The 115074-nt window shown below is 61.8% G+C and carries 101 protein-coding genes and 1 pseudogene (1 of these 102 running past the window's edge); 60 read left to right on the forward strand and 42 right to left on the reverse strand.

The annotated features are described in order from the left end of the window. The first annotated feature begins 170 nt into the window (after positions 1-170). Both NCT03_RS17405 and NCT03_RS17410 read left to right on the forward strand, forming a co-directional pair. A complete protein-coding gene (locus NCT03_RS17405; protein ID WP_250493356.1) occupies positions 171-1202 on the forward strand; it encodes a HoxN/HupN/NixA family nickel/cobalt transporter in 1032 nt (343 codons plus the stop codon). A 99-nt stretch (positions 1203-1301) separates the two neighbouring features. Next, entirely contained in the window at positions 1302-2210 is a 909-nt protein-coding gene (locus tag NCT03_RS17410; RefSeq protein ID WP_244828402.1) for a formate/nitrite transporter family protein, read from the forward strand. Between the two features lie 63 nt (positions 2211-2273). On the opposite strand, the gene NCT03_RS17415 is transcribed toward NCT03_RS17410, so the two are convergent. From NCT03_RS17415 to NCT03_RS17440, 6 genes are all read right to left on the reverse strand, one after another. After that, entirely contained in the window at positions 2274-2585 is a 312-nt protein-coding gene (locus tag NCT03_RS17415) for a beta-xylosidase (protein ID WP_250493265.1), read from the reverse strand. A 162-nt stretch (positions 2586-2747) separates the two neighbouring features. Beyond that, positions 2748-3056: a hypothetical protein gene (locus NCT03_RS17420; protein ID WP_244828399.1), complete on the reverse strand. Its 309-nt coding sequence runs from the start codon at positions 3054-3056 to the stop codon at positions 2748-2750. Positions 3057-3392: 336 nt separating this feature from the next. Then, complete coding sequence (locus NCT03_RS17425; RefSeq protein WP_250493266.1) at positions 3393-3662, reverse strand: hypothetical protein; 270 nt, start codon at positions 3660-3662, stop codon at positions 3393-3395. A gap of 6 nt (positions 3663-3668) precedes the next feature. Then, positions 3669-4001: a hypothetical protein gene (locus NCT03_RS17430; protein WP_250493267.1), complete on the reverse strand. Its 333-nt coding sequence runs from the start codon at positions 3999-4001 to the stop codon at positions 3669-3671. Between the two features lie 124 nt (positions 4002-4125). After that, positions 4126-5829, reverse strand: a complete 1704-nt coding sequence (locus NCT03_RS17435) for a peptidoglycan D,D-transpeptidase FtsI family protein (protein WP_250466788.1) — start codon at positions 5827-5829, stop codon at positions 4126-4128. A gap of 50 nt (positions 5830-5879) precedes the next feature. Further along, the gene (locus NCT03_RS17440) at positions 5880-6722 is read right to left on the reverse strand and encodes an arylamine N-acetyltransferase family protein (protein ID WP_250466790.1); all 843 of its coding nucleotides are present in this window, start codon (positions 6720-6722) and stop codon (positions 5880-5882) included. A 221-nt stretch (positions 6723-6943) separates the two neighbouring features. On the opposite strand from NCT03_RS17440, the gene zwf reads away from it, so the two are divergent. From zwf to NCT03_RS17455, 3 genes are read left to right on the forward strand one after another with little or no spacing between them, the layout of a single operon-like run. Then, positions 6944-8524: a glucose-6-phosphate dehydrogenase gene (gene zwf / locus NCT03_RS17445; protein WP_250493268.1), complete on the forward strand. Its 1581-nt coding sequence runs from the start codon at positions 6944-6946 to the stop codon at positions 8522-8524. 17 nt (positions 8525-8541) lie between these two features. Then, entirely contained in the window at positions 8542-9387 is an 846-nt protein-coding gene (locus tag NCT03_RS17450; protein ID WP_244828393.1) for an ROK family protein, read from the forward strand. After that, positions 9384-10271, forward strand: a complete 888-nt coding sequence (locus tag NCT03_RS17455; RefSeq protein WP_250493269.1) for an HAD family hydrolase — start codon at positions 9384-9386, stop codon at positions 10269-10271. The genes NCT03_RS17450 and NCT03_RS17455 overlap by 4 nt, the downstream gene beginning before the upstream one ends. Positions 10272-10451: 180 nt before the next feature. On the opposite strand, the gene infA is transcribed toward NCT03_RS17455, so the two are convergent. From infA to NCT03_RS17485, 6 genes are all read right to left on the reverse strand, one after another. Then, complete coding sequence (gene infA, locus NCT03_RS17460; RefSeq protein ID WP_244828391.1) at positions 10452-10718, reverse strand: translation initiation factor IF-1; 267 nt, start codon at positions 10716-10718, stop codon at positions 10452-10454. A 543-nt stretch (positions 10719-11261) separates the two neighbouring features. Then, the gene (gene corA / locus NCT03_RS17465; RefSeq protein WP_250493357.1) at positions 11262-12239 is read right to left on the reverse strand and encodes a magnesium/cobalt transporter CorA; all 978 of its coding nucleotides are present in this window, start codon (positions 12237-12239) and stop codon (positions 11262-11264) included. A gap of 174 nt (positions 12240-12413) precedes the next feature. Then, positions 12414-12854, reverse strand: coding sequence for a bactofilin family protein (locus tag NCT03_RS17470; RefSeq protein ID WP_250493270.1), 441 nt, complete (start codon positions 12852-12854; stop codon positions 12414-12416). A gap of 63 nt (positions 12855-12917) precedes the next feature. After that, positions 12918-13244 carry a hypothetical protein gene (locus NCT03_RS17475; protein ID WP_250493271.1) on the reverse strand — a complete coding sequence of 109 codons (327 nt, stop codon included), beginning with the start codon at positions 13242-13244 and terminating at the stop codon, positions 12918-12920. Positions 13245-13260: 16 nt separating this feature from the next. After that, complete coding sequence (locus NCT03_RS17480; protein WP_250493272.1) at positions 13261-14244, reverse strand: M23 family metallopeptidase; 984 nt, start codon at positions 14242-14244, stop codon at positions 13261-13263. A 207-nt stretch (positions 14245-14451) separates the two neighbouring features. After that, a complete protein-coding gene (locus NCT03_RS17485) occupies positions 14452-15414 on the reverse strand; it encodes a LysR family transcriptional regulator (RefSeq protein WP_250493273.1) in 963 nt (320 codons plus the stop codon). Positions 15415-15606: 192 nt separating this feature from the next. On the opposite strand from NCT03_RS17485, the gene NCT03_RS17490 reads away from it, so the two are divergent. The 3 genes from NCT03_RS17490 to NCT03_RS17500 all read left to right on the forward strand — a co-directional run bounded on the left by NCT03_RS17490 (position 15607) and on the right by NCT03_RS17500 (position 18684). After that, positions 15607-17154 carry a CoA-acylating methylmalonate-semialdehyde dehydrogenase gene (locus NCT03_RS17490; RefSeq protein ID WP_409015175.1) on the forward strand — a complete coding sequence of 516 codons (1548 nt, stop codon included), beginning with the start codon at positions 15607-15609 and terminating at the stop codon, positions 17152-17154. A gap of 13 nt (positions 17155-17167) precedes the next feature. Further along, a complete protein-coding gene (gene mmsB, locus NCT03_RS17495; RefSeq protein WP_250493274.1) occupies positions 17168-18061 on the forward strand; it encodes a 3-hydroxyisobutyrate dehydrogenase in 894 nt (297 codons plus the stop codon). 266 nt (positions 18062-18327) lie between these two features. After that, positions 18328-18684 (forward strand): hypothetical protein, encoded by a 357-nt coding sequence (locus tag NCT03_RS17500; RefSeq protein WP_250493275.1) that lies wholly within the window; start codon positions 18328-18330, stop codon positions 18682-18684. Positions 18685-18754: 70 nt separating this feature from the next. On the opposite strand, the gene NCT03_RS17505 is transcribed toward NCT03_RS17500, so the two are convergent. The 4 genes from NCT03_RS17505 to glgC form a co-directional block, all read right to left on the reverse strand. Then, on the reverse strand, positions 18755-20191 hold the full coding sequence (locus NCT03_RS17505) for a dihydrolipoyl dehydrogenase (protein ID WP_250493276.1): 1437 nt from the start codon (positions 20189-20191) through the stop codon (positions 18755-18757). Between the two features lie 64 nt (positions 20192-20255). Beyond that, on the reverse strand, positions 20256-21056 hold the full coding sequence (locus NCT03_RS17510; RefSeq protein WP_250493277.1) for an SDR family oxidoreductase: 801 nt from the start codon (positions 21054-21056) through the stop codon (positions 20256-20258). A gap of 58 nt (positions 21057-21114) precedes the next feature. After that, the gene (gene glgA, locus NCT03_RS17515) at positions 21115-22578 is read right to left on the reverse strand and encodes a glycogen synthase GlgA (RefSeq protein ID WP_250493278.1); all 1464 of its coding nucleotides are present in this window, start codon (positions 22576-22578) and stop codon (positions 21115-21117) included. A gap of 37 nt (positions 22579-22615) precedes the next feature. Continuing rightward, positions 22616-23890: a glucose-1-phosphate adenylyltransferase gene (gene glgC / locus NCT03_RS17520; RefSeq protein WP_244828377.1), complete on the reverse strand. Its 1275-nt coding sequence runs from the start codon at positions 23888-23890 to the stop codon at positions 22616-22618. Positions 23891-24340: 450 nt separating this feature from the next. Here glgC and pdxY point away from each other — a divergent pair, with 450 nt between their 5' ends. Further along, positions 24341-25219, forward strand: a complete 879-nt coding sequence (gene pdxY, locus NCT03_RS17525) for a pyridoxal kinase PdxY (protein ID WP_244828375.1) — start codon at positions 24341-24343, stop codon at positions 25217-25219. A 115-nt stretch (positions 25220-25334) separates the two neighbouring features. Then, positions 25335-26294 (forward strand): MBL fold metallo-hydrolase, encoded by a 960-nt coding sequence (locus NCT03_RS17530; protein WP_250493279.1) that lies wholly within the window; start codon positions 25335-25337, stop codon positions 26292-26294. Between the two features lie 30 nt (positions 26295-26324). On the opposite strand, the gene NCT03_RS17535 is transcribed toward NCT03_RS17530, so the two are convergent. After that, a complete protein-coding gene (locus tag NCT03_RS17535) occupies positions 26325-26807 on the reverse strand; it encodes a hypothetical protein (RefSeq protein ID WP_244828372.1) in 483 nt (160 codons plus the stop codon). 511 nt (positions 26808-27318) lie between these two features. Between NCT03_RS17535 and NCT03_RS17540 the strand changes: the two genes are divergently transcribed. Further along, complete coding sequence (locus NCT03_RS17540; protein ID WP_250493280.1) at positions 27319-28656, forward strand: glycosyltransferase family protein; 1338 nt, start codon at positions 27319-27321, stop codon at positions 28654-28656. 301 nt (positions 28657-28957) lie between these two features. Here the strand turns inward: NCT03_RS17540 and NCT03_RS17545 are convergent, their stop codons facing one another. Then, positions 28958-29785 (reverse strand): shikimate dehydrogenase family protein, encoded by an 828-nt coding sequence (locus NCT03_RS17545; RefSeq protein WP_250493281.1) that lies wholly within the window; start codon positions 29783-29785, stop codon positions 28958-28960. 486 nt (positions 29786-30271) lie between these two features. After that, entirely contained in the window at positions 30272-31990 is a 1719-nt protein-coding gene (locus NCT03_RS17550) for a SulP family inorganic anion transporter (RefSeq protein WP_250493282.1), read from the reverse strand. A 372-nt stretch (positions 31991-32362) separates the two neighbouring features. On the opposite strand from NCT03_RS17550, the gene NCT03_RS17555 reads away from it, so the two are divergent. From NCT03_RS17555 to NCT03_RS17575, 5 genes are all read left to right on the forward strand, one after another. Further along, positions 32363-34141, forward strand: coding sequence for an FAD-dependent oxidoreductase (locus NCT03_RS17555; protein WP_250493283.1), 1779 nt, complete (start codon positions 32363-32365; stop codon positions 34139-34141). Next, positions 34138-34749: an NIPSNAP family protein gene (locus NCT03_RS17560; RefSeq protein WP_244828366.1), complete on the forward strand. Its 612-nt coding sequence runs from the start codon at positions 34138-34140 to the stop codon at positions 34747-34749. The genes NCT03_RS17555 and NCT03_RS17560 overlap by 4 nt, the downstream gene beginning before the upstream one ends. 10 nt (positions 34750-34759) lie before the next feature. After that, on the forward strand, positions 34760-35584 hold the full coding sequence (locus tag NCT03_RS17565) for a sugar phosphate isomerase/epimerase family protein (RefSeq protein WP_250493284.1): 825 nt from the start codon (positions 34760-34762) through the stop codon (positions 35582-35584). Positions 35585-35653: 69 nt separating this feature from the next. Further along, positions 35654-36514, forward strand: a complete 861-nt coding sequence (locus NCT03_RS17570; protein WP_250493285.1) for an IclR family transcriptional regulator — start codon at positions 35654-35656, stop codon at positions 36512-36514. A gap of 67 nt (positions 36515-36581) precedes the next feature. Beyond that, positions 36582-38027: a cytochrome P450 gene (locus NCT03_RS17575; protein WP_250493286.1), complete on the forward strand. Its 1446-nt coding sequence runs from the start codon at positions 36582-36584 to the stop codon at positions 38025-38027. A gap of 13 nt (positions 38028-38040) precedes the next feature. Here NCT03_RS17575 and NCT03_RS17580 read toward each other — a convergent pair whose 3' ends face one another. Beyond that, entirely contained in the window at positions 38041-38646 is a 606-nt protein-coding gene (locus tag NCT03_RS17580) for a helix-turn-helix domain-containing protein (protein WP_250493287.1), read from the reverse strand. A 199-nt stretch (positions 38647-38845) separates the two neighbouring features. Between NCT03_RS17580 and amaB the strand changes: the two genes are divergently transcribed. The 9 genes from amaB to NCT03_RS17625 all read left to right on the forward strand — a co-directional run bounded on the left by amaB (position 38846) and on the right by NCT03_RS17625 (position 48008). Further along, entirely contained in the window at positions 38846-40345 is a 1500-nt protein-coding gene (amaB, locus tag NCT03_RS17585) for an L-piperidine-6-carboxylate dehydrogenase (protein ID WP_250493288.1), read from the forward strand. Between the two features lie 18 nt (positions 40346-40363). Further along, complete coding sequence (locus tag NCT03_RS17590) at positions 40364-41536, forward strand: NAD(P)/FAD-dependent oxidoreductase (protein ID WP_250493289.1); 1173 nt, start codon at positions 40364-40366, stop codon at positions 41534-41536. A 255-nt stretch (positions 41537-41791) separates the two neighbouring features. Further along, on the forward strand, positions 41792-41992 hold the full coding sequence (locus tag NCT03_RS17595) for a hypothetical protein (RefSeq protein WP_244828357.1): 201 nt from the start codon (positions 41792-41794) through the stop codon (positions 41990-41992). Positions 41993-42340: 348 nt separating this feature from the next. Continuing rightward, a complete protein-coding gene (locus NCT03_RS17600) occupies positions 42341-42889 on the forward strand; it encodes a hypothetical protein (protein WP_250493290.1) in 549 nt (182 codons plus the stop codon). Between the two features lie 169 nt (positions 42890-43058). Further along, the gene (locus tag NCT03_RS17605; protein WP_250466828.1) at positions 43059-43445 is read left to right on the forward strand and encodes a PaaI family thioesterase; all 387 of its coding nucleotides are present in this window, start codon (positions 43059-43061) and stop codon (positions 43443-43445) included. Positions 43446-43456: 11 nt separating this feature from the next. Continuing rightward, complete coding sequence (locus tag NCT03_RS17610) at positions 43457-44374, forward strand: LysR family transcriptional regulator (RefSeq protein ID WP_244828354.1); 918 nt, start codon at positions 43457-43459, stop codon at positions 44372-44374. A gap of 107 nt (positions 44375-44481) precedes the next feature. After that, entirely contained in the window at positions 44482-45675 is a 1194-nt protein-coding gene (locus tag NCT03_RS17615; protein WP_250493291.1) for a CaiB/BaiF CoA transferase family protein, read from the forward strand. Beyond that, positions 45672-46604 (forward strand): hydroxymethylglutaryl-CoA lyase, encoded by a 933-nt coding sequence (locus tag NCT03_RS17620; protein WP_244828352.1) that lies wholly within the window; start codon positions 45672-45674, stop codon positions 46602-46604. Before NCT03_RS17615 ends, NCT03_RS17620 begins: the two co-directional genes overlap by 4 nt. A gap of 75 nt (positions 46605-46679) precedes the next feature. Next, the gene (locus tag NCT03_RS17625; protein ID WP_244828349.1) at positions 46680-48008 is read left to right on the forward strand and encodes an MFS transporter; all 1329 of its coding nucleotides are present in this window, start codon (positions 46680-46682) and stop codon (positions 48006-48008) included. 326 nt (positions 48009-48334) lie between these two features. Here the strand turns inward: NCT03_RS17625 and NCT03_RS17630 are convergent, their stop codons facing one another. From NCT03_RS17630 to NCT03_RS17640, 3 genes are all read right to left on the reverse strand, one after another. Next, positions 48335-49441, reverse strand: coding sequence for an acetate/propionate family kinase (locus NCT03_RS17630; RefSeq protein ID WP_250493292.1), 1107 nt, complete (start codon positions 49439-49441; stop codon positions 48335-48337). Between the two features lie 4 nt (positions 49442-49445). Then, positions 49446-51845 carry a phosphoketolase family protein gene (locus NCT03_RS17635; protein WP_250466833.1) on the reverse strand — a complete coding sequence of 800 codons (2400 nt, stop codon included), beginning with the start codon at positions 51843-51845 and terminating at the stop codon, positions 49446-49448. Between the two features lie 180 nt (positions 51846-52025). After that, positions 52026-53225, reverse strand: coding sequence for a glycosyltransferase family protein (locus NCT03_RS17640; RefSeq protein ID WP_250493293.1), 1200 nt, complete (start codon positions 53223-53225; stop codon positions 52026-52028). Between the two features lie 222 nt (positions 53226-53447). On the opposite strand from NCT03_RS17640, the gene NCT03_RS17645 reads away from it, so the two are divergent. Beyond that, a complete protein-coding gene (locus NCT03_RS17645; RefSeq protein ID WP_250493294.1) occupies positions 53448-57911 on the forward strand; it encodes an Lhr family helicase in 4464 nt (1487 codons plus the stop codon). Positions 57912-58069: 158 nt separating this feature from the next. On the opposite strand, the gene NCT03_RS17650 is transcribed toward NCT03_RS17645, so the two are convergent. Then, on the reverse strand, positions 58070-58291 hold the full coding sequence (locus NCT03_RS17650) for a hypothetical protein (protein ID WP_250493295.1): 222 nt from the start codon (positions 58289-58291) through the stop codon (positions 58070-58072). A 619-nt stretch (positions 58292-58910) separates the two neighbouring features. Here NCT03_RS17650 and NCT03_RS17655 point away from each other — a divergent pair. Further along, positions 58911-61055 carry a serine/threonine protein kinase gene (locus NCT03_RS17655; RefSeq protein ID WP_250493296.1) on the forward strand — a complete coding sequence of 715 codons (2145 nt, stop codon included), beginning with the start codon at positions 58911-58913 and terminating at the stop codon, positions 61053-61055. 51 nt (positions 61056-61106) lie between these two features. Here the strand turns inward: NCT03_RS17655 and phaP are convergent, their stop codons facing one another. The 5 genes from phaP to NCT03_RS17680 form a co-directional block, all read right to left on the reverse strand. After that, positions 61107-61529: a phasin family protein gene (gene phaP, locus NCT03_RS17660; protein ID WP_244828337.1), complete on the reverse strand. Its 423-nt coding sequence runs from the start codon at positions 61527-61529 to the stop codon at positions 61107-61109. A gap of 475 nt (positions 61530-62004) precedes the next feature. Then, entirely contained in the window at positions 62005-62391 is a 387-nt protein-coding gene (locus tag NCT03_RS17665; RefSeq protein WP_250493297.1) for a DUF3564 family protein, read from the reverse strand. Between the two features lie 724 nt (positions 62392-63115). Next, on the reverse strand, positions 63116-64450 hold the full coding sequence (locus tag NCT03_RS17670) for an ATP-binding protein (RefSeq protein ID WP_250493298.1): 1335 nt from the start codon (positions 64448-64450) through the stop codon (positions 63116-63118). Further along, on the reverse strand, positions 64447-65160 hold the full coding sequence (locus tag NCT03_RS17675) for a response regulator (protein WP_250466845.1): 714 nt from the start codon (positions 65158-65160) through the stop codon (positions 64447-64449). Before NCT03_RS17675 ends, NCT03_RS17670 begins: the two co-directional genes overlap by 4 nt. Before the next feature lie 12 nt (positions 65161-65172). After that, on the reverse strand, positions 65173-65478 hold the full coding sequence (locus tag NCT03_RS17680) for an EF-hand domain-containing protein (RefSeq protein WP_244828329.1): 306 nt from the start codon (positions 65476-65478) through the stop codon (positions 65173-65175). 240 nt (positions 65479-65718) lie between these two features. Here NCT03_RS17680 and NCT03_RS17685 point away from each other — a divergent pair, with 240 nt between their 5' ends. The 3 genes and pseudogenes from NCT03_RS17685 to NCT03_RS34140 all read left to right on the forward strand — a co-directional run. Further along, positions 65719-66048 carry a hypothetical protein gene (locus NCT03_RS17685; protein ID WP_250493299.1) on the forward strand — a complete coding sequence of 110 codons (330 nt, stop codon included), beginning with the start codon at positions 65719-65721 and terminating at the stop codon, positions 66046-66048. A gap of 898 nt (positions 66049-66946) precedes the next feature. Beyond that, positions 66947-67783 carry a 3-oxoadipate:acetyl-CoA acetyltransferase gene (locus NCT03_RS17690; RefSeq protein WP_250493300.1) on the forward strand — a complete coding sequence of 279 codons (837 nt, stop codon included), beginning with the start codon at positions 66947-66949 and terminating at the stop codon, positions 67781-67783. 630 nt (positions 67784-68413) lie between these two features. Beyond that, positions 68414-68986 (forward strand): annotated as a pseudogene (locus tag NCT03_RS34140) (ESPR domain-containing protein); the annotation flags it as partial. A gap of 53 nt (positions 68987-69039) precedes the next feature. On the opposite strand, the gene NCT03_RS17695 reads toward NCT03_RS34140, so the two are convergent. Next, positions 69040-69459, reverse strand: a complete 420-nt coding sequence (locus tag NCT03_RS17695) for a hypothetical protein (RefSeq protein WP_250493301.1) — start codon at positions 69457-69459, stop codon at positions 69040-69042. On the opposite strand from NCT03_RS17695, the gene NCT03_RS34400 reads away from it, so the two are divergent. The 8 genes from NCT03_RS34400 (at position 69380) to NCT03_RS17745 (ending at position 80063) form a co-directional block, all read left to right on the forward strand. Continuing rightward, entirely contained in the window at positions 69380-72805 is a 3426-nt protein-coding gene (locus NCT03_RS34400; RefSeq protein WP_502800386.1) for a YadA-like family protein, read from the forward strand. The two genes, NCT03_RS17695 and NCT03_RS34400, sit on opposite strands and share 80 nt — an antisense overlap. Before the next feature lie 142 nt (positions 72806-72947). Then, complete coding sequence (locus NCT03_RS17715) at positions 72948-73640, forward strand: FadR/GntR family transcriptional regulator (protein ID WP_250466855.1); 693 nt, start codon at positions 72948-72950, stop codon at positions 73638-73640. 124 nt (positions 73641-73764) lie between these two features. Beyond that, positions 73765-74736, forward strand: a complete 972-nt coding sequence (locus NCT03_RS17720) for a dihydrodipicolinate synthase family protein (protein WP_502800381.1) — start codon at positions 73765-73767, stop codon at positions 74734-74736. A gap of 278 nt (positions 74737-75014) precedes the next feature. After that, positions 75015-76187, forward strand: a complete 1173-nt coding sequence (locus NCT03_RS17725; RefSeq protein ID WP_250493305.1) for an ABC transporter substrate-binding protein — start codon at positions 75015-75017, stop codon at positions 76185-76187. Between the two features lie 87 nt (positions 76188-76274). Next, positions 76275-77351 carry an ABC transporter ATP-binding protein gene (locus NCT03_RS17730; RefSeq protein ID WP_244828315.1) on the forward strand — a complete coding sequence of 359 codons (1077 nt, stop codon included), beginning with the start codon at positions 76275-76277 and terminating at the stop codon, positions 77349-77351. Beyond that, a complete protein-coding gene (locus NCT03_RS17735) occupies positions 77348-78214 on the forward strand; it encodes an ABC transporter permease (protein WP_250466860.1) in 867 nt (288 codons plus the stop codon). The genes NCT03_RS17730 and NCT03_RS17735 overlap by 4 nt, the downstream gene beginning before the upstream one ends. Beyond that, positions 78214-79128, forward strand: coding sequence for an ABC transporter permease (locus NCT03_RS17740; protein ID WP_250466862.1), 915 nt, complete (start codon positions 78214-78216; stop codon positions 79126-79128). The genes NCT03_RS17735 and NCT03_RS17740 overlap by 1 nt, the downstream gene beginning before the upstream one ends. Further along, positions 79128-80063 carry an aldose epimerase family protein gene (locus NCT03_RS17745; RefSeq protein ID WP_250493360.1) on the forward strand — a complete coding sequence of 312 codons (936 nt, stop codon included), beginning with the start codon at positions 79128-79130 and terminating at the stop codon, positions 80061-80063. Before NCT03_RS17740 ends, NCT03_RS17745 begins: the two co-directional genes overlap by 1 nt. Before the next feature lie 104 nt (positions 80064-80167). Here the strand turns inward: NCT03_RS17745 and NCT03_RS17750 are convergent, their stop codons facing one another. Beyond that, on the reverse strand, positions 80168-80695 hold the full coding sequence (locus NCT03_RS17750; protein ID WP_250493306.1) for a response regulator: 528 nt from the start codon (positions 80693-80695) through the stop codon (positions 80168-80170). A 120-nt stretch (positions 80696-80815) separates the two neighbouring features. Here NCT03_RS17750 and NCT03_RS17755 point away from each other — a divergent pair, with 120 nt between their 5' ends. Together NCT03_RS17755 and NCT03_RS17760 are read left to right on the forward strand one after the other, a co-directional pair. Beyond that, positions 80816-81511, forward strand: a complete 696-nt coding sequence (locus NCT03_RS17755) for a response regulator transcription factor (protein WP_284503325.1) — start codon at positions 80816-80818, stop codon at positions 81509-81511. Between the two features lie 241 nt (positions 81512-81752). Next, positions 81753-82229, forward strand: coding sequence for a hypothetical protein (locus tag NCT03_RS17760; RefSeq protein WP_250493307.1), 477 nt, complete (start codon positions 81753-81755; stop codon positions 82227-82229). Between the two features lie 15 nt (positions 82230-82244). Here the strand turns inward: NCT03_RS17760 and NCT03_RS17765 are convergent, their stop codons facing one another. Beyond that, on the reverse strand, positions 82245-82505 hold the full coding sequence (locus tag NCT03_RS17765) for a hypothetical protein (protein WP_250466865.1): 261 nt from the start codon (positions 82503-82505) through the stop codon (positions 82245-82247). 499 nt (positions 82506-83004) lie between these two features. On the opposite strand from NCT03_RS17765, the gene mprF reads away from it, so the two are divergent. From mprF to NCT03_RS17780, 3 genes are all read left to right on the forward strand, one after another. Then, positions 83005-85602, forward strand: coding sequence for a bifunctional lysylphosphatidylglycerol flippase/synthetase MprF (mprF, locus tag NCT03_RS17770; protein ID WP_250493308.1), 2598 nt, complete (start codon positions 83005-83007; stop codon positions 85600-85602). Further along, positions 85599-86897: a virulence factor family protein gene (locus NCT03_RS17775; protein WP_250493309.1), complete on the forward strand. Its 1299-nt coding sequence runs from the start codon at positions 85599-85601 to the stop codon at positions 86895-86897. Before mprF ends, NCT03_RS17775 begins: the two co-directional genes overlap by 4 nt. A 227-nt stretch (positions 86898-87124) precedes the next feature. After that, positions 87125-87508 (forward strand): VOC family protein, encoded by a 384-nt coding sequence (locus tag NCT03_RS17780; RefSeq protein WP_250466870.1) that lies wholly within the window; start codon positions 87125-87127, stop codon positions 87506-87508. Here NCT03_RS17780 and NCT03_RS17785 read toward each other — a convergent pair. Then, positions 87501-88010 carry a DUF1993 domain-containing protein gene (locus NCT03_RS17785; RefSeq protein ID WP_250466872.1) on the reverse strand — a complete coding sequence of 170 codons (510 nt, stop codon included), beginning with the start codon at positions 88008-88010 and terminating at the stop codon, positions 87501-87503. The genes NCT03_RS17780 and NCT03_RS17785 overlap by 8 nt on opposite strands. Positions 88011-88260: 250 nt before the next feature. After that, positions 88261-88431 carry an oxidoreductase-like domain-containing protein gene (locus NCT03_RS17790; RefSeq protein ID WP_250493310.1) on the reverse strand — a complete coding sequence of 57 codons (171 nt, stop codon included), beginning with the start codon at positions 88429-88431 and terminating at the stop codon, positions 88261-88263. 204 nt (positions 88432-88635) lie between these two features. Between NCT03_RS17790 and NCT03_RS17795 the strand changes: the two genes are divergently transcribed. The 3 genes from NCT03_RS17795 (at position 88636) to NCT03_RS17805 (ending at position 94227) form a co-directional block, all read left to right on the forward strand. Beyond that, positions 88636-91365 (forward strand): penicillin acylase family protein, encoded by a 2730-nt coding sequence (locus NCT03_RS17795; RefSeq protein WP_250493311.1) that lies wholly within the window; start codon positions 88636-88638, stop codon positions 91363-91365. Positions 91366-91475: 110 nt separating this feature from the next. Further along, positions 91476-92945, forward strand: a complete 1470-nt coding sequence (locus NCT03_RS17800) for a M20 family metallopeptidase (protein WP_244828301.1) — start codon at positions 91476-91478, stop codon at positions 92943-92945. A gap of 184 nt (positions 92946-93129) precedes the next feature. Further along, positions 93130-94227, forward strand: coding sequence for a malate/lactate/ureidoglycolate dehydrogenase (locus NCT03_RS17805; protein WP_244828300.1), 1098 nt, complete (start codon positions 93130-93132; stop codon positions 94225-94227). 126 nt (positions 94228-94353) lie between these two features. Here NCT03_RS17805 and NCT03_RS17810 read toward each other — a convergent pair whose 3' ends face one another. Continuing rightward, complete coding sequence (locus tag NCT03_RS17810; protein WP_250493312.1) at positions 94354-95250, reverse strand: NAD-dependent epimerase/dehydratase family protein; 897 nt, start codon at positions 95248-95250, stop codon at positions 94354-94356. A 150-nt stretch (positions 95251-95400) separates the two neighbouring features. Here NCT03_RS17810 and NCT03_RS17815 point away from each other — a divergent pair, with 150 nt between their 5' ends. Both NCT03_RS17815 and NCT03_RS17820 read left to right on the forward strand, forming a co-directional pair. Further along, the gene (locus NCT03_RS17815) at positions 95401-96300 is read left to right on the forward strand and encodes a LysR substrate-binding domain-containing protein (RefSeq protein ID WP_250493313.1); all 900 of its coding nucleotides are present in this window, start codon (positions 95401-95403) and stop codon (positions 96298-96300) included. A 32-nt stretch (positions 96301-96332) separates the two neighbouring features. Beyond that, positions 96333-96728 carry a RidA family protein gene (locus NCT03_RS17820; protein WP_250466877.1) on the forward strand — a complete coding sequence of 132 codons (396 nt, stop codon included), beginning with the start codon at positions 96333-96335 and terminating at the stop codon, positions 96726-96728. Between the two features lie 281 nt (positions 96729-97009). On the opposite strand, the gene NCT03_RS17825 is transcribed toward NCT03_RS17820, so the two are convergent. Beyond that, positions 97010-98707 (reverse strand): acid phosphatase, encoded by a 1698-nt coding sequence (locus NCT03_RS17825; protein ID WP_250493314.1) that lies wholly within the window; start codon positions 98705-98707, stop codon positions 97010-97012. Positions 98708-98965: 258 nt separating this feature from the next. Continuing rightward, positions 98966-99760 carry a sulfite exporter TauE/SafE family protein gene (locus tag NCT03_RS17830; protein ID WP_250493315.1) on the reverse strand — a complete coding sequence of 265 codons (795 nt, stop codon included), beginning with the start codon at positions 99758-99760 and terminating at the stop codon, positions 98966-98968. Positions 99761-99989: 229 nt separating this feature from the next. Here NCT03_RS17830 and NCT03_RS17835 point away from each other — a divergent pair, with 229 nt between their 5' ends. Beyond that, positions 99990-102182, forward strand: a complete 2193-nt coding sequence (locus NCT03_RS17835) for an amylo-alpha-1,6-glucosidase (protein WP_250493361.1) — start codon at positions 99990-99992, stop codon at positions 102180-102182. A 100-nt stretch (positions 102183-102282) separates the two neighbouring features. On the opposite strand, the gene NCT03_RS17840 is transcribed toward NCT03_RS17835, so the two are convergent. After that, positions 102283-103464: a 4-hydroxybenzoate 3-monooxygenase gene (locus NCT03_RS17840; protein WP_250493316.1), complete on the reverse strand. Its 1182-nt coding sequence runs from the start codon at positions 103462-103464 to the stop codon at positions 102283-102285. A 187-nt stretch (positions 103465-103651) separates the two neighbouring features. Between NCT03_RS17840 and NCT03_RS17845 the strand changes: the two genes are divergently transcribed. Beyond that, the gene (locus NCT03_RS17845) at positions 103652-104518 is read left to right on the forward strand and encodes a glucose 1-dehydrogenase (RefSeq protein ID WP_250493317.1); all 867 of its coding nucleotides are present in this window, start codon (positions 103652-103654) and stop codon (positions 104516-104518) included. A 9-nt stretch (positions 104519-104527) separates the two neighbouring features. Here NCT03_RS17845 and NCT03_RS17850 read toward each other — a convergent pair whose 3' ends face one another. Beyond that, positions 104528-105568, reverse strand: a complete 1041-nt coding sequence (locus tag NCT03_RS17850; RefSeq protein WP_250466886.1) for an aldo/keto reductase — start codon at positions 105566-105568, stop codon at positions 104528-104530. A 233-nt stretch (positions 105569-105801) separates the two neighbouring features. On the opposite strand from NCT03_RS17850, the gene NCT03_RS17855 reads away from it, so the two are divergent. The 5 genes from NCT03_RS17855 to NCT03_RS17875 all read left to right on the forward strand — a co-directional run bounded on the left by NCT03_RS17855 (position 105802) and on the right by NCT03_RS17875 (position 108836). Beyond that, on the forward strand, positions 105802-106797 hold the full coding sequence (locus tag NCT03_RS17855) for an AraC family transcriptional regulator (protein WP_250493318.1): 996 nt from the start codon (positions 105802-105804) through the stop codon (positions 106795-106797). Between the two features lie 144 nt (positions 106798-106941). Next, the gene (locus NCT03_RS17860; protein ID WP_250493319.1) at positions 106942-107313 is read left to right on the forward strand and encodes a COG4315 family predicted lipoprotein; all 372 of its coding nucleotides are present in this window, start codon (positions 106942-106944) and stop codon (positions 107311-107313) included. A 71-nt stretch (positions 107314-107384) separates the two neighbouring features. Further along, a complete protein-coding gene (locus tag NCT03_RS17865) occupies positions 107385-107537 on the forward strand; it encodes a hypothetical protein (RefSeq protein WP_250493320.1) in 153 nt (50 codons plus the stop codon). A gap of 25 nt (positions 107538-107562) precedes the next feature. After that, positions 107563-108081 (forward strand): sigma-70 family RNA polymerase sigma factor, encoded by a 519-nt coding sequence (locus NCT03_RS17870; RefSeq protein ID WP_250466889.1) that lies wholly within the window; start codon positions 107563-107565, stop codon positions 108079-108081. Then, positions 108078-108836: an anti-sigma factor family protein gene (locus tag NCT03_RS17875; protein WP_250493321.1), complete on the forward strand. Its 759-nt coding sequence runs from the start codon at positions 108078-108080 to the stop codon at positions 108834-108836. The genes NCT03_RS17870 and NCT03_RS17875 overlap by 4 nt, the downstream gene beginning before the upstream one ends. A gap of 69 nt (positions 108837-108905) precedes the next feature. Here NCT03_RS17875 and NCT03_RS17880 read toward each other — a convergent pair whose 3' ends face one another. Then, entirely contained in the window at positions 108906-109121 is a 216-nt protein-coding gene (locus tag NCT03_RS17880) for a hypothetical protein (protein ID WP_404989445.1), read from the reverse strand. Between the two features lie 398 nt (positions 109122-109519). Here NCT03_RS17880 and NCT03_RS17885 point away from each other — a divergent pair, with 398 nt between their 5' ends. Continuing rightward, positions 109520-110044 (forward strand): RrF2 family transcriptional regulator, encoded by a 525-nt coding sequence (locus NCT03_RS17885; protein WP_250493322.1) that lies wholly within the window; start codon positions 109520-109522, stop codon positions 110042-110044. Between the two features lie 16 nt (positions 110045-110060). Here NCT03_RS17885 and NCT03_RS17890 read toward each other — a convergent pair whose 3' ends face one another. Continuing rightward, positions 110061-110486: a BspC domain-containing protein gene (locus NCT03_RS17890; RefSeq protein ID WP_250493323.1), complete on the reverse strand. Its 426-nt coding sequence runs from the start codon at positions 110484-110486 to the stop codon at positions 110061-110063. Between the two features lie 259 nt (positions 110487-110745). Here NCT03_RS17890 and NCT03_RS17895 point away from each other — a divergent pair, with 259 nt between their 5' ends. The 3 genes from NCT03_RS17895 (at position 110746) to NCT03_RS17905 (ending at position 113415) form a co-directional block, all read left to right on the forward strand. Continuing rightward, on the forward strand, positions 110746-111306 hold the full coding sequence (locus tag NCT03_RS17895) for a putative glycolipid-binding domain-containing protein (RefSeq protein ID WP_250493324.1): 561 nt from the start codon (positions 110746-110748) through the stop codon (positions 111304-111306). 63 nt (positions 111307-111369) lie between these two features. After that, positions 111370-112434, forward strand: a complete 1065-nt coding sequence (selD, locus tag NCT03_RS17900; protein ID WP_250493325.1) for a selenide, water dikinase SelD — start codon at positions 111370-111372, stop codon at positions 112432-112434. A 51-nt stretch (positions 112435-112485) separates the two neighbouring features. Next, positions 112486-113415 carry a cation diffusion facilitator family transporter gene (locus tag NCT03_RS17905; RefSeq protein ID WP_250466898.1) on the forward strand — a complete coding sequence of 310 codons (930 nt, stop codon included), beginning with the start codon at positions 112486-112488 and terminating at the stop codon, positions 113413-113415. Positions 113416-113437: 22 nt separating this feature from the next. Here the strand turns inward: NCT03_RS17905 and NCT03_RS17910 are convergent, their stop codons facing one another. Next, a complete protein-coding gene (locus tag NCT03_RS17910; RefSeq protein WP_250493326.1) occupies positions 113438-113677 on the reverse strand; it encodes a hypothetical protein in 240 nt (79 codons plus the stop codon). Positions 113678-113938: 261 nt separating this feature from the next. Here NCT03_RS17910 and NCT03_RS17915 point away from each other — a divergent pair, with 261 nt between their 5' ends. Next, positions 113939-115074 carry the start of a mechanosensitive ion channel domain-containing protein gene (locus NCT03_RS17915; RefSeq protein ID WP_244828267.1) on the forward strand. The gene runs 1429 nt beyond the window's last position, so only the first 1136 of its 2565 coding nucleotides appear in the window; its start codon is at positions 113939-113941; the stop codon falls past the right edge of the window.

Genomic DNA, 115074 nt, shown 5'->3' on the forward strand with positions numbered 1-115074 from the left:
ATTGCCGGTGAACGCGCCGAACGCGCGGGAGTGGCCGCGCCGATTATTGGCCGCCCATCGAAGCGCGGTATCCTTTGACCCTTTGTGGCCCCAAATCCACCGACATGTCCCGATTTCACGACAGAGACGCCAACCCGAGTCACAGCGCGGGCATCGAGACTGCCGGGCGAATGGGCGCTTTCAGTCTGCGACGCAAGTCGACGCGCATGTTTGCCGGGCTCATCGTCTTCAATGTGCTCGCGTGGCTCTGGGCGCTCGTCGCGTTCCGGCACTATCCGGTGCTGCTCGGCACGTCGCTGCTGGCGTATTCGCTCGGACTGCGCCATGCCGTGGATGCCGATCACATCGCCGCCATCGATAACGTCACGCGCAAAATGATGCAGCAGGGTAAGCGTCCGCTTGGCGTCGGCATCTTCTTCTCGCTCGGCCATTCGACGGTCGTCGTGGTGGCGAGCGCGCTCATTGCCGCGACCGCGTTCGCCGTGCAGGGCCGCTTTGCGCAGTATCGTGAGATCGGCGGGGTGATCGGGACGTCCGTCTCCGTGCTTTTTCTCTTCGCCATCGCGGCGATGAATCTGTTCGTGCTGCGCGGCGTCTGGCGCGCATTCAGGCGCGTGCGTCGCGGCGAAGCATGGCGCGACGACGACGCCGATCTGCTGATGGCGGGCGGCGGACCGATCGCGCGCATCGCCCGGCCGCTTTTCCGCCTCATCAGCCGAAGCTGGCATATGTATCCGCTCGGCTTTCTCTTCGGACTCGGTTTCGACACAGCGACCGAGATCGGCCTCATGGGTATCGCCGCCGCGGAAGCCGCGCGCGGCATGCCGGTGTGGTCGATCCTCGTGTTTCCGGTGCTTTTCACCGCGGGCATGTCGCTCATCGATACCGCCGACAGCATGCTCATGGTCGGCGCCTATGGCTGGGCTTTCATGAAGCCGATCCGCAAGCTCTACTACAACCTCACGGTCACGTTGGTGTCGGTGCTGATCGCGGTGCTGATAGGCGGCATCGAAGCGCTCGGGTTGATCGCGGACCGGTTGCAACTGAAGGGCGGACTGTGGGACGCGGTCGCCGTGCTTTCCGAACACTTCGGCGCGCTCGGTTATGCAATCGTCGGTCTCTTCGCCGCGTGCTGGCTTATCTCAGCGCTGATCTACAAGTGGCGCGGCTATGATTCGCTCGATGGCGGCATCGTCCGCTAGAAAATGTCTTCAAACTGACTCGTCGGGCATTCTTTCTGCTTGAAAGCTTCGCCGCCGCTCATCCGATCCCTGCATCGAGCGGCTTTCAGGGAGAAAAACATGTCACAGCCGAAACCCGGCGCGCAGCAAGAAGAAACATCCACCGAAGCTTCTCCCAAGGAAAGTTCCGCTGGCGCACAGTCGCCCAACCTCGATAACGCCGAGCGTGAACAGGCGGCCGAGCATTCGACGCCGCATGCGCTCGTCGTTCATGAAATCGTCCGCGAAGAAGGCGAGGCGGCGATGGAGCGGACCTTCGGCGCGCTGATGTGGTCGGCGCTTGCCGCCGGCCTTTCGATGGGTTTCTCGTTTCTCGTCCAGGCGATTCTCGAAAGCTCGTTACCGGAGACGAGTTGGCGTTCGCTCGTATCGAGCTTCGGCTATACGATCGGTTTCGTGTTCGTCGTGCTCGGACGCCAGCAGTTGTTCACCGAGAGCACGCTGACCGCTGTGTTGCCGGTGCTCACGCGCCGCGATATGAAGACGCTGTTCAAGACACTGCGGCTTTGGGCGATCGTGCTCGTCTTCAACCTTGTCGGCACGGCAATTTTCGCGGGCATTCTGCAGATCAAGGGCGTCTTCTCGCCGGAAGTCACCGAAGCGCTCGCCCACGTCGCCGAGATGCCGTTTTCCGCCGACTTCGGCGTGACGCTCGTGCGCGGCGTGTTTTCAGGATGGCTGATCGCGTTGATGGTCTGGCTGCTGCCGAGCGCGCGCTCGGCGCGGCTGCTGACCATTTTGATCGTCACTTACACGGTTGCCGTGAGCAAGCTGACGCACGTGATCGCGGGATCGGTGGAAGCGGCCTATGCGGTGATGATCGGCGCGGCGAGTATCGGCGATTACTTTCTGGTCTTTATGATTCCGACCGTGATCGGCAATATGCTCGGCGGGATATCGCTCGTGGCGATCGTGAATCACGCGGCCATTGCGCCGGAAATCGAGGGAACGCCGCAAGGCGAGAAGTAACGGATAGGCGGCACAGGGCGCTGGATAACCGGCAACGCCCTGGTCGCTATCCGACCACACGCCTTATTTATTGTTGCCAGCTCCCGTGCCGTATAGACCGTTGTTGAACCCGCCCGCGCCATCGGTCTTGTGATCCTTGCCGGCGCTGGGGCCTCGCGCCGCGCCCGCCGCATCCTTCGATTGCGGCTTTTGCGACTCATGCACCGTCACGCCCGCCGGATTCGCACGCGAAGTCGAATCCGAGGCGCGACTGTCTTGCGAGTCGGAGCCGGAGCCCTGGACGATCTGCGCAAAGCCGTAAGGGCTGAACACCGTCGTGCCGATGGCAACGATAGCAGCGACCATCTTCGAGGTGCGGTGTGATGTGTTGGACATGGCGTTCCCTGTATGAATCGATGACCTTTCATCGAGCAGGAACGATGCCCGGCAGTGAGCACCGGGAACCCCTCGCGCAGCTTTCGCGCGAACGGATATGACAATAGCGCGCGCCGAAGCGCGGAATTTCGCGCCGCCCGGCGCGAGTGGCGAAAGCGGTTTTTAGGCCGCTTTCGCCCATAGCCTGTTCGTGGATTTCTTGCGGCTTCCCGGGCCGCTCGGCCCTTTGCTGCTCACGGAATCGAGCGCCGTCGAAAGCGCTTCGATGCGCTGCTTCTGCGCCGGCACGAGCGCGAATCCCGCCGATACCGCCGCAAGCCGCTCGCGCCAATAGTCGACGTTGAGCGTGCCGGAAGACTGGTTGTTCATCGTGCGAAGCTGCGCGACTGCGCGCTCGATATGCTGAAGTTCGAGATCCGCCATGGCCGAGGGCAAGAGACTGCCCTTGGTCTCACTTTTCTTTTTTTTCATTTGTGGTCTTCCTCTCGGCAGGCAAGCGCCCGATGAAATCGCTCATCGTCGCGCTACGCCGTAGCCGCTTCACCCCGTACCCCGATCACCCACGCCGGCTCTGGTCGAACCGTCGTGAGCGCCCCTTACTCGTCTTTGTTTTCACGACTCGTGCGGCGACGACATCCCCATGTCAACGCCTTGCGAATCGTTGAAAAAATAGTCGCAAACGGCGAGGCGGCGCTCCGTCTGGCATCGCACATTCAAGCAGGCGCGGTGCGGCGCTATGTGCGCTGCGCCCCGCAAAGGGCTGATGAGATTCGGAAGGATGCGGGACTACCCGCGAAGACGAAACTGCTACTCGGACGCGCGCTTGCCGCTGCGGCTGATCTGCGCTTCGAGCGCCTCGTCGAGCTTGCTGACCTTGCGCGGCTTGCCGGGCTCGCGCGCGTTGACGAAGGTGACGAAATCGTCCATTGGCATTGGCTCGGAGATCTTGCGCGAGCCTTCCGCCGATCGTTCGACCAGATAGAAGTAGCCGCCGGGCATGGAGACGGCCGCATAGTGCGCGTTGCCGCTACGCGTTTTAAGCCGTTCGACGGCGTTGATGGCTTTGGTCGAGCGCATTTGAACTCAGGGCGCGCACTTTTTGCCAGCGCCTTCGATCCAAAGATTCGATGCGTGGCGCTCGCCGGGATAAAAGCGGTACGTGGTCTCGCCGTTGTCGTAGCGGACCTTGACGACGTTCGAATCGCCGAATTCGAGCATGGTGCCTTGCGGGATTGGCGTCGACTTGTATTTGGTGTCGTGCTTCTTTGCTTCGTCGGTGATGCACTGGACGATTTCGCCGACCCGGTTATCCGTGGATGCTGCTTCGACTTCGGGTTGCCCGGCATCGGCATTATGGAAACGGCCGCACGCGGTAATGAGCAAAGGCAGCGCTAGCGCCGCGACATATTTCTTCATGAGTCTCCCGAATGACCGTTGTTCTCTGCGAACCCGCATTAGAGCACAGGGCCTTTACAGTTCGATAAGGCGGACATGCGGCAAGGTTCGCGCTCGATGATTTGGCAGCAAAGTGCGCGCCCGCTCAAGCATCCGGCGGCACGCCCAGCAATGGCAACGTCGCGCCGACGATGCCAGAGAACACCGGCCCCGCCACTGTCCCGCCGTAATACGTCGTGCCCGACGGCTCGTCGATCATTACCGCGACGATCACGCGTGGATCGCTCATCGGCGCGATGCCGACGAACGACGCGCGATACTTGTTCGCCGCATACGACCGCCCGATCTGCTTTCTCGCCGTACCGGTCTTGCCGCCCACGCGATAGCCTTCGACCGCGGCGGCGCGGCCGGTGCCGTTCGGGCCCATCGCCATTTCCAGCATGTTGCGCACGGCCTTCGCGGTGGCGGGCTTCGTGACCTGCAACGGGTCGCGGCGCGTTTCGCCCTGAATCAGCGTGGCTGCGTGAAAGCGCCCGTCGCCAGCATAGGCCGTATAGATCTGCGCAATCTGCACGAGCGACAGCGACATGCCGTAGCCATAAGCCATGGTCGCCTGCTCGATCGGCTTCCAGCGCTCGGGCGCGCGCAACCTGCCGACCGCCGCACCCGGAAAAGTCAGCTCCGGCGCGCGGCCGATGCCGTAATCGCGGTACTTGTCCCAGATGGTCTGCGCGGGAATCTGCAGCGCGAGCTTCGTGAGCGCGACGTTGCTCGACATCTGCACCGCCTCCGACACGGTGATGACGCCGTGATTCGACGTATCGTGGATCACGTTCGGGCCGATCTTGAGCGTGCCGGGCGACGTATCGATGCGCGTCTCCGGCCGCGTCTTGCCGAGGTCGATGGACAACGCGGCGACCAGCGGCTTGATGGTGGAGCCGGGCTCGAAGGTATCGGTGAGCGCGCGATTGCGCAGTTGCTCTCCGGTCAAATGGCTGCGGTCGTTCGGATCGAAGGTCGGATAGTTGGCGAGCGCGAGCACTTCGCCGGTCTTGGCGTCGAGCACGACGACACTGCCCGCGCGCGCCCGATGCTTCGCAATTGCCGCCTTCAGATGCGTATGTGCGAGCTGCTGAATGCGCCGGTCGATGGTGAGCGCAATGGTCTCGCCGTTTTGCGGCAAGTCGGGCTCGCCGATCTGCGAGATCACGCGCCCGAGCCTGTCGCGAATCACTTCGCGCTGACCCGCTTCGCCTGTCAGACGCGCGTTCGCCGCGAGTTCGACGCCTTCCTGACCGTTGTCCTCGTTGTCGGTGAAGCCGACGATATGCGCCGCCGATTCGCCTTCCGGATAAAAGCGCTTGGTGTCCGGCACGAGCGTGATGCCCGCGCGCCCGATCTGCGCGATCTTCTCCGCTGTCTCGGCCTCCACTTGCCGCCTGAGCAATACAAAGCTGCGGCCGGTTTCGACGCGTCTTTGCAAATCGCGCGCGGGCATGCCGAGCAGTTGGGCGATGTCGTCGCCGCGCGTGCCGTCGAAGAGTTTCGGGCTTGCCCAGACTTCATACGTCGACAGGCTGACGGCGAGCATGGCGCCGTGACGGTCCACTATCTTGCCGCGCGTCGCCTGCAAGGAGAGCGTGCGCTGATAGCGCTTCTGACCTTCGCCGATATAGAACTCGCGGTCGACCACCTGCACCCACGCCGCTCGTCCGGCGAGCGCGAAAAAAGCTGCGGCAAGGCCGATCACCACGAGTTGCGAACGCCACGCGGGCAACTGCCGCGCGAGCATCGTACTGCGATGATGAGTCTGAAAATCGCTGCCGCCGCGCGTCTTTTTCTTGAGCATCGTGGTCTCGTGCGTGTGCTGGGAGTGGGATCGGCGTTGCGCTCGATGCGTTACGGAAGCCGCGCGAGCGCGCCATCGAGATCGGCGGCGTCCGGCAGACGAATGGCGAACTCGTCCGACAGCACACGCCTTAGTTCTTCTATCGTCTTCAGTTCGCGATGACTGGTGCCTTCGCGGTCGTCGTGCACGCTCAGGCGCCGGTTGAAAAGCCCGTAACGCTTGCCGGGCGCAAGACGTGCCGCGAGCAGGTTGTTCACGAAGACGGAACTCGGGTAAGTCGACACGAAATGGTTCGACATCTCGTAGTCGACGTCATATTGCGGATCGAGGTCGAAGCGATAGACCGGCTTCCAGTCGCCGTCGATATAGGCGTTCAAAATGTAGCCCGGCAGCATGGTTCCGGTTTCGATGCCGTCGAGCCGGAACGCGCCATGCGGCGTGATCTGTTCAAGCCCGGACTTGAGCGCGAGCGGCGCGGAGAGCGTCATGCCGCCGAAACCGACATCCGTGAGGAAGGGACCTTCGTCGAGATCGACGATCAGCAGCATGTGGGCACGCGGCGGCATGGCGGGATCGTCGCGGCCCCACAGTACACGTCCCGCGTAACCTCGCGCGCGAAAACCGAGCGCTTCTAGTACCCTGCGGAACAGCAGATTGTGTTCGTAGCAATAGCCGCCGCGCGCATTGGTCACGAGCTTGCGCTGAACCGACGCAAGATCTAGGCGAACGGGACGGCCGAGCAGGACATCGAGATTTTCGAACGGGATGGCTTGCGGGTGCAGCGCATGCAGGGCGCGCAGTGTTTCGAGCGTGGCCGCCGTATGCTGCGTTTGTTCGTAGCCGATGCGTTTGTAATAGGCGGGCAGGTCGATCTTGGTATCGTCGGCATTCATGTGAGGTCCGTGTCGCATTGATGGTTGATGATGACGCATGCCCCGCACCGCCCGTACCCACGCCGCTGGCGCGCATATTTTACGACACGTAAGGTTGCGAATTACAAAAACCATACGTCTTTATTGCTTCTACCGCAAAGCACTGCAAGCTTTTGAACTGTGCCGCGTCGCTCGGGGTCTGTCCTGAGTACTGCACAAAACGATCAAGGGGCAAACGAGTCATGCCGAACGAGAACAACGAAGCACAGCAATCGAATCCAACGCAATTGAGCGGGCAAAAGCCGGAACAGGCCACGCCGCTTGCCGGCAAGCATCCCGCGCCGCCGTGCACGCTGGTCATCTTCGGCGCGGGCGGCGATCTCACCAAGCGGCTCCTGATGCCCGCGCTCTACAACCTCGCATCGGATGGCTTGCTCGACGACGGCATGCAGATCATCGGCGTCAATCATGGCGAGCGCGAAACCGCCGACTGGCGCGATGAGCTGACGCAGTCGCTACGCAAGTTCGCCGCCGACAAAGCGAGCACGTTCCACACGTCGCAACTCAACGAAAAAGCGTGGAGCTGGGTCACCGAGCGGCTCGAATACTTCGCGGGCGAATTCACCGAAGACGAAACCTTCGAGCGCCTCAAAAGCCGGCTCGCAAAGGCCAAGGGCGGCAACGTCGTGTTCTATCTGGCGGTGAGCTCGCGGTTCTTCGGGCCTATCGTCGAGCATCTCGGCAGCGCGGGCCTGCTGGTAGAGAAGGACGGCAACTTCCGCCGCCTCGTCATCGAGAAGCCGTTCGGTACCGACCTGGCCACGGCGCAGGAGCTCAATCGCTGCATTCTTTCGTATGCGTCGGAGTCGCAGGTTTATCGCATCGATCATTTTCTCGGCAAGGACACGGTGCAGAGCATTCTCGCCGTGCGCTTCGCCAACGCCATGTTCGAGCCGATGTGGCGGCGCGAGTACATCGATCACGTGCAGATCACGGCGGCGGAAACCATCGGAGTGGAAGGGCGCGGCAGCTTCTACGAACAGACCGGCGCATTTCGCGACATGCTGCCGAACCATCTGTTCCAGTTGCTCGGCATGGTGGCAATGGAGCCGCCCAATTCCTTCGACGCCGAAACCGTGCGCGACAAGAAAGCCGAGGTGTTCGATGCAATCGTGCCGCTGCATCCTAAAGACGTCGTATTCGGCCAGTACGAGGCCGGTCCAGCGGGCAAAGGTTACAAGGAAGAAGACGGCGTCGCGAAAGACAGCCGCACCGAAACCTATGCCGCGGCGCGCGTCTATGTGGACAACTGGCGCTGGGCGGGCGTGCCGTTTTACTTGCGCACCGGCAAGCGCTTGACCGAGCGCCGCACGGAGATTTCGATCTATCTCAAGGCCGTGCCGTTTCGCCTGTTCCGCGACACGCCCGTCGATGAACTCACGCCCAACGTCTTCACGCTGCGTATCGATCCGGCGCACGGCACGAGTTTCGACTTCAACGTGAAGGTGCCGGGACCGATCATGCAGATCGGCGCGGTGCGCTCGGCGTTCAATTACGGCGATTTCTTCGCGGAGCGCGCCAACGTCGGTTACGAAACGCTGCTCTACGACTGCATGCTCGGCGACGAGACGCTGTTTCAGCGCGCGGACAGCATCGAGACGGCATGGGCCGCGGTGGACGACGTACTGCATCCGCATGACGGCGAGGTCGAGGTGCACGGGTATCCGGCCGGTAGCGCGGGGCCCGAGGCATCCGACAAGCTGCTCGCAGCCGATGGCCGCGCGTGGCGCTCGCTTACCGACACCATCAAGAAAACCGATTAATCAAGGGGACGAAAAGCGTGAGCACGACATCCGTAGCGAAAAAAACCAAGAGCCGCACGACCATCGACAAAGGCGCCGCGCGCGCCGAGCGCATTCTCGCCATCGACGTGGGCGGCACGGGCTTGAAAGCCGCGATCATCTCGGAAGAAGGCGAAATGAAGAGCGATCGCCTGCGCGTGGCCACGCCGCATCCGGCGACGCCCGAAGTGCTCGTCGATACGCTCATCAAGCTGGTCGAGCCGCTCGTTGCCGAACCGCCGACGCATATTTCCATCGGCTTTCCGGGCGTGGTGCGCAACAACGTCGTCCTGACCGCGCCCAATCTCGGCAACGAATACTGGAACGGCATCCCGCTCGCGGATTTGATCTCGCAGCGCGTCGGCGGCGTGCCCGTGCGCATGATCAACGATGCCGAAATGCAGGGGCTCGCGGCTATCGAAGGGCGCGGCCTGGAGTTCGTGCTGACGCTTGGCACCGGCGCCGGCACCGCGCTCTTTCGCGATGGCGAACTCATGCCGCATCTGGAACTCGCGCATCATCCGGTGTCGAAGAAGGGCGACGCGTATGACCAATACATCGGCGCGGCGGCGCGCGAGAAGGCGGGCAATAAACGCTGGAACAAGCGCGTACAGAAGGTCATCGGCATTCTGTCGTCGCTCGTGAATTACGACAAGCTGTGGATTGGCGGCGGCAATGCTGCGAATCTGAAGTTCGAGTTACCGCCGAACGTGGCGGTGGTGTCGAACGCGGCGGGCATCGAAGGCGGCGCGAAGCTCTGGCATCCGCGTTCCGTGCGGGAAACGCGTCAGTTGCCGCATTTCAATACGCAGCACGCGGAGAAGGAAAAGGGAGCGCAAGCATGAGCGCCGCCGATATCCGCTACGGCCTCCATAGCGCAACTGGCGACGGCGCCGCCGCGTTCGAGGCGCTCGCCACGGTCGAACTCGTCGTCACCGATTGCGACGGCACGCTGCTCTACACCGACAAGACGCTCGGCGACAAAGCCGTCGACGCCGTGCGGCGCCTGCGCGAAGCGGGCGTGCAGTTCACGGTGGCGAGCAGCCGGCCGGGCAAAGGCATGCGTCATATCGTGAAGACGCTCGGCGTGGATTTGCCGTTTGGGTCCTACAACGGCGGCAGTCTGGTTCAGCCGGGAACGTGGGAAACGTTCGCCGCGCACAAACTGCCGCGCAATGCCGTGCAGACCGCGCTGGACACGCTTGCCGAAACGGGCGTGGATGCCTGGGTGTTCATCGATGATAACTGGTACTTGACCAATCCCGATGGCGAATACGTGCCGCTCGAAACGCGCACCGTGGGCTACGAAGGCGTGCGCGTACAGCGCTTCGACGAACTCGATCTGTCGGCGGTGGACAAGATCGTCGGTTCGACTTCGAATGCGACGCTGATCGAAAAGGTCGAGAAACAGTTGGAGGAGCGGCTGAAGGATCGCGCACACGCGGCGCGTTCGCAAACCTATTACCTCGATGTCACGAGCCTCGAAGCCAATAAGGGCGACGCCGTGCGCGAGCTGGCGAAGCGCGCGAATGTGCCGCTGGATCGTGTGGCCGTGCTCGGCGACATGGGCAACGATGTCGCCATGTTCGAAATTGCAGGTGTGTCGATCGCCATGGGGCAAGCGTCGGAGGCCGTGCAACGGCGCGCTAGCCTGGTTTCGGCGAGCAATGACGAAGACGGTTTCGCTATCGGCCTCGACGCCATATTGGCGATGCGGGCCGCTCGATAGCTCGATTAAGCGAAGCGTACAGACATCGACGCGTGGCGCAGCCGTGGCGGTTTGCCCGACCGGGCTGGCTAGCGGCCGCGTCGAAGTTGTGAAGATCCGCTCAAGGTAATGCACGCGTTTGCCGCGGATCGGGCGGGCGCGTTCCTGATCAAACCGTTACCGCATGTACGACGTTGCTGCTTAACGACGGCGCATCGGCGCACGCGGGCCGCCGCTGCCTGCGCGTTCGTCCTTGTGCCGGAAGTTGATACGGCCCTTGGTCAGGTCGTACACCGACAATTCCAGCGTCACGCGGTCGCCCGCGAGAATACGAATGTGGTTCTTGCGCATGCGGCCCGAGGCGTATGCGCCCACGACGACGCCATTGTCCAGCGTCACGCGGTAGCGACTGTCGGGAAGCACTTCATCAACGATACCGTCGAGTTCGAGTAGTTCTTCTTTCGCCATATAGAGCTCCTGTTGAAGTAGTAATCATGGGTGCCGCGCCGTTGCCATAGTGCCTCGCCGCGGAAGTCGCCAAAAAGGCGGGCGGCGCTGCACGGGCGTGGTCGCTGCAGGGCGGCGTGCATCGCAAACAAAGCGCGAAAGCGGTGCCCGACGCGCCCCTGACGATGAGCGCGCCGCGTCTCAATTCAGGCCCGAGAGCTTGACGGACAGAGGCCGGAACGACGTGGCGGCTCGGAAGTGAGCGCCTGGCCGGCATGACCGGGACGGCGACATCGGCGTGGCCAAGGCCGTGCAGGACCTTGAATTTTTGCCGACGTGCGGTTGGTGCGGTACAGGTGAAGCTTAGAGTGAACGTGTCGAATGCGCGCTGGCAACAGTCTGGAGGAGATATGAGGCCGTTTCGCGTCAATTCAAGCTACCAGCTCAGAACCGATGAGCCTGCCGACAGACCCTGAAGCGCCTCGCGCCGACATGTTCTGTTAGACAAATGAAATCGCGCTTTGGTTCCGTTTTGGCGCCAGGCGCGAGCTCCGTAAGACAGCATTATAGCCAACCTGCCTTCTTGAAGCGCCAATATAGTACTAAATCCACCGTTAGCATGACAGCAAGACACGCAGGATAGCCGTAAGCCCAGTCCAGCTCGGGTATGCGATGGAAGTTCATCCCATAGATGCCGGCGATCATGGTCGGTACGGCAAAGAGCGCGGCGAACGAACCGAGACGCTTGGTTACTTCGCTTTCCGAGAGCGCGATCAGGCCGAGATTCACCTGTATCGCGGTAACGATCATTTCGCGACGTCCTTCGATAGTCTTCACGATTCGCAACAAGTGATCGTACACATCGCGGAAATATTCCTGCATGCCCGCGCACACCCCCGGCGAGCGTCCGCCATACAGTTTGCTGACTGCTTCGAGCAACGGCGCCGTGTGATGTTGCAGGATCGTCATGCGGCGCTTGAGCGAATAGAGATCTTCGATGATCTCGCGCGAAGCCGTCGAGCCGTTCTGCTCGAAGATGCGCTCCTCGACTTCATCGAGTTCCGAGCCGAGCGATTCCAGCACGGGAAAGTAACGATCGACCACCGCGTCGAGCAGCGCGTACATCACGAACGCCGGACCGTGCTTGAGCAAATGAGGCTCGCGCTCGCAGCGCTTTCTGACTTCCTGAAAGCCTTGCGTTGTCCGGTTACGCACCGAGAGCACATAGTTCTTGCCGACGAATACGTTCATCTCGCCAACGAGCACTTCGCCTTCTTCATCGAACTCGACAGTGTGGAACACGGCGAATAGCGAATCGCCGTATTCCTCGATCTTCGGACGTTGATGGCCGTTTTGCGCGTCTTCAACCGCGAGTTCGTGCAAGCCGAACTGATGCGTCATGTGGGCGAGTTCGCCGGGACCAGGTTCCTTCAATGCAACCCAGATGAAAGAATCGGGCAGATCGCGATAAGCGTTGATATCGTCGATATGCACGTCCGCGAGCTTCCGGCCGTTTTGATAAGCCGCGCAATTGACCAGCATGGGGCGCCCTTGTTGTGTCGATGTCACGGGCCACGCGTCGATGGGCGCTCGGGCCGCGTCATGTACGAGCGACATGCGAGGGCGCGAGCGCGTGGCCTCTTCATCTCTCGAATCTTAGCGGAAATGCCTCGCCTTGCATGCTCGCTGTTTCCCTTGCTGCAAGAACGCGACGCCTTATTTCGCCGAGTAATCGAGCACGGGAATGGGTTCGGGCGCGGGCAGCGTGGCGACGAGGCCGCCTTGCATCGAATCGAGCCGAGTCAGCTTGCCTTCTACGGTCGCGCCGGCATCCATGCGCAACTTTTGATAATAGATGTTGCCGTGCACGTGAGCGTTGGACTGAAGCTCGACGAAATTCGCGACGGTGACGTCGCCGACCACGCGTCCGTTGATGATCACATCGTGCGCGACGACGTTGCCGTGAATCGCGCCCTGATCGCTCACGACGAGCAGCGACTCGTCGCCCATGCGGCCCGTCACGTTGCCAGTGACCTGACCGTCCATGCGCAGGCCCTCGCTGAATTCGAGGTCGCCCGAGATATGAACGTTATGCGCGATGAGCGTGGCGAGCTTGGCTTGCTTCACGCCTTGAGTGTCTTTCTTCGATGAAAACATATCGAGTCCTTGCAATGCTGTTTGGATGTGACGAGCGACGCCGGCGGCGCGGCGAGAAGCGCATCAACGCTGTTTCTTGAGGAAGGCGAGATCGGTCTGTAATTTCTCGATCTGCGCGGTGGCCTGCGCCGCGCGTTGTTCGAGCGCCGTGCGCGTCGCGGCTTCCTGTTCGAGCGCGAATTGCGCATGCTGAAGTTGATCGCGCAACGTCTGTTCGGGGGCGGGCGGCGCGCACAGCACGTCGAGCTTGCGCGCCTGTTCGTGCGAAGTCTTGAGCGAATAGCCGGCGGCGCCGAGCGCGGCGATGGCGCAGACCGCGGCGATGACGCCCGGTACGAACGCGAGACTGCGCTTGGGCGTGAGCGAGTAGGTGTGGCGCGCGAGTTGCATCGACGCCCGTTTTGAATCAGCCTTGCGCATGAGCGATGCCCCTGAAAAGCATGAGATAGGGCTTCGGATTGATCTGCGCGCCATCGAGGATCACCTCGAAGTGCAGATGCGGTCCGGTCGAACGCCCCGTGGAACCGACTTCGGCGATCTCTTGTCCCGGCATCACGTACTCGCCCTGATGCACGAGCAGTTTAGATGCATGGCCGTAACGCGTGACGACGCCGTTGCTGTGACGGATATCCACCGCATTGCCATAGCCGGAATGCTCGCCGGCCTGGACCACGCGACCGCCCGCACTCGCGAGAATGGGCGTGCCCGTGGGCGCGACCAGATCCATGCCGGGATGGAAACTGAGCCTGCCGGTGAACGGGTCGAAGCGATTGCCGTAAGGCGAGCCGAAGTGCGAGCCCGGCGCGGGATCGCGGCCGGGGTAGGCCATGTAGGCGGCGTAGTGTGCAAAGGTCTTGTCCTGGAGCAGCGAAAGTTTGTCGCCGATACAGTCGATGATCTGCTCGGCGCGCTTCATGCGCTGCCGGGGCGAGCCGGTCGCGCTGCTGTTCGTATCGCAAAGATGCGGCGGCAATTCGGGGCCGCCCGCGCCATCGAGTGCGGGGCCGCCTTCGTCGCTATCGGGCAGCGGCGGGACGTCGTGGACACCGGGTGCTCCGCCCTTGCCGCCGTTCGCGGCCTTGAGGTGAGCGTCGAAATCGTGCAGTTCGCCGACTTGCGCGGCAAGACTTTCCACGCGCGGCGCGAGTTCGATCAGCGAGGCATTAAGACGGCCGAGTTGTTCGATCTCGTAGGAATTGCGCGAGACGAGCGCGTGTTCCTCGCCGAGATGACTGCGCCCGAAGATCGTGCCGATGGCAATGCCGAGCGCGAGCGCCGCGATGAGCAGCGCGATCAGCGCGACGACGGCGATTGCACGCGCGGTACGCGCTTCGACGAAGCGAATGCGCTTGCTCGATACCGATCGCCGTGACCAGATGACGAAAGCCATTAGCGAGACGCGCGAGCAGAACGGGCGTCGTGAGCCCGTGCGGATGGAAGCAGGATGGAACTAGGCGAAAGCATGAGGATAGGAGGATCGCGGCGCGGATCGAACATGGAAACCGGCCGGCGATTATGCCGCACGAATGCGCGTATTTGAGGTCTCGAATCAAAATGCTACGAATTCCGTATTTTGCCTTATTTCTCTCGGAATTAATCAGGATGCCTTGACGTCGACCCACGTCGTGTTCGAGTCGCTGCCCATGAGAAACGCGCGATTGGCGTCCGCTGCTTCGCGCAAGTAATCCCACACTGTCGTGATGCGTCTGAGCTTGCGCAAGTCCTCGCGGCAAGAAAGATAGAACGCCCGCGTCACTTCGACTTGCTCCGGCAACACCGCCACGAGTCGCGCATCCGGCGCGGCCATGAAGCACGGCAGAATGGCGAGCGCGCGGCCCTGCAACGCGGCGAAGTACTGCCCGATCACGCTCGTGCTGCGAAAGCGCGAAACCGCGCCCGGCACCGCGCGCTCCAGATAGAGCAGCTCGTAGCTGAAGGCGAGATCGTCGATATAACTCGCGAATCGATGACGCGGCAGATCGTCCTTCGTCTGGATGCGCGGATGCGCGTCGAGATATTCGGCGGTGGCGTAGAGCTTGAGCCGGTAATCGCAGAGCTTCGTGTAGACGTACTGGCCTTGCTCCGGGCGTTCGAGCGTGACGGCGATATCCGCTTCGCGTTTCGAGAGACTCACGAAATGCGGCACGGGCAGCAGATCGATGGAAATGTTCGGATGCGCATCTTGAAAGCGCGCGAGTTGCGGCGCGAGGAAGAAGCAGCCGAAACCTTCCGTCGAGCCGACACGCACGTGGCCGGACAGCGCGTGGCCCGTGTTGGCGATCTGCTCGGTGGCGGACTGTACCGTGGTCTCGATCGAATCGACGAAACCGAGCAGATGTTGTCCTTCCGCCGTGAGGACGAAACCGCCACTGCGAGATTTATCGAAGAGCAGCGCGCCGAGTGCGTCTTCCAGCACGCGAATGCGCCGCGCGACCGTCGTGTAATCCACGCCCAGCCGCTTGGCGGCGTGGCTCGCGCGCTGCGTGCGGGCAACTTCGAGGAAATAGCGCAGGTCGTCCCAGTTGAGTTTGCTTAGATCGAAGTTCGTGTGTTTTTGCATATCGATCGGGTGTTTTTATGGCGCGTCGATGGACTTTTGCATAACTATACTCAAGGGTACGAGTGCGCTGCATGACGGCGCGCCGATAACGATTCCGGAGACGACATGCTCATTCCCTTGCCGCTGGCCTTCCGGCGCGTCCCGTCGCTTCCGTTCGTCCTTTCTGCATGACATTCCAACAAGGAGACATTCGTGAATATTGCTGCTGAACATCCGGCTCAAGGCGCGGCTCGCGCAGATACGTCGACTCGCACGGCCAAATTGCTGATCGACGGCAAATTCATCGACTCGAAGACTGCGGATTGGCGCGATATCGTCAATCCGGCGACGCAGGAAGTCGTCGGCCGCGTGCCGTTCGCGACCAAGGAAGAAGTCGATGACGCCGTCACTGCCGCGCACAAGGCGTTTCAGACCTGGCGCACCACACCGCTCGGCGTGCGCATGCGCCTCATGCTGCGCTTTCAGGATTTGGTGCGGCAGAACCTGAAACGGGTGGCGCAGACGCTGACCGCCGAGCAAGGCAAGACGCTGGCCGATGCCGAAGGCGATATCTTCCGCGGCCTCGAAGTCGTCGAACATGCGTGTTCCATCAGCACGCTGCAACAGGGCGAGTTTTCGGAGAACGTTGCGGGCGGCGTGGATACCTACACGCTGCGCCAGCCGATTGGCGTCTGCGCGGGCATCACGCCTTTCAACTTTCCGGCCATGATCCCGCTCTGGATGTTCCCGATGGCGATCGTCTGCGGCAACACTTTCGTGCTGAAGCCATCGGAACAAGATCCGCTTTCGACCATGGAACTGGTCGAACTCGCGGTCGAAGCGGGCATTCCGGCGGGCGTGCTCAACGTCGTGCACGGCGGCAAGGAAGTGGTGGATGCCATCTGCACGCATCCGCTGATCCGCGCGATTTCCTTCGTCGGCTCGACGGCGGTCGGCACGCACGTGTACAACCTCGCGAGCCAGCACGGCAAGCGCGTCCAGTCGATGATGGGCGCCAAGAATCACGCCGTCGTCCTGCCCGACGCCAACAAGGAGCAGACGCTCAACGCGCTCGCGGGCGCGGGCTTCGGCGCGGCGGGACAACGCTGCATGGCGACATCGGTCGCGGTGTTCGTGGGCGCGGCCAAGGACTGGGTGCCGGAACTCGTCGAACGCGCGCGCTCGCTCAAAGTCAACGGCGGCACGGAGCCGAATACGGATGTCGGGCCGGTTGTATCGAAGGCAGCGAAGGAACGCATCCTCGGGCTGATCGGCCAAGGCGTGGAAGAGGGCGCGACGCTCGCACTCGACGGACGCGACGTGTCGATCGAAGGCTACGAGAGCGGTAATTTCATCGCGCCGACCATTTTCACGGGCGTCACCACCGAGATGACCATCTATAAGCAGGAGATATTCGGGCCGGTGCTATGCGTGCTGGAAGCGGCGACGCTCGAAGACGCGATCGAACTCGTGAACCGCAATCCGATGGGCAACGGCGTCGGCCTCTTCACGCAAAGCGGCGCGGCGGCGCGCAAGTTCCAGAGCGAGATCGATATCGGTCAAGTCGGCATCAACATTCCGATTCCGGTGCCGGTGCCCGCGTTCAGCTTCACGGGATCGCGCGGCTCGAAGCTCGGCGATCTCGGTCCGTACGGCAAGCAGGTCGTGCAGTTCTATACGCAGACTAAAACCGTGACCGCACGCTGGTTCGACGACGCCACCGTCAACGACGGCGTCAACACGACCATCGCGTTGCGTTAAACAGGAGACAGCGATGCATATCGGCTTTATCGGACTCGGGCACATGGGTGGCCCGATGGCGGCGAATCTCCTCAAGGCCGGTCACGCGGTGACGGCGTTCGATCTTTCCGCGCCCGCGCTCGATGCGGCGAAAGCGGCAGGCGCGACGCTCGCCGCGCGCCCGAGCGACGCGGTGCGGGACGCGGAAGTGGTCATCACCATGCTGCCCGCCGCCGCGCACGTGAAGGCGGTCTATCTCGGCGATGACGGCGTGCTCGCGGGCGTCAAGGCAGGCGTTCCGCTCGTGGACAGCAGCACGATCGACCCGGCGACCGCGAAGTTCATCGGCGCGGCGGCGGCGGAGCACGGCAATCCGTTCGCGGACGCGCCGGTGTCCGGCGGCGTGGTCGGCGCGCAGGCTGGCACGCTCACCTTCATGGTCGGCGCGGAAGAAGCGCTTTTCGAAACCTTGCGTCCCGTGTTGGCGGGCATGGGTAAAAACATGGTGCGTTGCGGCGAAACGGGAACGGGCCAGATTGCGAAGATCTGCAATAACCTGCTGCTTGGTATTTCGATGATCGGCGTAGCCGAAGCAATGAAACTCGGAGAAACGCTCGGTATCGATCCTTCGAAACTGGCGAGTATCGTCAATACATCGACGGGGCGTTGCTGGAGCTCGGATACGTGTAATCCCTATCCGGGTATTGTCGAAACCGCACCGGCTTCGCGCGGATATAGCGGCGGCTTCGGCGCGGATCTCATGCTCAAGGATCTCGGCCTTGCAGTCGATGCCGCGCGCGGCGCGAGACAGCCCATCTTCATGGGCGCCCTGGCACAACAGTTGTATCAGTCGATGAGCCAGCAGGGATTAGGCGGACTCGACTTTTCGGGCATTATCAAGTTATACGGAAAAACCCAGGAGCGGTAACGCAGATTAAGCAATAGGTTAATTAGGCACGCACGTGCGTGCCTAATTCGTCTTAACGTAATAATCGCTTTATTAAGCTGCACTGCACCATGTCGCTTTAAACCCCTTACTGGGTGGAATCATCGGGATAACGATGATTCGCTTTCTCGAAAATTGTCCTATTCTGAAAGCACGACGCCCTTGTACTGTTAAAACACGGCTGCAATGGCGTTACTGGATGCAGGCGATTAGCCCGGCCTGTCGGGCGCTCAGACGAGGAGTACGCGATGCAAGTAACACGACACTTAAATATGGAACTGCGGCACGCCACACTGCCGACTTATGTAGCCAGCTACTTTTTCCCGTTGCTATTATTGGCATACGAAATCTGGCGAGTAGGGTCTTACGTTGCGGTCAATGGCTTTAATTTCATGAACTTCAACGCGATGGGCTATGAGTTCGCGCTGATGATCGCCGTGTTCGCCATGCAGGTCATCGTTGAAATTGCTTTCCTGGCGGGCGCGGTTTTGACGAAGCATAAGGACGTGGGGCATCGCCTTGCGAATTTGTCGCTGGGGCTGTTCTGTTCGCTCGTCGTGCTCGGTTTTGACCTTGCACTGCAATATGGCTTGAGCCAAACCTAAATCACGCGTTCTTGCTCTGAGTCAAAAAGGGCCGGCTGCTTTTGCAGCCGGCCTTTCTCGTTTCAGGCGTTCAATAACCTGCGGCGCTGGGCAATCCCGGTGGCGTCTCCGAGCGTTCTTCATAGCACTTTCTATTCGCATCTTTTAACGCGGTGCGCAATCCTTCTTCGACAACCGGGTGATAGAAAGGCAGCTTCAGCGTTTCGTCCAGCGTCAAGTCGAGTTGCAATGCCCAGGCGAGTAAATGCCCGAGATGTTCCATCGCCGGGCCGCAGCCTTGCGCGCCGCGCAGCCTGCCGGTTTTGGCATCGGCGTAGATATGGAGAAGGCCGCGATTCTGCCGCATCACACGACTGCGTCCTTGCGTCTCGAACGATACTTCGCCCGTCACCGTCATCTGCTTGTCGAGATCGTCGTACGCTGCGCCGACGATCGCCACTTGCGGCTCGCAGAACACGATGGAAAAGGGCACCTTGCGCTTGACCGGCTTCACGTCCGGGAAGCGCGCGGCATTGTCGCCTGCGAGCTTGCCTTCGTCGGCGGCATCCTGTAGCCAGGGACGGGTGCCGTCGCAATCGCCTGCAATGAAAATCGCGCTCTTGCCGCATTGCATAGTGTTTTCGTCGAAGAGCGGAGCGCCCTTGTCGTTCAGCTCGATGCCCGTTTTGCCGAGGTCGAGCGGCTGCAGATTCGGCGCGCGTCCGGTCGCGGCGAGCACGAGATCGAAGCGCTCGATGCGCTCGTCGCCTAGGGGCGTCTTGAAGCGCAGCGTCGGTTGCCCGTCCATGAGCGACATTTCGTCGATCTTCGCATCCGCATCGAGATAGAACTCGTCGGCGAGCGCGGCGGCGAGCGCATCGCGCACGGGCGTGTCGCTGATCGCGCCGACGCCGCCGCCTTTCGCGAACATGAATATTTCGACGCCCAGCCGCGACAGCGCCTGTCCAAGTTCCAGCGCGATCGGTCCCGCGCCGAAGATGGCCATGCGCTTCGGGAACGTGTGCAGTTCGAACAGATTGTCGCTCGTGATGAGTTTGTCCTCGAAAACCTTCAACTCGTCGGGAATCACGGGCGCCGCGCCCGTCGCGATCACGATACGTTTCGCCTCGATGCGCGTCTCGTCGCTGACGACGAGCGTCGTCGGCCCGTCGAAGCGGGCGTGGCCGCGCAGGATCGACCCGTCGGGAAACGACTCCGTTTCCTCGATCACGCTATTCACGAAGTGATCGCGTTCGTGCCGCACATAGTCGAGCACGTGCGCGAAATTGGCATCGAGCGCATGCGTGCCTTCGATACCGCGCGGAGCCAGCGCGTGCGCGTCGTGCAGGCCATTCGCGGCGGCGAGCAAGAGCTTCGACGGCATGCAGCCGATGCGCGCGCACGTCGTTCCCAGTTCGCCGCTTTCGATCACGACGGCCTTCGCGCCAGCCTCGCTTGCCGCGCGAAACGCGGCGAGACCGGCCGTGCCCGCCCCGATCACGGCGACGTCTACTGTGATTGTCTTCATCGTATGTCCCGTTGGTTATGTGGTTGCGGCCTGCTGGCCTTCGTTTGTTGTCGGGACGAACAGATCATCCGTTGTCGGCGAAACCGGGGTAAAGCGTCATGCCGCCGTCGACGAAGAGCGTCGTGCCGATGACGTAATCGCTGTCGTCGGAGGCGAGCCAGACCGCCGCGCGCCCGATGTCCTCCACTTCGCCGACGCGCCCATAAGGCACGAGCGTGAGTAGCCGGTCGAGCGCTTCCTGCGTGTCCCACGCGTCCTTGTTGATCGGCGTGCGGATGGCACCGGGCGCGATGGAATTGACGCGGATGCGCAGCGGCGCGACTTCCTGCGCGAGCGACTTCATCATCATCTGAATGCCGCCTTTCGACGATGCGTAGTTCACGTGCCCTGCCCACGGAATGATCTCGTGAACCGAACTCATGCAAATGATCTTGCCGAGCGCCTTCGACACCGGCCGCGGCCCGCGCCGCTGAAACTCGCGTACCGCGCGCTGCGCGGTGAGAAATTGTCCGGTCAGGTTCGTGTCGATAACCCGGCGCCAGTCGTCGAGCGTGAGTTCGGTGAACCTCGCGTCCTTTTGCAGGCCGGAGTTCGCCACCACGATATCCACCGTGCCATAGCGCTTGACGACGGCATCGAACATGGCGTCGGTCTCGTGTTCGTCGGAGACGTCGGCGGCGACGGCGAACGCATCGCCACCATTCGCCGTGATCTCGGCGGCGAGCTCTTCGGCGGGTTCCGCGTGCGAGTGATAGTTGATGGCGACTTTCGCGCCGGCATCGGCGAGCGACTGGGCGACACCCGCGCCGATGCCGGAACTCGCGCCCGTGACGAGCGCGATCTGGCCTTCGAGGGATCGTTGCATGAGCGTTTCCGTGTGATTTGCGTCACGTGGCGGCAAGCAAGGTGCGCGCCCGGCACGTTCACGCGCCGAGCACGCCCTGATAGACCTCCGCGTAGCGCAATGCCGCCGTCTCCCAGCCGAAGTTCTGCGTCATTCCGCGTTTAACGACGGTCTTCCACTCCGTGCGACGCGCTTTCAACGCGAACGCGCGCCGGATTGCACCGACGATTCCCGCGCGGTCGAAGACATCGAAGGTAAAGCCGGTCGCGAGTTGATCCGCGAGATTTTCCAGCGAGCAATCGACGACCGTATCCGCAAGCCCGCCCACGCGATGCACGAGCGGCGGCGCGCCATACGACAGCGCATAAAGCTGCGTGAGTCCGCAAGGCTCGAAGCGCGACGGCACCATGACGACATCGCTGCCCGCGATGATCGAATGCGAGAGCGTTTCGTCGAAACCCAGTTCGACGGCCACCGCGCCCGGATGCGCGAGCGCCGCGTTCTTCATGCCGGTTTCGAGCGCCGGGTCGCCCGTGCCGAGCACGACGAGCTGGCCGCCGCGCTGCACGATATCCGGCACGGCGGAAAGAAGCAGGTCGAGACCCTTCTGCTCGGTCAGGCGGCTGACGACGCCGAAGAGCAGGGCGTCGTCATCGCGCGTGAGGCCCATGCGCTCCTGCAAGGCGGCTTTGCATTTGCTTTTCGCCGATGGCTTCGCGGCCGTGTAGCGCGACGCGATGGAGTCATCGACGGCAGGGCTCCAGATCGAATAATCGACGCCGTTCAGAATCCCGGTGATGTCGTGGGTACGCGACTGCAACAGGCCATGCAGACCCGCGCCGTGGGCTTGCGTCTGGATCTCGCGGGCGTAAGTCGGACTCACCGTGGTGATGCGGTCCGCGTAGTAAAGCCCGGCCTTCAGAAACGAGACATGGCTGTAGAACTCGACGCCATCGACCGCGAAAAAGTCGCCCGGCAATTGCAGCGCGCCGAACTCGGACGCGGGAAACACGCCCTGATACGCAAGGTTGTGCACCGTCATCACCGTGGCGACGCGCGGCGCGCCTTCACGCTCGAACGCGCGCATGTAGGCGGGCGCGAGGCCCGCATGCCAGTCGTGCGCGTGCACGATCTGCGGCTGCCAAGCGGGATCGGCGCCGCCAGCGATACGTGCCGCGCTCCAGCCGAGCAACGCGAAGCGCCGGTCGTTGTCTGCATACGGGCGATGCGCGGCATCGAGATAAGGATTGCCCGGACGGTCGTAAAACTGGTCGGCCCGCACGACGTAGACGATCACGCCATGCGGCTGCAGCACACCGCGTTCGAGCCGCACATGGCCGGCACCGAACGCAGCGCCCAGATCCGCGACGGGTTCGATGCCGGTGAGACCTTCGAGCACGGCGGGAAAGCCCGGCAGCACCACGCGCGCGTTCGTGCCCAGTTGCGATTGCGCCGGCGGCAGCGCCCCGACTACGTCGGCGAGGCCGCCGGTTTTCAACAGCGGAAACATTTCTGCTGCGACATGCAGCACGCACACGGTCATCGGCGCTCCCGTAGGTTGAGTTGACTACTTCGTGGCTTCAACGATCCGCGAGCCGCTGCAACGCTTCGCGCGTGACGAGCGTGACGCCGGACTCCGTGCGGAAAAAGCGCGCGGCATCGTCGTCCGGATCTTCGCCGATCACGAGACCTTCCGGCACCGTGCAACCGCGATCGATCACCACGCGCTGCAATCGGCAACTCGGTCCTATCGTCACCTGAGGCAACAAGACTGCCTCATTGATGTTACAGAACGAGTGCACCCGCACCGCCGACGAGAACACCGACTTCGAAACTTGCGATCCTGAGATCACGCAGCCGCCGCAGACGAGCAGATTGGTGATCGCGCCTTGCTGGCCGTTGAGATCGCGCACGAACTTGCCTGGTGGCAACTGTTCCTGATTGGTCCAGATCGGCCATTTGCGGTCGTACAAATCTAGCTCGGGGATGGTCGATGCAAGGTCGAGGTTTGCGGCCCAGTAGGCATCCACGGTGCCGACATCGCGCCAGTAAGCGGGCGCTTCGGGATCGGCGCTGGAGGTCACGCACGACATGCTGAACGGATGCGCGATGGCCGTGCCGCTCGTCACCACGCGCGGAATGATGTCCTTGCCGAAGTCGTGATCCGTGTTCGACGCGGCGATGTTCTCTTCGAGCAGGTGGTAGAGATACTTCGCGCTGAACACGTAGATGCCCATGCTCGCGAGCGCCACGTCGGGCTTGCCGGGCATGGCGGGCGGATCGGCGGGCTTCTCCAGGAAGTCCGTCACGCGGCGATTTTCATCGACATGCATCACGCCGAAGGCGGTCGCGTCCATGCGCGGCACTTCGATGCAGCCGACCGTGCAATCCGCGCCGCTCTCCACGTGGTCGAGCACCATGCGCGTGTAATCCATCTTGTAGATGTGATCGCCCGCCAGCACGATGATGAACTCCGGCGCAATCGACCGGATGATGTCGAGGTTCTGGAACACGGCGTCGGCCGTGCCGCGATACCAGCTCGAATCGACGCGCTGCTGCGCCGGCCAGATATCGATGAACTCGTTGAACTCGCCGCGAAGGAAACCCCAGCCGCGCTGAAGATGGCGCAACAGGGAGTGAGCCTTGTATTGCGTGACGACGGCGATACGGCGGATGCCCGAGTTGAGGCAGTTGGATAAAGCGAAATCGACGATGCGGTACTTGCCGCCGAAATGCACGGCAGGTTTGACGCGCCTGTCGGTAAGCGGTCCGAGACGAGTGCCGCGCCCTCCGGCGAGGACGATTGCCAGGGTCGACTTTTGCAAATCGGTGCGATTCTTTGACGACGTCTCCATGTCAGCTCCTGATTTGACCTGCGACTAGTGAATTGATGCTGCTCTCTTGTTCGTCCTCGTATGCTGGCGGCGCGCGAGCTCGCTGGCTTGGGGTAGGTCCATGGGTTCGCGCGCACGAACAGGGTGGAAGCATTATCCGGTGCGCGTCGGCATTCGTGTACCGATGTCGCTCTTTTTTTGTTCCACTGATCCGCGCTGCCGCGCCCAGTGCACGGAATGCTGGCGGCATTTTCGAGCAAACAGCGTGCCGAACGCCCGTGCGACGGCCTTCTCGGGTGTTGCAGCTGCGCAATTTATCGTGCGTGGACGATGCCGCGGTGCGTTAAGGCACGGCACAATACGGCTATGCAAGCTTCGCGATCAACACGCAAACGCTTGCGAGCACGAAGAGAAACCGCATGCCATGCGGCATTCTCCTGACCGAACAAGCCGCACCCGGGAATCAAAAACATGAACAACGTCCTGAGTATCCAGTCGCATGTGGTGTTCGGCCACGCCGGCAATAGCGCGGCGGTTTTCCCAATGCGCCGTCTCGGCGTCAACGTCTGGCCGCTTAACACGGTGCAGTTCTCCAATCACACGCAATATGGCCGCTGGACCGGTAGCGTGGTCGACGCCGACGAGCTCCAGAGCGTGATCGAAGGTATTGGCGCGATCGGCGTGCTCGGTCGCTGCAACGCCGTGCTGTCGGGCTTTCTCGGCGCGACCGAGCAAGGCCGCGCGGTGGTCGAGATCGTGAAGATGGTGAAGGCGGTGAATCCGCGCGCGCTCTTCTTTTGCGATCCTGTCATGGGCGTGACGGGCGGCTGCACGGTGGCGCCGGGCATCGAAGACTTCCTCGTGACGACCATGCCCGAAGTCGCCGATGCCATGATGCCCAATCACCTCGAACTCGAAAAGCTCGCGGGCCGGCCGATCGAGACGGTGGAAGAAGCCGTCGATGCCTGCCGCGAAGTCATCGCGCGCGGGCCGCGCACGCTGCTCGTCAAGCATCTGCTCGACCGCAACAGCCGCGCCGATACCTTCAACATGCTGGCCGTGAACGCACACGAAGCGTGGTTCGCGCAGCGCCCGCTGTATCCGTTCGCGCGTCAGCCAGTGGGCGTCGGCGATCTGACGAGCGGTGTGTTCGTCGCGCGCACCTTGCAGGGCGATTCCTTGCGCCACGCGCTCGAACACACGCTCGCTGCCGTCAACGCGGTGGTGAAGACGACTTACGACGCTGGGCGTTACGAGCTGGAGATCGTCGCCTCGCAGGACGAGATCGCAAAGCCCACCGACTGGTTTCCGGCCATTCGCGTGTCGGGCACCGAGATGGCGCGGCGATAGTCCGGCCACGCGCCCCGTATTTACCCTTGGTTGGCTGACAGGACGCGCGGTTGCCTTTGACAAGCCGCCAGATGGGCGTCGATGATTCATCGACTCTCACTCATGGAAGCGCGACATGGCAAAGGCATTCGCATCCCAGGCGGACCTGGAAGAGAAGAAGATCACTTTCACGCAGCTCTCCGAGAACGCCTGGGCCTATACGGCAGAAGGCGATCCGAACTCGGGCGTGATCGTCGGCGACGACGCCGTGCTGATCGTCGATACGACCGCGACGCCCGCAATGGCGCAGGATCTCATCGCGAAGATTCGCAGCGTCACCGACAAGCCGATCAAGTACGTCGTGCTGTCGCACTATCACGCGGTGCGCGTGCTGGGCGCATCGGCGTATTTTGCGGAAGGCGCGCAGCAGGTCATCGCAAGCCGTGGCACGTACGAGATGATCGTCGAGCGCGGCGAGGCGGACATGAAGTCGGAGATCGAGCGCTTTCCGCGCCTCTTCGCAGGCGTCGAGACGGTGCCGGGCCTGACATGGCCCACGCTCGTGTTCGATCGCGAGATCACGCTCTGGCTAGGCAAGCTCGAAGTGCGCATCGCGCATCTCGGCGCGGGTCACACGAAGGGCGATACGGTCGTATGGCTGCCATCGCAGGACGTGCTGTTTTCGGGCGATCTAGTCGAATACGACGCCGCGTGTTATTGCGGCGATGCCCAGCTCGCGCAATGGCCCACGACGCTCGAAGCCTTGCGCGCGCTGGATGCGCGGAAGCTCGTGCCGGGCCGTGGCCCCGCGTTGCTCACGCCTCAAGGTGTGCACAAGGGTCTCGACTACACGAAGGACTTCGTCACGACACTGCTTGCCGCCGGGCGCGAAGCCGTTGCGCAACGACTCGACCTCAAGGGCGCGATGGCGCTCGCACGCAAGTCGATGGACCCGAAGTTCGGCCACGTCTTCATCTACGAGCATTGCCTGCCTTTCGATGTCTCGCGCGCCTTCGACGAAGCGAGCGGGATCACGCATCCGCGCATCTGGACCGCCGAGCGCGACAAGGAAATGTGGACCGCGTTGCAGGAATGATGCGCGCGGCCGTTCGCGTTTGGTCGTCAATCACGCGGTCGCGGCGGCTGCGGCCATTGCCTTGAAGTTCTCCGGCGTGGCGAATGCGAGGTACTGCGCCTGCATGTCGGGCGTGAGGAATTCGAGCATCGTCGAGTTTTCGATCCATAGTTCGATCACGTCGAAGAAATTGCGGCCGCGCGTGCAGCGCACCGCGCGCCAGCCTTCGCGTTCGCCGATGGCGATCACTTGCGCCGCGTCCATCTGCGTGGCAATCGCCATATGAAACGCGCTGTATTGCGGACGGTCGACCTTGCCCGCGCCAAAACTCACGCTGGTTTCCGCGCCGCCGCCGGGCGTGATGACGCGATCGCCCGGATAGACTTCGATGATGCTGCCGCGGTCATCGCCGGCGACGGCCATCCACGAGTCGGGAAACGATGGAAACGGCGCGGCGAAACCGTTCCAGAGTTCGGCGAGCACGTTGGCGACGTGTTGTGGATCGCGGGCGGGAATGGATGCGTGGTAGATCATCGCGAAGGTCTCCGGTGGTTTTGAGGAAGATCGACGGCGATGCTTTCATGCTTCGCAAGTGGCTGTCAATTGGCACTGCTACGAAGCGCGGATGAGTGCTTAATTTTGGCGTTATCTTGTCACTAAGCGCTGATAGAAAACGCTTGAAGTGTCTGAGGAAAATCCGTCGATTAGTTAGCAAAACAGACGGATAAAAAAATGCCGCCCGGGGTAGGCGGCGAGAGCGCGTCCAGTTGAAATCCCGTTAGGGTGAACGCGTGAGGAGACAACATTGAGGAGTATGGCAAACGCCCGGGCGGCGCTCAACCTCGATTCGGAAGCACACCATTTCATGGTCGCCGTGATTCCGTTCAAGCTGAAACCTCGTCGTCGCCGGGTTCATTGCTTGAGTAAGCGCTTCGGAACGATGTGCATCATCGTTGCGCTTTCAAACATATCTTTGCGTTTCTGAACGCGCGCAACGCCATGCGTTGGCTACACTGATAATCCGCTTCGTTTCCACGCTTCATTCATGCCTTGTCTGCTCGTTGATTCATTCGATTTCAAGCAGTATCCCGACGCGAACCACGCACTCAAGCACGCTTTGGAAATACGTGATTCCGGCGATTGGGCGTTGCTCGAGCACTTCTGTGCAAACGCGCTGCAGTGCTTTCCTGGCGATGTCGAACTGTCCTGGCAACTCAGTCATAGTCACTGGATGCGGCATGACTGCATGAAGGCCGAAGCGGTCATGCGCGATGCCGCAAGGCTGCATCCGGACAACGGTCTCGTCACGGGCGCGATCGCGATGTATCTGAACGAAGAGGCGCGTTATGAGGAAGCGGAAGCGCTTTACCGCCAGGCTATCGCGCAGAGTCCAAATGCGCCGCATCTCCCAATCGATCTAGCCGATCTCGAATTGCGTCGCGGCGCGTGGCGTGACGGCTGGACGCGCTTCGAACATCGTTTGACTAACCCGCATCATGGCGACAAAAGCGTCGTCACCCGCGTGGAACGTAAAGCGCCGCGCTGGCGCGGTGAATCGCTCGCGGGAAGGCGCGTGGTTGTGTATAGCGAGATCGGTCATGGCGACGATATCCAGTTCGTGCGTCTATATCCGCGATTCGCAGAGTTGGTGCGCGCGCACGGCGGCGAGCCGATGCTGGCTGTGCGCCATGTCCTTCACTCGCTCATCGAGCGTGTCGTGCCTGATTGCGTGCTGGTCGCGGAACATGCATTCAGCGGCTGCGATTACTCCATACCCATGATGAGCATGCCGTTCTGGCTAGGCTTGATGCCGGCGGATATCGAGGGCCGCGCGTATCTGCATGCCGATGCGGAACGCGTTGCGGCGTGGCGCTGCTTGCTCGAAGAAGAAGGCGCCGATAACTTGCGTGTCGGCATCGTCTGGGCGGGCAGTCCGACGCATCGGCGCGATGGTCAACGCAGCATTCCCGTCGATGCGCTTGCGCCGCTTTGGCGTCTGTCGAACGTGACGTTTTATCCGGTTGCTCCCGGCCGCGATGGCGATATCGCAAAGATGCGCGCGGCAGGTGCGTGTGTCGTCGAGGTTGCGCAGCACTATCGAGACAATTTTCATGACTCCGCTGCATTGCTCACGGCGCTGGACGTATTGGTGACTATCGATAGTTCGCCCTTGCATCTCGGTGGCGCGCTTGGGCGGCCGGTGCTGGCGATGATCGATCTTGCATCGCACTGGTGTTGGGGAACCGGCGAGACGCAGCCGTGGTACGACTCAGTGCAGCTGCTGCGTCAGCATGTGGCGGGCGACTGGCGGCCCGTTGTGGAACGCGTTGCGGATGAACTGGTGCAACGCGTCCGCATGCATCAAAGGACGGCGGGCAAATGAGTTGACCCGCCGTTGCCGCTCATGAGCACTCGTTGGCAGGCATAGAGCGCGGATAGCCGGGCTGGGCGGAATCGATGGTGGTCACGCACTGACCGTCTTGCGGTTCAAGCGCGCTGTCAATATCGTGCTTGGCGCCGTCGTGCGTCTTCATGCTGTAGCGACTCTCGCGGTGCGCTTCGGGCTGCTACGAAGAGGCCGATGAGATTGGCACGCGCTTCGGAAGGAAGCGAATGCGCGGCCATCAAAGTGCAGCAAGGACCATGGAATTGAAACCGAAAGCCTTTATTCGGTTGGCGCGGCCTCAGCGCTTCAACAGATAGTCCACGATTTTGTCGCACACGCGCCCGAACATTTGTGTGCCGGTGACGGTGCGGCAACCTTGCGCGCGCGCCGCTTCGATGAACGGCGTAAGCGGCGGCTTCGTGACGACATCGCCGACGAAAGTCTTTGCATCGAGCTTCGATACATCGATCGGCAGCGGATCGCCTTCGCGCATTCCAGCAGGCGAGGCATTCACGACGATGTCGAAGTTCTCCGCGCCCGAGTCGCTATCGACGCTCACGGCGCCGCGACCCAGACTCGCCAGACGCGAGGCGAGGGCTTTGGTGCGCGCGGCATCGAAATCGCGGACAGCGAGCGATGCGACGCCCGCATTTACCAACGCATGACCGATTGCCGATCCCGCGCCGCCCGCGCCGATTAGAAGCGCGCGTTTTCCTTGCGGATCGCAGCCTGCGTCGCCGAGGGCCGCGACCATCGCGGCGCCGTCGGACATGCCGCCGTGCCAGGAGCCGTCCGCGTTGCGTCTTAGCATGTTGGCCGCTCCGAGGAACGCGGATTCTTCCGCGAGCGACGCGCAAAAGCCAGCGGCGCTGAACTTGTGCGGCACGGTGATGATGACGCCATCGACGTTTTGCATCGGCGTGACGCCGGCGAAGAAAGCGGCGAGGTCGGCAGGTGCGACGTGAGCCGGGATCACGATTGCATCGTGTCCTGCCTTGCGCAAGGCGGCGGTCACGCCGGAGGGCGAACGTACTTGCGCAATGGGATCGCCGACGATGAAGTAGAGGCGAGTTGCGCCGCTTAAGCCCGCATCGAGCGATGCGGAGAAGGATGTGTCCTGCGCCATGCTTTGAATGTCTCCTTTGTGCGCTTCGGTCGGGGGACGTTGCGCGGATGGGTGTCTTAGCTCAAAAGCGTTGATGAACTGTAGTCTAAATTGGAATGGGATTCAATCTTCGGTATGCATTGGCAACTAACGGTCTTTGATTTCGGCTTACTTGAAATACGCAGAGTGAGTGGTCGGAGGAAGTGCCTCACGGCCTTCAGCGCCAGCGTAAGCAAAGTGCATGCAGTACGCAACTTGTGGGTATCTAAAATACAAAATCCAATGCAAAACGAGTGTGAACGTGCCGAAGCCGAACGCCGAACGCCAAACGCCAAACGCCAAACGCCGAACGCCGAACGCCGAACGCCAAACGCCGAACGCCGAACGCCGAACGCCGAACGCCGCAGCCGCAGCCGCAGCCGCAGTCGCAGTCGAAGCCAGATGCCGAAGCCGAAGCCGAATGCCGAACTCCGAGCCCTGAGTCCTACGTGCCGAACGCGCCGCACCTCAAAGCGCCCCCGCTTCATGCGCCTCGGCACTCACCCCCGCAGCCGCAAGCGCCTCATGCAGCGTCGCGAATACATTGGACTTGCCGATCACTTCCGTTAGTCCATGCCGATCCATGTCGAGCCGAAGAAACGGGTTCACTCGTCCGAAGATCATCGCGATATCGCGATGCCGCACGCTCGCGACTAGATCGCTCAACGTGCGCGCGGCCGAGTAGTCCAGATCGGTGATCGCGCCGGCATCGACGACAAAATGACGTAGTTCAAGAGGCGCCGCATCGATCAACTGCTTCACTTCCGCCGCGAAGAGATGATCGTTCGCATAAAACAGATCGGCGCCGAACCGATACACGATCAAGCCAGGCGCGGTGACGACGCCGGGACGCGTCGGTACGAACTGCCATCGGCGGTCCGGCGCGACGGGCGCGAGTACCATCGTATGCGGACGATAGCTATGCCGCACATGCCGCATCAGCGACAACGCCACGGCAAGCAAGATGCCATGCTCGACCCCGATCAGAACGACCGCCGCCGCCGTGATCAGCGCCAGCGTGAACTCTCCCGGACTCTCGCGCCGAATGGCCTGCAAGCTTTGCACATTGACGAGCCCGACGGCGATAGTGAAGACGATCGCGGCAAGCACGCAATGCGGCAGGTACTGCAAAAAGCCGCTCAAAAACATCAAGACGACGACCACCACCGCCGCGAAGGTGAGTTGCGCGATCTGGCTGCGTGCGCCGGCGCGATCGGCCATCGCTGTCTGCGTCGGGCTGCCGTTGACCACGAAGGCGCCGCTGAACGCGGCAGCCGCATTCGCGGCGGCGAGGCCGAGCAAGTCGCCGTTGGTATCGGCGGACTCGTGGTGCTGCTGTGCGAAGACGCGCGCCGCGGCCGCGCTTTGCGCCACGATCATCACGAAGCACGACGCCGCCACGGGCACGAGATCGAGAAACTGCTGCCACGTGACGTGCGGCACGCGCAGCGGCGGCAATCCGCCTGCGACCGGGCCAAGGACCGCGATGCCGTGGGCCGCGAACCCGAACGTCTTGCTCGCGAGGATGCTGCCGATGACCGCGACGAGCGGTATCGGCACGCGCGGCCAGATACGTCTGAAGCCAAGTATCGCGACGATCACGAGTAACGAGAGAGCGAGCGTCGGCAAGTTCGCTTCGACGATATGGTCGACAACATACCAAAGCTGCGCAAGGCTGCGCGACGACGGCACCGGCACGGTCATGCCGAGGATATCGCCGAGCATGGCGATCGACACCTGTATGCCGACGCCCGCCAGGAAACCGGCCAGCACCGTGCGCGAAAGGAAATCGGCGAGAAAGCCGAGCCTGAAGAGCCGTGCGAGCAGCAACAACGCGGCAGTCAGCAGCGCGACCATGCTTGCCAGTTCGACATATTCGGCGCTCGCCATCGGCGCGATGGTCGATACGCGGCTCGCGAAAATCGTGGCGGTGGCGGAATCGGCAGCCACCACGAGATGGCGCGATGCCCCGAACAACGCGAACGCGGCGAGCGGAATGAATGCGGTATTCAAACCTGTAACCGCAGGCATGCCGGCAATGCGCGCATAGCCCAAGACTTGCGGGATATCCATCGATGCGAGCGAGAGCCCCGCAAGGATGTCGCGTCCCGCAGCGAGCCGGTCGATCGGCAAGATGCCTTTCAGGAAACGCGGCGGCACGGGAGGTCGCGGAGTTGAATCTTGCATGCGTTATACCGGGTCGCGGGAAGAGCGCATCGTGCCCCATGACGGCCGCAATGCCAAGCGGCTTCATCACTCACGCCGAGCAATCTAAAAAGGTCTTTGCGCGCGATCGGAAAATGGAATAGGATTCCAATATCAAAGACAGTTCTACAGCTAAAGGCAGCTTCGAGTCGCGTCTCACTGCGATCCGAATCGGAAGGAGCGAGACAAAAATGATGGAGACGCTGGTTAGATCGAATACAAGCGGCCGTATGCGCGAGCTTGTTTCTCGGCTGTCTACGCGACATCGAACGTCACCAGACAGCATGCGTTTGCTGCACGAGGACTCTTCGCCGCGTGCGCCGGCAAGCAATAGGCATCAACCCAGGCCGAACAATGAAGCCTGACCCGGTACTGGAATGCGATGTCCTCGTGCTCGGTTCCGGTGCGGGCGGACTATCGACGGCCGTGACAGCGGCCACGCGCGGACTCTCCGTTTTGGTCTGCGAGAAGGAAGACGTCTTCGGCGGCACGACCGCGTGGTCGGGCGGCTGGATGTGGGTTCCGCGCAGTCCGCTTGCGACGCGCGCAGGAATGATCGAGGAAGCAGACGCGCCGCGAACGTATCTGAAGGCCGAACTCGGCGCGCAATACGACGCGGCTAAAGTCGACGCGCTCATCGAACACGGTCCGCGCATGGTCGAGTTCTTCGAGACAAATACGTCGATGCGTTTCATCGATGGCAACCGCATTCCGGACTTTCATACCTCGCAAGGCGCGGGAACGGGTGGCCGCTCCGTGTGCGCCATGCCTTTCGATGGTCGCGAACTCGGGGCGCTCATCGACAAGCTGCGGCCACCGCTTCTCGATACGACGATCAACGGCATGGCGATCTCTCCAGGACAAGAGCTCACGCACTTTCTGAACGCCACGCGCTCGATGCGCTCCGCGTGGCATGTCACCAAACGCTTCGCCAAGTTCGCGCACGACAAGCTTCGCTACGGCAGATCGATGCATCTATTGAACGGCAATGCGCTCATTGCAAGACTCTTGAAGTCGGCGGCGGATCGTGGCGTCGATCTGCGCACGCGCGCTAAAGCGGTCGGTCTCTTGCGCGATGGCTATCGTGTGATCGGCGCTCATGTCGAGATCGAGGGCGTAAAGCATGAGGTCCATGCGCGACGCGGCGTGGTGCTCGCGTGCGGTGGTTATCCGCACGATGAAGCACGTCGCGCGGCTACGTTCGCTTATACGCCGACGGGCCGCGAACATTGGTCCGCGGCGCCGCGTTCCAACACCGGCGACGGCATTCGCATGGGCGAGGCCGCAGGCGCATACTTCAACGCAGTGCTCGAAAATCCCGCGGCTTGGGCGCCCGTTTCGCTCGTTCCGAAGCGCGATGGTCCGCATGTCGCGTTCGCGCATCTGATCGAACGCGGCAAGCCTGGTCTGATCGCGGTGACGCGTGCGGGAAGGCGCTTTGTGAACGAGGCGTCGTCGTACTACGACTTCATGTCCGCGTTGATGGACATCACACCCGCAGGCGATGAAGTGTGCGCGTGGCTCGTCTGCGATCATCGTTTTCTGCGACGCTATGGCCTTGGTGCCGCGAAGCCGTTTCCATTCCCGTTGCGCGCGCACGAACGCTCGGGCTATCTGAAAAGCGCGCCCACGCTCGAAGCGCTGGCGCGAGTTTGCGGCATCGAGCCAACTGGCTTCATCGAAACCATCGCGGCGTATAACCACTACGCTCGCGACGGCTTAGATCCGCAATTTCATCGAGGCTCGACACCCTACAACCGCATGCAGGGCGATGCATCGCATAAGCCGAATCCATGCGTTGCACCTATTGCCGATGGCCCGTATCACGCAGTGAAAGTGCTGCCCGGCAGCCTTGGTACATTTTCCGGCCTTGCTACCGATTCGAGCGCCCGCGTGCTGGACGAAGCGCACATGCCGATTGCCGGCCTCTACGCAGTTGGCAACGATGCCGCGAGCATGATGGGCGGCCACTATCCCGCAGGCGGCATCACGCTCGGTCCGGCGATGACCTTCGGTTATCTCGCGGGCCACGCACTTGCAGATCAAAGCGATGACAGCAGTGAACGCGAAGCGCATCGCATCGAAACCATGACCACTCTCTCCCAGTTCAATCAGGCAAGGACATTTCAATGACCCTGTACGACACAGTCACACTCACCGTGAAGATCGGCACGAATGCGCAGGTCTTCGAAAACATCAAGTCGAGCGGCGAGCAAGCAGGCGCGCGCTTGCTCGGATGCTGGTATTCCGATATCGGTGCCTTGGGCAAGGTGATGGTCTTGCGCGGCTACGCTTCCGAAGCGGCACTGATCGATGAACGCAGGCGCCTTCTGCTCGAAGGCAATCCGTTCGGTTGCGGCGAATTCATTACGGATGTCGAAATAAATAGCTATGCGCTCTTTCCATTCCTGCCGCCGATCGAGCCTGCCGAACACAACGGCATCTATGAGATGCGCGTTTACGGCACGAAGCTCGCGAGCCTGCAGCACACCATCGACGCGTGGCAGAACGCCTTGCCCGAACGCACGAAGCGTTCGCCGTTGATCGGTGCAATGTACGCGCTCGATGGCACCGTGCCGCGTTTTCTGAACATCTGGCCGTACAAGAGCGTGGATGAACGCTCGCGTATTCGCGCGGAATCGGTGAAGGATGGCGTATGGCCGCCGAAGGGCGGACCCGCGCATCTGACGACGATGGAATCGACCATCTATGTGCCCGCACCGTTCTCGCCACTACGCTAAGGAAATCCATATGTCCACACGAAAACTTTCGCTCTCAGCTTTGACCGTGCTCGAATTGACGCCGCCGCAGATGGTCGAATGCGCGGCGAAGGCGGGCTATGACTATGTCGGCCTGCGCCTTCTTCCGGCGACCGATATCGAAGTGCGGCACGACATCATCGGCGATACACCGCTCGTGCGCGAGACGCTCGCGGCGTTGAAGGACACCGGCATTGGCGTGCTCGACACGGAAATTCTTCGCCTCAAACCCGACACCGATGTAACCGCGTACGAGCCGATGCTTGCGACCGCCGCCGAACTTGGCGCGCGCTATGTGCTCGTCGCGGGCAACGATCCCGACGAGTCGCGCACCGCCGAGCGTCTCGCGCAGTTGTGCGATCTGGCGCGTCCGTATGGCCTCTCGCCATCGCTCGAACCGATGCCGTGGACCGACGCGAAGGACATCGTGCAAGCCGCGCGCATCGTGAAGGCGGCGGAACGCAACAACACGGGGCTGATCATCGATCCGCTTCACTTCGACCGCGCGGGGTCGTCGACCCAGACGCTGAGTGAGTTGCCGCGCGAGTATTTCGGCTATGTGCAGTTCTGCGACGCGCCCGCCGAGCGCCCGACCGACCTCGAAACACTACTTTTCCAGGCGCGCTGCGAGCGGATGATTCCGGGTGAAGGAGGTATCGACTTGGCTGGCATTTTGCATGCACTGCCAGAAGACTTGCCGCTTTCACTCGAAATACCGACGCAACAGTGGGCCAAGACCACCAACGCGCTCGAGCGCGCGAAGCGCATGCGCGAAGCGACGCTTGCCTTGCTCGACGAGGTTTATGCCGGGCATTGAACGATGGCGGTTGAATTCCGAGGTGGAATCATGTTCAAATTCCGAATCGGAACTTCGAGGTAACGAAACATGGCAGGAAATCTTGAGCGCGCGTTGTCCATCATCGAACTGCTGGCGAAGAACGGCGGACGCATGCCGCTTGCCGCCATCGCGGATACCTTGAGCATTCCCCGCAGCGGCACGCATCGTCTGCTCGCGATGTTGATCGACGAAGGCTACGTGCGCCAGGACGAGGATCACGGCGAGTACATGCTCGCGCTGAAGCTCGTGTCGCTTGCGCTGATCTATCTTTCGACGGGCGGCGTGCTCGATGTGTCACAACCGGTGCTCGACCGCCTCGCGGCGGCGTCGGGCGAACTGGCGCGGCTTGGCGTGGTGGAGGACGATCACATCACCTTCGTCGGCAAGGCGCAGGGCGCGAAGTCCGGGCTGCGCTACGATCCGGACATGGGCAGCCAGCCGCCCTTGCATTGCACGGCAAGCGGACAGGCGTGGTTGTCGTCGCTGACCGATGAGGAAGCGCTCGAACTCGTGTCGAAGCAAGGCGGACTCGGCAAGCCCGGACAAGGCGGTCCGAAGGCGCCGAAGACGATTCAGCAGTTCCTGACCGACTTGCGCGCGGCGCGCGAACGCGGTTACGGCATCGCGAGCGAAACCTACGAAGCTGGCATGACGTCGATGGCCGCGCCGATTCATCATCCGATGACGGGCGTGGTCGTGGGTGTCGTCAGTCTCGCGGGCCCGACGAGCCGTTTGCCGGAAACGCGTCTGAAAGAGCTTGCGCCCGCGCTGCTCGAAGCGGCATCCGATATGAGCGCGGCAACCTTGAGCTCGCCTTATTTCAAGCGGCCGTTGACTCAAGCTCCGGTCGTTGCCGAAACGCCGGTGCCTGCTGGCAAGAAGCGGGCAAAAAGCGCTCTCGTTCAATAAGCGCAACGGCCGTCGCGCGCGTCGCGCGTGCACTATGCTGTGCACATCAGCGCTTGCGAGGCCGATCATGAATGCCGCGTCCGTCACAGCGTGTTTGCGCGAAATCGACGACTTGCCTTCGCCGCGCGGCTTGCCGCTCGCGGGCAATCTCTTTCAATTGCCGCCATCGACTCATCATCTGACGCTCGAGCGATGGGCGAAGGAACTGGGCACGCCGTATCGCTTCAAGCTCGGCCGCGTGCCTATTGTCGTGTGGTCGGATTTCGAGCTGTCGCAAGCGGTTTTGCGTGAACGTCCGCATCGTTATCGGCGTTACGGTCCGCTCGAAACCTTGTTCGATGAAGTCGGCTGCAACGGTCTCTTTTCCATCGAAGGCGAAGCGTGGGCGCCGCAGCGTCGGCTCGTGATGCAGGCGCTGTCCGTGCCGCATATCAAGGCGTTTTATCCGACGCTGGCCGCGATCACCGAGCGTTTGCGGCGGCGCTGGGAGTCGGCCGCGCGCGAGGGACGTATCGTCGAGATGAACGACGATTTGAAGCGCTATACCGTCGATGTCACGAGCGCGCTCGCATTCGGCGAAGACCCGAACACGCTGGAAAAAGAACGCGGCGTCATCCAGGAGCATCTCTCGCAGCTTCTGCCGATGATCATGACGCGCCTCTCCACGCCGTTTCCCTACTGGCGCTATATGCGGCTGCCGCGCGACCGCCGATTCGATCGTGCGATGGCCGAAGTGCATCGCTATGTGCGTGGCTTGATGTCGAGATCGCGCGAGCGCATGCGTGACGAGGCATCTGCACGCGAGCCGCGCAATTTGCTCGAAGCGATGCTCGCGCTGCGTGACGCGCCCGAGTCCGGCCTCACCGATGACGAAGTCGCCGCCAACGTCATGACGATGCTCGTTGCGGGCGAAGACACGACGGTGGCATCGCTCGCATGGGGACTCCTGTTTCTCGGCGGCGATGAAGCCTTGCAGACGCGCATCGCGACGCATGCAAAATGCACGTTCGGCGACGCGCGCGTTTGTCCGAGTTATCAGGCAATGCGCGAACTCGATCTATGCGAGGCCGTCTGCACGGAGGCGAGCCGACTGCATCCGGTGGCGCCGTATTTGTCGCTGGAACCGTTGGAGAAAGTGGAGTTGCAGGGCGTACGGCTACCCGCGGGCACCAAGCTCTTTTTTCTAAATCGTCCCGCGATGCTTGACGAAAGCCACTTCAGCGATCCCGCGCGCTACGATCCGGATCGCTGGCTGCGCGAGCATCGGCTGCAGGCGGGCGAGCACGCAAATCAGGGAACGCACGATCCACGTGCTTATCTGCAATTCGGCGCGGGGCCGCGCGTGTGTCCGGGACGACATCTGGCAGCGGTCGAAATGCGGCTCGTCATTTCGATGCTCACGGCGAATTTCACGGCGCGCCTGGCTCAGGATGCCGCCGATATTCACGAAGTCTGCAACTTCACGGTGGTGCCGAATCGCATGCCGATGCGGCTCGCTTTGCGGCCCGCTTGAACCGCGTCATCGTTCATTGAACGTCGGCGGCACCGGTTGCCATCCACAGAACTTCGGCATCTTCCGCGCTGGTCGATATCGCCGCGTGGCCCGTGCGGCTGTCGAAATAGATGCTGTCGCCCGCATTCAGATGCGTCGGCGCATAGAGTTCCGAGTAGAGGCATACGCTACCGCTGATCACGTACAAAAACTCTTCGCCTTCGTGACGGCCCCAGTCGTCGAAGGCATCCAGTGTATGCGCCGAGATGCGGATGCGAAACGGCAGCATCGCCTTGTGCGCGAGTTCAGTCGCCAGCAATTCCATCTGATAACCGCGATACGCGTGCCTTTGCCCTTCGTCGCGTCGCGTGAGTGCGCGCCGGCCGCTTGCGCTGGCAGCGGGCGCGCTGCCGAACAGTTCCGCGAGATCGATCTGCAGGCCGCGTACTATCTTCTGCAAGACATCGAAAGTCGGCGACATCAAGCCGTTCTCGATCTTCGACAACGCCGAGCGCGACACGCCGCATAGTCGGCTCGCGGTTTCCAGCGTGAGATTCTGAGCGGTGCGAGCGTGCTTTACCCGTCGTCCGAGATCGGCTGCGGATTGCTCAGTCGAATTTTTGGCGGGCAAAGTGGACATGGAGGGTCAAAGGTGGTTTGTTTCCGATAATACCATCGACTTTTCGGGCGTTTGCATTCGGTATGCAAACCGAGACTGGTGAGAACCCCAATATTGACAGCGTTGTGAGCATGGGAGGCTGCGCGTATAGTTTCCGAACTTGACCGTTGTTTCGCATCGGAAACGGCGAAGCTAATTTTGTATGCAAAAGGAGTTCACTGTGGACGCCAAGACCATTCTCTCCGACCTCGGTATCGCAGGCATCGCGAACGAGGGCGACATGACTGTCACTTCGCCCATCAGCGGCGAAATCATCGGACGCGTGAAACGCCATACTTCCGCCGATGTCGATGCCGCGCTTGCGCAAGCCCGCAGCGCATTTGCCGTATGGCGCAACGTTCCGGCGCCGCGACGTGGCGAACTGGTGCGTTTGCTCGGCAATCGCCTGCGCGAAAAGAAGGCTGCGCTCGGCCGGCTCGTCGCGCTCGAAGCGGGCAAGATCCTGCAAGAGGGCCTGGGCGAAGTGCAGGAAATGATCGACATTTGCGACTTCGCCGTCGGCCTTTCGCGGCAACTGTATGGTCTGACGATCGCCTCCGAGCGGCCCGGTCATCGAATGGCGGAAACGTGGCATCCGTTCGGCGTCTGCACGATCATTTCTGCATTCAATTTTCCGGTCGCGGTGTGGTCGTGGAACGCGGCGCTTGCGCTCGTGTGCGGCAATGCGGTCGTGTGGAAGCCGTCGGAAAAGACGCCGCTTACCGCGCTCGCCGTCGATCGCATCATGCGCGATGTACTCGACGAGTTCGGCACCGCGCCGGCCGGCCTGGCATCGGTTCTGATCGGCGACCGTGAAGTGGGCGCGAAGCTCGTCGCGGACAAACGCTCCGATATCGTCAGCGCGACCGGCAGCACGGAAATGGGCCGCGCGGTGGGCGTGGAAGTGGCGCGCCGTTTCGGGCGCTCCATCCTCGAACTCGGCGGCAACAACGCGGGCATCGTCTCGCAGACGGCCAATCGCGACCTCGCGCTGCGCGGCATTCTGTTTTCGGCGGTCGGCACCGCGGGGCAGCGCTGCACGTCGCTGCGGCGTCTTTTCGTCCATGAGAGCATCTATGACGAAACCGTCGCTCGCCTCAAGGATTTGTATGCAAAAGTCCCGGTCGGCAATCCGTTGAACGACGGCGTGTTGATGGGACCGCTCATCGACGTGCAGGCTTTCGCGCGCATGCAGGACGCGCTGGAGCAGGCGAAGGGCGAGGGCGGCAAGGTGTTCGGCGGCGAACGCGTGAGCGTGACGGGTAACGAGAATGGCTATTACGTGCGTCCCGCGCTCGTCGAAATGCCCGCACAAAGCGAAGTCGTGCTGAAGGAAACCTTCGCGCCCATTCTCTATGTGATGCGCTACACCGATTTCGATGACGCCATCGCCGCGAACAACGCCGCCGCGCACGGCTTGTCCTCATGCGCCTTCACGACGGATCTGCGCGAGGCGGAGCGCTTTCTGTCGGCATCGGGCAGCGATTGCGGCATCGCCAATATCAACATCGGGCCGAGTGGCGCGGAGATCGGCGGCGCGTTCGGCGGCGAAAAGGAAACCGGCGGCGGACGCGAATCCGGCTCGGACGCTTGGAAGGCCTACATGCGGCGCGCGACCAACACGATCAACTATTCGTCGGAATTGCCGCTTGCACAGGGCATCGACTTCAATCTCGGCTAGTCCTTAAACGGAGGCGGCGTGGTGTCCAAGGTTGTGATCGTTGGCGGCGGCGTGATCGGCAGTTCGACCGCGTACTTTCTTCGCATGATGGATCCAGGCGTGCAAGTCACGGTGATCGAGCGCGATCCGACTTACGCGCGCTCGTCGTCGGCGTTGTCGGCGGCGTCGATCCGACAGCAATTTTCGACGCCGCTTTCCGTGCGTATGTCGTTGTTCGGTATCGAGTTCTTGCGGTCGATTGGCGAGCGCCTCGAAGTGAACGGCGAACGGCCTTCGGTCGATCTGCACGAAGGCGGCTATCTCTTTCTCGCGACGCCACCGGGCCTGTCCACGCTGCAAGAGAACCATGCGCTGCAACGCGAACTCGGCGCGGATATCACCTTGCTCGATCCCGCTTCCCTGCGCGCGCGCTTCCCCTGGTTGAATACAAAAGACCTTGCGGCGGGTGCGTTCGGCGAGACCGGCGAAGGCTGGTTCGACGGCTATGGTCTCGTCCAGGCACTACGACGCAAGGCGCAGGCGCTGGGCGCGCGTTACGTGGCCGCCGAAGTGACGGATATTGAATGCCAAGGCGGCCAGGCGAAGCGCGTGCTTGCCTCGAACGGCGAAGCGTTCGCATGCGATGTCGTCGTCAACGCAGCGGGAGCTTGGTCGCGCCGGATTGCGGCAATGCTCGACATCGATATTCCGGTGTATGCGCGGCGGCGCAGCATTTTCAACGTATCGTCGCCAGCGGTGCTCGAAGACTGCCCGTTGTTGATTGATCCGAGTGGCGTCTACTTTCGCCCTGAGGGACGCACGTTTATCTGCGGCACATCGCCTTCGGCGGACAACGATCCGGACGACCTGCCGCTCGATGAAGTCGATCACGCGCTTTTTGACGATGTCATTTGGCCGACGCTTGCGCACCGCGTTCCGGGATTCGAAGCGCTGCGCGTGGAACGATGCTGGTCTGGGTATTATGAATACAACGTGTTTGACCAGAATGCGATCATTGGGGCCCACCCGCACATCGAGAATTGCCTTTTTGCCAATGGGTTTAGCGGACACGGCTTGCAACAAGGACCCGCAACGGGACGGGGCTTGAGCGAACTTATCTTGCATGGAAAATACATTACGCTGGATTTATCTTCGCTCGATTGGGCGCGTGTGTTGACCTGCCGGCCGATCATTGAAAAAAACGTGGTTTGAAAAAGCTATATGCAGTCGAGTTGCATAAACCAGCATGGCTGCATTACCGTCTGCAAAAGCAGGCGCTAATATGGCCGTCAGAGAAATTAGCAGATTGCTGTCAACGACATGGGCACGCGGTAAATAGCAATTTTTTCGAGCAAGTCACAAAAATGCCGTTCGTCCATTAATGAAATCCACTAGGGCCAATAGACGCCGATAAGCGCATGCTTAAACCGTCAGACGCAACTTGCGTTTTTAGTACGGAGACAAGACATGGAAGCCTATATGAGCGCCCGGCTCGCACAATGGCTGGAAGACGAAGCCGACACCGCGTCGGCAACAACTGCCCCGGTGTGTCACAAGTCCAGCCAGGTCAGCGGCGCACCACAGTATGTTGCGGAAATCTGCGGTCGTTTTGCAGGCGAGAAAACCGAAGAGGAACAAAAATCCTGCGTGATTCGCGGGTATAACTGATCATTTTCTTTTCCGATTCGTTGCGCGTGCGACACGCTTTATGGCACGCGTAGCGCAACTCTGCCCGATAGAAAAAGCCATTCACGCGAGAAAAGGATTTTGCTTATGATCGCTTCAGGTCATTAAGCTTCCACGATTCACGCGCATCAATCGGCGCTGGAAAATTATTTCCATTGCAAGCTAAAAAAACGCGGTTGACGCATTTTGGCAATGTGGCGTCGCGTGAGAACGTGGAGCGAGTTTTTTTGATCGCCTACGCTGACGCTTGTGAATGGAGAATTCCAATGAAAGATATCGGGGAGCGGCAAGATTTGACCGCTCGGCAACCGCATGTTTTGCGAGCGTGTCATGAGCGGCGGTGACGATCCCGGGCCACTGGAACTGATGTCGCCGCCCGCCCCGCGCATGCGCGACAGACCAGCCGACTTGCCGCCGGTCGCGTTCGAGCTGCCTGTCACGCCACCGTTCGAACCGCCGTCAGGCAAGCGCTCGCTTCAAGATCTCGTGGCGGACGCGGATCGTCTGCGCCGTGCGGTTGCAGCGTCGGCGTGTGTAGTCGTTGCATGGTCGATATTCGAGGCGCCTTGGGAAATCGACGCCAACAGCAGCACGGAGGAGATTGCCGGCGTCATCTTTTCGAAGGCGATGCTCGGCGCTATCGCAGCCTTTGCGCTTGCCGGACGCAAGTCGGCGCGCTATCTGCTGCTCTTTGTATGCTTGACGAGCGTGCTGGCCATCGTACCTGACTTGCCTGCCGAATTCGTTCATGCGCCATGGCTGGCGTTCTTATCCAGCGTCGAGTCTTTGGCAAAGCTCGCGACCTTTGCCATGCTCGCGTGGTATCTCAAGCTCGTCAGCCGAATCGACGCTTTGCGCGCAGTTGCGCCGACCAAATGAAGGCCTAAGACTTGAACGACCTCTTCAAAACCCGCCTCGCGCGGGTTTTTGATGTGCGCGAGAAACCCAACGTGGCGGCACGTTGCGCGCCCCGATGGCACAATCGCATGCAATATTCCAAATCCGCGCAGCACCCGCAAGCATCGACGATGCAAGGAGATCCGCAAACGTGGCGAACCTGGATCTGGACAATCCGTTTCTCGAAGCGCTTGGCGCGACCCTTACGGCATGGCGCGCCGGGTATGCAGAATTCAATATGCCAATTCACGCGGGGCATTTGAACCGTCAACGTATTCTTCAGGGCGGCGCGATCGCTACCTTGCTCGACGCCGCCTGCGGTTACGCGGGTCTTTTCACGAGCGGTTCCACGCCCATCCACGGGTTCACGCTTTCGCTCACGGTCAACTATCTGGATCGAGGTATTGGCGACAAGGTGGTCGCCAAAGGATTCCTTGAGCGACAGGGACGCTCGGTTTACTTTGCGCGCGGCGAAGCGTGGATAGACGAGCGCGTGATGATCGCGAGCGCGCAAGGCACGTTCAAGTACGCGCGCTGAAGCACCATGCCATGACCTCTCGCAACCTGCTCCGGCGCCTCGACCTCACCACGCTGCAACTCTTTCTCGCGGTTTTCGAGGAAGGCACGCTCACACGCGCGGCGGAACGTGAAGCGATCGCGGTCTCGGCGGCGAGCAAGCGGTTGCTGGAACTCGAGCAAGCGGTCGGCGCCGTGTTGTTCGAGCGCAAGGCGCGTGGAATGGAGCTCACGCCCGCGGGCGAAACGCTACTGCACCATGCGCGCCGCGTGTTGCGCGATGTCGAGAATATCGGCATCGAACTGGCGGAACATGCGAGCGGCGTGCGCGGTTATGTGCGGATGATGGCGAATCTTTCCGCCATCGTCGAATTCCTTCCGGAAGATTTGCGCGCGTTCATCACCGTGCACGATCAGATCAAGATCGATCTGGAGGAGCGGCCGAGCGGCGGCATCGTGGAAGGCGTGCTGGATAGTCTCGTCGATCTCGGCATTTGTTCGGGCGATGCCGACACGCGCGGACTTCAATCCACGCATTACCGCCATGACCGTCTCGTGATCGTGACGCCGGGCGATCATCCGCTGAGCCAACGCGAGCACGTCACTTTCGCCGATACGCTCGACTTCGACCATATTGGCCTGCATTCGGCCAGTTCCATCAATATGCGCACGCATCTGGCCGCGCGGCAAGCTGGCAAGGCGTTGCGGCTGCGCATTCATGTGCCGGGCTTCGATGCCGTTTGCCGCATGGTTCAGGCGGGCATGGGCGTGGGCGTGTTGCCGCATCGCGTATTCGAGGCGATGGGGCGACAGCTTGGACTCGCTGCCGTCGCGCTCGACGAGGAGTGGGCCGCGCGCAGCCTCGTGATCGTCGTGCGCGATACGGGCGCGTTGTCGCCAGTGAGCCGTCTTTTGTTCGATCATTTGCGATCGGTGGAAGCGGGCACATAAGCGAGCGTTCGTCATCCGCGAACGATGCTTGCCAAAATGCGGTTGGACGCGGTCGAGCGTTCGCCAATAAGCTTGTCTCAAGCAAATCATAAATGGAGACAAGCACCATGAGCGGACCCCTCAAGGGCATTCGCGTCATCGAGATCGGCACCCTCATCGCGGCGCCTTTCGCGGCGCGCATGCTGGCCGAATTCGGCGCCGAAGTCATCAAGATCGAAACCCCCAACGGCGGCGATCCGTTGCGCAAATGGCGCAAGCTTCATGAAGGCACGTCACTCTGGTGGTATCTACAGTCGCGCAACAAGAAATCCGTGTGCGTGAATCTCAAGTCGCCGGAAGGCGCGGACGTCATCAAGCGTCTTGCGGCGGATGCGGACGTCGTCGTCGAAAATATGCGGCCGGGCGCGCTCGAAAAGCTTGGCCTTGGCTGGGACGTTTTGCATGCAATCAACCCCAAGCTCACGATGGTACGCATTTCCGGCTACGGTCAGACGGGCCCGTACCGTGACCGGCCGGGCTTCGGCGCAATCGGCGAAGCGATGGGTGGCATTCGGTATACAACCGGCGATGCCGATGGCCTGCCCGCGCGCGTCGGTGTCAGTCTTGGCGACTCACTGGCGTCGCTGCATGGCGTGATCGGCGCGTTGATGTCCCTGTTGCGCGTCAAGACCGGACAAGGCGACGGTCAGGTGGTCGATGTCTCGCTCGTGGAAAGTGTTTTCAACCTGATGGAGAGCCTCGTACCCGAATACGATTTGCTCGGGCATGTACGCGAGCGCAGCGGCGGCGCGCTGCCGGGAATCGCGCCATCGAACACCTATCGGACCGAGGACGGCGGCTTCGTCGTGATCGCAGGCAACAGCGACCCGATCTACAAGCGTCTGATGAACGTGATAGACCGCCCCGATCTCGCCGACGATCCCGCGCTCGCGCACAACGATGGTCGTGTGCGGCAGAGTGCGATGCTCGACGAAGCCATCGCGGCGTGGACCACGCATCATGCAATGGAGGATGTGCTCGACACACTCGCCGTTGCGGAAGTCCCTGCGGGACGCATCTATTCCGTTGCGGACATCATCGACGACGCGCATTACCAGGCGCGCGATATGTTGCTGCAGGCCGACTTGCCGGGCGGTGCATCGGTGAAGATGCCGGGAATCGTGCCGAAACTGTCGGATACGCCAGGCGAAGTGCGCTGGCAAGGCCCGACGCTTGGCGAACATACGCAATCGGTGCTGGAATCGCTCGGCTTCGATGCAAGCGAAGTGCAAAGGCTTCGTGCCGAAGGAGCGGTTCAATGAACGATGATCGTTTGCTCGTTCAGGAAGTCGCGCCGCGCGACGGCTTGCAGATCGAATCGAAATGGGTCGAGACTGCCGACAAGATTGCATTGATCGATGGTCTCTCGGCGTGCGGCTTCACGCGCATCGAAGCGGGCTCGTTTGTATCGCCGAAAGCCATTCCTGCGTTGCGTGATGGCGAGGCCGTGTTCAAGGGCATCGAGCGTCAAGAAGGCGTGATCTATGTCGCGCTGGTGCCGAACGTGAAGGGCGCGCAGCGTGCGCTCGATGCGAACGCCGACGAACTGAACCTCGTGATGTCTGCAAGCCAGACGCACAATCGCGCCAACATGCGCATGAGTTGCGAGGCATCGCTTGAGGGCTTCGGGGATATCGTCGCGCTCGCGCAAGGTACGAAGGCCATGCTCAATGCAACGGTTGCCACCGCGTTCGGCTGTCCGTTCGAAGGGCATATCGATGAAGACCGAGTGGTGTCGATCGTGCGGGCATATCGCGAGTTGGGTATCGATGGCATCACGCTTGCCGATACGACGGGCATGGCGAATCCGCGACAGGTCGCGCGGCTCGTTACGCGCGTGCTGGAGCAAGTGCCGGCCGCTGCGTTGACGTTGCATTTTCATAATACGCGAGGGCTAGGCCTTGCCAACGTACTTGCCGCATACAACGCAGGCGCACGCCGGTTCGATGCCGCGCTCGGCGGCCTGGGTGGCTGTCCATTTGCGCCGGGTGCATCGGGAAACATCTGTAGCGAAGACCTCGTGAACATGTGCGACGAGATGGGCATACCCACAGGCGTCGATTTGCAGAAGCTCATCACGTTGTCACGCACTTTGCCTGCGCTCGTCGGCCATGACGTGCCGGGACAAGTCGCGAAGGCAGGACGCAACTGCGACCTGCATCCCGTTCCCGATTACGTGCGCGCAATCTGAAATCATCGACGACAAACCATACGACCGGATATCACAAAACAATCCGGCCACTTTGCTTCGAGCAAGGAGGCAAACATGAGTGACTTGAGCGTAGGTGCGCCGCGTGAGCAGGCGCTAGGCAATACCGCGGACATCATCCGCAAGGTGGCATGGCGGCTCATGCCGCTCATCATGCTGTGTTATCTGTTCGCGTTCTTCGACCGCATCAATATCAGCTTCGCGAAGTTTCAACTGCAAAGCACGTTGGGTTTCTCCGATACCGCCTACGGTCTCGGCGCGAGTCTCTTCGTGATCGGCTATGTGCTTTTCGAAGTGCCGAGCAACTTGCTGCTCTACAAAGTCGGTGCGCGTCGATGGATAGCGCGCATCATGATTTCATGGGGTATCGCAACGGCGCTGATGGTTTTCGTGCAGACCGAGTGGCAGTTCTATGGCTTGCGCTTCATCATCGGCGCGATGGAAGCGGGCTTTGCGCCAGGCGTGCTTTACTACCTGACGCTGTGGTTTCCGGCGAGCTATCGCGGACGTATCACGTCGCTGCTGTTTCTTGCATCGGCGTTCTCGGGTTTGTTTGGCGCCCCGTTGTCCGGGCTCGTGCTGGGGCATATGAACGGCGTGTTCGGTATCGCCGGATGGCATTGGCTCTTTCTGCTTGGCGGCCTGCCTTGCGTGCTGCTTGGCATCCTCGTTCTGAAGGTGCTGAAAGATCGTATCGACGATGCCGCGTGGCTCACGGGCGCCGAGAAAACTTACCTGAAAAGCCAAATTGCGACGCAGAGCCAACACACGGACTCCGGGCACTCGCTCTTCGGCGCGATCAAGACACCCGGTTTTCTGATGCTCGGACTGATCTACTTTCTGATTCAAGTCGGATCGTACGGTCTCAACTTCTGGGCGCCGCATTTGATTCGCGCCGCCGGGACGGAGAATCCGACGATCATCGGTCTGTTGACGGCGGTGCCTTATATCTGCGGGGCGATCTGCATGGTCGTGGTAGGGCGCATGTCGGATCGCTCCGGCGAGCGGCGCAAGTTCGTTTGTGTATTGCTTCTGATGGCGGCTGCAGGCTTCTTCGCGGCCGGCGTGTTCGACAAGCAGACGGCGTTGTTGATCGCCGCGCTCGGTGTGATGGGTGCGGGCGTGATTGCATCGATTCCGGCGTTCTGGGCGTTGCCGCCCAAGCTATTGACGGGAGCAGGCGCGGCGGGCGGGATCGCGCTTATCAATACGCTTGGACAGCTTGGAGGCATCGTGAGTCCGGTGATGGTCGGACGTATTCGTGATGTCACCGGCAGCACGACGCCTGCGCTGTATGCCATCGGTGCGATGAGCCTGATTTGCGCGCTGCTGCTCTTGTATGGGCTGCCGCAGTCGTTGCGGCAAAGGGATCATTCGGAGAAATAGGACCAAGGTGGTCCGAGGAAGGTTGAAGAAGCGCCCGGCGATGGTTGTTCACCGGGCGCTTTGCCTATTGCATGCTGCATTCGGTACGTTGAATGCAGAATGGGATTTGTCGACACGTGGCCGTTCTTCACGCTTGGTGCTTTCACGTTGTGCAGCCTTTTGCATGCAAAAGTCAAAGAAACTCGGCGTGCAATAGGATCGTGGTTAGCGCGTTGCGTTGCTTGTACGAGTGCACGCAACGTAAAGATCTACGTCTTGTCCGTTGCACTCTGCATGCAAAATGCCGCCGACCATCCGACGGCACACTGCATGCAAAATGCAACCAGTCACGCATCAAGCAACCGCCGACAATGCCTTGCAATCTGCCGTTCCTCCTCGGTCTCCACCACCCGATGCGAAGCCCCAAGAAACGAAAGCCCATCGAGAACCTGCGCACGAACCGCCTCGCTATGCTCGCCAATTCCTCCGCTGAACACGATCTCATCCAGCCCGCCGAGCAAAGCCGCATACCCGCCGATAGTCTTCCGTATCGCCGTGCAAAACACGTCGATGGCAAGCGTTGCGTTCGCATCGCCGTGATCGCGGCGTTCGATCAGCGTTTGCATATCGTCGTCCGATTCCGATAACGCTTTGAGACCGCTTTGCCGATTCACGAGCGTCTCCAGCGCATCCGCGTCGAGCGACTCCTGGCGCAAGAGATGAATCAGCACACCGGGATCGAGGTCGCCGCTGCGCGTCGCCATCGGAATGCCGCCGGTGGGCGTCATCCCCATCGACGTATCGATTGAATGGCCATTCTGCAACGCGCACAGGCTTGCGCCGCTGCCAAGATGCGCGATGACCGTGCGCGGCTTCAGCTTCGCGCCAAGCGCGTTGACGATGGATTCATACGACAGCCCGTGGAATCCATAATGCATGACACCACGCTCGGCAAACTCTCGCGGTAACGCATAACGCGTCGCGCGCTCCGGCATCGTGCGATGGAATACCGTATCGAAGCATGCAAAATGCCGTATGCCAGTGAAGATGCCCTGCGCTTCGTCGATGAGGGCAAGCGATTGCGGCAGATGCAGCGGCGCAAACGGCACGGCGTCGCGCAACGTGTCCTTGAGCGCGGCAGTAATCTCGCGATGCTCCCGCACATCCGGTCCACCATGCACCACGCGATGCCCGACCGCTGCAAGCGGTTCGCGCATATGCTCGCGCAGGGCATCGGCGACACGCTGCAACGCGTCGTACTGCGACTCCATCAGATGGTCCTGCGCGACATCGATCTGCTTGTCGGAAGAACGCATCGTCAAGGAACCGTTGTCGCGGCCGATGCCCTTCGCGCTGCCCGTGAGCCACGCCTCTTCATCGCCGTCGTTCGCCATGAACACGCCGAACTTGAGCGAAGACGAGCCGCTGTTCAACACGAGAATGCCCTGTGTCATGGTGTCAGTCCTTCCATGTCCACTCGCGGATCTCGTCGCGGTCGATACCTTCCGCATGGGCATACTGCACGCTCTCGATGATCTGATTCTTGAGCCATTCCTTCGTATGCGCGGCGGTATCGGAGATACGTTCGACGCGGTCGATCACGTCGATGGCAAGCGAGAAGCGATCGACGCCATTGATGATCGCAAGCTCGAACGGCGTGTTGATGTTGCCGCGCTCGCAGTAACCATGCACGTGCAAATTGTCGTGATTCGTGCGGTTGTACGTGAGTTTGTGCACGAGCGACGCATAGGAATGGAAGTTGAAGATGACCGGTTTATCACGCGTGAAAATGGAGTCGAAGTCGCGATCGGAAAGACCATGCGGATGGTCCGTATCCGGCATCAGCCTGAAAAGATCGACGACATTGACAAAGCGTATCTTCAGATCGGGGCATTGCGCCTTCAAAATTTCGACGGCAGCGAGCGCTTCCATGGTCGCGATATCGCCCGCGCTGGCAATCACCACGTCGGGCTCGTGGCCCTTATCCGTCGATGCCCAATCCCAGATGCCAATGCCCTTCGCGCAATGCACGATGGCATCTTCCATGTTCAGATACTGTAGATGCGGCTGCTTGTCCGCGACGATCACGTTCACGTAATCGTGCGAGCGCAGACAATGATCCGCGACGCTCAACAGGCAATTCGCGTCGGGCGGCAGATAAATTCGCACGACACCCGGGCTTTTGTTCGTGACGACATCGAGAAAGCCAGGGTCCTGATGCGTGAAGCCGTTATGGTCCTGCCGCCATACGAGCGACGTGATCAACAAATTGATCGATGGCACCGGCGCGCGCCACGCAATCTCATTCTTTGCTTTTTCGAGCCACTTTGCGTGCTGATTGAACATGGAGTCGATCACGTGCACGAAGGCTTCGTAGGTCGCGAAAAGACCGTGGCGACCGGTCAACACATAGCCTTCGAACCAGCCTTCGAGCGTGTGTTCGGAGAGCATCTCCATCACGCGGCCATCGACGGAAAGGAAGCCGCCGTCTGCATCTTCGGGCAGCGTTTCCGCAAGCCAGCGCTTGCCCGAAACTTCATAGACGCCGTCGAGTTTATTGCTCGCGGTTTCGTCCGGACCGAATAGACGGAAGCGCGTCATGTTGCGACGGATCACTTCGCGCAGATAAATGGCGAGCACGGCCGTTGGCGACTGATACGTCCCGGCCGCGCTTTTGAATTCGAATGCAAAATCACGAATGTCGGGTAGATCGAGCGATTGCCGCAACACGCCGCCGTTTGCATGCGGATTTGCGCTGATGCGGCGCGCGCCTTCCGGCGCGAGCTCGCGCAGCGGCTCGATCAGCCGGCCGTTCTCGTCGAACAACTCCTCGGGCTTGTAACTGCGCATCCAGGTTTCGAGTACCTGCAGATTTTTGCGATTGGTCGCCGGATCGGCCACGGGCACCTGATGCGAGCGCCAGAAATTTTCGACCTTGTGACCATCCACTTCTTTCGGACCGGTCCAGCCTTTCGGCGAACGCAGCACGATCATCGGCCAGCGCGGACGCTCCACCTTTTCCTTGCTCGCGCGCGCACGCTCTTGAATTGCGCGAATCTCGCCGATGCAATGTTCCAGCGTCGCCGCCATCTTCTGATGCATGGTGTCGGGGTCGTCGCCCTCGACGAAATAGGGCGTGTAGCCGTAGCCCTTGAAGAGCGCTTCGAGCTCCTCGTGGGGAATGCGCGCAAGGATGGTCGGATTGGCGATCTTGTAGCCGTTCAGATGCAAGACCGGCAGCACGGCGCCGTCGGTTATCGGATTGAGGAACTTGTTCGAATGCCAGGACGTGGCGAGCGGTCCGGTTTCGGCTTCGCCGTCGCCGACCATCGTGGCGACGATCAGATCGGGATTGTCGAAGGCTGCGCCGAACGAATGCGACAAGCTATAGCCGAGCTCGCCGCCTTCGTGAATCGATCCTGGTGTTTCTGGCGTGCAATGCGAGCCGATGCCGCCCGGCGAAGAGAAGGCGCGAAAAAGCCGCTGCATGCCGTGTTCATCGGCGCTGCGATCGGGATAGATTTCCGAGTAATGGCCTTCGAGGTAAGAGTTGGAAAGCGTGGCGGGCGCGCCGTGTCCAGGGCCCGAGACGAACATGACGTTGAGATCGTCGCGCTTGATGAGACGGTTTAAATGCACCCATACGAACGATTGCCCCGGGTCCGAGCCCCAGTGGCCGAGCAAACGCCGTTTGATGTGTTCGGGCTTGAGGGGTTCGCGCAGCAACGGATTCGCGCGCAAATAAATCATGCCGACCGAAAGATAATTGCAGGCTCGCCAATATGCGTCGAGCTTACGCAGGAGGTCGGTGGAAAGAGGCGTCTCGGTTGCTGTCCTGCCTTGGACGTCGTCGTTCAATTGCATCTCCTTGCGGTGAAGTGAGAAATCGAGCGTCGGGATACGGCCTGGCGCGTGTACTTGCCATGTTCGAGCTTTATTGTTGCGCTTTAGTTGCAGCGCCGTGCGGGAGTGTGACGCGATGCCGCGAACATCATACTTGGGTTCGCCAGATGATGTCCGCAAGCATGCAGAGGCAGGTTAATCGCGGGCGGATTGCCTGAGATCGTAGTCCATCAGCAGCGCTTTATGGGTTTCCCATATGCCGATGTAATGCACCATGAAGCTCGTCGGCCGCTGATAAATCCAGGGTGTGTTGAAGTCGATAAGGCTAGCTACCTGCGTTGCGTCGAAGTCGGGGCGCGCGGCAAATTCGGCGTTGAAATAATATTGATCGCCCTTATTTGCGTAGACAGTGGATTTGTCGTCGATGCAATTGCACGCTTCGAGTATGCGATGAAGCGAATCGTAATTACGTTGCGTGCGCTTGAGTCCCATGATGCCGGAATTGAAGCGCCAATAGCCGATATCGCGTGCAAACACCGCTTCCTTGTCGTGCATGATGGATTCGAGCGGCCGGTTCATGTCCTTGATGAGCACGTCGGCGTCGACCCAGAAAATCCATTCGTGATTCGGGAGGGTTTCGCGCAGTAAGGCCGCCTTGAGCCAATTGCCCGAAGTTTTACCGTCGTTCAGATGCGCGGGAATTTCGCGGTGCACGTAAAGTGTATAGCCGTGGCGTTCGCAGTATCGCGTGAAATTGGCTTCGGCAATACGGCCGTAAATCGCGATGTTCGGCGTGTATAGCGTCACTATCGCGACCGACCGATTCGGCTGTCGAATACTGACGGCGGATGTATCGGTAATGCCGGTGTCGTTTAGCGAAAGCAGTGGCAGGCCGCGCGTCTGGCAGTCGTTGATATGTTCGAGGAGCGCATTGCGGAATCGCCGATGATGCTTCTGGTCACAAATCTTGACCGAGAAAGCAGACCAGTGCGCCCAGACGCTCTCGACGTTGGTGGAGGCGGGCACGACAGCCATGACATCACCCACGCGGTACCGCGACGGACAATACGCAAATGCCTGCAAGAGGAGCGCTTCTTCCTTCGGAAGCACGACGCCATTGCGGCATCGCGTGACTATCTCGAACAACTCACGCATGACGTGCTCGGTCTTGCGCCAAATTTGCATGTCGAGTTGCGGCAGATCGGACTCGATGCAGGTTAGAAGCCAGTCGCGGCCCTGCATGAGTTCCGGCAGAGCGAGCGGCCTGAGAATCGCGGCATTCTCGTTCAACAGCAAGACGAGTTCGTCCTCATTCGCCAAGCCAAGCTGATGCAGCAGCGTTTCGTATTTGATGATCCAGCGTGTTTCGTCGCTGCAGCCGCTGATTTCGGACATATCAATTTCGATGTGCCGATAACCATGCCCGCGCGCATAACGCCGATGATTGGCAAGCGCGGCAGGCGCATGGTCGAAAAGCAGGCTGATGACGATCATAAGACGTAGAAATGGCCAGAAACGCGGAGCCGTAAGGATCAGTGACAGCCTACCTTTCTCGCATGGGATTCGTCCGAAAAAGCCTGATAAACGCAGTTTCAAAACCCCTCATACAATGACCGCATGACCCGCACCGACGCCCTGAAGGGCTTTCATCCCGCCGTCGTCAACTGGTTTCGCGCGCATTTCGAAACGCCGACCGCCGCGCAGGCGCGCGCGTGGCCGCTCATCCACGCGCGCCGTTCCACGCTCGTGGCTGCGCCAACTGGCTCGGGCAAGACGCTGACGGCCTTTCTCGCCGCGCTCGACGAATTTGTGCGCGAAGGCGTGGAAAGCGCGGCAAGCGGCAAAGTGCTGCCCGACGAGACGCGCGTGGTGTATGTGTCGCCGCTCAAGGCCTTGTCCAACGACATTCGCGTAAATCTGGAAGAGCCGCTTGCGGGCATTGCGCGCGAGCTTGGCCCCGACGCGCCGCTGATACGCGCCGCCGTGCGCACGGGCGACACGACCCAGCAGGAACGCAGCGCCATGCGAAAGCGCGCGCCGCATATTCTCGTGACGACGCCTGAATCGCTTTACGTGCTGCTTTCGTCCGATTCCGGCCGGGCGATGCTTTCGACCACGCGCACGGTGATCGTCGATGAAATCCATGCCGTGGCGGGCAGCAAGCGCGGCTCGCACCTGAGTCTGAGCCTCGAACGGCTGGATGCGTTGTGCGAGGCGCGCGGCGCGGCGCGGCCGGTGCGCGTCGGTTTGTCGGCGACGCAAAAGCCGATCGAGCTCGTCGCGAAGTTTCTCGCGGGCGTCGGAAAGCCGTGCGAGATCGTGGATGTCGGTCACGTCCGTGCCCGCGATCTCGCCCTCGAAATGCCGCCGATGCCGCTCGAAGCGATCATGTCGAACGACATGTGGGAGCGCGTCTATGACCGGCTGGCCGAGCTTTCCGGCATGCATCGCACGACGCTCGTGTTCGTCAATACGCGGCGCATGGCCGAGCGCGCGGCGCGGCATCTGACCGAGCGCCTTGGCCGGGACGCGGTCGCGGCGCATCACGGTAGCCTTGCGCGCGAGCAGCGGCTTTCCGCCGAACAGCGCCTGAAGCGCGGCGAATTGCGTGTGTTGATCGCGACGGCATCGCTGGAATTGGGTATCGATATCGGCGATGTCGATCTCGTCTGCCAACTCGGCTCGCCAGGATCGATCGGCGCATTCTTGCAGCGCGTCGGGCGCTCGGGGCATCACGTCGGCGGCGTGCCGAAAGGGCGGCTCTTTCCGACTTCGCGCGACGACCTGATCGAGTGCGCGGCCTTGCTCGATTGCGTAAGGCGTGGCGAACTCGACGCGCTTTCCATTCCGCGCGCGCCGCTCGACGTGCTCGCACAGCAGATCACGGCGGAGGTCGCCTGTCGCGAATGGGGCGAGGATGAATTGTTCGAGCTGATCGGGCGGGCGTATCCGTACGCAACGCTCGAGCGCGCCCGCTTCGACGAAGTGGTGCGCACGCTCGCCGAAGGCTATACGGGGCGGCAGGGCGTGCGCGCGTCGTATGTTCATCGGGATGCGGTGAGCCGCACGTTGCGCGGACGGCGCGGCGGCAAGCTGACGGCCGTGACTTCCGGCGGCGCGATTCCCGACAACGCCGACTTCGCCGTGCTGCTGGAGCCGCAGGGCTTGCAGATCGGCACGGTGAACGAGGACTTCGCGGTCGAGAGTCTGGCTGGAGACATCTTTCAGTTGGGTAATACGTCGTACAGGATCATGCGGATCGAAGGTGGCCGGGTGCGAGTGGAGAACGCGAATGGTCAGCCGCCGAACATTCCGTTCTGGCTTGGAGAGGCGCCGGGGCGCAGCAGTGAGCTTTCCTTCGCGATCGCGCGGTTGCGGGCGGGGGTGGATGCGCGGTTGGCGGGTGTCGGGGCCAAGGGCGCGAAGGATTTAAGCCTCGCGCATGGCGCCATTGACGCGTACGCGGCGAACGCGGCGAAGGACGCCCGCAACGCCGACAGCGCGAAAGACGCACTTAGCGACTCGCTAGCTCCCACCATCGCATGGCTCGCCGATCAAACCAAAGGCATCGGCGCCGATGCCGCGCGTCAGATCGTCGAATATCTCGCACGCGCACGCGCCGCGCTGACCGTGCTTCCAACCCAGGACACGCTCGTCATGGAGCGTTTCTTCGACGAGTCCGGCGGCATGCAACTCGTGATTCACGCGCCGTTCGGCAGCCGCGTCAATCGCGCGTGGGGTCTCGCGTTGCGCAAGCGTTTCTGCCGCACCTTCAATTTCGAACTGCAGGCGGCGGCGACGGAAGATGCCATCGTCCTGTCGCTCACGGGCAGCCACAGCTTCGCACTCGATGAAGTCTGGCGTTATCTGAAATCGGCAAGCGCGGAACATGTGCTGATCCAGGCGTTGCTCGACGCACCGCTTTTCGGCGTGCGCTGGCGCTGGAACGCGACCAACGCGCTCGCCTTGCCGCGCTATTCGGGCGGCCGCAAAGTCGCACCGCAGTTGCAGCGCATGCGAAGCGAGGACTTGCTCGCCGCCGTTTTCCCGGATCAGGTCGCGTGCGCGGAAAACATCGCGGGCGAGCGTGAGGTTCCGCGGCATCCGCTGGTCGAGCAGACTCTCGACGACTGTCTGCACGAAGCGATGGACAGCGAGACTTGGCTTGCAATTTTGCGTCGTATCGAAACGGGCGATGTGCGGCTCGTCACGCGCGAGTTGCCCGCGCCGTCGCCGCTTGCCGCCGAGATTTTGTCGGCGCGGCCGTATGCTTTTCTCGACGACGCCCCGCTCGAAGAGCGCCGCACGCAGGCTGTCTTGGCGCGCCGCTGGACCGATCCGCAATCGACCGATGATCTCGGCGCGCTCGATGCCGACGCTATCGAAAGCGTGCGCGCGGAAGCCTGGCCCGCGGTGACGAGCGCCGATGAGATGCACGAAGCGCTGACCGGTCTCGCGTGCATCGCGCATGGCGAGGCGGCGCGTTGCGACGGCTGGCCAGCGTGGCTCGACGCGCTCGCACGCGCCGGGCGTGCGACGCGCTTGCAGATTGCGGAGCACGACGCGCTGTGGATCGCCGTGGAGCGGCTTGCCTGCCTGCGCGCGGTCTATACGCATGCGCCGATGCATCCCGCACTGCAGCCGCCGCCCGGATTCGACCATGCCTGGACTGAAGACGACGCGCTCGTCGAGATCGTCCGCGCGCGGCTTTCGGGATTCGGTCCGCTGACGGTGCCGGAAATTGCGCGTCCGCTTGCGTTGCCTGCGTCGAGCGTGGCTTCGGCGTTGACGCGTCTGGAAGCCGAAGGCTATGTGATGCGTGGCCGCTTCACGCCCACGGCTAAAGACGAGGAATGGTGCGAGCGGCATCTGCTGGCGCGGATTCATCGCTACACGGTGCGGCGTTTGCGTCGCGAAATCGAACCCGTGGAGCGGCAGGATTTCATGCGTTTCCTGTTCGAATGGCAACGCGTCGCGCCGGATTCTCACGGCGAAGGCCGCGATGCGCTTCTCGGCGTGCTCGAACAGCTCGAAGGTTTCGAGGCGCCCGCCGTGGCGTGGGAGGATGACATCCTGCCGGCGCGCATCGCCGATTACTCGGGCATGTGGCTCGACGAGGCTTGCCGTGCGGGCAAGATCGTATGGACGCGTCCGGCCGGCCGTGGGCGCGCGACGGGTGGCCCGGTGCGCGGCACGCCGATCGTGCTGCTGCCGCGTCGCCATCTGGGGGCATGGAATACGCTGATGCGCCCCGACGAAGCGCCGCAGTTGTCGTCGCGCGCGCAACGCGTGTTCGAGGCCCTGAGCACGCACGGCGCGATGTTCTTCGACGAACTTCTCGCCGATGTACGGCTCCTGCGCACGGAACTCGAAGATGGGCTCGGCGAACTAGTCGCGCTGGGCCTCGTCAACGCGGACAGTTTCGCGGGCTTGCGCGCGCTTCTGGCGCCGGCCGCCAAGCGCAATGTGTTCGCGCGGCGGCAGCGGCGCGGCGGGCTTTTCATCGGCGGGATGGACGATGCGGGCCGCTGGGCGCTTTTGCGTCGAGCCAATTCCAACGATGATGCGGACATCGAGCACGTCGCGCTTGCGCTGTTGCGCCGGTATGGTGTCGTGTTCTGGCGACTGCTCGAACGCGAAGCGCAGTGGCTGCCGCCGTGGCGCGATTTGCTGCGTGTCTATCATCGGCTCGAAGCGCGTGGCGAGATTCGCGGCGGGCGCTTTGTTGCAGGCCTCGCGGGTGAGCAGTTTGCATTGCCTGATGCGGTGCCGCTGTTGCGTGACGTCCGCAGGCGGGCGAAAGAGGGCGCGCTCGTCGCGCTTGGCGCGGTCGATCCGCTGAACCTCGTGGGCACGTTGCTGCCGGGCGAGAAGGTGCCGGCGATTGCGGGCAATCGCGTGTTGTTTCTGGATGGCTTGCCGGTTGGGGCGGTCGTGGCCGGTAAGACGCGATATCTCGGCGATTTCGATGGCGATACACGCGAACGTATCAGGCTTGCGCTTGTGAAGCGGAGCGGGCGGTCGATCGGTACGCCATTGACGGGCGGAATGGGCACGATTGGGATGACGGTGCGTAGTTGACGCACCGCTCGTTGGCGTTTTGCATGCAAGATGCAGCGCGGTGGCATTTTGTATTACGACCACCGTGCCTCGCGTTGCTGCTTGCTTCAATGCATAAGCAGCACGCTAATCGTTCACCCCGCGAACATCGACGGACGTAAGCGCTATGTCCTCAAACGCTACTTCTTCGACACGATCTGGGTCGTGAATGGCCCAGGCTTTTCAGCGGGCACATCGTTCACCGGCACGCCTGGATAATCGACCACGCGATTCGCTTTCGCTTTCGGCCTGATACGAAAGAGCGGACGGGCACCGCTGCGTGCGCCGCCCGTGATCGCGGTCATTGCCTGACGGTCCAACTCGATGCTGTCCGCGAGATCCTTGATTTTGACGATGGCCATGACTGTGTCCTCCAAAAAAGTGAGAAGCCTGAAGCCGCGCCGATCCCGGTCAGATGCGGCGCGTCGAACTTACCTTGCATGCAGCATGCACATTCGACCAACGCAGAACGCATTAAGTATATGCATTTCGTCTGACGCTGCCACGCAAGGCTACTCGTGCCGCCGCGACCGTTTCATTCTGACCGGATGTGCCAAGCGGCAAGACGGCGGAGGGGTGTCACCCTTGGCCGTTTGTATGATGCATGCGTGATTCACTGAATGCACCATGCCTGATCGAGAGTGCAACGTCGTAGCCTTTCCGGTCATGTCATGCATCAGGTATGCCAGTCGAACGCCTTGGCATGAACGAATCGACGGACCCCATGTGTGACGTGCTTTACGCGGCGACGAGCCGCTTGGCCAACCGCGCGCAATAAGACGCAAAAGCCCGTACCTGACTTAACCGAACCAACACCCGAACCAAACATGTCGGTATCCGAACGACATGTGCGCGATGCCGCGCATCATCGAAAACGCCATTTGCGTAAGGCGCATGCGGAGGCTAGTATCAAGCGATTACTGGGTATTTGTTACGACAAGTGAATTGTCGGTCGATTTGGAGCCGCGTCGCGTCGCACAGATGACAAGCTTTGCGCAGGCGATTCGTACATATCGGGGCGACGGCGGGTCGCGCGACGAGTTCTTTGCCGGGGTCGATGGCGCGCTCGCCATCGAACGAACTCCGGCCAAACGGCTCATGGAGATCCTCGACGAGGAGCACGCGGCTCGGCCTCTGCCACCCGATATCTACGTTGCCATTCGACGCCGCATCGAACATGTGGCGCTCGCTCATCCCGAAACAGAGTTCGGCACCGGCTTCGCGCCCGGCCGCGACGAGACACGCATGCAGACCACGCCGGGTTTCCCGGCGCCTTTGCCGCCGCGCGCATCGGGCGACGCGAGCGCATCGACGTCCGGCCACGCCACGCAGGTGCTCACGGAAGTCGTTCAGGTCAAGGGTGTCGGCGACACGCTGAACAATCGCTTCGTGCTGGAGGAATGTCTCGGCATCGGCGGGATGGGAACGGTCTACAAAGCGCTCGACTTGCGCAAGCTGGAAGCGTCGGATCGACGGCCGTACGTGGCGATCAAGGTTCTCAATCTTCAATTTCGCGGCAACCCGAAATCGCTGATCGCACTGCAGCGCGAGGCGCGCAAGGCGCAGCAACTCGCGCATCGCAACATCGTGACCGTGTACGATTTCGATCGCGATGGCTCGATCGTCTATCTGACGATGGAATATCTTTCCGGCCAGCCGCTTTCAAGAATGCTTCGGAACCCGAATTTCAAGGGTCTGCCGTTTGCCGAAATGTTTCCGATCTTCAAGGGCATGGCGAACGCGCTCGCATACGCGCACGAGCGAGGCTTCGTCCATTGCGATTTCAAGCCGCCGAACGTTTTTCTCACCGATACGGCGGAAGTGAAGGTGATCGACTTTGGCATTTCGCGTGCAATCACGCGCCCCGAGGACGAAAGCGAGGCCACGGTCTTCGATCCCGGCAGCCTGGGCGCGCTCACGCCTGCCTATGCAAGTCCGGAGATGCTCGAGCATCGCGAGCCCGATCCGCGTGACGATATCTACGCGCTTGGCTGTATAGCGTACGAATTGCTGGCGGGGAAGCATCCGTTCGAGCGCGTTCCCGCGCTGCAGGCAAAGAGCGCCAATATGAAGCCGCAGCGGCCCGAGAATCTGGGCAACAAGCAGTGGAAGGCGCTCAAGGGCGCGCTGGCGTTCGAACGCGAGGCGCGAACGCCGAGCGTCACGCAGTTCCTGGATGAGCTTAGCGAACCGCCTGCCGCTGCGCCCGCAAGCAATAAACCGAAGCGCGAAGGCGGCCCCAGGATTGCGATCGGAGCCGTAGCAGTTGCGGCGATCATTGCTGCGGGCGCGAGCTATTACTTCTTCGAGCGGTCAAAAAACAGCGAACAAGCGCCACCCTCGAACGCGAGCGCAAGTCCGGTCGAACCAGTAAGACCGTCGATCGCCGAACCCCAAGCGAGCGCGTCGGTGGTCGCGATCACGCCTGCCGTTCCCGTCGCCGCCGCACCGCAGCTTACGATGGCCGCAGTCACGCCGGTGCTGGCGAGCGCGCCGTGTTCGGCGCTCGTGGCATCGGTTCACGGTCAGACGGTCGATGTGCAGGGTTTCATATCGGAGAAATACGGGCTCGCGCGTTTGAAGGACACGCTTGGACGCGTGCCCGGCGTGAAGACCACCAACTTCGGCGTGCAGCAAGTCGTCGACGACAAATGCGATCTGCTCAAAGTCTTCGCGCCTTACTGGACGGCGAACCGGCAGTTGGGACATCCGGCATCGGTCCATACGCGGTCGAACCAGTTGCGCCTGACCGAAGGCGATCCGCTGATCGTCGATCTGATGACGCCCGCGTTCGAGTCCTACGTCACAGTCGATTACTTCATGCTCGACGGCAGCGTGGTGCATTTGCTGCCGACCGAAAGATCCCGCGACAACCAGGCGCCTGCAAACTACGCGGCCACACTCGGCTCGATGGGCGATTGGGTCGTCGGCAAGCCGTTCGGCTCGGAGATGATCGTATTGACCGTGACGCCCGCGCCGCTCTTCGATGACATCCGCCCGGACAGTGAAGCGAAGAGCGAATATCTGCGCGCACTCGACAAGCGTCTTACGGCGCTCACCGGCAAATACGGACGCGATAAAGTCGTCGTGGACATGTTCCAGATCACGACGCAGGCGAAGAAGTGAGCGTCGCCACGTAAGCGACGGCTCACCGGACCGTTAGCTGATCTCGCGCGATCAAGCTTGTGGTTTGTTGACCGACGCCTTCAGTTCCTGCAACGCATCCTCCATGCGCTTCGTGACGAGCGCATACGCTTCGGCCTGCGTCTGCTGCGTGGTGCGGGCGATGTCCTGCATATCGGCGAGCGCATTGTGCAATGCCCGTTGCACGACTTCGTTCGCGTTGAACGGCGGTTTCGCGGCCGACGATGCCATTTGCTTGGCGATATCCTCTAGATCGCCCAGCGTGCGCCGCAAGATTTCAAGTTGCTTGTCGCGCAAGGCCTCGATGCCGCCGAACGCAACGCGATTGGTGGCCGCGAGCGCCTCGACGTCTTTGCGTCGCGATTCCATGATCGCGGTGACATCGAAACCGGGAAGCTGATACTGCTGAAACATGGCGGCAAACTGGCTGAACGGATCGCTGAATTTCTGATTCATCTTGCCTCCCAGGTCGTTCGGTGGAGCGCGTTCTCATGCATGGAGCCATTCGATCGCGCGGCAACGTGCGCCGTGTGCCACGTCTTCTCGACGCGCGGCCCGGCCCCTGATACTACCAATTTAACCGTGCTAAATGGGGCAAGGGAAAACACCAGAGCGATTGCATTCAATCGACCAACTGTCGGGATGCTTAATGCAAATCAAGGCGCGTCGCGTCGCAGCGAGCACGCAATAGAGCGACAGTTGACAGGCCGCGCGACTGGCGGCCAGGATCGGAGGCGAGGGGGCGTTACGACGGTCCGCGTGGTCTTCGTTTCGTTGGCCGGCGCGGCACGGGCATGGTGTTTCGACCGCCACGCAGTTTTCCAATTACCGCGCGATAGCGATTGCGCTTTTGCACGACAATCTTCGTCAGGCCGCTCATGCCGCTACCGAACGGCCACCCATTATCTTCGAGATGTCGTGCCTGCCCGCTTCAGAGCGCGGTCCAGTTGACCTCCTCACCAGCGAATACGCCGTGCTCCGCCTTGATCTGCGCGCGGTCGATACATTGCACATGCCAGCGTCCCTCGCTCTGTGCGCCGGATTGATCGGTGTACCAGAGCGCGCGTCCGGCGAGCCCTTCGGGCGGACCGCCCGGTACGTCGAAATCGAGTTGTTCGAGCACGCAGATCGGTTGCGGCGCATCCTGCCCGCAGATCACGGTGTCGCCCGCGCCTTTGATTAGACCGCCCCAATCGGGCACGTCCATCGATTGGTGACCTTCGCGTGACCAGCGGCTGGATTCTCTGTCGAGCCACAAAATGGCGTAGGCGGCCGATTGCGCGCCTTCGAATCCATCCAGCTTGACGGTGATACGCATGACTTCCTCCATTACATCGATTTGGCGGACGGGACGCTCGAGCGCTTATTCGCGCTGGCCATGAGCGTCTTCGATTTGAACGGTGGCGTCGCGCGCCACGCTGTAATACGTGTCTTTAGTTATTTTTGTATTCGGTATGCACTTAGACACTCGCGGGTTTAGGCGCAATGTCTGGTTCGAGCGCGATACTGGCGATCGGTTCGATAAGCCGAAAGAAATCCAAATCGGTCGGTGCTGTGATGGCTCCACGCCATGAGTGCTGCGGCGCACAACAACGCGATCAACTTGAAGCAAGTGCGATGCCGACCTCAGCTCCTGCACGAGGTGAAGCTTAGTACGCCAATCTGGCGCTTCGGAGGCATGCCGGTACTTTTGCGTTGTCGATGAATGCACTACCTCGTCAGCCCGCGCCTCAACAGCATGCCTGCGTGCCCCACACCGGACCTACACGCCGAACACGCTCATTGCACTGCAGCAACTCAGATTCGCTATGGGTATTCGGTCGACGATATGCGCGGTCCATCTATTCAGATTGATAGCGTCTTCAAGTTGGAGCGTCGATGACAACCGGCTGACGATTTTGATTCAAGGGATGTAGGCGCGAGCCATAGGCACCCGCAGGCAGTTTGATATTTCGTCCTGCTGCGCGACCGTTTCATCTTACGACAACAGTATGGGCTCACCGGAGAACGAATGCAAAATACTGTTAAGCCGCGCATGAATTTTAAATACCAAGCGGCAAGACAATGCACGCCTCAGCGCCACCACCATGGCGTGCCCGCAAAACTAGCGTTCCGCCGTGCTGCCGAGCGATGCGCTCTACGATCGCCAGACCCAATCCCGTGCCTTTTGGCTGCGCCTCGCCGCCGCCGCGCTTGAACGGCTGTTTGAGCGCTTCCGGGTCCTGACCGCCAAGCCCCTTGCCGCGATCCGCGATCACAATGCATGCAGCATGCAATCGCGTATCGGTCCAGCTACGCACTTCGAGTCCGACGACGCCATAGAGTATGGCGTTCTGCATCAGATTCATCAGTACGCGCATCATGCCGATGGGACGGAAGGCGAACGGCTCTATGGGCCCGAGCGTAAGCGCGAACTCGTGGCCAAGGCCCGCAAAATCCGCTGCCAGATTCGAGATCAATGCGTTTATGTCTCCCACGACCGGCGCTTCCTTGGCACCGCTCCCTGCATAGTCCATGAACTGCTGGAGGATGCTGTCGATCCGATCCAGATAACCTTCCGCCGATGCCGTGAAGTGAGCGTCCGCCGCACTCGCCGAGGACATTGCCATCGCAAGGCGCAGCTTCGTCATCGGGGTGCGGATGTCATGCGAAATACCAGCGAGCATCAGTGCTCGCGTGGCGTCCGCTTCGCTCAGGGCAGCGCTCATTTGGTTGAACGCGCGACTAACCTGGGCAATCTCGGTGGGGCCGTCTATCGGCAAGACGCCGGGTTCATCGCCGGCAGAGAGGCGCCGCGCGGCATCGGCGAGGTGTTCGAGCGGGCGATTCAAATGCCGCTGGATCAAATACGCGGTCGCGATTGCGAGCGCCCCAAGGCCGAGCGATAGCAGCAGGGCCGTGGCGAGGCCGTCGTCGTGCGCGGCTTCCGGCACGGGCAGGGCGACCCAGCGTGGCTCGCCGGACAGATGCGCACGTATCCAGAGGCGCTGCTGGCCATCCGCCGCCGTCGCGCCGCTTTCCCAGCGCACTAGCATGTCTGGCGGCAGATGCGCTCGCAAACTATCGATGAAAGTCTGACGCTGATACGTGCGATAGAAGCGCAAGCGCGACTCTTCGGGCGTCTCGCGCGCGTCCTCGGGCAGGGCGGCGCGCACTTCGAGATGAGCGGCGATGGAATTCGATGCTTGCGGCGGGCTTGCTTTCAGAAGGGTATCGAGCGTCTCGATGTAGGCCGCGAATGTGGTCGCCGCCCGTTCGATGCGCGGCGTCTGAATGAAATGGAGCAGCACGGCGAGCGCGCATACCTGACTCACCGCCACCAGCGCCACGAGCAAAAGAATATTGCGTGCAAAAAGGGACCGCGGCGCGAGGCTCACGTTTCCACGTCCGCAAGCAACATATAGCCGACGCCCCATACCGTCTTGATGAAACGCGGCTTGCCCGGATCTTCCTCGATGAGCTGGCGCAAACGCAGCACCTGGACATCGATGCTGCGATCGAGTGCATCGTGATCGCGTCCGCGCGTGCGGGCGATGAGGTTGTCACGACTCACGGCACGGTTCGGTGACGATCCTAGTGCATGCAATAACTGCATCTGCGCGGAATGCATTTCGAATGCATTACCGCTGCGCGTAATCTGCTGCTTGCCGAGATCGAGCCGAAACTCGCCGAAACGCAGCACTTGCGAGGTGAGCGTGGGATCGCCCGCTGCAATCTTCTGACGGCGCAGCAGCGCTCGCACGCGCGCCACCAGTTCCTGCGGCAGGAAGGGCTTGGCGAGATAGTCGTCGGCGCCTGTCTCCAGGCCGACGACCTTGTCCACCGGATCGCCCTTGGCCGTCAGCATGAGAATGGGCAGCGTGTGTCCTTCGGTGCGCAGACGCCGGCATATCGAAAGGCCGTCTTCCGGCTCCATCATCCAGTCGAGCACGAGCAGGTCGTATGGTTCGCGTTGCAGATAGCGGTCGAGCCGCTTGCCGTTTTCCACGACCCGCACCTCGAAGCCTTGCGATGTGAGGAAACGTTGCAGCATGTTGCGCAGTTCGGCTTCGTCGTCGAGCACGATGATTTTCGGAAGTGCTTCCATCGGCCATCTCCGTTAGCGTTGCGCGGCATGCTGATGCATGAAGGCTTCGATCTGCGGAAGCGTCACGTAGCCGGCTTTTTGCGTGTCGATTTCGTCGAAATGTCGAGCCACCATCGGCATGCTGGACGATGCTTGCGCGCGCGTGAGCTTGCCGTCGTGCGTGGTGTTGGCGCTTGCGAAGCGCGTCTGCAGACCGTGCATGACCTGCTCGATATGCGGACTTGCGCCCATTGGCTGCGTGGCGGTTTGTGCGAAGACCGCCGTGGCGATTGTGAAGCCGAGAATGCCGGCCACGCACGCTCGTGGAATCTTTTGCATGTCGGTTCTCCGTAAATTCGATGCAGCCAGACAGTGACGACATTTTTATTGAGCCGCGTAGCGAAGGCAATCTCGGGGAAACGACGAATCATGTCGCCATGTGTCATGCATCGCCCGGCAAGTCTTTCTCGACATCCAGTGAAACATGTTTGCGCTCACGTTTTTCGCGGTCGTTCGATATCGTTCTGCTGTCCGGCATTGCTGGTCGCCGCCTTCCTCTCAAGACTCAAGGACATCGCCATGAAAGTTCGTCTGCTCAGTATCTCCGCTCTTGCCGCCCTTGCCCTCACTTGCGCAGGGAGCGCATGGGCAGGAACTTCAGTCGTCGTTTCGTATGCTGCGCCCGCGGTGATTTACGCGCCACCGCCGCGCCCGGTTTATTACTACGCGCCTCCGCCTGCTCCGACTTATTACGTGCCAGGGCATGCGGTGGTTGTGACGCCCGTCGCAGTGCCGCCGCCGCGTACGGTCGTAGTGGCGGCGCCCGCGCCGACCTATGTCGTGACGCCGGCCGCGCGCGTGGTCTATGCGCCGCCGGTTTATCGCCCGCCTGTCGTCATCGTTCGATAGGCGCATTGGATTTTGAATGCCAATGGGCGGTTGCACTTCGTCTGTGCCAAGTGCTTTGGTGGCGTTTGGTTCCCTTGAGCCGCTCGTGCGCCGCGTCAATTTGCATTCTGCATTTGGTCGATTGAATGCAGCATACGCATTGAACCGACCGTTTGAAGGTCACGGGCAAATTCACTGCGCGCGGTTATGCACCGGCACTGATTAGCCGCACTAGACGTTTTTTGCAGTCTCGCACTGTGTGACACACAATTCGCAAATTCCAAGCGAGAGCGCCATATGCGATTTTGCATGCCATATGCGGCGTCGCGGCATACAAAAGGCAACGTCACATCGACAGCTAGCAAATACCGCCTTCTATACTGTATGTAAGCGTCAGGGCGTCTACTGGCGGAGGCGGCTATCGGATTTTTTTGCCGTTGTCTTGGCATTCTCGAGGTCGGGGCGAATACGCGACCTATCGTGAACTGACGGCATTTTGCCGGAAACAAATGACCTCGAAGGAGCGCTCACTATGAACACGCGGCTCACCGCGGCAAGGCGTGTGATTGCCGGGGCGCTGGCACGCAATTGGCTCGGTAAGGGGTGTCGCCATCTGCGAATGCGACAGTTACCAATCGATCAGGCAAAAAACGCAAGACCGGGCCCACCTGTTTCGCGCGATTGATGGCCGGCGATTACCGACTGGTGTTTCGGCAAGCCGCTCGCAGGCCCAGAAGCGACAATCGCTCCACTGTCGGAGTCAGAAAAAGCACGAACGTGAGATCGATTGGGTCCATAAGAATAAGGGTTTGCGCGGCTTGCAACGGTTCGTACGATCCAGCAACATATTAAACGTACTAGTTAGTTAAAATTAACCGAACCGCCGGCGACTAGATCGGCGCCTCACAGGAGCACGAACGTGACGCAATCGCCTACAACTGATCCTTGCATCATCTCGGTCGCCATCACGGGCTCGGTACCGAAGAAAAAAGATAATCCCGCTGTGCCAACCACGATTCCCGAGCAGATCGAAAGCACGCACGAAGCCTATGAAGCCGGTGCGACGCTGGTTCATCTGCACGTACGCGATGAAGACGAGAAATCGAGCTCGGATCGTCACCGCTTCGAAGAATTGCAGGACGGCATCCGCAAACACTGTCCGGACATCATCATTCAGTTTTCGACAGGTGGACGCGGCCGATCTTTCGAGCAGCGTGGGGCGATGCTCGATCTGAAACCCGACATGGCTTCGTTGGCGACGGGTTCGGTGAATTTCCCGACCATCGTGTACGAAAATCCGCCAGACTTCGTGCGTTCGCTCGCGCAAACCATGCTCGACCACGACGTAAAGCCCGAGATCGAGATCTTCGATCTGGCGATGCTCTACAGCACTTATGACCTCGTCAACCAAGGTTTGCTCAAGTCGCCGGTTCACGTGCAGTTCGTACTTGGTGTAAAGAATGCATTACCGGCGCGTCGCGAAATCCTCGAGTTCGAAGTGGAGCAGTTGGGCAAACTCTTGCCCGACGCGACATGGACGGCTGCGGGAATCGGCCGGCATCAACTCGAAGTGAATCACTGGACGCTGGAACTCGGCGGCCACTGCCGCACGGGTCTGGAGGACAACGTGCGTTGGGACAAAGACACGCTCGCCAAGAGCAATGCGCAACTGGTGAGTCGCGTGGCGTCGCTGTGCGCGGAGTATGGCCGGCCGGTGGCGAGCGCGAAGGAGGCGCGGCAGTTGTTGTCTCTTTAAAGTTTCAATTGCTTGAAAAGGCGCGTCGACGAGAAATCGCGACGCGCTTTTTTTGTCTCGCTTATTCATCGAAAGTTGATAGGCGATGTTGTCGCTTATGTGTGACGCATGCGCATGCAGCATCGGTTACCGCGTGTCTTCGCATACTGGTAACGCTTTCCAATACGCAAGTTCTGTTTAATTTCCTGCTGACTCATCTTTTAACTGCCTAATGGCAATTGAATGGCCATATCGCCAGCTAGATCTTCTTCGTATTTATACATCGCTGATTTTCGGCAAATACATCGTTCGGCACGTTCAGATATTCGATGCATTTTTAAGACTTTCTGAATGGAAAAAACGCTTCGATAAGACAAAAATCCAAGCGTGGATAGAGACTTCTTGCCGCGCGATTGAGGAATGTCAGAGGCTCCATGTCCTGGCGACACTCTGACATGCGTGATTAGGTTTTGGAAACCTAAATAATCGAAGCTCTGACGATTATTGCTTCTTCATGTTTATCCGATGGCCCCGAGCCAAGCGGTCTATGTCGCGTTTGGTCAAGCGCCGTGTTGCTCATTACGAGCACATCAGTCCGTGTCGGAAATCACGAAGAAAAAGAATTTCAACTTGAACTCGAAGAAGGTTTTGATGAATAAGACGTATCGCGTGGTTTGGAGTCAGGCATCGGAAAGCTGGGTTGCCGCAGCGGAAAATGCGCGGACCAAAAGCAAGCGTGGCCGAACAAACGCAGCAGTGTTGGCGGTGTTCGCACTCGCTGCGGGCAGCGCGCAGGCGGGGAGTGGGTATTCCGTCGGTGTGTTATCGGACGGATACACGCCGGCCAGTTGCCTGAGTGACCAAGGCGCAGGGAACGTCGTGCAAACGTCTTCCGTGGCTTGTGATGGCACCAATCACCCTGGAGCGGGTCTGGTTGCCTATTCAGCAAGCGGGGGAATGGGCGCTTACGCCGTCGCTGTCGATTCCAATACACTTGTAATGGGAGCCGGGGGCGGGACCCTCATGACAATGACTCCCGGCAATATCTCGGTCACTGCATCGACCTTCTCGATCAGTACCGGTACCACGTTCGACATGGGCAACAACAAAATTCAGAACATGGCGCCGGGGGGACTGACAGCAGGAAGTCATGATGGCGTGACCGGTGCTCAGTTATATCTGGCTCTTTCGACGACCGCGTCTAGTTTGGGCGGCGGCGCGTCCGTGAGCGGCGCAAGTATCTCTCCACCGTCTTATCCTGTAGCCGGAACGACCTATCATGACGTAGGCGGAGCGATCAACGGGCTGAACACGCAGGTCGGCTCTTTATCGACGACAGTCAGTTCGGTGTCGACAACGGTTGCTTCCCTTTCCACCACCGTAGATTCGGTTTCCACTGGTCTCAATTCGTTATCCACGACGGTTTCGACGACGGCCACTTCCTTGTCGACGAGCGTGGACTCGTTATCGACGTCGACTTCAAGTACTTTGAACTCGCTGTCTACCTCTTCATCGACGGCGGTGACTTCACTGTCCACGACCGTCGATTCGGTATCCACGAGCGTGACTTCCCTATCCACGGGTGTCGACTCGCTCTCGACCTCGGTTTCCACGGGGATGAACTCGCTGTCGACCGGGTTGACCTCGGTGTCGACTACCGTCGACTCACTGTCGACAAACGTCGGTTCGCTGTCCACCGGTCTCAACACGTTGTCAAGTTCGACATCGACTGCCGTAGGATCGCTGTCGACGGGTCTCGCGAACTCGGTTCAGTACGACAACGCAAGCCATGACTCCGTCACGCTGGGCGGTGTCGCCGCGCCTTCCGAAGTAAAGCTGACCAACGTCGCCAAAGGCGATGTAACAAACTCAAGCACGGACGCCATCAACGGTAGTCAGTTGTATTCGCTTTCGACGTCTGCTTCAACGGGCCTCGACTCGCTCTCGACCTCGGCTTCGTCGAGCGTAGCCTCCTTGTCGACCTCCGTTTCGACCACGACTACCTCGTTATCGACAAGTATCGATTCCTTGTCGACGTCTGCTTCGACCACTGTAGGCTCGCTGTCCACCTCGGCGTCGACCGCGGTAACCTCACTGTCTACAACTGTCGATTCAGTGTCGACGAGCGTGAACTCCCTGTCTACGGGCGTCGACTCTCTTTCGACTTCGGTTTCCACGGGCGTGACCTCGCTGTCAACCGGGTTGACTTCAGTGTCGAGCACGGTCAACTCGCTGTCGACTAACGTCGGTTCACTGTCCACGAGTGTGGACACGCTGTCCATCTCGACTTCGACCGCTGTCGGATCGCTGTCGACGGGTCTCGCGAACTCGGTTCAATACGACAACGCAAGCCATGACTCGGTCACGCTGGGTGGTGTCGGCGCCTCTGAAGTGAAGCTGACCAACGTAGCCAAGGGCGATGTAACAGAGTCGAGCACGGACGCCATCAACGGCAGCCAACTGTACTCGCTTTCGACGTCGGCTTCGACCGGCCTTAACTCGCTTTCGACCTCCGCTTCGACGAGCGTCGCTTCGCTTTCGACGAGCATCGATTCCGTGTCGACAAGTGTTGGATCATTGTCCACAACTGTCGATTCCGTGTCGACTGGCGTCAATTCGCTGTCCACGAGCTTCGACACGCTGTCGGCTTCGGTATCGACCACCACGGGCTCCATTTCGACCAGCGTCGAATCGCTTTCGGCTTCCACTTCGACCTCTGTCAATTCGCTGTCCACCAGCGTCGATACGCTGTCGACATCCACTTCGACCGCAGTCAACTCGCTTTCAACGGCAACCGCGACCAGCGTTAGTTCCCTGTCCACGAGCGTCGATTCGCTTTCGACGTCGGCCTCGACGAGCGTTGCTTCAGTGTCCACGAGCGTCGGCTCGCTTTCGACCTCGGTGGATTCGATTTCGACAAGCGTAAGCACACTGTCCACAGCTGTCGATTCAGTGTCGACGAGTGTCAGCACGCTGTCCACGTCCGTGGATTCGCTTTCGACGTCGACATCGACGAGCGTTGCCTCGCTCTCGACGGGCGTGGACACGCTCTCGACCTCCACCTCTACGGCAGTCGCCTCGCTTTCGACCGGCGTCGATACGCTTTCCACTTCGATGTCCACGACGGTCGGGTCGCTTTCAACAGGTATCGACACACTGTCGGGATCGACGTCGACATCGGTGGCGTCGCTTTCCACCGGTCTCGCGAACGCCGTTCAGTATGACAACGCGGCCCACGACTCGGTCACGTTAGGCAACGCCGGCACGCCCGTGAAGCTTCACAACGTTGAGGACGGCGTGGTAGCAGCAGACAGCAAGGACGCGGTCAACGGTGGTCAGTTGTACAACTTGTCGTCATCCGTGTCGACGGGCATGACCTCGCTTTCGACCAACATCGACGGCATTTCGACCAGCGTCACGTCGCTGTCGACGAGCGTCGATTCAATCTCGACGGGCATGACCTCGCTCTCGACCGGCGTCGCCAACTCGGTTCAATACGACGACGCTAACCACACATCGGTTCGCTTGGGCGACACCGGCGCCGCCCCGGTCAAGCTGACGAACGTTGCCGATGGCGAAGTGGCTGCGGGCAGCAATGAAGCGGTGAACGGCGGGCAGTTGTTTACGCTCTCGACATCGGTGTCGACGAGCATGACGTCGCTTTCGACCGGCATTGCCAACGCGGTCCAATATGACGACGGCGACCACAAGACGGTCACGCTGGGCAATGTGGGTACGCCAGTCAAAATCAAGAACGTGGACGCAGGTGAAGTGAGCGCGGACAGCCTTGAAGCGGTGAATGGCAGCCAACTCTACAAAACTGCATCGAGCACGGCCGACGCCCTCGGCGGCGGTTCGACGGTAAACCAGGACGGCACCATCACTAAGCCGACGTACACGTTCCAGGACGGTAATAGCTTCAACAACGTTGGCGACGCCCTTACCAATCTCGACGGCCGCGTCACGCAGAACACGACCGACATCTCGACGATCAACGAGACGCTCAACAACATCAACACGGGCGGCGGCATCAAGTACTTCCACGCCAATTCGGTGCTGGAGGACTCCCAGGCCACGGGTGCGGAATCAGTGGCGATCGGCGGCAATGCTCAGGCTATCGCGAACAACTCGGTGGCGCTCGGCTCGAACTCGCTGGCGGATCGTGCAAACACCGTGTCGGTCGGATCGAAGGGCGCGGAACGTCAGATCACCAACGTGGCAGCCGGTACGCAGGATACCGATGCCGTCAACGTCTCGCAGTTGAAGGGCGCCGGTCTCATCAATGGAGACGGCACGACTAATACTTCCGTGACCTATGACCACAACGCGGACGGGTCGACCAACTACTCGAGCATCACGCTTGGCAATAACGTCGCAGGCGGCACGACAATTCACAACGTTGCTGCGGGCGTTGCGAGCGACGACGCGGTCAACGTCGACCAGATGAATGCCGCAATCGATCGCGTGACGAACATCGCCATGAGCGGTGGCAACCCAATGTTCGCCGCGCAAGGCGATGTCAACACTGAAGTCGCTAGCGCGACAGGCGTGCATTCCGTTGCCATGGGCGCGAACGCCAGCGCCACTGCGGACAATTCCGTCGCGCTCGGGGCTAACTCGGTGGCGGATCGAGTCAATACGGTTTCGGTCGGGTCTGCGGGTAACGAACGTCAGATCACGAACGTCGCGGCGGGCACGCAGAGTACCGATGCGGTCAATGTGAGTCAGTTGAATCTCGCTTCCACACAGGCGCAGAACTATACCGACTCGCGTATCGCGGGCGTGCAAGGCCAGATCAACAACATGGCGAAAGCGGCTTATGGCGGTATCGCGGCCGCGATGGCTTCCGCCGGACTGCCGCAGCCTACCGCTCCGGGCAAGACCATGGTCGCGTTGGCCGGCGCACGTTACGCCGGGGCCTCCGGCGCGGCACTCGGCATCTCTCATGTTACGCAAGACGAGAGTTGGGTAATCAAGGCTTCCGGCAATACAAGCAGTTCCGGAAATGCCGGCTTCACCATCGGAGCGGGGCATCAGTGGTAATGCCCAGTGCGTAAAGTGAAGTGAAGTGAAATGAAGAAGGCCGACGCAGCATGGCGTGCGTCGGCCTTCACGCGTTATCGCGACAACGCAAAAATTTGCCTTACAATCGTTCCCTACTCTGACAAGCACGTCCAGCGTACACATGAACGAGCGTAAATCGCATGGTCTCGCCGACCGAATCTACAGCGATATCCTCAACAGCATCATGGAAGGCGAGTTCAAGGAAGGCGATCGTCTTCTGACAGAACACGCCCTTGCCGAACGCTTTGCGACCTCGCGCCCGACCGTGCGCGAGGCGTTGGCGCGACTACGCGCGGACGGCATCATCGTCACGCGGCGCGGATCGGGCACTACTGTCGGTCGTCGTCCAGACCCGGATGTGCGGCGCTTCGCTCCGTTAGAAACGCTGTCAGACATTCGCCGATGCTACGAATTTCGCGTAGTCACGGAAGCAGGCGCAGCCGAGCTTGCCGCGCTTAAGGCGGATGACGACGACATCCGCGCCATCGAAGCCGCCTGGGAACAGCTCGAACGCGTGGTGGAGGCGCAAGAAGGCATTGGCGCGAAAGACGACTTCGCGTTCCATCTTGCGGTCGCAAAGGCATCGAAGAATCAGTTCTTCATCACGGTGCTCTCGTTTATCGAGGAGCAGATCGTTTTCAGCATGAACCTGTCGCGAAACCTGTCGCTCGTGAAAACAGTCGAGCGGCAGCGTCTCGTCCAGCGCGAGCATCGTGATGTGCTCGATGCCATTCGTGCTCGCGATTCGTCACGAGCCGGCGAAGCTATGAAGTCGCATCTCGAAAATGCGCTGAATCGGATGTTTGGCAGTTAGGCGTAGATGTCATACGACCGTATTGATAGATTCAAGGGGAAACCCTAGTTAACAGAAAAGTTGTTTGACAACTTTGGGGTGCCTTGCTACTTTCGATCGTTCCAGACGACTACCGCGAGGCGCCGTGAACATCCAACCGATTACCGTAAGCGAGTTTTCTGAGTCCGTCATGGCCGTGCCGCCGCTCGCACGAAATGTCGATTACTCGTTGAATCCTCATGCAAACCGCAAGCTGGTCGAGCATATAGAAGCGGGCGGCGTGCGTACGCTCCTATACGGCGGCAATGCGAATCTTTATCACGTTGCCGTGAGCGAGTACCGCGAGTTGCTTGACATGCTTGCCGAGATTGCGAGGCAAGAGACGCGCGTAATTCCCGCCATCGGTCCGGACTACGGAAAAATGCTCGACCAGGCGCACATTCTTTCGCAGACGGACTTCCGTACCGCGATGGTGCTCCCGCTTGCCGGATTCACGACGCCACAGGGCGTGGCGACGGGCCTCAAGCGCCTGGTCGATGCAGCCGGCATGCCGTTCACGCTCTATATCAAGAGCGAAGATTATGTCGATGTCGATACGCTCGCCGCACTCATCGATGACGGTACGTTGCTGGCCGTCAAGTACGCGATTGTGCGTGCCGATCCCGCCGTCGATCCGTATCTGCTCCGCCTGCTGCAAAGCGTTCCGGCCGCGAAAGTCGTGTCCGGTATGGGCGAGCGCCCGGCGATCGCCCACGTGCGTGAATTCGGGCTCGCTGCGTGGACAACGGGCTCGGGCTGCATTGCGCCTAACGCGGTGACGGCGTTGCTGCACGCCGTGAAAACCGGTCGCATGGACGAGACTCGCCAGCTTTATAACCGCTTCCTCCCGCTCGAAACCCTACGCGACGAAATCTCGCTCATCCGCGTCCTGCATGACGCCGTGACGCTCTCGGGCATCGCGGATATGGGGCCGCTTCTGCCGCTTCTGAGCGGCTCGCCCGAGGCGGCGTTGCCTGCCGTCGCAAAGGAAGCGCGCGACCTCGTTGAAATGGACCGCGCCATCGCGCGAGTGCGTAATGCGGCGCCTTCACGGGAAACGCCAGTTAAAAGCGGTTAAACAAGTCGCTCGGGGTATATCCCGAGAGCGCGCAGCAAACATCGGCAGACAAAGCGTCAACGCCTGTTTGACCCGGTTGGGAAACAAGATCTGCTTCCGTCGATTTGCTTGACATACGATGATCGCGTTAGCTATTTTTCAACTTCCGAAGTAAAAGGAAGCATTGCGCGGCTGCGCTGCAGCGTGCGGAATCGCGAAGTATCGAAAAATCAGAGCAAGCAAACCCGGGCCGGGCACCAATAAAACAACCGGCCTTGCGAAAGACGTGAGGAGACGAAATGGCTTTCAAGGCAGGACTGTCAGTGAAACTGGCGGCGGTATGCGTCGCCGTCAGCGCGACCTTTGCGGCGGGCGGGGCGAATGCGGCCGATCCGGTATCGATCAACATCGTCGACGTTGCGGGCAATCTTCAACTGACGCAGAAGGGGTTCGAAGCCTTCAAGGCGAAGTATCCCGATCTCGTTTCCAGCATCACCTTCACGAACGCGCCCGCGCCGCAGTTGCCGGGCAAGATCAAGGCGATGCAGGGCGCGGGCCGCTCGGACATCGACCTCGTCGTGACGGGCACGGATGCGCTCGCGGCCGGCATCCAGCAAGGTCTGTGGGAAAAGCTGCTGCCCGATAACGCCAAGGCGTTCCCCGGTGTGCTCGACAAGTACGCACCGGGTCCGCGCAAGATGCAGGACATCGCGCAAGGTTACGGCCTGGAAGTCACCTACATGCCCGCGGGTCCGCTGCTCGAATACAACCCCGCAAAGGTCACCGACGTGCCGAAGACGCCGGATCAACTGCTCGCGTGGTGCAAGGCGCATCCGAACAAGCTGATCTACGCGCGCCCGGCGAATTCCGGTCCCGGCCGTACCTTCCTCATGGGTCTGCCGTATGTGCTCGGCGACAAGGATCCGACCGATCCGGTCAACGGCTGGGACAAGACCTGGGCCTTCCTCAAGCAACTGAACGACTGCATTCCCTACTATCCGGGCGGCACGTCGGCGGTGATGAAGGAGCTGGGCGAGGGCACGCGTGACATGACCGTGACCGTGACGGGCTGGGACATCAACCCGCGCGCGCTCGGCATCGTGCCGGCGGAATTCAAGGTGCAAGCCTTCGACAACATGACCTGGGTGAACGACGCCCACTACATGGTGATCCCGAAGGGCGTGCCCAAGGAAAAGCTCGACGTGCTTTACAAGCTGATGAACTTCATGCTCGAGCCCGCGCAGCAGGCGCTGACTTACGACGACGGCTATTTCTATCCCGGCCCCGCCGTGAAGGACGTGCCGCTGTCGGCCGCGCCCGCCAAGAGTCAGGAAGTGATTCAGAAGTTTGGCCGGCCGGAATACGCGAAGTTGCTTGCCGACCGTCCGCACGTCGTGCCGCTCAACGCGCAGGCGATGGTAGCCGCGTTCCAGAAATGGGACCGTGAAATCGGCGCGGCGAAAACGAAGTAAGCATCGACGCCAGGCATCGATACCGCGTCATTGATAAAGCGGCGGCGCTCCTCATCGGACGCCGCCGCTTCGCACAAGGGTTTCGCCATGAAGCATGATTTTGAGCAGTTGCGTCTCGACTCGGTCTCGCGCAGTTTCACCAATGCGGAAGGGCAGCAGCTCGCGGCGCTGAAAGGACTCGACCTGAACATCCAGCGCGGCGAGTTCATCGCGCTGCTCGGGCCTTCGGGTTGCGGCAAGTCGACGGCGCTGAACTGCATCGCCGGTTTGCAGCCTTTGACGGGCGGCGGCATCTGGCTGGACGACAAGCGTATCGACGTGTTGCCGCCCGAGAAGCGCGGCTTCGGCATGGTGTTTCAGAACTACGCGCTGTTTCCGCATATGTCGGTGCTGGATAACGTCGGCTTCGGCCTGAAGATGCGCGGCGTCGCGAAGGCGGAAGCCACCAAGCGCGCCAAGGCCGCATTGAATCTCGTGCAATTGATCGGGCACGACGCAAAGTTGCCGGGCCAGTTGTCAGGCGGCCAGCAGCAGCGCGTGGCGATTGCGCGCGCAATCGTGATCGAGCCGCCGCTCGTCCTGATGGACGAGCCCTTGTCCAATCTCGACACCAAGTTGCGGATCGAGATGCGCGCGGAAATCCGCCGCATTCACGGCAAGCTCGAACGTGCCACCATCTACGTGACGCACGATCAGGACGAAGCGCTGTCGATGGCCGACCGCATCGTCGTGATGAAAGAGGGGTCGGTGCAGCAAGTGGCCGCGCCGAAGGAAGTCTATTCGCGGCCGAAGAACCTGCATGTCGCGCGCTTCATGGGCTTTCGCAATGTCGTGCCGTTCACGCTCGAAGGCACGCAGGGCGAATCCGTCGCGGTCACCGCGAATGGCGTGCGCTTGCTCGGCATGCCGATGGAAGGCTTCGACAGCAAGAACGTCAGCGTCGCGCTGCGGCCCGAAGACATGGAACGCGCCGCGCCCGGCGAGCCGAACGCGTTCGACGCGCTCGTCGAGATCGTCGAATACGGCGGCCGCGATTCGCTCGTCATCGTGAACACGGCGTTCGGCAAGCTGTGGGCGCGCATTGCGGGCGAGTACAGCGAAGGCGAGCGCATCACGTTGCGCGTTGCGCCTTCGAAGACGCTCGTGTACGGAGAAGACAAATGATCGCCACGCTTCCCGCTCAGCGCGATCCGAAGGGTTGGCTCGTCGCGCCGGCACTGATTTTTATCGTCGCGCTCTTCATCTATCCGTTCGCCTACGGTCTCATGCTGTCGTTCAATCCGATGAACGGCGGCAGCGCGTGGGCCAACTACATCACGTTTTTCACCGATACGTCGATGTGGCCGACGATCATCGTTACGCTCAAGCTCGCGGTGCCGGCGACGCTCATCAACGTCGGCGTCTCGGTGCCGGTCGCATTTGCGTTGCGGCGCTCGTCGCCGTATCAGAAATTCGCGACCACGCTGCTCGTCATTCCGGTGACGCTCGGCACCGTGCTGATCGCGGATGGCATGCTGACGTACTTCAGCCCGAACGGCTGGTTCCCGCAAGCCGTGCAGGCGTTGCATCTCTATGGCGATGAAGTCCGGCTCACGCATAACTACTGGGGCGTGCTGATTTCGCTCATCGTGTCGGGCTTTCCGTTTGCGTTTTTGCTGACGCTTTCGTATGTGACGGGCATCGACCCGACGCTTGCGCGCGCGGCCGCCACGCTCGGCGCAAGTCCGTGGCAACAGTTCCGGCAGATCTACTTTCCGCTGTTGCTTCCCGGTCTCACGATGACCGCGTGCCTCTCGTTCGTGCAGGCGTTCTCGGTGTTTCCGTCGGCGGTGCTGCTCGGCGCGCCTGCGGGTCCCACGCGCGTGATCTCGATCGCCGCATCCGAAGCGGCGTTCGAGACTTACGATTACTCGCTGGCATCGACCATCGCACTCGTCATGGGCTTCGTGCAGTTGCTCGTGGTGGGCGGCATGCTCGGCGCGCGGCGCTTCTTCTATACCGGTCCTGTCACCGGAGGGAAGGGATAATGGCTACCGACAATCGCGCGGCCCAGAACTGGCCGGCCGCCACCCTCGGCGAAGGATCGAAGCCAGGCAAGAACATGAAACAACGCGCTAGCTTGCCCGACCGGTTGTGGAAAGCCCTCGTCTGGGCGACGATGGGTTTCTTCCTCTTGAACGTGCTGCTGCTGATTGCGACCGTCGCGGTGAATTCGGTCGCGACGCGCTGGTTCGGCACGCTCTTGCCGCAAGGTTTCACGCTGCACTGGTACGCGCAGGCGTGGAGCGACTTTCAATTGTCGAGTGTGCTGCTCGTCACGATGGAAGTGGTGGGCGCGGTCGTGCTGCTGTCCATCGTGCTGGGTGTGCCCGCTGCGTATGCGCTTGCGCGCGTGCAGTTTCCCGGCAAGCGCTTTGCCATGCTCGTGTTTCTGCTGCCGCTGATGGTGCCGCCCGTCACCTACGGCATTCCGATGGCCACCGTGATGTACAAGTTCCATCTTGCCGGCACGCTCACGGGCGTGATCCTCGCGAATTTGGTGCCCGCGCTGCCGTTCGTGATTCTGGTGATGACGCCGTTCATCGAGCAGATCGATCCGAATCTGGAATCGGCGGCGCGCATCTTCGGGGCGAACACGACGCGTTACTTTCGCTATGTTTTGCTGCCGCTGCTCGTGCCGGGCATGCTCGCGGCCGGTTTGCTTGTGCTCGTGCGCACCATCGGCATGTTCGAGCTGACGTTCTTCACGGCGGGACCGACCACGCAGACGCTCGTCGTCGCGCTCTATTACGCGGTGTTTTCGACAGGCGTGCGAGCGCCGCAGTCCATCGACGCCATGGCGATGATCTACATGGCGATCACGCTGATCTGGGTGCTGATCGCGCTGCAGTTCGTGAGTCCGACGCAACTGGTTTCGCGCGTGAAGGAGCAGCGGCAGTGATGGGACCGCGTGATGTCGTGGCGCTCGCGGCCGAGCCGCGTCTGACGATTGCGAGTGGGCCGCATGTCATCGAAGTGGCGCCGTCGGCGGGCGGGCGCATCACGCGCTTCGCCACCGAATTCGCCGGCGGTCTGCAAGACTGGCTCGTGCCGATCACGCTTTCAGGCTGGCCCGCCGATACCTGGCCAAAAGGCGGCAGCTATCCGCTCGTGCCGTTTTCGAATCGCGTGCGCGATGCGCGCTTTCCGGCACCGGATGGCGAGCGTGTCGAGTTGTCGACGTTTCCGGGCATGGCGCACGCGCTGCATGGCTTCGGGCAATACGCGGCGTGGCAGGTCGAGCGCCATGACGCGGATTGCATCGTGATGCGTTATGTGCATCGCGAGGACGAGCATGGCTGGCCGTGGCCGTTCGAAGCGGAGCAGGTTATCCAGGCGAACGCCGAGGGTGCGCGGCTGTCGATGCGTGTGTTGAACCGTTCCGCGCGGCCGATGCCGGTCGGCATGGGTTTTCATCCGTATTTCGCGGCGCAGGAAGCCGAACTGGATGCGAGTATCGACTGGCGGCATGAAGGCGAGATTGCGGTCGAGCCATCGGGGGATGCGCCAGCGCGCCGGCATCGACGAGAAGAGGAAGGGTACACGCGCTATCTGAGCGGATGGAGCGGCCGCGCGACGCTAAATTTCGCCGACGGCCGCACGCTTTCGCTCGACGCCGGCGACACGCTCGATCACGTCGTCGTGCACTGCCCGGCCGGTGCGGGCTATCTGTGCGTCGAGCCCGTGTCGCACGTGAGCGATGGTTTCAATCTCGACGCACGGGGCTTGCGCGGGACGGGCGTCGCCGTCATGGCGCCAGGTAGTGAAAAAGCGGTGTCGCTCGTGATGGCAACCGGCGTGAGCCGGGACGAACGCCCGGCCGGCGCCGGCGCCTGACGCGCGCCGCCACGGCGTGCCGCATGCGCGATGCATTGGCCGGCAACACGCCCCCGGCTAAAAGGCACGCATCCCTGTTCATGCGGCACCTCCCGTTTCGAGCGTCAGCGTGTGGCCGGCGCGGAGAAAAATGCCTCGACCATTTCGACGATGCGCCATGTCGAACACGGTCTGCGGCAATGCGCGTCGAAGCCGGCTTCCTTCAGCGTCTGCACCGGATCGGCGGGTAAAACGTTGCTGAGGGCGACGAGCAGCCGCCCGGTGACATCGACATCCATGCGCAGCGTGCGGATAAAAACGTAGCCGGACTCACTGTCCAGACTCGTATCGACGATAAGCGCCTGCGGCTTCCAGCTATTCACGAGAGCGCGCACCGACTTGAGATCCTGCGACAGAATGACCTGCAGGCCCTTCAGGCGAAGCTGTACGGCGAGCGATTCACCGATCGATTTATCCTTATGAGCCACCAGCACGCGCCGAGGCGCATCGCCCGTGTGAGCCCGCTTCATTCGCCACAACGCGAACTCCCGTTCGTTGTTGGCTTGACTGCTTGACATCTCATCCTCCCGGTCTTGGTTGATCTCTTGGTTGATTCGATGCCGAGCATTTTTGACCGGCCGTGCTTTGTCCAACACCCGGCACGGGTAGGGGGTTCAGGGGATTTTGGGAGACTGCCGAATGTATCCCTGCGAAGGGAGGGTGGAAGTCAATCAGCGAACGCGTAATATCGGAACCGTTCTCGGAGCTTTGCAATGGAAAACGGTTATTTCAAAAATGTATTGCTGGTAGAGGACGAAGGGCTGACCAGGAGCGCGATGAAAAGTCTCATCCTGGCGAACGAGCCTTTGCTTGAAATCGACGAAGCGGACGGTTTCGAGCAGGCTAAGGCCAAGTTGTCGGCCAACTCGTATGACCTGATGTTTCTCGACTACCACTTGCGTGGTCAGACTACGGGTATGGATTTGCTCAACTGGATCCGCGAGGAAGATCGCGAAATTCAGACGGTCATGCTTTCAGCCCAGGACGACCGCGATACGGTGCTCGAGTGCATCAAGAACGGCGCGTGCGGATTCATTTCCAAGGGTAGCGAACAGGGCGCGGGCGTTTTCCGCGAGGCGCTCAAGACTATCCTGAACGGCCGCGTCTATCTGCCGAACACGGTACTCGGCAAGGGCGGTCATAGTCCGCGTCCGGTCACGCCTCACGCTGGGATTACCGTCGAATCGCTGGACTTGCCGCCACGGCTTACCGAAACGTTGCGGTATTTACTGCAGGGCTTATCGAATAAGGCGATCGCGCGGAAGATGAATATCAGCGAAAACACGGCGAAAGAGTATTCCAGCGACTTGCTGGCGCGCTTTCACGTCACGCGGCGCACGTTCCTCATCGTGGAAATGGCGCGGCGAGGAATCGAGATGCCGATGAGCAATACGTCGTCGGCTTCCTGAGGCGGTTCTCTGCCAATACTGCGCGGGCGCACCGAGAGGGCGTCCGCGTTGTCGTTTGGGTTCAGGAAAATCCGTCGCAAAAGCGCCGCGTCCCCATTTCTCAAAATTCGGACGAATCCGACGACGGTGTTAAGGTAGAGCCCGTTTATTTCAAGACGGGAATCTGCAGGTGAATAGCGGTTCGAGATTCAGCACACTCCGGCGCGGCGGCGCAGCTTATGCGGTAGCGATGGCGCTGGCCTTGGCACTTGGCGCTTGCGCGCCCCTTCCGCAACAGGCCGATGCCGATGCGGCCGCCGCGGCATCTGCCGCGTCCGCGGCTCAGGCAGCACAGGCGGCGCGTGCTGCCGCCAAGCCCGTGGCACCGTCCCCGCCGGGCGAGCAGCGTATCGTGATCGGCGGCACGAACGGGTTCCACACGACCGTGAAGATCACGCCGCCCTCGCAAGTCTGCGATACCGACGCTTTCGCCGACGGCGTGCGCTACGGCTACGCGCTCACCTGGAATCGGCTCATCGCTGAGGCGGCGCGCAGCGGTGGCCGCGTCGACAAGCGCAAATTCGATGCATCCGCCGTGCACTCGCAGGACGATCAGTACAAGATCCAGTGGGACGGCAAGGAGCGCACGAACGCGTGCGCGTCGGATGGCTATCTGATTGGACGCATCGTCGGCACGCACCTCGCAGGCTTGAATCTGCGCGACGGCAAGCCGTCTTAAACGCCTTCTAGTTGCTTAGTCGCAAAGGTGGGCCGCAGTGACATAGCGGCTCGCGACCGCGATATCCCCGTAAATCGTGTAGCCGGTGCCGCCCGCGGATTGTTGCGCGACGGCCAGCACGGTCGATGCACCGCCTTTTCCCGCCACCGAAACCGCTTCGGTATCCGCGCTCAGCGAGTATTCGCGTACGCGCCCGCCAATCGGCATCCACCTGGCCTTGGCGCATTCCACGAAGTCGTAGGGCGCGCGCTGCGAGGTGCCGGAACCGATCGGCACGGTCTTGATGAGGGCGTCGTCCGTGCTTGCGCAGGATGCGAGGACGAGAGCAAAACACGTTGCTGCACAGGTTGTGACAATTTTTCTCATAATTCCGATGACTTTCTCTGCAGTATCCGCTTAATCTGCGCCCCGTGCGCCGAAACTGGCGTGCCGATGCGGTGGCCGTCGATCGTAACCGCAAGGCTGACGAACCGTAAACCCGCCAGTTCTTGCTATTCGAGCACGGTCGGCCGCTTGCAAAACCGCTCCAGCTCACGATTTCCACGTTCTTACCCGTGGTTGTCCCAATATTAGTCAAGTTGGGTCAACCGTCGCCGTTATACAGGCGTTTCTCGCTCTGAAGCCTTTTGTATGGCGCGAGCACGGGCGGCAAGTGTAGACGAGCCGAACGAGCGCTGCGACCGCGCAAGGTTGCGCGGTTCCCGATAACGATGATCAGCGCTCGCGCCGGGCAGTATCCCTGCCCACGCGAGCGCGGGCAAGTTCCAAAGAACGCATGTCTCGCAGAAAGTTGTTCTCCCGGCTTCGCGCCACGTCGATGCCCGCTCGTTTCAGCGGCATCGTTTCCGATCCTCAGCGGCTCGCCGCGCCTGCGCTCACGGTAATCGTCGGCGTGTTGCTGCTCGTGGTCTTCGAGCATCTTTCGCGCGCGGTCAATTATCAGTCGGTGATGCACGCGCTGCGAGCGACGACGCCGCAGGCATGGCTCGCGGCGCTTTGCGCGACCGCGCTCAGTTTCGCCGCGCTCGTGGGACGCGACGCCGTCGGTTTGCGGCACATTGGCGTGAGCGTGCCGCGTTCGCTTCTGTGGGTCGGCGCGACGGTGGGATCGGCGCTTGGCAACGTGACCGGCTTCGGCGCGCTGACGGGTGGCGCCGTGCGCTGCCGCGTGTACGGCGCGGCCGATGTCACGCCGGCTCAGGTTGGCCGCCTTTCCGTCTTCACGGGCGTCACGCTCGCTTTGTCGCTCGCCTTCATGGCTGCGGCCGGCATGCTGTTCTCGGCGGGCACGCTTGCCGGCATGATGCATCTTTCGCCGACGATCCTGCAGATCATCGGCGCCGCGCTGCTCGCCGTGTTCGTCGCGATGCTCGTCTTTTGCGGCCGCGCGCCGCGCACCTTGCAGTCGCGCTGGAAGTGGCTCGCGTTCACGGTGCCGTCACGCCGCGATTTCTTGGCGCAAACGGCGCTTGCCGTCGTCGATGTCTTCGGCGCCGGCCTTGCACTGTGGGCGCTGTTGCCGGGCGCGCAGGTCGGCTTCGGCGAATTCATGACGGTGTTTTCGGCCGCCATGTTGCTCGGCATGATCGGTCATACGCCGGGCGGCGTGGGCGTATTCGAAGCCGCGATGGTTTTCGCGCTCGGCAGCAGCGCCCGGACGCCGGACGTGCTCGCCGCGTTGCTCGCGTATCGTGCGATCTACTTCGGCCTGCCGCTGATCCTCTCCGCCGGTGTGATGACCGCGTTCGAAGGCCGCGCGCTCAAGGGCAGCTTCGGCTTCCTGCGTCCGAGCCGCGTTTCGCAACTCGCGCCGCTGTTTCTGTCGATCGTAACCTTCGCGGCTGGCTCCATGCTCGTCATCTCCGGCGCCACGCCCGCTTTCAAGATCCGCATCGCGTTCTTGCAGACCGTGCTGCCGCTGTGGGTGCTGGAGAGCTCGCAGCTGCTCGGCAGCGTGCTCGGCGTGCTCCTGTTGTTCGTCGCGCGCGGCCTGATGCGCCGTCTCGATGCGGCGTGGTGGCTCGCGCTCATGCTCGCGGTGGCGAATCTGGCGCTGTCGCTCGCGAAGGGTCTCGCGTTCGTCGAGGCAGGCGTGCTTGCGGTCCTGATCCTCCTGCTCGTCGCGACGCGCGAGCGGTTCAACCGCCGCTCGTCGCTGTTCGCCGAGCGCTTCACGGCGACTTGGCTGTTTTCTATCGGCATGGTGATCGCGGTTGCCGTGTGGATCATGTTCTTCGCTTTCCGCGACGTCGCCTACAACACCGATCTCTGGTGGCAGTTCGCTTTCGACGACCGCGCGCCTCGCGCCTTGCGTGCAACGCTCGCGGCGGGCGTGTTCGCGTCGGCGTTCGCGGTGTGGCAACTGCTGCGTCCAGCAGCAGGCCGTTTCGAGAAACCCGCGCCGCAAGATCTCGCCGATGCCGCGCGCATCTTCCGCGCGCAGGAGCGCAGCGACGCCGGTCTCGCGATGATGGGCGACAAGAGCTTTCTCTTCTCCGAGTCGCGCCAGGCTTTCCTGATGTACGCGAAACACGGCCGCACGTGGGCCGCGCTGCACGATCCGGTCGGGCCGCGCCACGAGTGGGCCGCGTTGATCCGTCAATTCGTCGCGCTCGCGCATTCGCACAACGGCCGCGCGGCGTTCTACCAGGTGCGCGCCGATGCCTTGCCGCTCTATCTCGACGCCGGCCTCACGCTGATGAAGCTCGGCGAGGAAGCGCACGTCGCGTTGTCGGAATTCGATCTGAAGGGCTCGCATCGGTCGCATCTGCGCTATGCGTTGAAGCGCGGCGAACGTGATGGCTTCGATACCGAAGTGATCGATCCGTCGCGTGTCGCCGAATGCATGCCGATGCTGCGCGCCATCTCCGACGACTGGCTCGACAGCCGTTCCGCGCGCGAAAAAAGCTTCTCGGTGGCGGCGTTCAACGAGGATTATCTGGCGGCGCAGTCCGTGTTGCTCGTGCGTCAGCAGGGCGCGCCGGTCGCCTTCGTCACCTTCATGACGACGGACATGAACACCGAAGCGACCGTCGGCGTGATGCGCCATGTCGCCGAGGCTTCGCCGTACGCGATGGAATATCTCTTCACCAAGCTCGCGCTGCATCTGAAGGAAGCGGGCTTCAAGTCGCTGTCCCTCGGTATCGCGCCGCTGTCGGGGATGGAGCCGACGCCGCTGGCATCGCACTGGCATCGGCTGGCGGGCCTCGTGTGGCGTTTCGGCGGGCGCTTCTACAACTTCCGCGGTCTGCGCGGATTCAAAAGCAAGTTCCAGCCGCGCTGGGAACCGCGTTACCTCGCGGCGTCCGGTTCGGTTGGCGTATTTTTCACTTTGGCGGACCTCTCGCTTCTGGCGGGAGGCTGGCGTTCATGATTTTGAATAGCAAGAAACTGATTGCGGCGGCGCTTGCCGGCATGTCGCTGCTGGGCGCGGCTCACGCGGCATCCACGATTTCGGGTGGCACTTATGGCCAGGTCACGCTCACCAAGCCTTCGGGCGACATGACCGGCTTCGTCGTCTTGTTCTCCGAGAAAAGCGGCTGGAATGCGAGCGATCAGCAAGCCGCCGATGCGCTCGCCGCGAAAGGCGCGATGGTCGTCGGCGTCGATACGCCGCGCTACGCCGCCCGCCTGACCGCGGAAAAAGAGAAGTGCCATAACCTCGTCGGCGACGCCGAGAGCATGAGCCATCAACTCGAACGCACGGTGCAGGCGAGCCACTATTACTCGCCTATTTTCGCGGGCACGGGCCAAGGCGCGATTCTCGCCGAGCAGGCGCTCAAGCAGGCGCCGGACAATACGGTTGCGGGCGCGATATCGCTTGCGCCGGATACTCAACTCGACGCGCGCTTCAATCCGTGTCCGCCCGACCCGACCATCATCCACGCGAAGGGTTTGCCGGGCTTCATGGCGCGCGATGCGGTGCAGCCGGGCCGCGGCAAATCCGATGCGATCGTCGCGATGGCGGCGCCGCATCTGAAGAAGGCGGAAGTCGCGGGCGAGCATGACGTGTCCGATCTGCCGCTCATCGAGTTGCGCGCCGCGCAGCCGACGGATCTGCTCGCCATCGTCATTTCCGGCGATGGCGGCTGGCGCGATCTCGACAAGACGATGGCGCTTGCGCTACAGCGCGATGGCGTGTCGGTGATCGGCATCGATTCGCTGCGCTATTTCTGGAGCGAGAAGTCGCCGCAGCAAACGGCGGCGGATATCGCGCGCGTGGTTCGCACTTACAACGCGCGCTGGCATACGAGCCATGTGGCGCTGGTTGGCTATTCGTTCGGCGCGGACGTCATGCCGTTTGCCTACAACCGTTTGCCGGACGACGTACGCGGTCAGGTTTCGTATGTCTCGCTGATGGGTTTTTCGCCGTCGGCGGATTTTCAGATTCGCGTGACGGGTTGGCTCGGCATGCCGGCAAGCGACAAGGCGCTCAAGGTACGGCCCGAACTCAACAAGCTGCCGCCGGCGCTCGTGCAATGTATCTACGGCGAGAAGGAGGAAGATACGCTGTGTCCGTCGCTGACGAAGACGGGGATCGAGGTGGTGAAGCTGCCAGGCGATCATCATTTCGGCGGCGACTACGATGCCTTGGCGCGGCGCATTCTCGCGGGATGGCGTAAGCAGATCGCGGCGCGAGGAGAGCAGGCGCAGACGGCTTCGCGGTAGGCGGGTCGTTCGAGTTTGGTTTGAAAAGCCGAAGCGCGATGGGTCGCGTTTCGGCTTTTTTGCGTTTGCGGGCTGCGCTCTTGATTAATGCGGGCGCTTCGTTCGAGTTCGCTCGTTGGTGCGGTTCGAGAGTCAGGGCGCAAGGCGAGCGCCAGTTTCCCGAGCGTCGTCGTTCACGATTCAGCGTCATCGTCTACCATGACCGGACCCTACACGCGGAGTCCGGCATGTCTCTCATCGATCATCTCGACCATCTCGTCCTCACCTGCGTCGACGTGGAGGCGACCAAACGCTTTTACGTCGATGTGCTGCAGATGAAGCTCGAAAGCTTCGGCTCGGACCGTCTCGCGTTTCACTTCGGCAATCAGAAAATCAATCTGCACGTGCGCGGTTCCGAATTCGAACCGAAGGCGCATCTGCCGGTGCCGGGCGCGCTCGATCTGTGCTTCATCGCCGCCGTGCCGCTCGACCGGGTGATCGAACGGCTCGCGCAGATGAACGTGCCGATCATCGAAGGTCCGGTCGAACGAACCGGCGCGACGCAAAAATTGCGCTCGGTCTATGTGCGCGATCCGGACTACAACCTGATCGAGATATCCGAACTCATTTGAGCGGACCGAGATAGTCCAGCTTGCCGATAGGCGCGCCGAGGTGACGCAGGATGTCGTGCGTCGTCACGACATGGAAGTAGAAATTCGGCAGGCCGAAGCCGAAGAGATAATCGACGCCCGAAAACGATGGTTCGAAGTTGGGAAACTTCATCGTGACGGTGCGCGTTTCGCTGTCGGCCAGTGTCTCTTGCTGGATGCTCTTCAGAAACACGATGGTCTTCGCGATGCGCTCTTGTAAAGCGGCAAAGCTGTCTTCGTTGTCTTCGAAACGCGGAGCTTCCGCGCCTGAAAGACGCGCGGCGGAAAGCTTGGCCGTATCGCTTGCACGCTGAATCTGCGCGGCGAGCGGCAGCATGTCGGGGGCGAGACGCGCGTTGATTACATCGGCGTGGGTGAGGCCTTTTTCATCGGCGAAGGCGGCGCCTTTTTCCAGCAGGCTGGCGCAGACTTCGAGTCCGCGAATGAACACGGGAATCGACGCGCGATACATCGAGAGTGACATGGGAGAGCGCTCCTTTTTTGGTTTGTGATGCGGGTGGGGCTAGGGTAGGCGTTTTCGAGTTGCCTCAATCATGGCCGCCGCGCCGAGTATGTCGGCGGGGCATAAGCATAGCGCTGTGAGGTGCGGGCTGCTGAAGTGAATCGGCGAGCCGGCTTGGTCCGTCGTGTTGTGCACATGAAAGCTCGAACGGCTGGCTGCGACGCTTTCCATGAACGGCGATTCGGCGTGCCACGCCGCCAGAACCGCCTTCTCACCCAGACGCCTCACCCTGTCTCGCGTTCCACTCCCGAAGTCGTTCTTCAAAGCGCTCCAGCGCTTCTTCATAAAGATCGAACACGCAAGGATGGCAGCCGCTTTGGCAGCAGTCTTCCGGCAATGGACGTTCGGGCGGCGCGGGGCGCGGGTCGTTGGTAGGGGGCATCTCTCGCTGTGGGGAATCTCATCGGGTCATTGTGCATTGCATGTTGCATGTTGCATGCAACATGCCGCATGCCGCATGCGAAATGCTTCGTCACCCAGGAGCGCACGGTCGTCTAAATTTTGGCGGCGGCCTGCGAACGTCGAATGCGATACTTTCGCGCGAGGCATTCTAAAAACCGCGTCGATCGGACACAGGATTCTCCCGATGAACCAGACCGTCAGGCATGCGATTTCTGGTGCGCTCCTAAGCGTGTTGCTGGCCGCCTGCAGCGTGCCTCAGTCCGATGCGGGGCGGGCGCAAACCGCGCAATCGACGCAAGCCGGAAACACAGCGTATAGCGCGGAGATCCGCCGCACGGAGTCGGGCATCCCGCACGTACGCGCGGCGGATTGGGGCAGTCTCGGCTTCGGTTTCGGCTACGCGCAAGCCGAAGACAACCTGTGCACGCTCGCCGATGCCTTCGTCACCTATCGCGGCGAGCGCTCGGCCTCGTTCGGCGCGGATGCGCGTCCGCCATCGATGTCGACGTTCGGTCAGCCGCGCAACCTCGATGCCGATTTCTTCTTCCGCATGGTTATCGATCAGGCCGCCGTCGAACGCTATCGCGCGGCGCAAGCCGTCGACCTGCGCGATCTGATCGATGGCTTCGCTTCCGGTTACAACCGCTATCTCGCCGATTTGAACGCGGGCAATTTTCCGAAGTTGCATGCTGCATGCAAAGGCAAGCCGTGGGTCGACAAAATCACATCGGACGATATTTACCGTCGGCTGATCGCGGCGAATCTCGCGGGCGGATCGACGCGCTTCGTGCAGGCGATTGCGGCGGCGCAACCCCCGAAGGCGGGAGCGACGCCGCGCGGGGAGACAACGCCGGACGCGGCGCCGGCGACGAGCAGTACATCGGCTGGTTCGCTGGATGAAAGCGGCGGGCGAATCGCGCCAACGCCATTTTCGGCGAAGAAGGGCGCTCTGCTTGCTGCCGCCAGTTCGCGAATATTGCCGCGCTATCTCAGCGGCGAAGATCCAGGCATGAGCAATGACGCAGCATTCGGCACTCCGCTTCATGCCACAAAATTGCACGATTTTTCGGGCTATTCCGCCGGTGACAATCCCGGCCTCGGCAATCAAGCACCCGCATTCGGCACTCCGCTCTACGCCGACAACCCGCTCGATGCCCTGCGCTATCCCATCGGCGAAAACCCCGGCATCGGCAGCAATGCACTCGCATTCGGCGCGCCGGTAACGAGCGACCAACGCAGCATCCTCTTCGGCAATCCGCACTGGTTCTGGCGCGGCCCGGACCGCTTCTATCAGGCGCAACTGACCATCCCCGGACGCGTGAATGTGGCCGGCGTGTCGTTTCTCGGCGTGCCGCTCATCGTGCTCGGCTTCAACGAGAACATCGCGTGGACGCATACCGTATCGAGCGCGCGCCGCTTCGGCATCTTCCAGTTGACGCTCGATCCCGCCGATCCCACGCATTACATGTTCGATGGTCGAAGCCAGCCGATGACGCCCGTGCCGCTCACCGTCCGCGCGCTTCGCGCCGATGGCACGATCGAATCCGTCACGCGCACGCTGTATCGAACGCGCTTCGGTCCGGTGATGGACCTGTCCGCGCTCTCGCCGGCACTTGGATGGAACACGCAGCGGGCCTATGCGCTTGCCGATGTCAACGCCGACAACGCGCGCGCCTTCCAGAACTTCTTCGCGTGGAACCAGGCGCGCTCGCTCGAGGATTTCATGGCGATCCAGAAGCGCTATGCGGCGATGCCGTGGGCCAACACGCTCGCGATCGGCCGCAACGACGCGCGCGTCTGGTTCGCCGACATCGGCGCGATCCCCGACGTGCCCGACGCGATCGCCGATGCATGCACGCCGCCCGCCGGCCGCGCGCTCGCGAGCCGTATGCCGGGCGTGCCGTTCCTCGACGGTTCGAAGAGCGCCTGCGCGTGGCGCGCGGATGGATCGAGCGTGCAGCAGGGCGCGCTGCCGGTCGCGCAAATGGCGAGCGTCGTGCGCGGCGATTACGTCGGCAACTTCAACGACAGCTACTGGCTCACCAACGCGAACGCGCCGCTCACGGGCCTTGCGCGCGTGGCCGGAGCGACGCGTTACGAGCAGTCGCTGCGCACGCGTTACGGCCATCTGCTCGCGGCGCGGCTGCAGCGCGAGCCGGGCGGCATCACGCGAGACGCGCTGGAAACCGCGGTGCTGGCTACCGGCTCGATGTCGGAGAGACTGTATCGCCAACCGCTGCTCGATGCCGTGTGCAACGGCAACGACGCGCAATACGCTTTGCATGATGCATGCGAAGTGCTGCGCAGCTGGAACGGTTCATCGGATATCGATGCACGCGGCGCGAACCTCTGGGACGAGTTCTGGCAACGCGTGACGCGCCTCGCGCCCGAGCGCCTCTACGCGACGCCCTTCAGCCCCGACAAGCCGCTCGATACGCCGAGCGGCTTCAACATCGACAATCCCGCCGTCGTACAGGATCTGCGACAGGCGCTCGGCGGCGCGGCGCTCGCGCTCCGGCTGAACGGTTTCGCGCTCGATTCGCGGCGCGGCGACATTTTGTATACCACGCGCGCGGGCGAACGCGTGCCGCTCTACGGCGGTTGCGACGAAGCGGGCTACTTTACGGTGGTATGCGCGCGGCGTCCGCTGGACGCGAAGGGGTATCCGATGGACGCGAACGGTCAGGGCGACAGCTACGTACAAGTCGTCTCGTTTGCGGCCGATGGCCCGGGCGGCGTGGAGGCCGACACGCTGCTGTCGCATTCCGAGTCCGACGATCCCGCTTCGCCGCACTCGGCCGATGCCACGCGTCTTTTCTCGGCAAAACAGTGGGCGCGCTTTCCGTTCACCGATCAGGCGATCGAAGCCGATCCAGCCGTTTCGCGCACCGTGATCACGGGAACGCGCTATTGATCATACATATTGAAAAAAATTGCATGATTGCCGCACGATCAAAGGCATGGGCGCAAAAGGGCCGCGAAACCCGTCTATGATGAAGGTTTTGCCCGCCTGGACACACGCTCATGACTAACGGCGACAATACGCAACACGAAGAAGCGGTACGGCTCGATTCGACGGAACTGCAGCGTTTCGTCGACCAGAAATGGAACGATGAGATCGTGCCCGCGCTGACCGACTACATCGCGGTGCCCGCGAAAAGCCCGATGTTCGACGCGGACTGGGCGCGGAACGGTTTCATCGAACGGGTAGTGACGGACGCGGTGGACTGGGTGAAGGCGCAGCGCGTTACGGGCCTGAAAGTCGAGATCGTGCGTCTGCCTGAACGCACGCCCGTGATCTTCTTCGAAGCGCCCGCAACGCGTTCGGGCAGCACCGAAACCGTCGTGCTGTATGGCCACTTGGACAAGCAGCCTGAATTCGAAGGCTGGCGCAATGATCTCGGCCCGTGGACGCCGAAGTTCGAGGACGGCCGGCTCTACGGCCGGGGCGGTGCGGACGACGGCTACGCGACCTACGCCAGCATCACGGCGCTCGCCGCGCTCGACGCCCAAGGCGTGGAGCGGCCGCGCTGCGTCGGCATCATCGAGACGTGCGAGGAATCGGGCAGCTACGACTTGCTGCCGTATATCGACGCGCTCCGCGAACGCCTGGGCGATGTCGGCCTCGTGATCTGCCTGGACTCCGGCGCGGGCAACTACGACCAGTTGTGGCTTACGACTTCGCTGCGCGGTCTAGTCTCGGGCGACCTCGAAATCCAGGTGCTCGAGGAAGGCCTGCATTCGGGCGGCTACGGCGGCATCGCGCCATCGACCTTTCGCATCATGCGGCAACTGTTCGAGCGGCTCGAAGACGCGGCCACCGGCAACCTGCTCCCGAAGGACTTTCATTGCTCGATTCCCGCGCAACGTCTGCGCGAGGCTGAAGCGACCGCCCGCATTCTCGGCGACGATGTCTGGAAGAAACTGCCGTGGAGTTGTGGCCAGGACGGCGGCAGTGTGTTGCCGACCACTACCGACCCGCAAGAAGCGCTCATCAATTCGACGTGGCGTCCGTCGCTGACGGTCACGGGGGCCGCCGGCCTGCCGTCACTCGCCGACGCCGGCAACGTGCTCGCGCCGCGCACCGCGTTCAAGCTGTCGCTGCGCCTGCCGCCGCTTGTCGAAGCCGCCGAAGCGGTCGGTCAGTTGAAGTCGCTGCTGGAACTCGATCCGCCTTACAACGCCAAGGTCACGTTCAAGGCTGAAGCCGGCGCGGCAACTGGCTGGAGCGCGCCCGAGCTTGCGCCCTGGCTGGGGACGTCGTTGAACGATGCATCGCGTCGCTACTTTGGCGCGGATGTCGCATACATGGGGCAGGGCGGCACCATTCCGCTCATGAACACGTTGAAGGAAGGCTTTCCGCGCTCGCAGTTCATGGTGTGCGGCGTGCTCGGCCCGAAGTCCAACGCGCACGGGCCGAACGAATTCCTGCACGTTCCCTACGCAAGGAAACTGACGGCGGCGGTGGCGGAAGTAATCGCTGCTGCGCCCTGATTCAACGCGTCTTCCGGAATCAGAAATCGCCCGCTTCGCGCGGGCTTTTTTTCGGGCCTTTTCAGCGAATTCTTCAAAACGAACTGGTAAGGCCAGTTGATCATGGGTAAAGTAATAGGCCCTCGCCCGCCGTGCGGCATTGCGGCCGGGCCATGCACTTCACAAACAGGAGACAGACATCGCGATGAACGATACCCAAAAATCCCCCGAACTGCGCATCGCCGCCGATACCCTACACGCCTATGTGCGCGCCATCTGGGAAAGCGCCGGCAGCGCGCCGCGCGAGGCCGAACTGGTGGCGGACCATCTCGTGATGTCGAATCTCTCGGGGCATGATTCGCATGGCGTCGGCATGATTCCGCGCTATACGTCCTCCCTCGCGGATGGCCAACTCAAGCTCAACACGCATGCTGAAATCGTTCGCGATGCGGGCGCCGTCATCACCGTCGATGGTCGCAAGGGCTTCGGTCAAGTGGTTGCCTACGAGGCGATGGAATTCGGCATCGAGCGCGCGAAGAAGTTCGGCGTGTGCGCGGTCGGCTTGCGCAACGCGCATCACATCGGCCGGATCGGACACTGGGCGGAGCAATGCGCGAAGGCGGGGCTCGTGTCGTTTCACTTCGTGAACGTAGCGGGCGATCCGCTGGTGGCGCCGTTCGGCGGTATCGACCGGCGCTTCGGCACGAACCCTTTTTGCGCGGCGTATCCGCGTAAAGGCAAGAAGCCGCTGGTGCTGGATTTCGCGACAGCGGGCATTGCTTACGGCAAGACGCGCGTGGCCTACAACAAGGGCGTGCAGGTCGCGCCGGGCATGTTGCTCGACCACGCAGGCGTGCCGACGCTCGAACCGAAAGTGATGCATGAAGAGCCGTTCGGCTCGCTGACCGCATTCGGTCTGCACAAGGGCTCGGGGCTTGCCGCGCTCTGCGAGATTTTCGGCGGCGCGCTTTCGGGCGGATATACCACGCATGAGAGCACGCTGGAGAAGTCGAGCGCGATCATCAATTGCATGACTTCGGTGATTCTAGACCCGAACGCGTTCGATGCCCCGGCCGCAGAGGCCGAAGCGGAAGCGTTCCTCGAATGGATGAAGGCTTCGCCGAAAGCCGCTGGCACCGATGCGATTCACGCGCCCGGCGAACCGGAGGAAGCGCGCCGCGCCGAGCGCAATTCGAACGGCGTGCCGGTCGACCCGACTACGTGGCGGCAGATTCGCGAATCGGCTGTGAAGTCGGGGATGGCGGAGACGGAAATCGAGAAGTTCGCGGGCGCGTTGAAGTAACGTGAAACCGAAGGGCAAATTGGTCAAGCCAGTTTGCCCTTCGCGCTTTGTTTTGCTCGATGGCAGATTGCTTTTGGCCTCAGTCGCGGAATAACGGCGCGACTTTCAGAGCCGAAGCGACACCATTCACCGCACCATTTCTTTCTCGATCCAGTCAATGACCGAGGTCCGCTTCGGCTCCCAGCCCAGCAGGAAGCGCACGCGCTTGCCTCTGACGCGGCTGTTGGAGCCAAGCCCGTAGTTGGCCATCTCATAACCCCATTCCTTGACGGCATCTTCGAGCGGCCAGTCTTCGGGGCCGCGCAATTGCATCGCGCGCGCCATGGCGGTGGTCATGTCGCGATATTGCGCCTCGCCGCTTTCGATGAAATAGAACGTGCCGGCCGGCGTCTTGTCGAGTGCGCGTCGATAAGCATCGACGACATCGTCGATATGCACGTTCGACCAGATGTTCAGCCCGCGTCCGACATGACGCACGATGCCGCTCTTCTGCGCCTGACGTTCGAGTCGCGGCAGTTGCACGCTTGCGGTGTTCGGAATGGCGCCGTGACCGTAGATCAGCGTGTTGCACAGCACGGCAGAGCGCACGCCACGCTTGGCGGCGCCCAGCACGAGCTTGTCGATGGCCACGCGCGGCGCCTTGTCGGCGGTCGGTTCCGGCAGATTCTCTTCGGTGTAGATGTTGTCCGATGCTTCGCCGCCCGACGCATCGCCGACAATGCTCGATCCGCTCGTATGCAGGAACGGTTTGTCGGAGCCTTCGAGCGCGGCGATCAGGGTTTCGACCGCGCCGCGATGATCGCTGCTGGCCGCGTTGATGACTGCATCGGCAGAACGGGCTTCGGCGGTGAGAAGCGCGGCGTCGTCGAGACTGCCGACGACGGGCTCGATACCCGCCTGCTTCAAGGCGTCGCTCTGCTCGGCTCGGCGGATCAAGCCGCGCACCGTGTGACCGTCGCGCGCGAGTCCCGCCGCGATCGAACCGCCGATAAAGCCGCCTGCGCCTGTGATGAAAATCTTCATGTTTTGCTCCTGTGGTCCCATGCAATGCGATTTGCGGGAATTCGTTTGAACCGATGCAGAGAGTATGTCCCGTTTCGACTTTCGCAAAAACGATGCTAGTCTCAAATCAAACTTGACTTGAAATCAACAATCGATCCGCATCGCGCCCGCATGAAGACCAATACCGACGAACTGCAGGTTTTCGTGACCGTCATAGACAGTGGTTCGATGACCGCCGCCGCCGAAACGCTTCAGCAAACCGTATCCGGCGTGAGCCGCACGCTGACGCGCCTGGAAAAGAAGCTCGACACGACCCTCGTGCGCCGCACGACGCGCCGTCTTCAACTCACCGAGGAAGGCGAGCTGTTTCTGACGCGCGCTCGCGCCATTCTCGCCGCGATGGATGACGCCGAGGAAGCGATCTCGCGCCGGCACGAGCGTCCGGCCGGGCGCCTGCGTGTGGATGCGGCGTCGCCGTTCGTGCTTCACTGCATCGTGCCGAATGTGAAGGCGTTCGCCGCGCTTTATCCGGACATCACGCTGGAACTGACGAGCAACGAGCGCATCGTCGATCTGATGGAGCAGCGCGTCGATATCGCGATTCGCATCGGCGTCCTGCAGGATTCGACCTTGCACGCGCGCTCGCTCGGCAGCAGCCGGCTGCGTGTTCTGGCGAGTCCGGATTATCTTGCCGAACACGGCGAGCCGCGTGATGTCGATGAACTCATGCGCGCGCGGCTGATCGGCTTCACCGCACCCGAAAGCCTCAATGACTGGCCGTTGCGCGCATCGGGCAATATTCCGGGCGCGCCGTTCGTGACGATCCGGCCTGCGGTGTCGGCGTCCAGCGGCGAGACTATCCGGCAATTGGCGCTCGATGGCGGCGGCATCGCGTGCCTCGCCGAATTCATGACCGCCGCCGATATCCGCGCGGGCCGTCTGCGTCCGATACTTGACGACGCGCTCGAAGACGTGCGTCAACCGATCAGCGCGGTGTTCTATCAGACCGAGTCGATGGCCGCGCGCTCGCGTGCGTTCCTCGACTTTCTGGCGACGAGGCTCACGCTTTGAAATCAAGCTTTGATAATCACTCGACCATGACCATGCCTACGATCAAGACCATCAACGCACCCGAACTTCCGGTTCCCGCCGGTCACTACAGCCACGCAACGCGCGTGGGCAATCTCGTCTGCGTTTCGGGCCAGTTGCCAATGCGCCCCGACGGCACGCATACCGGGGACCGGCCGTTCGAGGAGCAGGCCGAGCAGACGCTTGCCAATCTGCGGACCGTGCTGGAAGCGGCGGGCGCGCGCATCGAGGATTGCATGGAGGTGACGGTGTATCTCGTTGGCGTCGATCACTGGAAGACGTTCAACGAAATTTACACGCGCTTCTTCGGCGACTGGAAGCCGGCGCGCGCCGTCGTGCCGGTTGGCGCGTTGCATTATGGATATTTGGTCGAGATATCGGCGCGGGCGTGGGTGGAAGACGGACGATGATTTTGGCTTGGGATCATCGCGGCTTTCCACGGGTGTTAAGTTTCGCGCGTGACCTTTGAAATGCGAGTCGGCCGTCGCCGCGCGAGTTACGGCATTTTTGTTGAATCCGGAACGGCTCCGGGCGCATCGGCTTGCGTCGCGCAACGCAGTTCCCGGCGGCTCGCTGCCTCGCGCGCTTTACGCCGAGTCCGATATTTTGTCGGATACCGGAGGGCTTCGACCGGACGCGTAATCCCTCGCGTGATGCGAAGTTCCGTCCGGCCGTCGGCACGCGAGTGTTGTCAGGCCAAATCCAGCGCCCCCGTCAAGTCGCCGAGCGGCTTCTCCCCGTTCGCCGCAAACGCCCGATCTCGCGACGCCACGCCATCGAGCGGTTCGAGATCGTGCACGCGCGAGATGAAGCGAAGAATCGAGTTGGTGTCGTAGACCGTGTGATCGACATATCCCTTTTTCGCGTACGGCGAAATCACCAGTGCCGGAATGCGCGAACCCGGCCCCCAGCGATCGCCCTTGGGCGGCGAGACGTGATCCCACCACCCGCCGTTTTCATCGACCGTGACGACGATCACCGTGTTCGCCCATTGCGGTCCGCGCTGAATATGCTCGATGACATTGGCGATATGCCGGTCGCCCGAAGCAACATCCGCATAGCCCGCGTGCATGTTGAGATTGCCCTGCGGCTTGTAGAACGTGACGGAAGGCAGGCGTCCGGCATCGATGTCCGCGAGCAGCTTGTTCGTGGATGAATCGTCGCCGAGACCCGCATCGCGCAAATGCCGGGCGCGTGCAGCCGTGCCCGGCGCGAAATTGCGAAAGTAGTTGAACGGCTGATGGTGGTACTGGAAGTCCGGCACCGAACCCGTGTCCCGATGATCGAGCGCGTACTGCCACGCGCCGCTGTACCACGCCCAGTTGACGCCCTTGGCCGAAAGCCGGTCGCCGATGGTCGCGTAAGTCTGCGGCGGCAGCACGAGCGGATTCGAAGGATCGGCGGTGAAGCTATCGCCGCCGGGCGCGGGACGCACGTTGCTCGGCTGGTACGGCGGGAACATCGTGTTGACCGCATAGCCGTCCGCGGTGAGGGCGCCATCGCGAACGAATTTGGGCGGCCCTTCGAGCGCGGATTTCGGCGAATCCGGCGCCAGTTTCAGGCGCGGCGTGGTCGGATCGTCGCCATCCACGACGGCGAGCAATCGCGCCGCCGGAGTGTTGTGCACATCGGGATAAAAGGGCGCTTGCGCCGAGATCAGGAAGATATGGTTCAGCCACGAGCCGCCGAATGCCGACATGAAGAAGTTGTCGCATAGCGTGTATTGCTGCGCGAGGCCCCAGAGCCTGAGCGTATCGGGCGAATTCTGGTAATGGCCCATGACGAGGCCACCCGAGTCGCCCCACGCGGCGAACTGGTTATTGCGGCCCGCGTTGATCTGCATCTGGTTCTGATAGAAACGATGCACGAGGTCGCGTGTAATGACCGAATTGGGAAGCGGCGCGCCGTTCGCGTCCATGATCCGGAAAGGCGAGTTCTTGAGGCCGGAAATCTGCTGCTCGGTGATGGCGTAGCGCGTGCCATCCACTTCCTGCGCCTGCGGCACGAGCCCGCCCCAGATTTTCGGCAGTGTGGGCATGGGCGTGACGCCATCGCGGTCGAGCTGCGTGAAGCGCGACGCCGACACCGCCGACAGCGGATACTGCACGCCCGGAAAATTCCCGTACAGATTCGTGAAACTGCGGTTTTCCGCGTAGATCACGACGATCTGCCGCACGTTCGCCGTGAGCGTGCGGTCGAGCGCGACATCAGCCGCTGTTTTTGGTGTGGCAGGCTTCTGCTCGAAAAGATTGCAGCCGCCCAGCGATAAACCGGCGAGTCCGACGCCGGCCGCGAGCAAGCGGCGCCGCGCCGGATCGACAGGCGCGTCGTTCGCCGATGCTTCAGGAAGGGAAGACAACTCGTGATGCGGATGGTCGTTCTCGTTCATCGCCTGACTCCTCGTGGTCTTGTCGCACGCACCGCGCGCCGTGCATCGACGCCTTTTCACGCCGCACGCACCAAGGGCGCGCACGCTTTTCCGCTCTCCGCTGAAGAATGCGGTGACGCGGGCCCAACTGAGAGCGCATGATGCCGTATCGGCGCGCTTGGCGAAACCCGGCCAAACGGCATAAAGCGGATTGCGAACGGCTGCGTATTCGCCTATGTCATTTGGCCGACTGGAAACCGCCGGGCCGCGTGACTAACATCAACTGAACACGAGTTTGGCTCCGACCAGGATCAGCGTCGCGGCAAGCAGGTAACGCAGCACGGTTTCGGGCGCTTTCGAGGAAAGCATGCTGCCAATGGCAATGCCGGGAATCGAGCCGACCAGGAGCGAGAGCAGAAGCGCCCAGTCCACCGAGCCGAGCATCCAGTGCCCGGCGCCGGCAATGAGCGTAAGCGGCACCGCATGCGCCACATCGGAACCGACGATGCGTACCGTCGCGAGACGCGGATAAAGCAGCAGCAAAACCGTCACGCCGATCGCGCCCGCGCCGACCGACGTGATCGAAACGAGCACGCCGAGGATGGCGCCCGTCAGCACGGTCAGAGCGGTTGTGCGGGCAGGGCGTTCGGCTCGTCCCTGGCCTTTGCGGTAGGCCAGTCGCGCGAGCTGCGGCCGAAACACGAGCGACACGGCCGTGATGAGCAGCGCGATGCCGAGAATCAACTGGATCAGGCGGCCCGTGTCGGGTGAAGTCATGCCGTGCCGGTGCAGGAAATACAGCGTGATGGCGGCGGCCGGCACGCTGCCTGCGGCGAGCCGGCCAGTGATGCGCCAGTCCACCGAGCCCTTGAAGCCGTGTACGAGCGTGCCGGCGGTCTTGGTCGCGGCGGCGTACAGCAGGTCGGTGCCGACTGCCGTTGCCGGATGAATCCCGAAGAGCAGCACGAGCAGCGGCGTCATCAGTGAACCGCCGCCCACGCCCGTGAGGCCGACCAGAAAGCCGACGCCGAGGCCCGAAGCAGAATAAAGTAAGTCGATATGCGGAAATGCCATGGATGCGGAGAACCCGTCAGGCTCGGTCCGGTCGAAAAACCGTCGATGATATCCGGTGAGCGGCCCGATTGCTGCGCATGAGCGGCGGGCACCCTGCAAAAACATTGGTCTGGTCGAGCTGGCCAGCCGTCGTGATTACACATTACTTTCAGTTCAGGAAGGCGCAATGGACACAAAGGATCAGACGCAGGACCAGACGCAACAGCAGCAGCAACAGGCGCAAGCGACTATGCCCGGCGCGGACGATGCCTTCATTCCGACCGAGAACGTCAACATTCCGAGCGAGCGCCAGTTCGTCCTGAAATCGGGCAACACGTTCGCCGTCTACGACGCCAACGGCGATATCCGTGGCGGCGACGACGGCCTGTTTGTCAACGATACCCGTGTGCTCTCGCAATTGGTGCTCACGTTCGGTGGACGCGCGCCGTCGCTGCTTTCAGGCAGTGTATCGAGCGATAACGCTGTCTTCACCGCGCACTTGACCAACCGGCCGCTGCCGCCCATCGGCGGAGCCCAGACACCGGAGGGCGTGATCCACGTCGAGCGCAAACGTGTGCTTTCCGGGCACGTATTGCACGAAAGCATCGTGCTGACGAACTATGGCACCGAGCCATCCACGGTGCCGATCTCCATTTCGTTCGCCGCGGACTTTCTCGATATGTTCGAGGTGCGTGGCTCGAAGCGCCAGAAGCGCGGCACTTTGCGGCCGCCCATTGTCGAGAATGGCGAGGTGGTGTTGCGCTATATCGGCCTGGACGAAGTGGAACGCACCGCGCGCATCCAGTTCACGCCCGCGCCGGACGTGCTCTCGCCGACGCGCGCCGATTACGCGCTGCGTATCGAATCGGAGACGGCGATTTCGGTCTATCTCTCCGTCACGGCCGTGACACACGCGCTCAGCGACGCCAGCGAAGAGAGTAAGCGCAACGCCGCCGAAGCCGCCGAGTGTGCGCCCGAATCGGGCCGTCCGGCTATCCGCGAAGCGCTCGTCGAGGCGCATCGGCGTATGCGGGACCGGCGTCGCGCCAGTGCGCGCGTGCGTTCGAGCAATCCGCTCTTCAGCGAATGGATCGACCGGTCGCTGGCCGACCTCGGGCTTCTCACCACCGATCTCGAAACCGGCCCGTATCCGTATGCGGGCATCCCGTGGTTCTCCACCGCGTTCGGGCGTGACGCGATCATCACGTCGTTGCAAATGCTGTGGCTGCATCCCACGCTCGCGCGCGGCGTGCTGCGCTTTCTCGCGGCTCATCAGGCGCGCGAGGACTCGGCGTTCCGCGACGCGGAAATCGGCAAGATCATGCACGAGACGCGCAAGAGCGAGATGGCCGCGACCGGCGAGGTGCCATTCGCGCTTTATTACGGTGGCGTCGACAGCACGCCGCTTTTCATCGTGCTCGCGGGCGCGTATGCGGAGCGCACCGGCGATCAGGCGCTGATCGACGAAATCTGGCCCGCGTTGCAACTCGCGGCGGACTGGGTCGCGCGTCATTGCGACAAGAATCCGCACGGCTTGCTCGACTATCAGCGCGCGTCCGAGCATGGACTCGCCAACCAGGGCTGGAAAGATAGTCAGGACTCCGTGTTCCATGCGGACGGTAAATTTCCCATCGGACCGATTGCGCTGGTGGAAGTGCAGGCATACGCATCGACGGCATTCTCGACGATGGCGCGGCTTGGTCGCGAACGCGGCGAACACGAACGTGCGGACGAGTTCGAGCGGCGCGCGCGCCATATCCGCGAGCGCGTGGAAGCAATGTACTGGATGCCGGAGATGGACTTCTACGGCATAGCGCTCGACGGGCGTGGCGACTTGTGCAGGGTGTTGTCATCGAATGCGGGGCATCTGCTCGCGTTCGATCTGGTCGAGCGCGAGCGCGGCGAGAAGGTCGCGCGTCAGCTCGAATCCACCTTGTTCCACACCGGCTGGGGCGTGCGTACGCTCGCCGCCGGGCAGCCGCGTTTCAATCCGATGTCGTACCACAATGGCTCGGTCTGGCCGCACGATACGGCGTTATGCGCGCGTGGCCTTGCGCGTTACGGCGAGCGTGGCGCGGCGGTTGGTCTGCTGCAGGCTTTGTTCGAGGCGGCCGTCACGTTCGACATGCGTTTGCCCGAGCTGTTTTGCGGCTTCACGCGTCAGCGCGGCGAACGGCCGATCGCTTATCCGGTGGCGTGTCTGCCGCAGGCGTGGGCCGCGGGCGCGCCGTTCATGGTCCTCGAAGCGTGTCTCGGCGTGACGATGGACGCGATCAACGACGAGATACGCATCGACCGGCCGCAGTTGCCGGAAGGCATCGACTGGCTGGAGATCGGCGATCTGCGTCTCGGCGACAAGAACGTGACGATCACGTTCCGGCGCGTGGGCGGCCAAGTGGTGCCGTCGGTGGAAGGGGATGCGCGGGTCGTCGCGGTGCTTTGAGCGAAGAAACGCGCAACGCGTGGGAAGCGTTGCTTGCGAGGTTTCGGGAAATGACCTCGCAAGCTGCGCCGTCTATCCGCTCGAACTTAACGCGCGGAAATCAAACCGCCACGCTGCCCACGTAGTTCTCGGCCAGCGCCGTTGCCGCCGCATGCGAAGTGGTCACATGCTCCAGCTCCGCGACCTGCAGGCGTTGCTCGAAGGGCGACGTATCGTCGAGCTTGTGCAGCATGCGCGTCATCCACCACGAGAAATGCTCCGCGCGCCACACGCGCTTGAGCGCGGTCTCGGTATATTGCGCGAGCTTGTCGCTTTTGCCTTCTTTATAGAAATCGACGAGGGCGGCATTGAGCACCCGCACGTCCGACACCGCGAGATTCAAGCCCTTCGCGCCCGTCGGCGGCACGATATGCGCCGCGTCGCCGGCGAGGAAGAGCTTGCCTGACTGCATCGGCGTGGATACGAAGCTGCGCATACCGACGATGTTCTTCTGAAAAATCTTCCCTTCCGTGATCTGCCAGCCATCGTGGGTATCGACGCGTGCGTGCAGTTCGGCCCAGATGCGGTCGTCGGACCAGGCATCGACGGACTCTTTCGGATCGCACTGGAAATACATGCGCTGCACGCCGGGCGAGCGCGTGCTGATGAGCGCGAAGCCGCGGTCGTGGCGCGCGTAGATGAGTTCGTCGGACGAGGGCGGCGCTTCGACCAGAATGCCGAACCAGCCGAACGGATACACCCGCTGATAGTCCTGCCGCACCGCTTCCGGAATGCACGGGCGCGAGACGCCCTGCGAGCCATCGCAGCCGACGATGAAATCGCACTCCAGCGTTTCGGCGCGCCCTTCATGCGTGTACTCGATGCGCGGCTTGCCGTCGCTGTTCTCCGCGAAATCGTGCAAGCTCACGTTCGACACGTTGAACTTGAGCGCACCGTTCGCCGCAAGGCGCGCCGCGACCAGATCCTTGATGACTTCATGCTGCGCGTAGACCGTGATCGAATGGCCCGTCAGTTCTGTCAAGGCGATACGGCGCCGCTGTCCCTCGAACGCCAGTTCGAAACCGTGATGCAATGCGCCTTCGGCCTGCATGCGCGCGCCGACTCCCGCCTGATTGAGCAAATCCATCGTGCCTTGTTCGAGGACGCCCGCACGAATGGTCGATTCGATGTCCTGCTGACCGCGCGCTTCGAGTACGACCGACTCGATGCCGCGCAAATGCAGAAGATGGGAAAGCAGAAGCCCGGCCGGGCCCGCACCGACGATGCCGACTTGAGTACGCATGATGTCTCCGTGATTGCGTCGAGATGTAGTGCGTACAGTCTCGTTGCAGCCTCGGTATGTCGCAACGCGATACGGAGCATAGCGCCTATCCCATTTCGAGATAAAGGCCTGAAAATGCCGCGATCACGGGTCCATCCCTTGCTGACTCAGGGTAAATCCCGAGCACGCAATCGAATGGAGAGAACAGATGAGCGCGAAGAATTACCCCAAGCCGCCGTTTCCTGAACAGCAGCAGGAACGTCGTCCCGGATTAACCAAGCCGCTCGATCCGCAGCCCGACCACGGCGAGGAGAGTTACAAAGGTAGCGGCAAACTTGCCGGCAAGACTGCGCTCATCACAGGCGGCGATAGCGGCATCGGGCGGGCGGTGGCGATTGCATTCGCGCGCGAAGGCGCAGACGTGGCGATCTCTTATCTCGACGAACACGACGACGCCAAGGAGACGGCCCGCTGGGTGGAAGAAGCGGGACAAAAGGCGCTGCTATTGCCCGGCGACATCACCGACCGCGCGCATTGCCGAGAACTCGTCGCGAAGACGGTGGAGACGTTCGGCCATCTCGAAGTGCTGGTAAACAACGCCGCTTACCAGATGACCTACGACGGCCTCGAAGACATCAGCGACGACGAGTGGGACAAGACCTACTCGACCAACATCGGCGCGATGTTTCGCATCACCAAGGCGGCGCTACCGCATCTGAAGGAGGGCGCGGCGATCATCAACACGACGTCGGTGAATGCGGACGCGCCGAATCCCGGTTTGATCGCGTATGCGAGTACGAAGGGGGCGATCCAGAACTTCACGGGCGGCCTCGCGCAATTGTTGGCCGAGCGCGGTATTCGTGCGAATTGCGTGGCGCCGGGACCGATCTGGACGCCATTGATTCCTTCGACGATGCCCGTCGAGAAGGTCAAGAATTTCGGCTCGCAAGTGCCCTTGAAACGCGCCGGCCAGCCTGCCGAACTGGCCGCCGCTTACGTGCTGCTCGCCTCGGACGAGGCGAGCTACATTTCGGGCGCCACCGTCGCGGTGACGGGCGGCAAGCCGATCATTTAAAGCCGCGCATCACTCGCTCAACTGCTTGCGACGATACTCGCCCTGCCGCGTCAGCATCCAGCCGGGATATTCGGCGGGAAGCTGGCTCACTTCGTCGAGCGCGGCGAGTTCGTCGGCGTTGAGCGTTACCTTGGTCGCCGCGATGTTGTCATCGAGTTGCTCGATACGTTTCGCCCCGACGATCACGCTCGTCACCACCTTCTGGTGCAACAACCAGGCAAGCGCGATCTGCGCCACCGAAACGCCCTTGGCTTCGGCGACACGACGCATTACGTCGATACAGTCATACGCGCGGTCCACGTTCACGGGCGGAAAATCGAACTTCGTGCGGCGGCCGCCTTCTTCCTTGCCGCCTTCGCGCGTGTACTTGCCCGACAAGAGGCCGCCCGCGAGCGGACTCCACACCATCAAGCCGACGTTCTCGCTTTGCAGCAACGGGACGAGTTCGCGCTCCAGGTCGCGCCCGGCGATCGTGTAATACGCCTGCAACGACTCGAAACGCGCCAGGCCCAGACGCTCCGAAATGCCAAGCGCCTTGGCAATCTGCCACGCGGCCCAGTTCGACACGCCGATGTAGCGCACGTGGCCGTGCTGCACCAGATTGTCGAGCGCGCGCAGTGTTTCCTCGATTGGCGTGGCGGGATCGAATCCGTGAATCTGATACAGATCGACGTGATCGAGTTGCAGCCGCTTGAGACTCGCCTTCACGCCATCGATGATATGAAAGCGCGACGCGCCGCGCGAATTCACGCTCTTGGTTCCCGCCTCGCCCAGAATCTTGGTCGCGACGACCACGTTCTCGCGCGGCACCTTGAGATTCTTCAACGCCTGGCCCGTGATGATTTCGGACTGGCCGTCGGCATAGACATCGGCGGTATCGATGAAATTGATGCCCGCGTCGAGCGAGCGGCCGACGAGCTTGTCGGCGTCCGCCTGCTGAAGCTGACCGATGTTGTCCCAGATGCCGCCGCCGCCTCCGCCGAAGGTCATGGTGCCGAGGCACAGTTCGGAGACGAATAGGCCGGTATTGCCGAATTTCCTGTAGCGCATGGAAGGCTCCAGAGTAACGATGCGGTGATCGGAAGGCGCGAAGTGTCGATGTTTCGACCGGTCGACGCGTCGCGCCGGCAATGCAGTATCTTCCCGCGCCTCTTGCGTGTCATAGCCTGATCCTGTCGAATCCTTGCCAATTCCTGCAAAGCGGGCGCGCGACCCTAAGCACAACCGCGCCCGCGCGAGTAAGCTAACGAGACTCCTTCGAACGCTAAATTCCTCGGAAAATCATGGCGCTGAACGACACACCCGGCCTCGCCGACAAAGATCCGCATGAGCATCCCAGAGAGATGCGCAATAACAATCAGATGCTCGATCCCGCGCTGGATCAGGCGCGTCTCGAACTCGTCTCGCTACTCGACCGCTTGACGGCGGGCTGCGAGGGTTCCATCGAAACCTGTGTGCCAGGCGTCTTCGTGCACCGCATCATGAATCCGGGCGGGCCGAAGCCGGGTATTCAAACGCCCGCGCTCGCGCTGATCGCGCAAGGCACGAAGCGCATCATGGTTGGCGACGACGTCTACGTCTACGACCCCATGCATTACCTCGTTTCGTCGGTGGATCTGCCAGTGATCGGGCAAGTGACGGTGGCAAGCGAAACGGAGCCCTATCTCGGCATGCGGCTCGATCTCGATGTCGAAGAGATCACGTCGCTGATTCAGGACCAGCATCTGCCGCCCGTCACGCAGTCGGACGCCACGCGCGGCGTGTATGTGAATCGACTCGGCAATTCCATGCTCGACGCGGTGCTGCGCCTTTTGCGCCTCATCGACACGCCGGACGACGTGCCCATTCTCGCGCCGCTGGTGAAGCGCGAGATTCTGTATCGGCTGCTGATGAACGGTTCCGGCGCGCGGCTACGCCAGATCGCCTTGCAGGACAGCCAGACGCAGCGCATCGCGAAGGCCATTCTTCTGCTGCGTCAGAACTTCGATCAACCTTTGCGCGTCGAAGATATCGCGCGGGACGTGCATATGAGCGTGTCCTCGCTGCATCATCATTTCAAGGCCGTGACGGCGATGAGTCCGCTGCAGTATCAGAAGCAGTTGCGCCTGCAGGAAGCGCGGCGTCTGATGCTGCTCGATATCGCCGATGCCGCGACGGCCGCGCATCGCGTCGGTTACGAAAGCGCGTCGCAGTTCAGCCGCGAGTACAGCCGCCTTTTCGGCGCGCCGCCGCTGCGCGACACGCGGCGCTGGCGCGATGCCGCCGCAACCGGCGCCTGAACGAAGCGAAGCGCGCCGCACGGTCGAACAAAGCTTGCCGCATGGCGATGCGACGGCGCTGCCGCATCGGTTTATTTCATCGTCCGCGGAATAGCGCAGCGCTGCCGAACGTTCTACGGATACTTCTCCAATAAGGAAGATGAAATGAAGAAGCGCATCCTCACGATCGTCACGGCCGCGGTTGCGGCGGCGTGTCTGGCATCGCCCGCGTTCGCCGCGGCGCCGAAAGAATCGAACGGCATGTTCGTCGATGACAACGGCATGACGCTCTACACCTTCGACAAAGACACCAAGGGCGGCGCGAGCGCCTGCTCCGGCGGCTGCGCGCAGGCGTGGCCCGCCGCGATGGCGGGCGCCTCGGATCAGCCGAGCGGCAAGTGGACCACCGAAGCCGCCGACGGCGGCAAGCAATGGGCGTACGACGGCAAGCGCGTGTACCGCTTTGCCAAGGACACCAAGCCCGGCGATAAAAGCGGCGACAACTTCAAGGATGTCTGGCACGTCGTAAAGCCGTAAGCTTTTCTGCGAGCGGGCTCGCGGGAATAAACCGGCGAGCCCGCGAGTCTTCTTTCTGACGGGACACGAACATGAAACGACTGTCCGGAGCAGCGTTGCTCCTGGCTGCGCTCGTCTGCGCGCTGGCGTCGAGCGGCTGCGCGAGCGGCACGGCGGGTGCTTCGGGTACGGCGGGTAATGCGGGAGCCGGCGCCGCCGATCCGGTCATGAAGGGCAGCTACTGATGCCGAATCGTCCGGATCTACGGCCGTGAGTTTCGAGAGCGATCTCCTCGCGCATCTTCCGCAATTGCGCCGCTATGCGCGCGCGTTGACGGGCGACCGCGCCTGGGCCGACGATCTCGTGCAGGACGCGACCGAGCGTGCGTTGAATCGCATGCGGTCGTTTCGCGCGGGGACCAATCTGCGCGCGTGGCTGTTCACGATCATGCGCAACCTGTATATCGACCAGTTGCGCGGACGGCGCGACATTGCCGTCGACGATGAAACCGCGCCGTGGCGGCAGATGGCCGCGCCGCGTGGCGAAGTGGACGGACTCGTGCTGCGCGACGTGCAACGCGCGCTTTACTGCCTGCCGGTCGAACAGCGCGAAGTCATGTTGCTCGTGTGTGTCGAGGAAATGAGTTACCAGGAGGCCTCCGTGGTCTTGAACGTGCCAGCCGGAACCGTGATGTCGCGCCTCTCGCGGGCGCGCGAACACATGCGCGTTCTGCTTGGCGAGGAACCGGGGCGCCGTGCGTCGTCGCTGAAAGTGGTGAGCCGGACATGACCCACGACGAACGACCGCCGGATCGCGACCTTCAGGCGCTCTCTGCCTGGCTCGACGACGAGCTTCACGGCGATGAGCGCAAGGCCATCGAAGCGCGCCTGGCCGATGACCCCGCGCTGCAGGCGACTGCGACCGACTATCGCGCGCAGGACAATGCGTTGCGCGCGCTCTTCGCGGCGGAGCAGGCCGAGCCGCAGATCGTCGTCATGCGTGCGCGAAAGCGCGAGCGCTTTCTCCTGGCCGCGTGCTTTCTCGTGGTGGGCGTCGCGTGTGGATTCATGATGCACATGCTGCTGCCTTCGTTCGGCGAGCCGCGTGCGCGCTTCGCGGAACGCGCGGACATTGCCTATGCGGTGTATGCGCCGGAGCAACGTCACGCGGTGGAAGTGGCGGCGTCGCAGCAGGACCATCTCGTCAATTGGCTGTCGAAGCGGTTGAATCGAACGTTGACGATTCCATCGCTCGTCGAGTATGGCTTTCAGCTCGTGGGGGGCAGGCTCTTGCCCGGTGAAGACGGGCCGGCCGCGCAGTTCATGTATCAGAACGCAGCGGGCGAACGTCTCACGCTTTACATGGCGACGGTACGACGCAACGACGCTCAGATCCGGATGCTGCGCGACGGCCCGCGCAGGACGTATTACTGGGCCGCGGACAGCGTGGGTTATGCGCTCTCGGGGCAGATCGGGGAGGCCAAGCTGCAAGCGATTGCCTACGACACCTGCAAGGAACTGGGCGGCAACCCCAAGGACTGGTGAGGCTCAGGCTCACCAGGCAAAAAAAGCCGCAGCGCTTCGAGTCGCTGCGGCTTTTTCTTCTAAAGCCGATCAATAACGATGCGGCTCTTCGTGATGCGGACGATGGTGACGTTCCCACTCGTTACGCGCCCAGTAGCGATGACCGTCCCAGTAGCGCTCGCCATGCCAGCCGACCTTCACCACATGATGCGGACGATGATCGTCCGCCGATGCAACGTTCATCATGCCCATGCCAAGCGACGCTGCAAGGGACGCGATCAAGAGGCTCTTCTTAGTCTTGTTCAACATGATTTGCTCCTTCGGTATTCGTGGTCTTCCGTTGGCTCGCTTCGTAACTACGAGCGCGGTGGTAGTAGTTATGGATTTTTGTCATGCCGGTGTTCTAGCGGTAGTAATCGTGATGATGGTGGTAACCGCCACCGTCCGGCAGGATGATGCAGCCCGAGAGTGAGCCCGCGAGCGCCACGCCCAGTGCTACAAGTATCGCCAGCTTCTTCATGGATTTCTCCTTGGTGAGTCCATGAGAGCAATTTAGCGGTTCGTAAAATGACAAGCCGTGTTCGTTTGTAAGCAAAGGTGAAGCTTGAAATATTTGGAAGCACGCTTATAAATTTGAGATTGCCGCTGTCGGCCCGCGAGCGTGGCACTATCCTGAACTACGATCACGCTTATCGGAGTGACACATGGCGCATATCAGCACGGGCGTGGAGTACGCGTTGCACTGCATGCTCTATCTCGCGGAGCCGCCGCACGGTGTGAGCGGCGCCAGCGTGCGCGATCTGGCGGAACTGCAAGGCGTGCCGGCGGAGTTCGTGGCGAAGCTGTTCACGAAGCTGCACAAGGCGGGGCTCGTCACCGCGACCGAAGGCGCGCGCGGTGGTTTCTCGCTGGCGCGGCCATCGCGAGAGATCAGCGTACTGGATGTCGTGCATGCCATCGATGGCGACAAGCCGCTCTTCGAATGTCGCGAGATTCGCGCGCGTTGCGCGGTGTTTGGCGAAGAAGCGCCGCCGTGGTCGACGAGCGGCGTGTGCGCCGTTCACGCCGTCATGAAGAACGCGGAGAAGCGCATGCGCGAAGCGCTGGCCGCGGACAAGCTGTCCGATCTCGCAGGCCGGGTGAATGCGAAGGCGCCGCGCAATTTCGGGCCGCAGGTCGTCAAATGGCTGGGCGGAAAGAACGTGGGCAAACGCGCCGCGCGAGGCTAGTCTGCATGGTTGCCAATCAACGCACGATGGTCGGCTTTATGTTCGGCGTAAGCGATACGCCCACGACGTGCCCGTCGCGCACGCCGCATCGGCTGTCCACGCGCGTCCATTTCGTCTTGCCGCGCGCCTTGGCGAACGCGCGCATCACGATGACCTGATCGACTGGAATCGGATTGCCCACGCTAAACACGGGCGTTTCGCTGTCGATTCTGGCGGACAACACGCGGCGGTCGGGCACGATGAGCGCGTCGTACTTCGGCGCGTCCGCAACCCAGCGGTCGAAGGCCGCGACGCATTGCGCGACGCTCTCCGGCACATGCAGCCGCGACAGATACGAATAGTCTTCCGTCACGTTATCGGGCGCCTCTTGGGCCTGCGCGATCTGAAACATCGACGCGGACAAGAGCAATGCAAACAAGGCGGGAACGAAGGCAGTTTTCATGCGATGAGTCATGAGCGGCGAGAGCGAAGAGGCGGACAAAGACGAGCCTGCGCGACGAACGGCAATACGCTGGCGCGTGTCACGTGGGCTCGGGCGACATCGCCAACGTCGGCACGGATCGGGCGCGTCTTTTTGAGATTTCGCGAAGTATACCGTGTGATGTTTCGGCGCGTCGAGCGTGCGGCGCGTGCCGAAGGTGAATCGATGGCGTTTGGGCTGCGTTGTATGCTGCGCTTTCGAACTCACAACGAGGCGCGCGATGAAAACAGTGAGATGGTCGCAAGTGGACGGCACAGGACTGGAACATCTCGTACTGGACGATGAAGCGTCGCCGATCGTGATCGAGAGCGTGGTCGCTGGCGAAAGCGAGGCGGGCGCGTTCGGCCTCGTCTATCGCATAGAGTGCGATACGCGCTGGCAGGTCACGCGGCTTGCCGCGAAGCTCCCGGGCGGTGCGACGCTCGATCTGCATCGGTCAGATGGAGACGACGGAGACGAACACGCATGGACCAACGCCAACGGCTCCGCACGCGATGAACTCCGCGGTTGTATCGACGTCGACCTGAGCGCGACGCCTTTCACGAACACGCTGCCCATTCGCCGGTTGAAGCTGCAACGCGGTGAGCGGCGCGTGATTCGCGTCGCTTATGTGAACGTGCCGACGTTGACTGTCAGCGCGGTCGAGCAGGCTTATACGTGCCTGGAAGATGGGCGCCGCTATCGCTACGAAGGGCTCGATACGGGCTTTACGGCCGAGATCGATGTCGATGAGAACGGGCTCGTTACAGCGTATCCGGGGCTATTCAAACGTACTGCCTGAGCGCGCGTTTGTTCCCGAGCGGCGATAATGCCGCATCGATCGCACTTACCGGATGAACCCAAGATGACCGCCCATTCCAGCGCATCACCCCGCCTGACCAGCCTCTCGCACGGCGGCGGCTGCGGCTGCAAAATCGCGCCCGGCGTGCTCGCCGACCTGCTCAAGCGCAGCACGCCACTGCCCGCGTTCCCCAATCTCCTCGTCGGCAACGACACCGCCGACGATGCCGCCGTCTACAAGCTCAACGACGAACAGGCTATCGTTGCGACGACCGACTTCTTCATGCCGATCGTCGACGATCCGTTCGACTTCGGCCGCATCGCCGCGACCAATGCGCTCTCGGATGTCTACGCCATGGGCGGCAAGCCAATTCTTGCGCTCGCGCTCGTCGGCATGCCGATCAACGTGTTGCCGCATGACGTGATCGCGCAAGTCCTCAAGGGCGGCGAGTCGGTGTGCGCCGAGGCGGGCATTCCCGTCGCGGGCGGGCATTCAATCGATTCCGTCGAGCCTATCTACGGGCTCGCCGCGCTCGGTATCGTGCATCCGTCGCGCGTCAAGCGCAACGCGGCAGCGCGCGCGGGCGACGTGCTCGTGCTCGGCAAGCCGCTCGGCGTTGGCATTCTGTCGGCGGCATTGAAGAAAGATCAACTCGATGCCACGGGCTACGCCGCGATGATCGCCGCGACGACCAAGCTCAATCGCCCCGGCGCGGAACTCGCTCTGCTCGATGGCGTGCATGCACTTACCGACGTGACGGGCTTCGGCCTGCTCGGCCACGCGCTCGAACTCGCACGCGGCGCGCAACTTACCGCACGTATCGACTATGCAAGGCTGCCGTGGTTGCCACAGGTGCGCGAGTTCGTGCGCGCGGGCATTTACACCGGCGCGTCGGGACGCAACTGGAACGCGTATGGCGCCGATGTATCGCTTGCCGCATCCCTCGACGCGCCTCAGGACGAGGCTCGCAACTTGCTTACCGATCCGCAGACTTCGGGCGGCCTGCTCGTTTCGTGCGCGCCTGAAGCCGTGAACGACGTGCTCGCGATCTTCCGCGCGGATGGCTTCTCCGACGCCGCCGTGATCGGCGAGATGGTGGACGGCGCGGGCCGTATCGAAGTGGCCTGAGACGCATCCGCGTAACCCAGCTCTTAGCATCCACCGGGACATCACTCGCACATGAAGGAAGAATCTCCGAAAGCGATTCTCTATGCGCTCGCCGCCAACTTCGGCATCGCCGTATGCAAGTTCGGCGCGGCTGCTTTCACTGGCTCAGGCTCCATGTTCGCCGAAGCCATTCACTCCACGGCCGATTGCGGCAATCAGTTGCTGCTGCTCCTCGGGCTCAAGCGCGCGCAGGCGCCCGCCAACGCGCTGCATCCGCTCGGCTCGGGGCGCGAGATTTACTTCTATGCGCTGATCGTGGCGCTGTTGCTCTTCTTCGTCGGCGGCGCGTTTTCGGTGTACGAAGGCACGCATCGTCTGATGCATCATGAGCCGCTAACGAACCCGATCGTCGCGCTTGTCATTCTCGGCATCTCGGTCGTGCTCGAAGCGTTTTCACTGGCGGGCGCGGTGCGCGAGATTCGCAAGACGGCGGGCAACAAGACCATGTGGCGCTGGTTCCGCGAGACGCGCGAGTCGGAGTTGCTGGTTGTCGCAGGCGAGGATGTGGCCGCGCTCGCGGGTCTCGCCATCGCGTTCGCTGCCGTGCTCATGACGATGATCACCGGCAACCCCGCATGGGACGCGGCGGGCTCGGTCGGCGTGGGCGTGTTGCTGATGCTGATTGCGTTTCTCGTCGCGCGCGAAGTGAAGTCGATGATCGTCGGTGAATCGGCCAGTCCCGAAGTGCGCAAGGCCATCGACGCGCATTTGCGCGCGCGGCCCGAGATCACGCGCATCATCAGCTTGATCACGCTTCAGTGGGGCAAGGATGTCGTTGTCGCCGTGCAAGCCGAGATGATCGACTATGCCAGCGGCCGCGCGATGATCGATGCAATCAACATCGTCGAGGAAGATTTGCAGCAAGCCTTTCCGCAGGTGCGCTGGGTGTTCTTCGAACCGGACGTGCCGCGCGAAGCCAGCAAGCCCGCCGCCGCGGCTTGAAACATGTCGTCCGTCGTCCGGCTCACGGCAAGTGAGCCGGCGGTCGCGCGTTGTGCGGCCTCGGTGTGACAGGCGTGTCCGGAACTTGCGTATTGCCGCGCGCGGGCACTTGCGTCACGCCCATTTCCGGCAAGGACGATGCATCGTCCGGCAATTCCGCTGAAGCCGCCGACGCCGCTCGTCCACCCCGCATGAGCGGACTTTGCGCTGCAAACAGCAGGGCAGGCGCGGCAAGTGCTACCCAGAGCACGGTCAATTTCATTGCAGGACGCGTGAGCCAGTTGGAGCGACGGTCCGGATTATCGTTGCGACGTGCTTGCGGGAGCCTGTCTCCAGAATCATTGAGTCTCGCGTTCATTTCAATTCGCGTCGTTTCAATGTCTGCATATCAGCAGACTTCATTCCGGCCCCGCGTCGAGACCCGGCCATGCCGTTACTGCGTTGGACCGGGGCATCGCGTTAGGATAGGGCGTGCGCGTCGTCCGCATCGAGTCCCAGCAATTTCGTGATTTTCATTCGACCCATGCGCAAACTCATACTCTTAGTCTGTCTGCTCGCCTTCACGAGTCTCGGCTCGCTTCTTTCGGCGTCCGCCATTGCCGCCGGTTCGGCGCAAGGCGCGTCGCAACCCGCGGTCGCGCTCACGCCGCAACAGGCGCGCGATGCCCTCGCGGTGCTCAACGATCCACAACGCCGCGCACAGGTCGCCGATACGCTGCGCGCAGTGGCGGCGGCCGGCGCGCTTGCCGCACCGACGGCCGCGAGCGCCACGGCGGCGAGCGGCGCGGAAACGGCTGCGCCTGCCTCGGGCGCGTCGGGCGTGCTTGCGAAATCGCTGACGGCGAACGGGCTTGCCTCGCAGCTATCGCATCAGGCGGGCAACTGGGTCGTTCAGTTCGCAACCGAGATGCGGCATACGCTCGCCGAGTTGCTGAACATTCGTTCCGTGGTGCATTGGTGGAGCCAACGCATGGCGACGCCGGAATCGCGCGCGCAGTTCGGTCACGTGCTCTGGATCGTGCTCGTGTGTCTCGTGCCCGCGTTTTTGCTTGAAATCGTCGGCGGCCGTCTGCTGCGTAAATCGCGTGCGAAGATCGCCGCGCGCGGTGTCGCCGATGCCGAGGTCACCGATCCCGAACTCGTGCAGAACGAGCATGCGGCGGAACGCGCCGAGCACTTCGCCGAGCGCACCGGCGACGAAGCCGCGCAGCACGCAGCCGAGCGCAAGGTGGAAACGGCGCGCGGCCAGCGGCACGCGGCACGTCACTGGACCTTGTTGCAGCGTCTTCCCAATGCGCTTTTGTATCTGCTCTTCAAGTTCATTCCGCTTGGCGTGTTCATCGGCGTGGCGACGCTTCTGGTGTCCATCTTTATCGACGACAACTCGATCGAATCGCATGTCGCGAGCGAGTTTATCGATGCCTACCTCGTCTGCCGCATCATCATGCTCGTGAGCGGCTTTCTGCTGGCGCCGCATGCCACCGGCTTGCGGCTTTTGCAGATGCGCGATCAGTACGCGCTCTACACGTATCGCAAGCTACGCAGCATGGTGATCATCGCGGGTATCGGCATCGCGCTGGCCAACGGCGCGGAGCCGCTCGGACTGTCGGAAGCGGCGCGCATCGCCATTCTGAAGATCGTCACGCTCGACATCCATCT

The sequence above is a fragment of the Caballeronia sp. GAWG1-1 genome (assembly GCF_023631465.1).
GTDB lineage: Bacteria > Pseudomonadota > Gammaproteobacteria > Burkholderiales > Burkholderiaceae > Caballeronia.

Bases quoted from the DNA above. Each gene is read 5' to 3' on its own strand.
- NCT03_RS17790 (WP_250493310.1), bottom strand. From the start codon at position 88,431: ATGCCCCCTACCAACGACCCGCGCCCCGCGCCGCCCGAACGTCCATTG.
- infA (WP_244828391.1), bottom strand. From the start codon at position 10,718: ATGGCGAAAGAAGAACTACTCGAACTCGACGGTATCGTTGATGAAGTG.
- NCT03_RS17860 (WP_250493319.1), top strand. From the start codon at position 106,942: ATGAAGAAGCGCATCCTCACGATCGTCACGGCCGCGGTTGCGGCGGCG.
- NCT03_RS34400 (WP_502800386.1), top strand. From the start codon at position 69,380: ATGAACTCGCTGTCGACCGGGTTGACCTCGGTGTCGACTACCGTCGAC.
- mprF (WP_250493308.1), top strand. From the start codon at position 83,005: ATGTCTCGCAGAAAGTTGTTCTCCCGGCTTCGCGCCACGTCGATGCCC.
- NCT03_RS17645 (WP_250493294.1), top strand. From the start codon at position 53,448: ATGACCCGCACCGACGCCCTGAAGGGCTTTCATCCCGCCGTCGTCAAC.
- NCT03_RS17415 (WP_250493265.1), bottom strand. From the start codon at position 2,585: ATGTCCAACACATCACACCGCACCTCGAAGATGGTCGCTGCTATCGTT.
- NCT03_RS17830 (WP_250493315.1), bottom strand. From the start codon at position 99,760: ATGGCATTTCCGCATATCGACTTACTTTATTCTGCTTCGGGCCTCGGC.
- NCT03_RS17610 (WP_244828354.1), top strand. From the start codon at position 43,457: ATGACCTCTCGCAACCTGCTCCGGCGCCTCGACCTCACCACGCTGCAA.
- NCT03_RS17845 (WP_250493317.1), top strand. From the start codon at position 103,652: ATGAGCGCGAAGAATTACCCCAAGCCGCCGTTTCCTGAACAGCAGCAG.
- NCT03_RS17805 (WP_244828300.1), top strand. From the start codon at position 93,130: ATGAACGATACCCAAAAATCCCCCGAACTGCGCATCGCCGCCGATACC.
- NCT03_RS17600 (WP_250493290.1), top strand. From the start codon at position 42,341: ATGAGCGGCGGTGACGATCCCGGGCCACTGGAACTGATGTCGCCGCCC.
- NCT03_RS17785 (WP_250466872.1), bottom strand. From the start codon at position 88,010: ATGTCACTCTCGATGTATCGCGCGTCGATTCCCGTGTTCATTCGCGGA.
- NCT03_RS17530 (WP_250493279.1), top strand. From the start codon at position 25,335: ATGGCAAAGGCATTCGCATCCCAGGCGGACCTGGAAGAGAAGAAGATC.
- NCT03_RS17420 (WP_244828399.1), bottom strand. From the start codon at position 3,056: ATGAAAAAAAAGAAAAGTGAGACCAAGGGCAGTCTCTTGCCCTCGGCC.
- pdxY (WP_244828375.1), top strand. From the start codon at position 24,341: ATGAACAACGTCCTGAGTATCCAGTCGCATGTGGTGTTCGGCCACGCC.
- NCT03_RS17840 (WP_250493316.1), bottom strand. From the start codon at position 103,464: ATGCGTACTCAAGTCGGCATCGTCGGTGCGGGCCCGGCCGGGCTTCTG.
- NCT03_RS17850 (WP_250466886.1), bottom strand. From the start codon at position 105,568: ATGCGCTACAGGAAATTCGGCAATACCGGCCTATTCGTCTCCGAACTG.
- NCT03_RS17575 (WP_250493286.1), top strand. From the start codon at position 36,582: ATGAATGCCGCGTCCGTCACAGCGTGTTTGCGCGAAATCGACGACTTG.
- NCT03_RS17625 (WP_244828349.1), top strand. From the start codon at position 46,680: ATGAGTGACTTGAGCGTAGGTGCGCCGCGTGAGCAGGCGCTAGGCAAT.
- NCT03_RS17745 (WP_250493360.1), top strand. From the start codon at position 79,128: ATGGGACCGCGTGATGTCGTGGCGCTCGCGGCCGAGCCGCGTCTGACG.
- corA (WP_250493357.1), bottom strand. From the start codon at position 12,239: ATGCTGGTCAATTGCGCGGCTTATCAAAACGGCCGGAAGCTCGCGGAC.
- NCT03_RS17680 (WP_244828329.1), bottom strand. From the start codon at position 65,478: ATGCAAAAGATTCCACGAGCGTGCGTGGCCGGCATTCTCGGCTTCACA.
- NCT03_RS17890 (WP_250493323.1), bottom strand. From the start codon at position 110,486: ATGAAAACTGCCTTCGTTCCCGCCTTGTTTGCATTGCTCTTGTCCGCG.
- NCT03_RS17545 (WP_250493281.1), bottom strand. From the start codon at position 29,785: ATGGCGCAGGACACATCCTTCTCCGCATCGCTCGATGCGGGCTTAAGC.
- NCT03_RS17825 (WP_250493314.1), bottom strand. From the start codon at position 98,707: ATGAACGAGAACGACCATCCGCATCACGAGTTGTCTTCCCTTCCTGAA.
- NCT03_RS17620 (WP_244828352.1), top strand. From the start codon at position 45,672: ATGAACGATGATCGTTTGCTCGTTCAGGAAGTCGCGCCGCGCGACGGC.
- NCT03_RS17755 (WP_284503325.1), top strand. From the start codon at position 80,816: ATGGAAAACGGTTATTTCAAAAATGTATTGCTGGTAGAGGACGAAGGG.
- NCT03_RS17470 (WP_250493270.1), bottom strand. From the start codon at position 12,854: ATGTTTTCATCGAAGAAAGACACTCAAGGCGTGAAGCAAGCCAAGCTC.
- NCT03_RS17780 (WP_250466870.1), top strand. From the start codon at position 87,125: ATGTCTCTCATCGATCATCTCGACCATCTCGTCCTCACCTGCGTCGAC.
- NCT03_RS17675 (WP_250466845.1), bottom strand. From the start codon at position 65,160: ATGGAAGCACTTCCGAAAATCATCGTGCTCGACGACGAAGCCGAACTG.
- NCT03_RS17795 (WP_250493311.1), top strand. From the start codon at position 88,636: ATGAACCAGACCGTCAGGCATGCGATTTCTGGTGCGCTCCTAAGCGTG.
- NCT03_RS17775 (WP_250493309.1), top strand. From the start codon at position 85,599: ATGATTTTGAATAGCAAGAAACTGATTGCGGCGGCGCTTGCCGGCATG.
- NCT03_RS17820 (WP_250466877.1), top strand. From the start codon at position 96,333: ATGCCTACGATCAAGACCATCAACGCACCCGAACTTCCGGTTCCCGCC.
- selD (WP_250493325.1), top strand. From the start codon at position 111,370: ATGACCGCCCATTCCAGCGCATCACCCCGCCTGACCAGCCTCTCGCAC.
- NCT03_RS17685 (WP_250493299.1), top strand. From the start codon at position 65,719: ATGAAAGTTCGTCTGCTCAGTATCTCCGCTCTTGCCGCCCTTGCCCTC.
- NCT03_RS17740 (WP_250466862.1), top strand. From the start codon at position 78,214: ATGGCTACCGACAATCGCGCGGCCCAGAACTGGCCGGCCGCCACCCTC.
- NCT03_RS17725 (WP_250493305.1), top strand. From the start codon at position 75,015: ATGGCTTTCAAGGCAGGACTGTCAGTGAAACTGGCGGCGGTATGCGTC.
- NCT03_RS17410 (WP_244828402.1), top strand. From the start codon at position 1,302: ATGTCACAGCCGAAACCCGGCGCGCAGCAAGAAGAAACATCCACCGAA.
- NCT03_RS17555 (WP_250493283.1), top strand. From the start codon at position 32,363: ATGAAGCCTGACCCGGTACTGGAATGCGATGTCCTCGTGCTCGGTTCC.
- NCT03_RS17855 (WP_250493318.1), top strand. From the start codon at position 105,802: ATGGCGCTGAACGACACACCCGGCCTCGCCGACAAAGATCCGCATGAG.
- NCT03_RS17425 (WP_250493266.1), bottom strand. From the start codon at position 3,662: ATGCGCTCGACCAAAGCCATCAACGCCGTCGAACGGCTTAAAACGCGT.
- NCT03_RS17535 (WP_244828372.1), bottom strand. From the start codon at position 26,807: ATGATCTACCACGCATCCATTCCCGCCCGCGATCCACAACACGTCGCC.
- NCT03_RS17435 (WP_250466788.1), bottom strand. From the start codon at position 5,829: ATGCTCAAGAAAAAGACGCGCGGCGGCAGCGATTTTCAGACTCATCAT.
- NCT03_RS17510 (WP_250493277.1), bottom strand. From the start codon at position 21,056: ATGCAACGATCCCTCGAAGGCCAGATCGCGCTCGTCACGGGCGCGAGT.
- NCT03_RS17650 (WP_250493295.1), bottom strand. From the start codon at position 58,291: ATGGCCATCGTCAAAATCAAGGATCTCGCGGACAGCATCGAGTTGGAC.
- NCT03_RS17540 (WP_250493280.1), top strand. From the start codon at position 27,319: ATGCCTTGTCTGCTCGTTGATTCATTCGATTTCAAGCAGTATCCCGAC.
- NCT03_RS17500 (WP_250493275.1), top strand. From the start codon at position 18,328: ATGCAAGTAACACGACACTTAAATATGGAACTGCGGCACGCCACACTG.
- NCT03_RS17730 (WP_244828315.1), top strand. From the start codon at position 76,275: ATGAAGCATGATTTTGAGCAGTTGCGTCTCGACTCGGTCTCGCGCAGT.
- NCT03_RS17580 (WP_250493287.1), bottom strand. From the start codon at position 38,646: ATGTCCACTTTGCCCGCCAAAAATTCGACTGAGCAATCCGCAGCCGAT.
- NCT03_RS17475 (WP_250493271.1), bottom strand. From the start codon at position 13,244: ATGCAACTCGCGCGCCACACCTACTCGCTCACGCCCAAGCGCAGTCTC.
- mmsB (WP_250493274.1), top strand. From the start codon at position 17,168: ATGCATATCGGCTTTATCGGACTCGGGCACATGGGTGGCCCGATGGCG.
- glgA (WP_250493278.1), bottom strand. From the start codon at position 22,578: ATGACCGTGTGCGTGCTGCATGTCGCAGCAGAAATGTTTCCGCTGTTG.
- NCT03_RS17595 (WP_244828357.1), top strand. From the start codon at position 41,792: ATGGAAGCCTATATGAGCGCCCGGCTCGCACAATGGCTGGAAGACGAA.
- NCT03_RS17715 (WP_250466855.1), top strand. From the start codon at position 72,948: ATGAACGAGCGTAAATCGCATGGTCTCGCCGACCGAATCTACAGCGAT.
- NCT03_RS17565 (WP_250493284.1), top strand. From the start codon at position 34,760: ATGTCCACACGAAAACTTTCGCTCTCAGCTTTGACCGTGCTCGAATTG.
- NCT03_RS17665 (WP_250493297.1), bottom strand. From the start codon at position 62,391: ATGCGTATCACCGTCAAGCTGGATGGATTCGAAGGCGCGCAATCGGCC.
- NCT03_RS17480 (WP_250493272.1), bottom strand. From the start codon at position 14,244: ATGGCTTTCGTCATCTGGTCACGGCGATCGGTATCGAGCAAGCGCATT.
- NCT03_RS17895 (WP_250493324.1), top strand. From the start codon at position 110,746: ATGAAAACAGTGAGATGGTCGCAAGTGGACGGCACAGGACTGGAACAT.
- zwf (WP_250493268.1), top strand. From the start codon at position 6,944: ATGCCGAACGAGAACAACGAAGCACAGCAATCGAATCCAACGCAATTG.
- NCT03_RS17835 (WP_250493361.1), top strand. From the start codon at position 99,990: ATGCCCGGCGCGGACGATGCCTTCATTCCGACCGAGAACGTCAACATT.
- NCT03_RS17405 (WP_250493356.1), top strand. From the start codon at position 171: ATGGGCGCTTTCAGTCTGCGACGCAAGTCGACGCGCATGTTTGCCGGG.
- NCT03_RS17550 (WP_250493282.1), bottom strand. From the start codon at position 31,990: ATGCAAGATTCAACTCCGCGACCTCCCGTGCCGCCGCGTTTCCTGAAA.
- NCT03_RS17815 (WP_250493313.1), top strand. From the start codon at position 95,401: ATGAAGACCAATACCGACGAACTGCAGGTTTTCGTGACCGTCATAGAC.
- NCT03_RS17810 (WP_250493312.1), bottom strand. From the start codon at position 95,250: ATGAAGATTTTCATCACAGGCGCAGGCGGCTTTATCGGCGGTTCGATC.
- NCT03_RS17485 (WP_250493273.1), bottom strand. From the start codon at position 15,414: ATGCAAAAACACACGAACTTCGATCTAAGCAAACTCAACTGGGACGAC.
- NCT03_RS17875 (WP_250493321.1), top strand. From the start codon at position 108,078: ATGACCCACGACGAACGACCGCCGGATCGCGACCTTCAGGCGCTCTCT.
- NCT03_RS17615 (WP_250493291.1), top strand. From the start codon at position 44,482: ATGAGCGGACCCCTCAAGGGCATTCGCGTCATCGAGATCGGCACCCTC.
- NCT03_RS17640 (WP_250493293.1), bottom strand. From the start codon at position 53,225: ATGTCCGAAATCAGCGGCTGCAGCGACGAAACACGCTGGATCATCAAA.
- NCT03_RS17905 (WP_250466898.1), top strand. From the start codon at position 112,486: ATGAAGGAAGAATCTCCGAAAGCGATTCTCTATGCGCTCGCCGCCAAC.
- NCT03_RS17570 (WP_250493285.1), top strand. From the start codon at position 35,654: ATGGCAGGAAATCTTGAGCGCGCGTTGTCCATCATCGAACTGCTGGCG.
- NCT03_RS17505 (WP_250493276.1), bottom strand. From the start codon at position 20,191: ATGAAGACAATCACAGTAGACGTCGCCGTGATCGGGGCGGGCACGGCC.
- NCT03_RS17440 (WP_250466790.1), bottom strand. From the start codon at position 6,722: ATGAATGCCGACGATACCAAGATCGACCTGCCCGCCTATTACAAACGC.
- NCT03_RS17560 (WP_244828366.1), top strand. From the start codon at position 34,138: ATGACCCTGTACGACACAGTCACACTCACCGTGAAGATCGGCACGAAT.
- glgC (WP_244828377.1), bottom strand. From the start codon at position 23,890: ATGGAGACGTCGTCAAAGAATCGCACCGATTTGCAAAAGTCGACCCTG.
- NCT03_RS17865 (WP_250493320.1), top strand. From the start codon at position 107,385: ATGAAACGACTGTCCGGAGCAGCGTTGCTCCTGGCTGCGCTCGTCTGC.
- NCT03_RS17735 (WP_250466860.1), top strand. From the start codon at position 77,348: ATGATCGCCACGCTTCCCGCTCAGCGCGATCCGAAGGGTTGGCTCGTC.
- NCT03_RS17630 (WP_250493292.1), bottom strand. From the start codon at position 49,441: ATGACACAGGGCATTCTCGTGTTGAACAGCGGCTCGTCTTCGCTCAAG.
- NCT03_RS17885 (WP_250493322.1), top strand. From the start codon at position 109,520: ATGGCGCATATCAGCACGGGCGTGGAGTACGCGTTGCACTGCATGCTC.
- phaP (WP_244828337.1), bottom strand. From the start codon at position 61,529: ATGAATCAGAAATTCAGCGATCCGTTCAGCCAGTTTGCCGCCATGTTT.
- NCT03_RS17455 (WP_250493269.1), top strand. From the start codon at position 9,384: ATGAGCGCCGCCGATATCCGCTACGGCCTCCATAGCGCAACTGGCGAC.
- NCT03_RS17800 (WP_244828301.1), top strand. From the start codon at position 91,476: ATGACTAACGGCGACAATACGCAACACGAAGAAGCGGTACGGCTCGAT.
- NCT03_RS17910 (WP_250493326.1), bottom strand. From the start codon at position 113,677: ATGAAATTGACCGTGCTCTGGGTAGCACTTGCCGCGCCTGCCCTGCTG.
- NCT03_RS17430 (WP_250493267.1), bottom strand. From the start codon at position 4,001: ATGAAGAAATATGTCGCGGCGCTAGCGCTGCCTTTGCTCATTACCGCG.
- NCT03_RS17655 (WP_250493296.1), top strand. From the start codon at position 58,911: ATGACAAGCTTTGCGCAGGCGATTCGTACATATCGGGGCGACGGCGGG.